This window comes from Ruegeria atlantica (assembly GCF_013032455.1).
GTDB lineage: Bacteria > Pseudomonadota > Alphaproteobacteria > Rhodobacterales > Rhodobacteraceae > Ruegeria > Ruegeria atlantica_B.
Window position 1 is genome coordinate 167059 of the sequence record NZ_WQCF01000003.1, and the last position, 112205, is coordinate 279263.

Sequence of the window (112205 nt, forward strand, 5' to 3'; positions counted from 1 at the left end):
CCGTCAACTCACCCCGAACACCTCGAATTTCTTCCTTTAGCGGCGAGACGATCTGAACCTTTTCCGCAAAAGAAGTGGTGATACCTTCCACAGTCGACGCCAGCTTCCACCCCAGAAACAAACAGAGAGCAACCAGAATAAGAGTGGCGTTCAACAGGGCAAGAAACAGATCCTTAAGTGTATTGACCATGATAACCCTTTCAAATGACTTGTGTTTGGGAAAGAGCGGGTGGGCTCGGTAACTTGGTTCTAGCCTTTGATGAATGCCCGGTATAGGCTTAATTCTGCCTAATTTACCGTTGTTGACCCGTCGTCGCTTTTGTCGCGGGCTGACCATATTGATGCATTGTGAAATTTAGTTTAATGGTAAACTAAATTTTACACGACCTGTGCCGAGAGGGAAAATGGCTGCACAATCTTTTGATCTGATCGTAATCGGCGCTGGTCCGGGCGGATATGTGGCTGCTATTCGTGCCGCGCAACTGGGCCTGAAAACCGCCGTTGTTGAACGTGAGCATCTGGGCGGTATCTGCTTGAACTGGGGATGTATCCCTACCAAAGCGCTTTTGCGTTCGTCCGAAGTGTTCCACCTGATGGAGCGTGCCAAGGACTTTGGCCTTAAGGCGGACAAGATCGGCTATGATCTGGACGCTGTTGTAAAGCGCTCTCGCGGCGTTGCGGCGCAGCTTTCGGGTGGTATCGGTCACCTGCTGAAGAAAAACAAAGTCACCGTGGTAATGGGAGAGGCCACGATCCCCGCCAAGGGTAAGGTCTCGGTCAAGACGGACAAAGGCACCGAGGAGCTGACGGCCAAGAATATCGTTCTGGCCACGGGTGCACGCGCGCGCGAACTGCCAGGGCTTGAGGCCGACGGTGATCTGGTCTGGACTTACAAGCACGCGCTGCAACCGCCGCGCATGCCCAAGAAACTTCTGGTCATCGGCTCGGGCGCGATCGGCATCGAATTCGCCAGCTTCTACAACACGCTGGGCGCAGATACGACCGTGGTCGAGGTCATGGACCGTGTGCTGCCGGTTGAAGATGCCGAAATCAGCGCCTTCGCCAAGAAAGCCTTCACCAAGCAGGGCATGACCATCATGGAAAAAGCGATGGTCAAGCAGTTGGACCGCGCCAAGGGCAAGGTCACCGCGCATATCGAGGTGAAGGGCAAGGTCGAGAAACACGACTTTGACACTGTGATCTCGGCGGTTGGTATCGTGGGTAATGTCGAAAACCTGGGGCTTGAAGCTCTGGGCGTGAAGATCGACCGCACCCATGTGGTCACCGATGAGTTCTGCCGGACCGGAGTTGAAGGTCTTTATGCCATTGGCGATACCGCGGGCGCACCGTGGCTGGCCCACAAGGCAAGCCACGAAGGCGTCATGGTCGCCGAACTGATTGCAGGCAAACATGCGCACCCGGTGAAACCGGAAAGCATTGCGGGCTGCACCTATTGTCAGCCGCAGGTGGCCTCGGTCGGGTACTCTGAGGCGAAAGCCAAGGAACTGGGCTATGACATCAAAGTGGGCCGCTTCCCCTTCATCGGCAACGGCAAAGCCATCGCTCTGGGTGAGCCTGAAGGTCTGATCAAGACGGTTTTCGATGCCAAAACAGGCGAGTTGCTGGGCGCGCATATGATCGGCGCCGAGGTGACTGAATTGATTCAGGGCTATGTGGTTGGTCGCCAATTGGAGACAACGGAAGAAGACCTGATGAACACGGTCTTCCCGCATCCAACGCTGTCAGAAATGATGCATGAAAGCGTTTTGGATGCTTATGGTAAAGTCATCCATATGTGATCAGAGCTAGGGTAGGGGGCTCTGCCCCCGCCGCCCTTTGGGCGACTCCCTCGGGATATTTATGGCCAGATGAAGCATGGGATCCGTACTTCATCTGGCGGGAAATATCCCGGAGCGCGAGGCAGAGCCTCGCATAAAGCTTATCGGCTCAGCGCATCCAGAATGCGGGCCCAAGACCGGATGCCTTTGTGAAAGCTTTTCACGTCGTACTTCTCATTCGGTGAATGGATGGCGTCGTCATCATTGGCAAAACCGACCAGCATCGAATCCAGCCCGAGTTCGGTGTTGAAGTAGCCCACAACCGGGATTGAACCGCCCATACCGGTGAAGACAGCCTCGCGCCCCCATTCATCGGAAAGGGCACCGCGTGCAGCCTCGAATTCGGGGCGGTCGAGGTTCATGACCGAAGCCGGAGATCCCTCCAGATCGTTGTCCCATTCGACCTTGGCGTCGGGCGACAGGCGCTGTTCCACATGTTTGCGGATCTTGGTGCGCAGAGCGTCGGGGTCCATATCTCCGACCAGGCGGCAGGTGATCTTGCAGTGGGCTTGTGACGGGATAACCGTTTTCGACCCAGCGCCATTGTAGCCACCCCAAAGGCCGTTGACCTCGAGCGTTGGGCGCGCCCATTGCTGTTCCAATGTCGAGTAGCCCTTTTCGCCGTGCGGCTGAGAATAGCCGACCGAGTTCAGGTACTCAGCCTCGTCGAACCCGCAGTTTTCCCATTGGCGCAGCTGGTTGGCGGGCACTTCGTGGACACCTTCATAGAAGCCTTCCACCGCGACGCGCCCGGTTTCATCGTCATAGAACGAGGCGACGATCTTCGACAGTTCCCGCAGCGGATTCAGGCCGGGACCGCCATAATGGCCCGAGTGCAGGTCGATGCGCGGACCGATGATGGTAAATTCGTCCTTGAGCATCCCACGCAGCTGCGATGCAATGGACGGCACACCGCGTGACACCATTGAGGTGTCGCAGACCAATGCCAGGTCCGCTTTCAATTCGGCCGCGTTTTCGCGCAGGAACGGCACAAGGGACGGAGAGCCCGATTCCTCTTCGCCTTCGAAGAAAAAGGTGATGCGGCAAGGCAGGGTGCCGTTTACCGCTTTCCACGCCCGGCAGGCTTCGACAAAGGTCATCAGTTGCCCTTTGTCATCCGAAGACCCTCGGCCCCGAATGACCGGGCCGTTCTCGGTGTCTTCGATGGCCGGGTCGAAGGGGTCGCGGTTCCACAAATCCAGAGGGTCAACAGGTTGCACGTCATAGTGTCCGTAGAACAGGACATGAGGCGCGTCGCTATCTTCTCCGACATGGCCGACAACCATCGGGTGGCCGGTTGTTTCACGCTTTTCCGCTGCGATGCCAATGCTTTGCAAATCGGCCACCAGCCAATCGGCGGCCTGATCCACCTGCGCGTTGTAGGCCGGGTCGGTGGAAATCGACGGAATGCGCAGCAGTTCCATCAGGCGGTCGATCGCGGTTTGCAGATCGTCGTCAATACGGTTCAGAACAGCGTCCAGCGACATAGGGTACTCCTGCTTCTTAAGATTTGCCGGAACCCTATCAGCGCCACCAGCGGCGTCCAGTGCGCTTTGAAGGGAATGTGGTATAATATCGGAAACGCTGGCACAGGCCTGCGTCGTTTCCTCGCGTCCGATAGCCGTAACTTTACTTGTCGGAACCAGTGCGACGGGATATTTGATGCAAATCAAATATGTGATCCCAATGTTGTTTATACGTGATGGGCACAAGGGAACGCATCGGCGCTCACTCGGATTCATCCGATGCAGGCGTCAGAACAGGATGTCCGGTCGATGGCGGCATTGGTCGGGCAGGTAAGGAGACACCGGTGGACTATACTGCTCAGCTCGATACAGCGATTGCCAGGCTGCATGATGAAGGACGTTACCGGACCTTCATAGACATCGAACGCCGCAATGGCCATTTCCCGCATGCTGTGCGGACGCGCCCTGACGGGTCGCAGCAGAACATCACGGTGTGGTGTGGCAATGACTATCTGGGCATGGGGCAAAATCCGGTTGTTCTGGATGCGATGCACGATGCCGTAGATGCAACCGGTGCTGGCTCAGGCGGTACGCGGAATATCTCGGGCACCACGGTCTATCACAAAAGGCTTGAGGCTGAACTGGCTGATTTGCATGGCAAAGAGGCCGCGCTGCTGTTCACCAGCGCCTATATTGCGAATGACGCAACATTGAGCACGCTGCCCAAGCTGTTCCCCGGTCTGATTATTTATTCCGATGCATTGAATCACGCCTCGATGATCGAAGGTGTTCGTCGCAACGGTGGCGCCAAGCGCATCTTCCGCCACAACGATCTGGACCATCTGCGCGAGTTGCTCGAGGCCGATGATCCGAACGCTCCTAAACTGATCGCTTTCGAGTCGGTCTATTCGATGGATGGGGATTTCGGCCCTATAGAAGCGATTTGTGATCTCGCTGACGAATTTGGCGCTCTGACCTATATCGACGAAGTGCACGCCGTTGGTATGTACGGCCCGCGAGGTGGGGGCGTCACAGAGCGGGACAACCTGGCGCATCGTATCGACATCATCAACGGCACTCTGGCCAAGGCTTACGGTGTGATGGGCGGTTATATCGCGGCAAGCGAGAAAATGTGTGATGCCGTGCGCTCTTATGCGCCGGGGTTCATCTTTACCACGTCGTTGCCGCCTGCGGTCGCGGCGGGGGCAGCTGCCTCTGTTGCCCACCTCAAAACGGCACCGGAATTGCGCGAACAGCATCAAACCCAAGCCAAGATACTCAAGCTTCGGTTGAAAGGGTTGGGTCTACCTTTGATCGACCACGGCAGTCACATCGTGCCAGTGATCGTTGGCAATCCGGTGCACACCAAGATCCTAAGCGATCGACTGCTGGAGGACTTTGGAATTTATGTACAGCCGATCAATTTCCCGACCGTTCCACGCGGAACCGAGCGTTTGCGCTTTACGCCGTCGCCAGTACATGGACCTGATGAAATGAACCGTCTGGTGCAGGCGATGGACGAACTTTGGTCACATTGTGCGCTAAATCGCGCCGAACTTGCGGGTTAACCTCACGCCTAAGTGTGCATCGTGTTTGCTATGTGCTAAGCTTAAGCTAACAAAATCAACGGACGAATCGTTAATGGGGCGATTCGCCGTTAGCGTGAAACACGCGCAGGCAGAATGGGGCAGCAGGGATGATTGGGCGCAGATCTCAGCGCGATTCCAAGGGCGATACCGACGTTAGACCTAAGGGTTATGACGATTATGAGGTACGTCTTGGCGACATGATGCGCGGTGAACGTGCCACCATGGGCAAGTCACTTTTAGATGTACAGCGCGAGCTGCGGATCAAAGCCAATTACATCGCTGCCATCGAAGATGCCGATCCAGACGCATTCGACACACCCGGCTTTATTGCCGGGTATGTGCGTTCTTATGCTCGCTATCTGGGAATGAACCCGGATGAGACCTTTGTTGCATTCTGCAAGGAAAGCGGATTTGAGGTCGCGCATGGTATGTCCGCCGAAGCGTCGGTCGTGCGGAAACCTTCGGGCGATTTGCCGGCTCGCGGGCCAATGGGACGCGATCCGTTTATCTCGCCTAACACCCCTTACATTCCGGGTAAGCAATCCATCGTCAGCCAGATTGAACCGCGGGCTATTGGGTCATCGCTGGTGCTAATTGCAGTCATCTGCGGAATTGGATACGGCGGTTGGTCAGTTCTTAACAAGATTCAGCAAGTGCAGGTCAGCCCGGTTGAACAGGCGCCGGTGGTTCTGGCTGATCTTGATCCTTTGGATGCGGCGCGCGCTAGTGTCGACACCGATGTAGCTGTTGCAGATACACCCAGTGCCGAGGCGCTTGACCGCCTGTACCGCCCGCAGGCGCTGGACGTTCCGGTTCTAGTCGCACGCGACGCGCCAATTTCCACACTCGATCCACGCAAGGTTGGCACCTTCCTTCCAGAGGAACCGCCAAAGATTGAAGTGGCCGAAGTTCACACTGTTGAGCGCCCGGCTTTGCCACAAGTGGTCGAGCAGATTGATACAACGCTCAAGATTGTCGCGGTTGATCCTGCCTGGATGCGGGTTACGGCCGCTGATGGCAGTGTGATTTTCGAAGGCACGCTTGGCACGGTCGAGCAGGGCAGTGTGTTTGAGGTGCCTCTGACCGAAGAACCGCCATTGCTTCGCGCCGGTGCTGCGGGGTCGGTCTTTTTCTCGATGAACGGAGAGCATTTCGGGCCTGTTGGTACGCCAGGGACCGTAGCAAAGGGCGTGGTCCTGTCTAAGGATGCCGTTGCAGAGGCCTATGCCGTTGCCGATCTTGAGGCCGAACAGAACAGCGCGCTCAAACAATTGGTGGCCGAACTTAAGGCGCAGGTTTCCGAAGAACCCGCCGAGTGATCTAGCCATTGCGATGGTCCACTAGCCGGACTATCTAAAGACGCAACTCAGGTTGCCTTGGATCCGTCCTTATGTCGCTCAATCACGTTCGCCCGTGGCGCAATATCTACCGCCGCAAATCTCGTCAGATCATGGTCGGGGATGTTCCCATCGGGGGTGACGCGCCGATAGCGGTGCAGACCATGACCAACACCCTGACGACCGACGTGGCGGCGACCATGGCGCAGGTACAGGCCGCTGCCGAAGCTGGCGCGGATATCGTGCGCGTTTCGGTCCCGGATGAGGCCTCGTCGAAAGCCTTGAAAGAGATCGTCCGCGAAAGCCCGGTGCCGATCGTTGCCGATATCCACTTTCACTACCGCCGCGGGATCGAGGCCGCCGAGGCCGGTGCCGCCTGTCTGCGGATCAATCCGGGCAATATCGGCGATGAGAAGCGTGTGAAAGAGGTCATCAAGGCCGCGCGCGACCATTCTTGCTCGATCCGGATCGGGGTGAATGCGGGCTCTCTGGAAAAGCACCTGCTTGAGAAATACGGCGAGCCGTGCCCCGAGGCGATGGTCGAAAGCGGGCTGGAGCATATCCGCATTTTGCAGGACAATGATTTCCACGAATTCAAGATCAGTGTGAAGGCCAGCGATGTGTTCCTGTCGGCTGCTGCTTATCAGGGCATTGCCGAGGCCACCGATGCGCCCATACATCTGGGCATTACCGAAGCCGGAGGTCTGGTGTCTGGCACCATCAAATCGGCAATCGGTTTGGGCAACCTGCTGTGGATGGGTATCGGTGACACGATCCGCGTCAGCTTGTCCGCCGACCCGGTTGAGGAGGTCAAGGTTGGTTATGAGATCCTGAAATCTCTGGGCCTGCGCCATCGCGGCGTGAATATCATCTCATGCCCGTCCTGCGCGCGTCAGGGGTTTGATGTGATCAAGACGGTGGAAGCGCTGGAGCAGCGCTTGGAACACATCAAAACCCCGATGAGCCTTTCGATCATTGGCTGTGTGGTAAACGGCCCCGGTGAGGCGCTAATGACTGATGTGGGCTTTACTGGCGGAGGCGCAGGTTCGGGCATGGTCTATCTGGCCGGGAAAGCCAGCCACAAAATGTCCAACGATCAGATGGTCGACCATATCGTGGAAGAGGTCGAGAAGAAGGCGGCTGAATTGGACGCTGCGGCTGAAGCTGCCGAGTAGGTTTCTGAATTTCACCGCCTGATGCCATGTTCTGGCCTGAATTGCCGTTTTTATTAGCGGCAAAGAAACGAATTTCAGGACAAGAGCACATTGAAACTCAACGCGATTTACGCGGGGCTGCTGGCTACCGCATTGGCCGCATGCAGCAGCCCTTCGAGCGACTTCGATAGAGGACCTAGCTTTATTAATGTCCCGGTTCCGCCGACGCAGGGAACGCAGATGGGGTATTTGTCCGTCGACGTGTCAGGGTTAAACGATAATGGCACCACAACGCACGCCGATGTTCGGATCAGCTCGGGCGGCAGGGGGAAACCAAAAGGAACCCTTACACCTGTCATGACGGTTGATCCGCAGCTGGCGTCTCGGGTCGCTTTGTCATTGCGGGACGGTCGGGACTCGAGGGCTGCATTTGCGTTTGCACAACAGATCGCACGCGCGACCTATTGCCCGTCTGGCCCGATCCCCGAGAACACTGGAATCCGCAAGTACACTAACCCTCAGGATTTACAGGCGATTCTGGCAGAGAGCCAGCGGCAGGGGCGCGATATCATTCCTGCCGGTATTAAAGGAGAGTCGGTCCCGGCGACTGATTTCAGGACAGACGGTGCCCCAACCTGGGTTGTGTCCATGAAATGCAACGCGCCGTATCCTTACGACTAAATTGAAATAGGGGCGGATGGACCGCCCCAATCCAGTCAACCCTGTTCAGCACGAACTGCATTGGCGATCTGCAACATCTGCTCGGCAGGCAGGAAGCCGCGCAGCATTTCGGTGCCCAGGACAAACGAAGGCGTGCCCGAAATCCGCAGCTTTTGCGCCAGTTGGCGTGTCTGAGCGATTTCTTCCGTGACTTCATCGCTGTCCATCGCCGTGATGATTGTGTCAGTATCCAGCCCCAATCCATCTGAAATCCGGCGCAAAGAGATTTCGTTTGGTTCGCCGCTGAATTCCAGCAGCGCGTCATGCACCTGTTTATAGGCGTCATCGCCGGCCACTTGCTTGGTCGCAACGGCAAAGCGCGAAGACAGGACCGAGGCATCCCCGAGGATCGGGAATTCCTTGATCACCAATCGAATGTTACCATCGGCAGCCAGTAGTTCGGTCACTTCGGGCACCGCACGGCGGCAATAGCCACAGCGGTAATCCATGAATTCAACCAATGTGATGTCACCATCGGGGTTGCCTCCAACCCAGCTAAAGCCATCATCAAAAATTTCGTCGGCATTGGCAGCGACCAGCTCTTGATCCGCGGCGGCCTCGGCAATGGCGTTACGCTGTTCGAGGACGTTAATTGCTTCGATTATCACTTCGGGATTTTCCAGTAGGTATTCCCTTACCTGCGCGCCAAATTCCGCTTTCTCTGCCTCGCTAAGCGCATTCAGATCCAGCGCATGAGCCGGGCCTGTAATCATGGAAAGCCCCAGAAGGGCGGGTGCTGCATGTCTGAGGATCATTTCCGTTTCCTTTTTGATTTATCAGCTCGTTCCGAGGCAATCAGCACATCCTGCGCCCTTTGCCAACCCGGTGAGCCTTCGGGTAACAGCCTGACGGCTCGTTTTGCATGAATACCAGCATCAGCCAAGCGGCCCTGCAAGGCATATCGTTCTGCCGTCACAACCGAGGCCATGCCGTTGTTGCCAGTTTTCGCATATGCGACACCAAGGTCCTGCAGCAGGCGGACGTTTCGGTAATCTCTCTGTCGTGCTTTTTCAAGCGCTTGCAGGGCGTTCTTCGTCTGACCTTGTGCCAGCAGGGCGCGCCCGTACCCTGCAAGGATCAATGCGTCGTTCGGCGCCATTTCAACCGCATTTCCGTACGCAGTTATCGCGTCTTTCACCTGACGGTTCTCTAACAGGATCTGGCCCTTGAGTTCATAATAGAACGGATCGTTCGGGCGGATGGCCAATGCGCCGTCAATCGCTGCGCGTGCATTGGCCAGATCGTGGTTCTGGTGATAGGCTGCAGCCTCGCGCATCAGGCGGACATCCTTTGCGCTTTCCTCTTTGGAGCGCCGCATGGTCCATGTAGGCGATCTGAGAAAAGCCGATAGTTTACCTTTTACCCGAGCAAACCAATAATCCGCATTCGGGTCGGATTTTGACCAGTCGCCATATTCGGCCATAAACGCCTCAGCCGCGCGCAGACGCTCGCGGCTGGTGGGGTGCGAGCGCATATAGGGATCCTGATTGATGGTGCTCAGCAACTCCTGTCCCGCGAATTTCCGGTGCAATGCGACCATTCCCGAAGGTGAAATCCCGGCCCATCTGAGATAGCTGGCCGCACTGCGGTCGGCCGAGGATTCCTCGGCACGGGTATGGCCCAGAAAACTGCGCAGGGCCGCGCTTTGGGTGCCGGCGGCGATCCCGGCAGCAGCTTCGCCGCCGCCTGCAAGCGCGGCGATAAGCGCCAATGCGGTTCCGTATCCTGCGTTTCGGTTCGCCGCCCGCAGATTTTCCACACGTCGGGCCAGATGGCCGTTGGCGATATGCGCGGCCTCGTGGGCGATGACGGCCTGCAGCATCTCGGGGCTTTCAACTGTCAGGATCAGCCCGTAATTCAAGTAGATCGCATTGTAGTCGATAACAAAGGCATTGAACGTGCTGTTGTTGACCACAAAAATTCGCACACGATTGGTGTTCAGCCCTGCGGCACGCAGAACGGGAAAGGCGAGTTCGCGCAGCCCGTATTCGATATCAGGATCCCGGATCAGGCTTTGAGCGGTCGCAGGGACAACACTTGTGAACCATGTTACTGCCACCAGCAACAGGGCCGGGATTGACGCCACCCTGGATAAGCGTTCAAAAGCCATGGTTGCAACATGGGAGATGGGCATGAGAAACTCAACCCGATCCGGGGTCGATCCCTTTATCGTGATGGACGTGATGGAAGCCGCGCGAAAGGCCGAAGAGGCCGGGCGCCACATTATCCACATGGAGGTTGGCCAGCCCGGTACGGGTGCGCCCAAAGGGGCTGTGCAGGCCCTGGCCAAGGCGATGGAACACGCCCCGCTGGGTTATACAGTTGCCCTGGGCCTGCCTCAGCTGCGGCAACGGATCGCACGTCTGTACGGTGAGTGGTATGATGTCGACCTGAACCCTGAACGCGTGGTGATTACCCCCGGATCGTCAGGCGGATTTCTGCTGGCGTTCACGGCGTTGTTCGACAGTGGCGACCGTGTCGGCATCGGCGCGCCGGGCTATCCGTCCTACCGGCAGATTCTGAAAGCCTTGGGTTTGGTGCCAGTCGATTTGCCGACTGCGCCGGAAAACCGCCTGCAGCCCGTGCCAGCAGACTTTGCTAGGTTGGACCTGCAGGGGTTGATGGTTGCATCACCTGCAAACCCGACCGGCACCATGCTGGATCACGTGGCGATGAGTGCGTTGATCGAGGCGGCGCATGGGCAGGGGGCCTCGTTCATCAGCGACGAAATTTACCACGGTCTGGAATACGAGGCCAAAGCAGTTACCGCGCTTGAGCTGACGGATGAGTGTTATGTGATCAACTCATTCTCCAAGTATTTCTCGATGACCGGCTGGCGGGTCGGTTGGATGGTCGTGCCCGACGATCAGGTGCGCGTCGTCGAACGCATTGCCCAGAACATGTTCATCTGCGCCCCTCATGCCAGCCAATTGGCAGCTTTGGCCGCGATGGATTGCGAAGAAGAGTTACAGGCCAATCTGGACGTTTATCGCCGCAATCGCACCCTGATGCTGGACGGTCTGCCCAAGGCCGGGTTCACTAATATCGCGCCGCCGGATGGTGCATTCTACGTTTACGCCGATGTTTCCGATCTGACCGATGACAGCCGTGCCTTTGCGGCCGAAATTCTGGACAAGGCCGGGGTTGCCGTTACACCGGGCCTGGATTTCGACCCTGCCCGCGGACATCACACGCTACGGTTTTCCTACGCGCGGTCATCAGCGGATATCGAGGAGGGTCTGCTGCGCCTGCAGCGTTTCATGGCAGAACGCGGTGCGATCACAACTCCGGCTTCGCCCGTTCACAAAAACACTCAGGTCCGTTAGGTTGTTGGTCAAACGATCTCGGGAAAACTTGAGGCCATGAGCAGGATTCTCTACGCTATCGCGCTGATCTGGGCGCTGACCGGTGCTGCATTCGCGCATGATTTCAGCGCACTAGCACGCGTGTTGTCGGACCAAAGCCGTATCACAGATGACGGCCGCTCCGGCGTGCGGATTGAGCTTGGTCTAAGCCAGGGTGTGCCCTATCGGGTGTTCACGCTGCGCGATCCATATCGTATGGTGCTTGATTTCCAAGAAGTCGATTGGACCGGGTTGGAGGCTGACAGTTTCCTGCAAACCGATCGGATCAGCGGTGTGAAATTTGGGGCCTATGTGCCTGGCTGGTCCCGTATGGTGCTAGAGCTTGGCGCGCCCCTGGCCGTGGCAACGTCAGACCTGAGGGTGAATGAGGTTGATGGGACAGCGCGACTGTCGCTTAGCTTGAGCGGCACAGATTTCGACACCTTTACCGCCAGCGCAGGCGCGCCCCGACAACCGGGTTGGGATTTGCCGGAACCGGCGGTGACACCTGTTAGGCCAAGGAGAGACGGGGCTGGCCCGTTGCTGGTGATGCTGGACCCTGGTCATGGTGGTATCGACCCGGGTGCCGAGGCCGGGGGGACGGATGAAAAAACCCTGATGCTGACTTTCGCCCGCGAACTGCGCGAAGCGCTGCTGCGCGCGGGTGGTTATCAGGTGGTGATGACCCGGGTGGACGACCATTTCGTCAGCCTCGAACGCCGGATTGCGCTTGCCCATCAGGCGGGGGCGGATGTGTTCATCTCGCTGCATGCGGATATTCTGTCTGAGGGTCGGGCACATGGTGCGGCGGTCTATACGCTAGCTGATGACGCCTCGGACGTGGCCAGCCACAAGCTGGCCGAGCGGCACGACAGGGGCGATCTGATCTCGGGCGTAGACCTAAGCGGTGCAGATGATCAGGTGGCCGACGTTCTGCTGGACATTGCGCGGCAGGAAACCAAGCCCCGCACCAATGCTCTGGCGCGGGCGATTGCTGATGGCATGACGCAGCAGGGTGGGCCTATGAACAACCGTCCAATCCGCATGGCATCTTTTTCAGTTCTAAAAGCAGCGGATATTCCGTCAGTTTTGATTGAGCTTGGCTTCTTGTCCAGTTCCAGAGACCTGAAAAACATCAAAAATCCCGAGTGGCGTAAAGGGATGGCGCGCGGCATTCTGAGCGGGCTGGAGAAATGGCGGCAGGAAGATCTGGTCAAACGGTCCCTGATTGGGCAGTGACCCTGCGGCGCAAACCGGCTAATATTGGCCATCGTGTTTTGACCCTGCGCCTGGGCGCCACTATATAGGCGGCAGCGCGAATAAAAGGCAGTAACGTGATCCGTTTCATTCTTTCGTTTTTCGGGGCGATCTTCAGCCTCGTTACCTTGGGTATTTTCATGACTGCGCTGGTGATCGGTGCAGTCTTTTGGATGTACGGGCGCGACTTGCCCAGCCATGAATCGCTGGCGCAATACAAGCCGCCGACGATCAGCCGGATTTATTCCGGTAAGGGGCATTTGATCGACGAGTTCGCCCAAGAGCGACGCTTGTTCACTCCGTCCGAAGAAATTCCCGATCTGGTTAAGCAGGCGTTTATCTCGGCTGAAGACAAGAACTTTTACACCCATCAGGGCTATGACCCGCGCGGGATCATTGCCGCTGGTGTCGAGGCGGTGAAGTCCAAAGGTGAAAACGTCCGAGGTGCCTCCACCATCACCCAGCAGGTGATGAAGAACTTCCTGCTGTCTGGTGATCGGCGCGCAGAACGCAAAATCAAAGAGATCATCCTAGCCACCCGGCTTGAGGATACGTTGGACAAGGAACAGATCCTCGAACTTTACATGAACGAGATCTTCCTGGGTCAGAACTCTTATGGCGTGACCGCTGCGGCGCAGACCTATTTTAATAAGACGCTTCAAGAACTGGAGCCGCACGAAGCCGCCACTTTGGCAGCGATGCCCAAGGCACCGTCAGACTATCACCCGGTTCGCCAAAAAGATCGCTTGCTGGCGCGCCGCAATTACGTGCTGCGCGAGATGCAGCAGAACGGCTATATCGACCAAGCCACTTACGAGGCCGAGGTCAACATGCCGTTGCGCTCGGTCCAGAATGGCGATTTCGAAAGCTTCCGCACCGCACTGCCCCCACGTGACTATTTCACCGATGAAATCCGCCGCCAACTGAGCGAGGATTTCGGCGAGGGTGAGTTCTTTACCGGCGGCTTTACCGTGCGCGCTTCGGTCGATGAGGAAATGCAGGTTGAAGCGGCTAGGGCGCTGCGTACGGCCTTGCAGAAATACGATCGTTCACGCGGTAAATGGCGCGGCACGGGTGAGGTGATTCCCGAGGAAAAACTGGCCGATGAATCCCAGTGGCGCGAAGCGCTGGCGATCATGGAAATCCCCCGCGACGTGGTGCTGCCGACGCAATGGTATCCAGCGGTGGTGCTGAACGTGGCGGATCAATCCCTCACCGTTGGCATCGAAGATGGTCCGGCGAATGGCACCGTTCCGCGCTCGGACATTCAATGGATGCAGGGCAATTTCCAAGACAATTTCAAACGCGGCGATGTCATTTTGGTGATGGCTGGTGAAGAAGGCCAATGGTCCGCCCGTCAGGTGCCCGAAGTGCAGGGCGGCTTTGTTGCTATGGACGTGAACTCGGGCCGTGTTCTGGCGATGCAGGGCGGGTTCTCGTATCAGGATTCGGTTTTCAACCGCGCCACGCAGGCGCAGCGCCAACCGGGTTCGAGCTTTAAACCCTTCGTCTACGCTGCCGCGCTGGACAGTGGTTATAGCCCGGCCACCATCGTTGTGGACGCCCCGATTGAGGTGAACACGCCCCAAGGGTTGTGGCGTCCTAAGAACTCGTCGAACAAATTCTATGGCCCGACGCCGCTGCGTACCGGAATCGAACAGTCGCGGAACCTGATGACGATCCGTCTGGCGCAAGAGGTCACAATGCCGGTTGTCGCGGGCTATGCGGAACACTTCGGCGTCTATGACCGGATGGGTGCCTTCCTGGCGAATTCGTTGGGATCCGAGGAAACGACGCTTTACAAGATGGTAACCGCCTATGCGATGTTCGCCAACGGTGGAGAACGGCTTGAACCAACTCTGGTCGACCGTATTCAGGACCGCTTCGGAAAGACGATCTATCGCCACGACGATCGGCAGTGTCTGGATTGTAACTCGGCCTGGCTGGAGCCGGACGAATCTCCGACCATCGAAACCAACCGCTCGCAGGTCATGGACGCGATTACCGCGTATCAGTTGACCTCAATGATGAAGGGCGTTGTGGACCGGGGTACGGCTTCGGCCCATGTGAACCTGCCGGTACCAACAGCGGGCAAGACCGGTACGACCAACGAATCCAAGGACGCGTGGTTCATCGGCTTTACGTCAAATATCGTGGCGGGTTGCTATATTGGTTATGATCGCCCGCGTCCGATGGGGCGAGGGGCTTACGGTGGCACCATGTGCGGCCCGGTCTTCCAGAGTTTCATGGAAAAAGCCGTCGAGAAATATGGCGGTGGTCCGTTTGAGGTGCCCGAGGGAGGCCACTTTATCAAGATCGACCGCTTTAGCGGCGCGCGCCTTCCTGCGGATGCGACCGGCGACTATGTCGTGGCCGAATACTTCCGCGATGGTGTCGATGGCTTTATCGACCGCGTCTATGACGGGGGCTTTGCCATGGGATCAGACCTACCGCTGTTTGAAGAGGCCAGCTCGGGCCGTCAGGTGACAACCTCGACCGGCGACACCATCACTGTTGGCCCCAATGCCAGCCAGGGTGATCTACAGGGCGGCGGCCTTTACTGACAACTGATATGTTTCGGGGCTTCGCTGTCTTGTGGTGCCCCGAACCTCTTGCTATCACGCAGGCCTGATTGAGCAAGTTGGGACAAGACCATGCGCGCCGAAACCCAGAATACCGTGGCGGAAATCGAAAAGTCGCTGGAGCTGCTGGCGCAGCGTATGGACTATGAAACCGCCCCTCATCGCCTTGAGGAATTCAACGCGCGTGTCGAGGATCCCAACCTGTGGGACAACCCCGAGAACGCCCAAAAACTGATGCGTGAGCGTCAGATGCTGGTTGACGCGATTGAGACCTACGAGTCCATCAAGACCGATCTGAACGACAATATCGAACTGATCGAACTGGGTGAGATGGAAGAGGATGAAGAGGTCGTCAGCGACGCCGAAGATGCCATCAAAAAGCTGAAATCCAAAGCCGCCAAGAAAGAACTTGAGGCGCTGCTGGATGGCGAGGCCGATGGCAACGACACCTTCCTTGAAATCAACTCGGGCGCGGGTGGTACCGAAAGCTGCGACTGGGCCTCGATGCTGGCGCGGATGTATGTCCGTTGGGCCGAGAAAAAGGGCTATACCGTCGAGCTGCAGTCAGAGACCGCGGGCGAAGAGGCGGGGATCAAATCCGCCGCTTACAAGATTTCCGGTCACAATGCCTATGGCTGGTTGAAATCGGAAAGCGGCGTGCACCGCTTGGTGCGAATCTCACCCTATGACTCGGCGGCCAAGCGGCATACCTCGTTCAGCTCGGTCTGGGTTTATCCCGTGGTTGACGACAATATCGAGATCGAGGTGAACCCCTCGGAAATCCGCATCGACACCTATCGGTCTTCGGGGGCGGGTGGTCAGCACGTGAACACTACGGACTCGGCGGTGCGGATCACGCATATTCCGACCGGGATTGTTGTGACGTCCTCCGAGAAATCGCAGCACCAGAACCGTGACATTGCCATGAAGGCGCTAAAGTCGCGCCTGTACCAGCAAGAGCTGGATCGCCGTAATGCCGACATCAACGCCGCGCATGAGGCTAAGGGCGATGCGGGATGGGGCAACCAGATTCGGTCATACGTGTTGCAGCCCTATCAGATGGTCAAGGATTTGCGTACCAACCACGAGACCTCAGACACCAAAGGGGTGCTGGATGGTGATCTGGATGGCTTCATGGCGGCAACGCTGGCCTTGAACGTGGCGGGCAAAAGCCGGTCCGAGGCGCAGGGTGACAGCTAACTGCAGACCTGCGGGATACACGTGATGAGCATGATCAAAGGCCACTGGCAACTGATCGTGATTGTTACGCTGGTGTTTGCGCTCTGGCATACGCCGGTCGTGCTTCCGCTGAAAATCCTTGTCGTCTTCCTGCACGAGCTTTCGCACGCGATTGTGGTTGTCGTAACTGGCGGATCGGTGGAAAGTTTCTCCATTTCACCACGTCAGGGTGGACTTGTAACTGCCCGAGGAGGCAATCGCTTTCTGAGCCTGTCGGCGGGTTACCTCGGATCATTGGCACTAGGCATGGGGCTCTTGTTTATTGCGCTGCGTACGCATTGGGATCGGGCGTTGCTGGGTGGCTTCGGCGGGGTCATGCTGTTGGTGACCCTACTTTACGTCCGCGAGCCATTTGCGATGCTGTTCTGTGGTATTGTCGGTGCCGGGATGCTCGCCATGGCGTGGTATCTAAGTCGACCGCTATGCGATCTGTTTCTGCGGATCATGGGGCTGACCAGCATGATCTATGTTCCCTATGATATTTTTGACGACACGATCCGCCGTGCGGGCATACGTTCGGATGCGTATATGTTGGCCGAGGAATTCGGTGGCACAACCATGCTGTGGGGTGGTGTGTGGCTTGTCATCAGCCTCTTGTCGATCCTTCTGTGCCTGAAATACTTCCTTGGGCGCGACAGCAACTTGAGCTTTGGCCAGTAAACCTGTTGATCGCCAGTGGCCTTTACCAAAAGATGTATTCAAACAATGGGTTTAAATGGAGAAGTGCCCCGGCTAGGCTGATCCCCGAGGAGGCACGAGCCGGGAATGGATCTGAGCCAAACGACTGCAATCGACTTGTTGAACGCGATCGCCGCAGGGCGGTTGTCAGCTGAAGAGTTGATGCAAGCGACCTTGGAGCGGATAGCTTCTGTCAACGGGTCGGCAAACGCCATCGTTGCCCTACGCGATCCAGATGATCTGCTGGCCGAGGCACGGGCACTGGATGCCGGACCGAACCGGGGGCCTCTGCATGGGCTGCCCATTGCGGTGAAGGATCTGATCAATGTTGCCGGGGTCGTGTCCTCTCAGGGTTCGCCCATTTTTAAGGATCATGTGCCGCAGAACGATGACCTGATTGCCGCGCGGATGCGGGCGGCGGGGGCGATCCTGATCGGCAAGACCAATGTGCCGGAGTTCGGGTTGGGCTCTCATACCTTCAACCCGGTCTATGGGGCGACGCGCAACCCCTATAACTCGGCGCGGACCTGTGGTGGGTCGTCAGGCGGTGCGGCTGTTGCGCTGGCGACTGGGATGGTCGCCTTGGCGGACGGCTCCGACATGATGGGCAGCCTGCGTAATCCGGCAGCCTGGAACAATGTTTATGGGTTTCGGCCAAGTTGGGGACGTGTGCCCTCGGAGCCTGAAGGGGATGGGTTCTTGCATCAATTGTCTACACTTGGACCGATGGCGCGCAGCCCACAGGACATGGGCCTGTTGCTGGATGTGATTTCGGGGCCAGATCCTCGGCAACCTTACGAAGTTGCCAGTCCGGAGGTGTCGCCTGTGCTAGCGGCTGATATGCGTGGAATGCGGATTGGATGGCTGGATGATTGGGGTGGGGCTTACCCTTTTGAGCATGGCATCCGGGATTTGTGCCGCAATGCGTTGTCCGTGTTCGACCAATTGGGGGCTGAGGTTGTCCCCTTACCTCCACCTTTCGAGGCCGAAGAAATTTGGGACAGTTGGATTACCTTAAGGTCTTGGAGCGTTGCGGCAGGTCTGGCCCCGTTGGCCGAACATCGCGCGTCGTTGAAGGATACCGCGCTGTGGGAGTTGGACCGAGGGTTGGCGATGACCGCGATGCAGGTGCACCGGGCCAGTGTTGTTCGGACGGCGTGGTTCAGACGCGCGGCCGAATTGTTGCGCGATTTCGACGCCTTGGTTTTGCCGTCAGCGCAGGTGTGGCCGTTTGAGATAGAAACGCCGTACCCGACAGAGATTGCAGGGAAAAGTATGGATACATACCATCGCTGGATGGAGGTGATGGTGCCGGTCAGCCTGATCGGATTGCCTTGTCTGTCGGTCCCTGTAGGATTTGGTGCAGATGGTCTGCCGATGGGAATGCAACTATTTGGCGCGCGTGGGGCCGATGCTCAAATCCTGTCGATTGGCGAGGCCTATCACTTGGCCACGAGGTGGCCGCAAAAACGACCGGCTTGAACAAGGTCGGCAAGGGAGGAAAGACACTATGGACAAGCCATTTGGTGTTCCAGGCATGGGACCGGTAAATATGGGGATGCTAAGCGAGGCTCTGCGCCGTGCTTGGGCCGACTTTCGCCGAGCGCCTGTATTTGGCCTGCTGTTTGCGGGGTTTTATGTGCTGGCCGGTTGGGCGATTGCATGGGTGACTGTCCAGACGGGCACATCATATTGGCTGGTGCTTGCGGCGATTGGGTTTCCGTTGCTCGGGCCCTTCGCGGCTGTAGGGATGTATGAGGTCTCGCATCGGCTTGAGCAGGGAGAGCCGTTGGATTTCAAGTCGATATTCGGCGTTGTCATACAGCAGGGACGGCGTCAATTACCATCAATCTGTGCAATCATCGTGGTGATGTTTCTATTCTGGTTCTTTCTGGGCCATATGATTTTTGCGTTGTTCATGGGGCTGTCGACCATGACCAATGTATCCACGTCATTAGAGGTTTACATGACCTCCAACGGGTTGACGATGCTGGCGGTGGGAACTGTCGTAGGCGCTGTATTCGCCACGGTATTATATATGATTACGGTGCTTTCGATCCCAATGCTGCTGGATCGAGAATTGGATTTCGTGACCGCCATGATCGCCAGTTTTGGCTATGTCCGCGACCATCTGGTTGTAATGCTAGCGTGGGGTGCCTTCATCGCAATTCTGACTTTTGTGGCCATGATCCCGTGGTTTTTGGGGTTGTTCGTAGTGCTGCCTCTGCTTGGGCACGCAAGTTGGCATCTCTACCGTCTGATCACTCAGGCACCAACGGAGAGCGTAGTTCAGCCTTAGCCAACAGTCTGCGGTGCCGGTCGTTCTGACCGGCGAGCCGTACGCGCAGCGGCCAGAATGGCCGATGGATTTTCGCCCAGATGCCGCAACAAAATCCGACGCGTCGTTGTCGCACTGGCCGTCGTTTTGGACAGGCAGATCGCGACTCCACGCCAGCGGTCGGAGTGGTCTTCGGACCCGCGCGTCACTAGGTAAATCCGGCTGTTTTGAGAGGCCCGGCTGGACATCAGAATATAAATCTGTCGCCCCGCGCAAGCGGCGATGCCTTGAACCTCGCGATCAGTGGGGGCAGCACCCGGCATGCCGGGGCGAGGTTCATATCCTCGGACCAGAGTGCATTGCGGCAATCGGCGTGCGTGGAACAACCGATGCCGAGAAGGCCGAGGTTCGTCCAACTCGGTTTCAGTGGCATAGTAGAAGCCGGCGGGAAACAGGTTCTCGGTCAAGGTTGAGGGGCCGGACCCCAGAAAATCAGTCAGGGCCGAAGCTGCCGGATGTGTTGGCAGGTGGTCGATTTCATCCAATGGTCGCAACAGTATGCGGGCATCGACTTCGAAAAATCGGCATATGCGGTCCAGCACATCAGGGCGGGGAAAGCTTTCTCCACCCAGATATCTGTTAAACTGTGTTCGGTTGACACCGAGTTGGCGACAAAGCTCTGAAACCGAGGAATATTGCTGAGACAGGCGCCTGAGGTTGGCACCGAACATCCTACGCAATTCGTCCGGGTTACGGATGTCTTTGGTCATTGGCGTCCCAGGTTCCAGCAACTCGTTTTGATACACGTATTGTCTTCGACCAATTGGCCGAGACTACGTATCAAACGTATAGATAACACAAACGAGCGCATCCCAACGCCGCGTCGTACCTCAGAGGCTAACGTTCAATGCCACAAACGCAATAGGGTTTATTTTAATTTGCATGATCTTTTCGGCGATATAGTGCCGATGATGATCACATCGACCAAACCCGCCATGAAGATTGAATTCGAATGGTCGAAATTCCCCCACCCTAATCGGCGGTCCGAAGAGGGTGGGGGCGCTAATTACTCTCCGCGCAGCAGGGCAGCTACACCGGTACGGGCCACTTCAACCAGACCAAGCGGACGCATCAGATCGGCGAAGGCGTCGATCTTGTCGGGCGCGCCGGTGATTTCGAAGATGAAGGAGTTCAGGGTGCTGTCCACCACATTAGCACGGAAGATATCGGCCAAACGCAGCGCCTCGACCCGTTTATCGCCTTCGCCAACGACCTTGATGATCGCCAGTTCGCGCTCGACTGCATCGCCTTCGACGGTCAGATCGTGCACATCGTGAACTGTAACGATACGACCCAACTGCGCCTTGATCTGTTCGATCACCTGCGGTGTACCGGTTGTAACGATGGTGATGCGGCTGAGATGGCCGGTATGGTCAACTTCGGCCACGGTCAGGCTTTCGATGTTGTAACCACGACCCGAGAACAGGCCGATTACACGGGCCAGAACGCCGGGCTCGTTTTCAACCAAAACCGCGATCGTGTGCTGTTCCTGCACGTCCGAGAAGGTCGGGCGTAGGTTATAGGCGGAATGGCGTGTAGCGCCTTTTTTGATATGTAGGGCAGACATTTACGTCCCTTTCATCATCCTTGTGGTGTTGGGCGAGCGGCAGCGCCCAACAGTAATTCATCAAACCAGAACCGAACCTTTGGAATCGATCACACCCTGCGTCTCGGCCTCGCCCAGCAACATCTCGTTATGGGCCTTGCCTGACGGGATCATGGGGAAGCAGTTCTCGTGCTTCTCGACCAGACAGTCAAAGATCACTGGGCCGTCATAGTTGATCATCTCCATGATCGCGTCGTCCAGATCGGCGGGGTCGGAACACAGGATGCCCTTGGCCCCAAACGCCTCGGCGAGCTTGACGAAATCGGGCAGGGCCTCGGACCAGCTATGCGAGTAGCGTTCGCCATGCAGCAGCTCTTGCCACTGGCGGACCATGCCCAAGCGCTCGTTGTTCAGAATGAACTGTTTGACGGGCAGGCGGTACTGAACCGCGGTGCCCATTTCCTGCATGTTCATCAGCCACGATGCCTCACCCGCCACGTTGATCACCAGCGCGTCCGGGTGTGCCATCTGCACGCCGACCGAGGCAGGGAAGCCATAGCCCATTGTGCCCAGACCGCCCGAGGTCATCCAGCGATTGGGGTCTTCGAACCCAAGGTATTGCGCGGCCCACATCTGGTGCTGACCAACCTCGGTGGTGATGTAGCGATCGTGGTTTTTGGTCAGCTCTTCAAGGCGTTGCAGTGCGTATTGTGGCTTGATGGTCTTTTCGCTGTTGGTGTAGGCGAGACAGTTGACCTTTCGCCAATCGCTGATCTGCGACTGCCACTGCTTAACAGCCGCCGCATCGGTCTTGCGGCCGCGTGCTTTCCAGACTTTGAGGACATCCTCAAGCACATGGCCGACGTCGCCGACAATCGGGATATCAACGCGGATGACCTTGTTGATCGACGAGGGGTCAATGTCGATATGCGCTTTTTTCGAGTTCGGCGAAAATGCGTCAATCCGGCCTGTGATCCGGTCGTCGAACCGCGCGCCGACATTGATCATCAGGTCGCAGTCATGCATCGCCAGATTGGCCTCGTAGAGACCATGCATCCCCAGCATACCCAACCAGTTCTCACCCGATGCGGGGTAGGCTCCCAGACCCATAAGGGTCGAAGTGATCGGGAACCCCGTCGCATCAACCAGTTCACGCAGCAACTGGCTGGCTGCAGGGCCCGAGTTGATGACGCCGCCGCCGGTGTAGAAAACAGGCTTTTTCGCCGTTTCTATCGCCGCGACCAATTCGGTGATCTCTTCCAGATCGCCCTTCAGAACTGGCTGGTAATGCGAGGTTGACGGTTTCGGTGCGCTGTACTCGCCCGAGGCAAACTGAACGTCCTTCGGGACGTCGATCAGCACCGGACCGGGGCGGCCCGAGATTGCAACGTGGAACGCCTCGTGAATGGTTTCGGCCAATGAGTCGGTGTCCTTCACCAGCCAGTTATGCTTGGTGCAGGGGCGGGTGATACCAACGGTGTCAGCCTCTTGGAACGCATCCGAGCCGATCATAAAAGTCGGAACCTGCCCGGTCAGAACAACGAGCGGGATCGAGTCCAGCAACGCATCCGTCAGGCCGGTCACCGCATTGGTTGCGCCGGGGCCTGATGTCACCAATGCAACGCCGGGCTTGCCTGTTGAACGGGCATACCCTTCGGCTGCGTGGATCGCGCCCTGTTCATGCCGCACCAGAACGTGACGGATATCGTTTTGCAGAAAAATCTCATCATAGATCGGTAGCACGGCGCCGCCGGGGTATCCGAATACCGTGTCCACGCCCTGATCTTTGAGGGCTTGAACTACCATCTTTGCGCCGGTCATCTCACGTGTCATCTGCTTTGCTCCGTTCGCGACATGTGTCTTGCGTTTAGCATAAAAAAAGCCCCCGAGATTTTCGGAGGCGCATGGGTTCGATTATGGTTTACCGTTACCGGCCCATGCGCGTGTTTCCTACGATTACGACTAGCGCTTTCATCGCCAGAGGCTCCTTTTTTGCGTGAAGGGACATTATGAGTGAGGGGAAGGGGCGTCAACAGGCAATTGCACCAATTTTGTAACCTGATGGGTGAATTTTGCGACATTTTATTGCGAGGATTGCCGCAGGCTGGGAATTTTCGCCAAATCCCGCCCGATTAAGGGGTTTGGGTCGGGTCGGATCAGGTCTGAAAGCGTCAAGACGATGTCTAAAATAGACATGAGCGAAGCAGTTCTCTGAGTCACGCTGATCGTACAGGAACAGTTTAGGGAGGCGGAGGATGCTACAGGACTTGGTTGATCTGGGGCGCTACCCGATCGATCGGCCGGGCTCTCGGGCTTATGATCAGATGATTGCGGATCTTAGGCGCGAACTAGATCAGGATGGCTGCGCGGTTTTGCCCGGATTTGTGCATGAAGAGGGGTTGCAGCAGCTGGTGCGCGAAGCGGATGATGTCGCCCCACGGGCGCATCGGTCTTTCAATCGAACAAATGCTTATTTCACCAAGGATGATCCGCGCTTTGGGATCGGTCACCCGATCCGCCGGTTCTATGATCGCTCAAATGCCTTTGTGCCGGCAGATAACTTCCCTGTGTCTGGACCCTTGCGCCGCATCTACGAATATGAATGGTTTATGCCCTTTGTCAGGGATGCACTGAACGAGCCGGAGGATAGGTTCTTTCGCTACGATGATCCTCTGGCTGATGTGATTATCAACGTGGTCGAAGAGGGGCAGGGCTTTCCCTGGCATTTCGACACCAACAATTTCACCGTTACACTGGCGATTCAGAACGGAGATTCTGGGGGAACCTTCGAATATGTGCCGAACCTTCGCACGTCGGATGATGAAAATTTCAAAGCCGTGGCTTCGATTCTGGATGGAAACAGGGCGCGGGTGCGTGAACTGGAACTTCAACCGGGGGACTTGCAGGTATTCAAGGGGCGATACGCGCTGCACAGGGTTGCTCCGGTAACCGGAACGCGCAGCCGGTATGTTGGGATTTTTTCCTTTGTCGAAGCGGAAGGGATGTGCGGCGGTGTCGAGCGGACCCGGCAGCTTTATGGGCGTGTGCTGCCACATCATCATGAGAGGGAAGGGCTGAGAAAGGATCAGTTGCTGGATTGAGTTATGCTAGGCTGACCTTGGGTTATTTGAGGGCTGGAGGCTTTGATGCCGAAGATTTTGCAGCTTACGCCATTTGTTTTGTGCTTTTCCCTGCAGAGACAGATTGATTTTTACTGCGACCGTTTGGGGTTTTCCTGCGGGTTCCGGCAAGACAATTACGCGTTCCTGTCGCTGGGGTCCGTGGCGATCCGGTTGTTGGAGTGCCCGCCGCGTGACGATGGGCGGAAGTTGGGTGAAGAACAATCATTCTATATAGATGTGGATGAGATTGACGACCTGTACGAGGTCCTGCGACCGGAATTGGCGGATTTGCCCGAGGGGCGCGTGCGCCCGCCATTTGACCAGCCCTATCAGCAGCGTGAATTCCATGTCATTGATGAAGACGGAACTCTGGTGTTTTTCGGTCAGGATATCCGCCCGAGTGAGTAGGTGCTCCCGCCTGTTGTCGATGCGCCTGCGGCGCATCTCCGCCAGTTGGGCCAGGCAGCGCTGCGCGCTGCGGGTGCGCCTAGAAGCCAGGGCTAGTACCCTGAAGTACACCGTGCTCCAGCGCGTAGCGGGTCAGGCCAGCGGTTGAAGAGATGCCCAGCTTGCGCTTGATGTTCTTTCGGTGTGTCTCGACGGTGCGAACTGAGATGTCCAAGGTTTGCGCGACTTCTTTGTTGGATTTGCCCTGCGCCAGTTCTAGCAGGATGGTTTGTTCGCGACCTGTCAGCGCTTCGCGTGCCCCGCCTTCTTTGGGTTGCAGCGATCCGCTGGCTCCTGTGCAAAGATATTGCTCGCCGCGCATGACTGCGTCGATGGCCTGTTTGATCTCTTCTGTTGGTACGTCTTTGAGGACATAGCCCTTGGCGCCGTGGCTTAACGCGGTTGAGATATATTCTGGGCTGTCATGCATTGACAGGATCAGAATGCGAGTGTCGGGTGCGCGCTCGAGAATAATCTCTGTCGCGCTAAGCCCACCTAAGCCGGGCATGTTCAAATCCATAAGGATCACATCGGGGAAAACATCAGCGACTCGATCAACCGCCTCTTGACCGGTGCCGAGCGTGCCAACCACCTCAATATCATCGTAGCTTTCCAGGATCGACTGAATCCCTTCGGCCACCATCGGGTGGTCGTCGACTATGAGAACTCGGATGCTCATGTACCGGCCTTTCGGTTCGGAGTTGCGTCTTCCTGCGGCGGAAGCAGGCGGCTGAGTGGCAGGGTGACCTCGATCACTGTGCCGCCGCGCGGGCCGCGTGATGACAGAATGCGAAGCGACCCGTCAAGCTGCTCGATGCGTTCCTGCATGTTGCGCAGCCCGATACCGGTGCCTGCGCCTTGTTCGCGGGGCAGGCCACGACCGTTGTCTGTGATGCGCATGGTCGCGCCCTTTTTGTGACCGCGCAGGTCGATTGTAACACGGGTCGCGTCTGCGTGGCGCTCGATATTCGTCAGAGCCTCTTGCGCAATGCGGTAGAGAGCAATCTTGGCATCCTGGTCCAGCCGGTTGCGGAATACGACCGTCGAGAATTGGGTTTCGATGCCGGTGCGCTCGCGGAAATCGTCGGTCAGCGCCTTGACCGCCGGACCGAGCCCCAGATCGTCCAGCACGCCAGGGCGCAGGTCACGACTGATGCGGCGGACCTCGGTAATGGCTGTGCCGAGGTTGTCGATCCCCTTGTCCAGCGGATCGCGGGCGCCGTCGTCGTCGCCGCGTTCAAGACGCCGTCGAGCGTTGTCCAGCGCATAACGTACGCCAACAAGAATTTGGCTGATCCCGTCATGCAGTTCTCGGGCCACGCGACCGCGTTCTTCTTCCTGTGCATCGAACACGCGCTGTGTCAGCTCTTTCAGCTTGGCATCCGCCAACCGCCGTTCGCGGAAATTCAGCAACATGCCCGAGGCAAAGACGATCAAAACCGCTGCCAGAACGATTGCTCCGATATACCTAAAGGTCCGTTGCACGCGCGCTTCGACCTCGGCGCGGGCGTTGGCGACGGTCGCCACGATGTCGTCAATGAAAACACCCGTGCCGACGGCCCAACGCCAGTCCTGAAGGCCCACGACATAGGCTATCATCTGCGCCTCTTCACCGGTCGAAGGCTTTTGCCACATGAAGCTGTGCCACCCGGCACCTTGACGGGCGAGGCTGATAAACTCATCCACGACCGGAGTGCCATCGCTGTCGGTCAGACCCACCCAGTTGCGGTTGATGAATTCTGTCTGGCGCGGACTTACCAGATTGTTGCCATCGTAGTCATAGACGAAAAAGAACCCGTCTTTTCCATAGATCATGGCAGACAAAATCTGTGTCACTAGATTCTTGGCAACGCCGTCATCCGGAGAGGCACGACCGTAAATATATGCAAACCCGTTCCGGGCCTGAGTGACATAATTCCGTAGTTCTGCTTTCTTGGCTTCGATTAGTCGCTGTTCCAGCGCCTGTATTTCGCGCTCGGCGGTGGCGCGGGATTCGTATGCAACCAGCAACGCAATCGCCGCTACGGCCGCGACCAGCGGGATTGCCGCAACCAGAGACAGTTTCTGTCCGTACGTCAGCGATATCAGATTTCGAATTCCCCTCATGGTCGAATCGATACGCAAGCGCGCGGGAAAATGCAAAATTTTTGGGTATTCGCGTCACAATGCGAGTCGAAATCCGTGAAGTCGAAGGAATTTGGGGCTGTTTTGTCAGCTTTGGATCCGCAAAAACCCGGCTGTCTACGCAGTAGTAGGTATTCACATTCAAAACCGGCTCATTAAGCTGACGCGCACTAATAACGACTGCACCCGGCATCAGTCCGGGTTTTGAATATGAAGGGGAGGAACACTCATATGGATCGTCGTTCATTTCTGAAAACTTCTGCTCTGGGCGGCTCGGCGGCTGCGGCCACCACACTGGCAGCTCCGGCTTATGCGCAGGGCAAGCGTACTTTGACCATGGTCACCTCGTGGGGTCGTGGTCTGGCTGGCGTTTTTGATGCTGCGCAGCGTTGCGCCGACACCATTAGCGAAATGTCGGACGGTAGCCTGACAATCGAAGTAAAGGCATCGGGCGAACTCGTTGGCGCGTTCGAAGTATTTGACGCGGTATCGTCCGGTCAGGCTGATATGTATCACGCGGCTGACTATTACTTTGTCGGCCAGCATCCGGGCTATGCCTTCTTTACCGCCGTTCCGTTCGGTATGACCGCGCAGGAAATGGTAAACTGGTACTACCAGGATGGCGGCATGGAGCTGCATGACGAACTTGGGCAAATCTTCGGCCTGAAGTCCTTCCTGGCCGGTAACACTGGCGCGCAGGCAGGCGGCTGGTACTCGAAAGAGATCAACAGCCCCGAAGACTTCAATGGTCTGAAGTTCCGTATGCCGGGTCTGGGCGGCAAGGCGCTGGGCAAACTGGGCGCATCGGTACAGAACATTCCGGGCTCGGAAGTGTATCAGGCACTGTCGTCCGGCGCGATCGACGGAACCGAGTGGATCGGCCCATGGGCGGACGAAAAGGCTGGTTTCCAGGAAATCACCAAGGTCTACTACACCGCCGGTTTCCACGAGCCTAACGCAGGCCTGTCGCTGGCAACCAACCGTGACGTGTTCGAAAGCCTGACACCTGGTCAGCAGAAGATCATTGAGATCGCAGCAGGCGAAGCGCATCAGTGGAACCTGTCGCAGTTCCTGGCCAACAATGGTGCCGCGCTGCAACGTCTGCAGTCGGGTGGCGTCAAGGTTATGGAATTCCCAGACAGCGTTTGGGATGCGTTCGGCAAGGCCAGCCAGGAAGTGCTGGACGAGAACATGAGCGATGAGCTGTTCAAGAAGATTCACGACAGCGCAGCGGCGTCTTCGGCGTCTTCAGCTGGTTGGTTGGATCTGTCCTCGGGCGTTTACACCGCGCAGCGTAACCGCGTACGCGGCTGATAATTCGCTTCTCGATCAAATGGTTTCCCCGCATTTGTGGGGAAACCTTTCCTGTTGCAAATGCGTGGATGCATCAAATCCGCTATAATCAGCAGTGCAACTGAGACGACCTGGGGACAACATGCAGGACGATAACGGTATCTCGTTCTTCGGCGCCCTGTGGAACGGACTGATATGGTTCGTTCAGAACATTGCCGAAGCCTTCTATAATTTCGGATACGCCATCACGCATCCGCAGCTCTGGCTGAATTGGTCGGACAAAGAAGCGATCATGCGCTTTGTCTATTATGGCGGCTCTGTCGAGTTCTTCTTTGTGGTTTTCGCACTCTTTCTGGTTCTGACGGCCATTGGGCTCTATTACCGGAACTTCATGTGGGGCATGGTGCGCGGTCTGGAAGGGTTCGCCAACACCACAGGCCGGTTCTTTGCCTGGGCCGGTCTTCTGATGGTGGTCCAACAAATCGTGATCGTGTTCATGCAGAGAATATTTGCGCGACCGGACATGTCATTTGGATTGGGGATACCGTTGACCCAGGACATCAGCTGGTTCGCCGAAGAACTGAAGCTGTATAACGCCATGGTCGTCTGCCTTTGCTGTACCTACACGTTTGTACAGGGCGGGCATGTGCGTGTTGACCTGATCTATGCCGGGATCAGCTACCGCGCCAAACGCATCGTCGATATGCTGGGCGCCCTATTGTTCATGATGCCGGTGGCAGTGCTGACATGGATGTATGGCTGGTACTTTATGTGGCGGCACCTGATCGTACCGAAACCTTCTGCCAGTGACACATTGGACCGTCTGGTGATGAAATCCCGCGCTCTGCGCTGGAATGTCGAAACCATCGGGTTCAGCCCTAACGGTTTCAACGCGTATTTCCTGTTCAAGATACTGTTGGTCGCCTTTGCGGGCATGGTGTTCCTGCACGCAATCGCGTTCATTTACCGGTCGTATCTGGAATATGTGGAAGGGCCGGAAAGTGAAGGAAAATACCTCGACAAGGACAGCCTTGGCGAGGGTGAAGAAGCCTACGAAGGCGCACATTAAGGACGGAGACCCAGACAATGCTATTCGGACTTGATGGCGTCGAGATAGGCCTCATTATCGTATTCTTCTGCCTTTTCGGAGGCATCCTTTCCGGCTTTCCGGTGGCATTTGCCATCGGTGGGGCCGGTATCATCTCATTCGGGATCATCGCGGCGTTGGACAGTGCCGGGTTGCTGGTGCATCAGGCAATTGATTCAGGCTCGCAGGCCTATCGTGATCTGGTGAACTCGGGGGTCAAACCCGATGTGATATCCGTGTTCCGATACCCGGACTTGCCAACCTATGGCGAGCCGGTCTTCCCGTCTGGCTGGGAAACTGCGCTGGATCGAAACGTTTCGTTCATCGTAAACCGCATCAACGAACGCGTTCTGGCGGGTCAGTCCATTGAAACCCTTCTGGCCGTGCTGATGTTCGTCTTGATGGGGATCACGCTGGAACGCTCGAAGATCGCGAACGATCTGCTGACGACGATGGCCCGTGTCTTTGGGCCTCTGCCGGGCGGTCTGGCCGTGTCGATCGTGGTCGTGGGTGCGTTTCTGGCGGCCTCGACTGGGATTGTGGGCGCAACCGTGGTGACCATGGGCTTGTTGGCGCTGCCGACTATGTTGCGAAACAACTACTCGCCCGAGCTGGCGACCGGGGTGATTGCGGCCTCGGGGACGTTGGGGCAGATCATTCCGCCCTCTATCGTGATCGTTCTGCTGGGTACACTGGCCGGTGATTTGTATTCGACTGCGCAAGAGACCCGCGCGATCGAGGCTGGGTGTTCCGACGCGCTGACCTATCTGGGTGAGCCTGCGGTGGTTTCCGTCGGCACTCTGTTCCAAGCAGCCTTGCTGCCGGGGATCATGCTGGCCTTGCTCTATGCGCTTTATGCCTTTGGCTATGCGCTGATGAATCCCGAGAAAGCCCCAGCCGTTGAAATGGGTGGCGGTGGCGGTGAGCCAATCACTCGGTCAGAAGGTCTCACTTGGCTTCTGGGGGCTCCGGTCGCTCTGATAGTTGGTGCAGTCCTGCTTGGAAGCGTCGGCATGATCGGTAGCCAGAACATCAACGTTTCGGCCTTTTCCGACATTGGTGAGGGAGCGTCACTGCGCACCAATGTTTCGGAAGAGTGCAAGGTTTCAATGATCGAGTTGCATGGTCAATCGGCCTGGGATCAGGCCGTGGCTGAACAGGAGGCATTGGATGAAGCGGGTGGCGTTTCCCAGTCGCAGCGTCTGACCGAAGAAGAGCTGGCTGCCGCGCAGGAAGCCAAGATCGCAGCCGCAGCACCGATCGGAACAGGCGTTGCCGTTATCGTTGTGCTGCTGGGTCTGACCTTGCTGTTCGGTCGCGGCATTGCACCATCGAAATCGACGCAACCGCTGATAGTAGGCGCCATCGGTCTATTGCTGATGCTGCTGGTGGATGTGCTGCTGATTGCGCCGACGACCTCATCGGGGGCGGCGTTCCTGATACTGGCGATACCGTTTGCTCTGGCGATTTATGGCTGCAAGTTCGCAGCTGAACGCTGTGCTACCAATGATTTGATCCGCGTGGTCTTTCCGCCGCTGGTTCTGATCATCGCGGTTCTGGGTTCGATCCTTGGCGGTATTACCAACCCGACACCAGCTGCGGCGCTGGGCGCGGGTGGCGCGATCATGCTGGCGGCCTATCGCAAGCTGCAGGACCAGGGGCGATCGGGCAAGGTGATCATCTGGTCGACTCTCGCTGTCATCATCTGCATGCTGATGGGCATAAATTTCGACCTGCGCATCAACCAAGGCAATGTATCTGTCGAAAGCTGGATCGCTTTCATCTTCGCCTATGCTGCCTATCTTTATGCGCTTTTCGGTCTGATCTTTGCCTGTTGGGTGCTGTTTTCCAGCGGTGTTCTGACGCCGGTGGTTCGCGAGACGGCCAAGGTGACATCGATGGTTTTCACAATCCTGATCGGGTCGCAGTTGTTGAACCTGGTTGTGATCTCTTTCGGAGGCGAGCACTATATTCAGCAGTTTCTGCGTAGTTTCGACAACGAGTTTACGGTTTTCCTGATCGTCATGCTGGTGTTGTTCATTCTGGGATTTGTGCTGGATTTCCTTGAGATCATTTACATCGTGATCCCCATCGTCGGGCCAGTGATATATGGTGGGTCTTTCGATCCCAAATGGGTGACGATCATGGTGGCTGTGAACCTGCAGACCTCGTTCCTGACCCCGCCTTTCGGTTTTGCGCTTTTCTATCTAAGGGGCGTGGCACCAAAGGAGGTGACGACCGGGCATATCTATCGCGGGATCGTTCCGTTTGTGATCATTCAGGTGGTGGGGATCGCAATCCTGTGGTTCTTCCCGTCAATAGTGACAATTGTGCCTGATCTGATGCCCAATTGATCTCTGAACGAAACCTGTCATAAGATAAGAGGGCCGCAAGGCCCTCTTTTTATTTTTAGATAACATTAGCTTGTCAAAGGTACTTCACATGCCAAAATCCGATTTCAACGAACGCCTGAACCGTATTGAAGGCAGGCGCTACTACCCAACTCAGCAGTATAGACCCACGCCGGCATCGAACAGGCGAGAGAAACTACAAAGAGCATTGCAGGCAACCGACCACGCCGGAATATCGCGTTTCGAAGCCTATCCACCAATTTTCAACCTGCTGCGAAGCATGGGCCTGTCGCCAAGACCATTACATTTCATGAACTCCTTGCCCCTCATGGGATGTGGTGCTGGCCTAATGTTTCTTATCTTTGGCGGATTGCTTTACAGCGGCATCGGGACTCATGTCGAACGAGGGCCGTTCGCGACGCTGGAGCGCTTTGGGTGGGGCGGTGTTTGTGTGGTTTCAGTCCTCGGTGGGATCATGTTTGCCAAGAGTATTAAGTCCAAGGCCAAAAAAGCAAGATTGCCAGACTGGCAGGATCTTTAGGTCATCGATTGCGCACACCAAGCGGAACACAATAGACATTCGGTGAACGCTCTGGTTACGGATGACCTAACCTTTGGTGGGGTGGCGGTCAGGCAATTGGATGCTGGCGACCTGCTCGGCAATCGGAGCGGTCGACAGGGGGTGATGATTACCGTCCGCTAGTTCAGAGGGGTTTTTGATACGTTTCCAGTCGCCCTGAATATAGGCTTCAAGCCCCGAAAAACGGGCCTTGTAGCCCATCTTGGGGCTGCCCGGCACCCAGTAGCCAAGATAGACATAGGGCAGACCAGCCTCGCGTGCGATGTCGATATGATCGAGGATCATGTATGTCCCCAGAGAGTTTTGCGGCAGATCCGGATCGAAGAATGAGTAGACCATGCTCAACCCGTCATCCAAAACATCTGTCAGGCTGACGGCGATTAGCTCTCGGGTTTCGGGGTTGGCATATTCGACCACTCGGCTGCGGATGGGGGTCTCCTCGATCATTGCGGCGAATTCGAAGACGTCCATATCGGCCATGCCGCCATCGGCGTGACGCGTATCCAGATAACGGCGGAACAGATCGTATTGCTCATCTGTCGCCCAAGGTGAGTTCGCCCTGCGCTGCAGGTAGCTGTTTCGTTTGGCCGTTCGCTTTTGACTTTTGCTGGGGCGAAATGCTGACACATCGATACGTGCGGACAGGCAGGCGGCACAATCGGTGCAGGACGGGCGGTAGAGTACGTTCTGAGACCGGCGAAACCCTTGTTGTGACAGAGAGTTGTTCAGCTGATCTGCACCTTCGCCCTGTAAGGCTGTGAACAACTTACGCTCCATCCTGCCCTCAAGGTAAGGGCAGGGCTGGGGTGCCGTCACATAGAATTGCGGCGCAATTGGCAGCGTGTGTCGCATGAACGTCCCGTGTTTCCTGAAACGGGATGATAGCAACGGTTCCCCAACCCGCCAAGTGATTCACGTGGCTGATTTTATGCCCGCTGATTGATCATCACTGTACCAAGGAATGAATCCGTCAGCCCCTGACATCGCGCGCTGGTCAGCATCATGATGACCGAGATGATTTGGATTACGAAGAACGCCATGCTGATAAAATATCCGGCAGTGTGCGCCACGGCCTTACCCATATCCATGCGAGAGCCGAAGGCATCCCGCAGTTCAATGCCCATGAAACGCATGCCCAGAGTTGCCGATCCGTTTGCGATTGTGACGACACGGTAGATAAAACTGATAACGCCGTAGATCAGGGGCAGGAAAAATAATCCTGCACCAAATGTCAGGAAAACCGGCACGATGCACAGCAGCGAGATAAAAGCGACGTCAAAGAGCCACGCGATAAATCGCTTGGACGCCACTGACTGGTAAAACTCGGGCTGGCTGTCTGGATCGGGCAGATGAGTCATATCGTAAATTCCGGATATTGTTCGTAAAATTACCCTGTCCCGAATGGCGGGACAGGGCAAGTCTGGATTAGGCGCGTTCGCCGTTTTCAGCTTCGTCTTGGTTTTCGCGGGCACGTTCGTCCATGAACTGATCGAACTCGGCCTTGTCCTTGGCGTCGCGCAGGCGGCGCAGGAAGGCTTCGAAATCCTGCTGTTCACGCTCCAGCCGTGCCAGCGTGTCGGCCTTATAGGCGTCAAAGGCGCTGTTGCCCGAAGGTTTCATGGCGCTCATGTGGCTGTGCCAAGTTTTGCGGCGGCTGCAGGATTTGCTGAACATGCGTTTGCTCCAGATCATATAGGCCAGAAGGGCCAGGCCCACGGGCCAGAAGAAGATGAAACCAAGGACCATGACTGCGATCCAGGCACCCTTGCCCTTGTCGTCAAGCCAGGTCTCGATACGGCGCAGCCATCCCGGATTTTCGGGGACAGCGGTTTCGGAAAGTGCAGTCATGTTGGGTCTCCGGGTTTGATGTAAATCGTTTTCACATTGATTAGATGGGGAGTGCGCAGGTGGTTGCAAGGGGGTGATGTAAAAAAGATTTACATTAGATGCGTCCCGCAACTTTGGTTGACGTCCCCAAGGGAACCAAGCAATTTGCAGAAATGTCTGCTGTAGAACGAAAACCCGCCCCGTCGCTTGCCGAAATTCTGGATTTGGAGAAACAAGTCTGGACCGCGCTGGTCGAAGGAAATGCCCAGGCGGACCGGGCGTTGTTGAGTGCGGATTTTCTGGGCGTTTACCCCAGTGGCTTTGCCAATCGCGATGATCACGTCGGCCAATTTGCGGATGCGCCGACGATGGCCCGGTACGAGTTAAGCGAAACGCAGTTGCGTGTTCTGACCTCTGATATCGTGTTGCTGTCCTATCGTGCGGACTATCAGCGACCCGGAAGTACGACATGGGAGGCGATGCTGATTTCGTCTTTGTGGGAGCGTCGCCACGATGTCTGGGTCAACAGTTTTAGCCAGGACACCCCGTTGGAGGTTCAATGACCGACCCGTTTTCCATTCACCGGGTTCCGCGCGCTTTCGACAAGTCGTTAGGCGATGAGGCGCTGAAGGCGGTCTCGGATCTAACCGCCGAACAGGGAGAACTGATCGCTGGGACGGCAGGTTCCAGCCCTTATCTGAAAGGCCTGATCGAGAGTGAGCACGCGTGGTTGTCGCAAGCTTTGCACCTGCCCGATCAGGCATTGGCCGATGTGATGTCCCAAGCGCGTAGGTTACCGCCAGACCAGCTTAGGCCTGGATTGCGGCAGGCCAAGCGGCGCGTGGCGTTGCTGACGGCTCTGGCCGATCTGGCGGGGGCGTGGCCGCTGGAAAAGGTGACTGCCGCGCTGACCGATTTCGGTGCCTTGGCTGCGGATGTGGCGGCTAAGGCTGAGATCGCGGCACTGATCCGGCGCGGTAAGCTACCTGGGGTGACAGAGGAAGACGTGGAAACCGCTGCTGGAATGATCATTCTGGCTATGGGCAAGATGGGCGCGCATGAGCTGAACTACAGTTCGGACATCGACCTGATCGTTCTGTTCGACGAAACCCGATTTGATCCGGATGACTTTTATGATGCGCGACAGGGAATGGTGCGGGCAACGCGCAACTTCTGTGCCACGCTCAGCGACAAGACGGCTGATGGCTATGTGTTCCGCACAGATCTGCGTTTGCGACCCGACCCAGCGGTGACGCCGGTCTGCATGGCCGCAGAAGCCGCCGAGAGGTATTATGAAAGCCTTGGTCGCACTTGGGAACGCGCAGCTTATATCAAAGCCCGCGCCTGCGCCGGGGATTTGGAGGCAGGGCAGCGGTTTCTGGATACGCTACGTCCTTTTGTGTGGCGTCGACATCTGGATTTTGCCGCCATTCAAGACGCCCATGACATGCGCCTCCGCATCCGTGAGAATAAGGGTACAGGTGGTGCGCTGACCATTCCGGGTCATGACATGAAATTGGGGCAGGGTGGTATCCGCGAGATCGAGTTTTTCACCCAAACCCGCCAATTGATTGCGGGTGGACGTGATCCTGATCTACGTGTGCGAGGCACTGTACCTGGTCTGGCGGCGCTCGCCGAGAAAAATTGGGTTCCGCAGGACGTGGCCGCGAAGCTTACCGACCACTACCGTGCCCACCGTGAAGTCGAACACCGCATCCAGATGGTGCACGACGCGCAAACTCATAAGGTGCCGCAGTCTGCCGATGGGATTGAAAGGGTCGCCTGCCTGATGGGGGTCGACAGTACCGAACTGACCTCCGAACTGACCCAACGCCTGACTGAAGTACATGAGTTGACCGAGGGATTTTTTGCCCCTGGGTCTTCAACACCCATTCCAGCGAAAGAGGCCGATTTCGACAAAAGCGTTCTGGCCCGCTGGCCCACCTATCCGGCACTGCGGTCGCAGCGGGGCGCGCGGATCTTCGAACGCCTCAAGCCCGAGCTTCTCTCGCGCCTTTCGAAGACCGCGAAACCGGATGAGGCGCTTTTGGCGCTGGATGGGTTCCTGTCGGGCTTACCCGCCGGGGTGCAACTGTTTTCCTTGTTCGAGGCCAATCCGCATCTGATTGATCTGTTGGTGGATATTGTAGGCACTTCGCATGCTTTGGCAGGGCATCTATCGCGCAACGCGTCGGTCTTTGATGCTGTAATTGGCGGCAGTTTCTTCACCGACTGGCCGGGTCAGGTGGCCTTGCAGGCCGAATTGGAGCGGGCGCTTGATCAAGAATCTGATTATGAAACCCAGCTCGATTTTGCGCGCCGCTGGTGCAAGGAATGGCATTTCCGGATCGGCGTCCATCACTTGCGCGGTCTGATCGATGGCACGCAGGCAGGGCAACAATATGCTGAACTGGCGAGTGCAATCATTGCGGCAATCGTGCCATGCGTTACTGGTCAGTTTGCTAAGAAACACGGGCCTGCACCCGGTCGGGGTGCGGCCGTTCTGGGCATGGGCTCGCTGGGAGCAGGGCGCATCAACTCGCAATCCGATCTGGATATGATCGTGATCTACGATCCAATGGACCAGGATATGTCAGACGGCCCGCGCCCGCTGGCGACACGCACCTACTATGCGCGGTTCACTCAGGCGCTGATCACAGCGCTTTCCGCTCCGATGTCGCAGGGGCGGCTCTATGAGGTGGACATGCGCCTGCGCCCGTCGGGAAATCAGGGGCCGGTGGCAACCAGCTTGAACAGCTTCACCAACTACCAGCAGAACGAAGCCTGGGTGTGGGAGCATCTGGCGCTGACCCGCGCCCGTGTCGTAGCAGGAGACGAAGGGCTGGCGAACGATATCGAATCTTTCCGCGCCGGGTTCCTGTCGAAGCCAGAAGATCACCAGAAGGTGTTGCACGAGGTGGCTGAAATGCGGTCTCGTTTGGCCGCTGCGAAATCTCCTGCAGGGATTTGGGATGCCAAGAACGGCGCAGGCCGGATGATGGATATTGAACTGATGGCTGAAACCGGAGCGCTGTTGTCCGGTATTGCTCAGCGCGACGTATCCGCGGGACTGGACGGGGCTGTCGTAGCCGAATTACTGGACGTCGCTCAGGCGCAAACGTTGAAAGACTGCTACGATCTATTCTGGTCGGTGCAATGCGCAGCCCGGCTACTTTCCGGCAAGGTCATCGACGCCGACAAGATCGGCGAGGGTGGCACCGCGTTCCTGTGCCGCGCCACAGGGTTCGAGCAGGTCGAGCAGCTTCAGGCTGCGTTGCAGGAAAAATACACCGCAGCGGCCGATATCATCGGTCGCGTCATCGGAAGGGCGAAAGATGCCGCGCAATGACGATCCAAACGATCACAAAGGCCTGATCCGCGAAGCTTATCGGATCGAGGGCATCACCTTGCCCGAATGCCGAAGCATCTTTTTGGACTGGGCGCTCAGCCTGCCTGCAGACAGGGACCAAACGGAGGCCCTGACCGAATTGCACACCCTGTATGCCGAGCAAGAAGCTGATCACCCGATGACTCGGGTACTGGCCGAAGGGCTGAAATCCGCCCAAGCACCGAAACGGCGCGGTGGGTGGCGGTCTCGCCCCCGCTAGGGCTTTTCCCTCGGCCCGATCGCCACTATGAGGGCGCTATGAACCAAGTCATCGACCGTCCCCGTATTCGACTAAAACCCAAGGCCAACGCGCGCGGATTGCGCCACGGCTTCCCGTGGGTTTACGCCAATGACATCGTCACCGACCGGCGAACCCGCAAAATCCCGGCGGGTGCTCTGGCTGTATTGGAGGACGAAAAGCGCACACCAATTGCACTGGTTGCGGTGAATCCTGAATCAAAGATCATGTGCCGCGTGCTGGATCGTGATCTTGACGCCCAACTGGACGCCGAGTGGTTTGAGACCCGCTTGCGCCGCGCACTTGAGATGCGCGAACGTCTGTTCGATGCGCCATACTACCGCCTGATCCATGCCGAGGCTGATGGCTTTCCCGGCGTGATCATCGACCGCTTTGGAGATGCGTGCGTAATCCAGCCCAACGCCGCTTGGGCCGAGGCGCATCTGGAAGTGCTCACCGACGCATTGGTCCGTGTCACCGATGTGACGACGGTTCTGAAAAACGCCTCGGGTCGTACACGCGGGCTTGAGGGATTGGATGACGTGAACCAGACCCTACGCGGCGAGGCCCCTGACGCGCCGCTCCCGGTGCCGATGAATGGCGCGACCTATATGGCTGACCTGACCGGCGGTCAAAAAACCGGCCTGTTTTACGACCAACGCCCAAACCATGCCTTTGCAGCTCGACTGGTCCAGCCGGGCGCACAGGTGTTGGACGTGTTCAGCCATGTCGGTGGGTTCGGTCTGGCAATGCTGGCCAGAGGTGCCGGACGCGCCCTTTCCGTCGATGGGTCGGCTGCCGCATTGGAACTGGCCGCGCAGGGCGCTGAGGCGTCTGGGTTTTCCGACCGTTTTCAAACCCGGCAGGGCGACGCTTTCGATGTGTTGGCACAACTGGGTGAGGAAGGCGAGCAATTCGATGTAGTTATCTGCGATCCACCCGCTTTTGCACCTTCGAAACAGGCACTGGACGCTGGACTGCGCGCCTATGAACGCGTTGCCCGGCTTGCTGCACCTCTGGTGAAGCCGGGCGGGTATCTGGGCCTGTGCTCCTGCTCTCATGCCGCCGACCTGGGTCGGTTCCGCGATGCTTCCTCTCGTGGTATCGGGAGGGCCGGGCGGCAGGCGCAACTGATCCATACAGGTTTTGCTGGCCCCGACCATCCGCAACTGCCGCAACTTGCCGAAAGTGGCTACCTCAAAGCCGTGTTCTACCGGTTGTGAAGGCAGTTCTGGATACCTGCGTCATCTACCCCACGGTGATGCGAGAGATGCTGCTGGGCGCTGCTAAACTCGGCCATTTCACCCCCATCTGGTCAGACCGCATTCTCGAGGAATGGGCCCGCGCAGCGCGCAAACTTGGCCCGGAAGGCGAGGCGCAGGCCCGTGCCGAAATTGCCTTGGCTCAATCGAACTGGCCCAAGGCGCAACGCACCGCTACTCCGGGTCTCGAACAACGCCTCTGGCTGCCTGACAGCGCGGATATTCACGTTTTGGCGACTGCCGTGGCGACCTCGGCCGATGTCATCGTCACTGTAAACGCCAAGGATTTTCCCAAGAACATCCTCGCAGAAGAAGGCCTCGACCGCCTCGACCCCGACGGCCTGTTGCAGGGGTTTTGGCAGACCGACCCGGACGGGATGACCGACACGGCCAATCGCGTACTGGCTGAGGCTAATCGACTGTCCGGCGAGCAATGGACCCTGCGCGGCCTGATGAAAAAAGCCCGCCTGCCTCGGCTTGGCAAAGCCCTGACGACCTAAACCCGGTTCCAACTTCATCTGGCCAAAAATATCCCGGGGAGCGCGAGGGGCTGGCCCCTCGCTGCCTTGACCTAACCGTTTGTTCCCCAACGCTGCTCAAGCGTCTCCAGAGCTGCAATCCGTTCATCTGTTTTGGGATGGCTCATCAACCAGGCTGGAACAACTCCGGCCCGCTGCTGCGTTAAATTTTCAAGCTTGTGAAACAAAGACTTCTGCGGTCCGATCCCAATTCCAGCTTTGGTCAGCAACGCGGCAGCATATTCGTCCGCCTCGTACTCGTCCCCTCGCGATAGGCGCGAAGCCAGAAGGTGCGTCAACATGTTGGCGATCCACGCCCCGATGAATGGAATGAACCGGTTCAATAGCATCATCAACGCAGCCCGCATTGCGTTTTGACCAGAAAAATCAATCATACGACGTCGTGCATGACCCAAAGCCACATGCCCCAACTCATGCGCGATTACGCTGGCCATTTCCTCGGCTGAGACCTCACCGTTTCGGAATTTTCGGTAGAACCCACGCGTAATGAATATTCGGCCATCCGGCGCAGCCAAACCGTTCACCGGATCGATTTCATAGATATACACTGGAACCCGGTCGATCTCGAGCGCGGCAGCCAGCCGGTCGGTCATCCGCTTGAGTGCAGGGTCAGCCAGTTCGGTCGATTTGGCATCCAGTTCCCGGTGTGTGCGCCAGACCGAAATCCGGTACATGACAACGGCGTATGCAATTGCCAGTAGAATGGGGGCAAGGCGTAACATACTTCAGATATGGGCAAGGAATACAGTTTAAGCAAGCTTGCAACTATGCCGACTCACCTTTTCTTTAGCGTAGGCCGCCGCTTGCCCAACTTCGTGTATTCTGGGCCGACTTGTCTGCGCGACGGCTCTATAAGCTCAATCGTTCGTATCCGCCTTGCGCAACTCAGAGCCCAAAACGTCAAGCTTGTTGTAAAACTCCGGATCGCTTGGATCGAGCTCGGTTATTTCACGAATTATGTCCGCACTAACGCTGCTATATTCACTACCTTTCAAGATGCTCACTTCACGCGAAGCGACATCGGGATTCGGGCGGGGTTCATCATAGTCAACCACTGCGGTCCGATACGCTGCTATCACAGCGACCTCATCCTTGGAAAATGCGTAGCGTGGTTCCAAAGCATGCGCGGGGGGGTGATCGCGCAATTTAAAAGTTTCCTCAGTTGTTTTGGTCTCTGACGCGAGCGGAACACTGTAATTGTTGCTCAGGGGTTCTTCGGTTCCGCCACTGGCACCATCAAAATCCAGCTGATAGTCCGTGACCTCTGTCATATAGGCGTGGGCATTGGAATAGTGGTGATAGTCCGGGTTGTACGAGATGGGCTGTGTCGTAACCTCGTCATCGTAGTGATCACCTGGCTCCGGCAAATCCAAGTTCTCGTGAAAATCAGCCAGAGCGTCTTTTGTCAGTTCTGTGTCCTTTGAAGCTTCAAAAAAGGCATGTTCCGCTTCTTTTTGGGCTACCATGGTATCAACTCGCAGCCCTTTTACGTCTGCGCGCAGATCATCGCGGGCTTCTTCATAGGCTTCCGCGTCTTGCAGTTCTTTTTCCAAATCTCTGAGATCGTCATCATAATTTGGATCACTCGGGTCAAGGTCGGCGATATCATCCGCAATTTCATCGCTGCTGCGCCCGTCATAGCTTTCGTTCAAGTCACGCAGATCGTGTCGGGCATCATACAGGTCGGATCGAAGGTCGTAATACTCATTTGCGGCAGACTGGTATGTGGCGATTTTCCCTACATTGCTGTTGGGGGCTGCGTTCCTTAGGGCTGGAGCTGCTGCATTCGACGCATTCAGGTTGCGTAACTTGTCCGAGCCGTAGGGATCAGTAATTGCCGCCACAAGTGGGTCGCCATAATAACGTTTCCCGCGGTGTTTGCCGCTATACTCGGCATTTTCATAGCGAAGCCGATAATCGGTTTCTGTTGGCTGATACTTTCGGGCTTGTGCATCGTGATGGTAACTCGGATCGTAACCTACGGGCTGTATCGTCACGTCGTCTTGGTAGGGGGCTTTGGGCTGCGGTAAACCTAGGTTGGAATGAAAGTCTCCAAGCGCATCGGGTGTTAAAGTCTGCCCCTTGGAGGCATCAAAGAAAGCAGATTCTGCTTGGTAAAGTGCCTCTTTGGTTTCGGACTTAATACCTGCGATATTTTCGTGCAGATTGTCTCGGGCTTCTTCATAGGCTTCTGCGTCTTGCAGTTCTTTTTCCAAATCTCTGAGATCGTCATCATAATTTGGATCACTCGGATCAAGGTCAGCGATATCATCCGCAATCTCATCGCTGCTGCGCCCGTCATAGCTTTCGTTCAACTCACGCAGATCGCGCCGGGCATCATATAGGTCGGATCGCAGGTCGTAATACTCATATGCCGCCGCTTGATATGTTGCGATCTTCCCTACATTGCTGTTTGGGGCTGCGTTCCTGAGCGCTGGGTAGGCTGCATTCGACGCATTCAGGTTGCGCAGCTTGTCCGAGCCGTAGGGGTCAGTAATCTTCGCCACAAGCGGGTCTCGATAGTAGTGTTTGCTGCTACGCGTAACGGGGCGAAGTGATTTTTCGAGCGGTTTGATTGAAGCTTTTTTAGTGGCCTTTTTGGGGGTTGTTACAGCGTTTCGTCTGGGCTTTGTGCTCTGTTTTATGCCGAATAGTTCTTGAACATCGCGTTTGAATTCGCGCCCAAAGTCAGACAGTGAAGTTTTCTGAAGTTTTCCGCTGCCCGTTTTTGAACTGCGCGCACCGTTGTTCTTAAGTTTAATTCTCTTTCCGTATTGAGTTTTCTGAGACTTTGGTTTGAACTGACTTGCTTCGGATGCTTTGCTGGCGTTGCTGCCACCGCCGCCTTTACCTTTGCCCTTCCCATTTCCCTTACCGTTTTCACTTTTCGCAAAGGCGGTGTCAGGTGTCAGGACAAAGGCGACAATAGCCACGGATGAACAAAAAAGTGACGCGGATGTCACGGTAGAAATAAGAAAAGTTCGTATACTAAAATTGGTCATTTTAGCCCCCCAGCCACAACCAAGGCTAAACATATCATAAAATTCGGATCCGTAGGGGTTTTTTGGCCAATTGTTTCAGAATGGCGGATAAAGCCCTGTAGGATAGGGAAAATACGCGTTTTTGTTTCTGATTTTGACGATAATTTTGAAAACTGCCGGTCTGCTACGTTCTAGCGCGTCAGCTCTCGCATGCCCTGATCTAGCCCGGCCAACGTCATCGGCACCATGCGATCTTCGAAGATCTCTTGGATCATGCCGACGGATTGGGTGTATTTCCAGTATTTCTTAGGCGCCGGATTAATCCACAGGTTTGATGGCCATTGCTCGCGCGCTCGCTGCAGCCAGACCTGACCGGCTTCTTGGTTCCAATGCTCATTTGCGCCGCCAGGATAGGCTATTTCGTAGGGGCTCATTGAGGCGTCGCCGACGAAGATACATTTGTAGTCCGAGCCGTAGGTCCGCAGCACTTCATGTGTTGGGGTTTGTTGATCCCAGCGGCGGCGATTGTCGCGCCAGACACCTTCGTAGAGGCAATTGTGGAAATAGTAATATTCCAAATGCTTGAACTCGGTCCGGGCGGCCGAGAACAGCTCTTCAACTACCTTGATATGAGGGTCCATCGAGCCGCCGACATCCAGAAACAACAGCACCTTAACCGCGTTGTGACGCTCAGGCCGGGTTTTGACATCCAGATAGCCATGCTCGGCCGTGGCGCGGATGGTACCGTCCAGATCAAGTTCCTCTGCCGCCCCCTCGCGCACCCAGCGGCGCAGGCGTTTTAGGGCGACCTTGATATTCCGTGTTCCTAGCTCGACTGTGTCATCCAAGTTCTTGAATTCGCGCTTATCCCAGACTTTGACTGCGCGTTGGTGGCGGCTTTCCTTCTGGCCAATGCGCACACCTTCGGGGTTGTACCCGTAGGCGCCGAACGGGGATGTCCCGGCTGTACCAATCCATTTGTTGCCACCCTGATGGCGACCTTGCTGTTCCTTCAGGCGCTCACGCAGCGTCTCCATAAGCTTGTCGAAACCGCCAAGGGCTTCAATTTCCGCCTTTTCTTCTTCGGACAGGTGCTTTTCGGCCATTTTGGCCAGCCAGTCGGCAGGGATATCAACCGCTTCCAAAACCTGATCGAAGCTGATCTGGTCCAGGCCTTCGAAACTGGCGGCAAATGCGCGGTCGAACTTGTCGATGTTGCGCTCGTCTTTCACCATCGAGACGCGGGCAAGGTAGTAGAATGCCTCGACATCATAGGTGGCCAATCCCTTTTTCATACCCTCCAGAAAAGTCAGATATTCGCGCAAAGATACGGGAATGCCTGCTATCCGTAGGTTTTCGAAAAAGGGTATGAACATAAGTTACACCAAGAATCGGACAAGGATCAGCGACAGAACCAGACCGATCAGGGCAAACCCAATACCATAACCCGCCGCATATTGGGCAATATCCGCCCCGCTGCCTTTGCGTTTGCGTGCAGTCAGGGCCCCAAGGATTGCCCCCAGTATCGCCATTCCCAAAACTACGACCATGCGTTATCCGCCTCTGTTTTTATTTCGGGGGCCTTCAGCAACGTCCTGCATCAGCGACCGAACCACCGTTTCCGAGCCGAACCCGTAGCGCGCCCATGCAAGGCTGTCCAGCCTGACGGAACGTGCCTGATCGGTCCGACCGGCCTGATTGAGCGCCTCAGATTTCAGCAGCAACAGAGTTGCCAGTTGCGACGCATTCTCGGCCCGCATCATAACGTCGATTGCCCTGTCCAATTCGGGTAGGATTTCGGGTCCTTTGCCTCGTGCCAGTGAATAGGCGGCGGTTTGGGTGGTCACATAAGCCTGATGAACCTCGGTTCCCGGGGTGGTGCGAAGGTATTGCAAGGCTATCTGATAGTTCCGAAGGGCTTCTTGCGGGTTGTCGAACTGACCCATACGCCCCATCACATAGTAGGGGTAGGCGCGGCGGTGGTCGGTCCAGCCTTGTTCCTGCCCGATCCGGGCGGCATATTGGGCGGCCCGCAAACGCCGCTGATACCCCAATTGCGGACGCAGAGATTTCTGAATTGCATTGATCCAATCGCGCGGCGTTTCAGATATCTGCTGCGCGGGCAGGGCGTTTCCACGGGGATTCAGGCGGCTCAGGACGCCGGGCAAGACGGCCTGAACCTGTTCCTTGGTCATGCCACTGCGCAGTTCAGGTGAATAGGCCGCGCGAAGGATCAGCATGTCAAATCCGGTCAGAACGGTGTGGATGTTGTCATCGTTGAACACCGAATCCGGCAGGTGATACAGATCGTTCAAGGGCCCCAGCGCCTGGGCGATCTCTTCATGCAGGCAATCGCGCTTTTCCTGCGGGCTGACGTCGTAGGGGATGAAAATACCCAGACGTTCCCGGCTTCGCAGGCGGCTCCAGCTGCTTTTCTGTTTACGCCGGTCGCGACGGTATTCTTCAAAACTCGACGAGTTTGGCACCACAAAACAGGCCGCCTGTGGCAGGATGGCGTGAATCTGATCCTGACTGACGGCTTCGATAGTGATGTTGGCCAAACCGTCCGAAATCTGGCGGATGTCAATTCTTGCTTCGCGGCGCAGACGGTTCAGTAGCTGCGTCAAGTCGCGCTGCATCGATGGTGTGGGTGATCCGGTAAGACGTACTGTGATGGGTGTTTCGAACCGTGTGAACACAGGGAGTTGGGCGCCGCCTTCCAGCGCAAAATGCAGCGAGACGAAATCCGCAGCAATATTCGCATTTGACCTAGCCGGAGGCGACGGTTGGGCGCGGGTGAACGCCTTGGCCGGAGGCAAGGTCTCTTCGATGGCTTTCACGCGGGTTGGCACCTCGGTCGGTTCCACCGTTGCGCAGCCTGCCAGTACCACACCGGCAAAAAGGGCCACCCAGCGCATCATGGTCGTTGATATCTTATGAACGGCGTTTGCTTGCCTATGCGGTCATAGAGCCTGCGGGCGGTGTGGTTGAAATCCTGTGTAAGCCAATAGACCGAGGGGGCACCTTGTCGGTCGGCCTCATCATAAACGGCCTGGATCAGGGCTCGTCCTACACCAGTGCCGCGCGCTTGTGGCTGAGCGAAGAGATCCTGCAGATAGCAGACGGGCTCAACCTTCCAAGCATGGCGGTGAAAAAGGTAATGTGTCAGTCCAACCAATGTTTCATCTTGTTCCGCAACAAAACACGAGAAATCATGCGGATCGTCCCCTAGTAGACGCGCAAAAGTACTGTCATAGACTTCGTCTGGGACTGTCGTCTCATAGAAGGCCAGATAATCGCGCCACATGTCAGACCAATCTGGGCGATCTTCGGGCCGCAGCGCGCGGATGGTCAGTGTGTTAGCCAATCAGAATGCCCCGTCATGTCCGGTCAAAGATAGCCCGACATAGCCGGGCCGCCACCTGCAATGCTGACAGTCAGACCGACCCAAGGCAAGCAGCGATCACCGGAAGTTCAAAAGGTTCAACGCTTACTGCGCGCCATAAAGGCCAGACGCTCGAACAAATGAACGTCCTGCTCGTTCTTTAGCAGGGCACCGTGCAGCTTGGGCAGGGCGTTGGCACCGTCACGTTTAAGGTCCTCGGCGGTCAGATCTTCGGCCAGAAGCAGCTTTAGCCAGTCCAACACTTCCGAGGTGGAAGGCTTCTTCTTCAGCCCCTGCGTTTCGCGAATTTCATAGAACTGCGTCAGCGCGGTTGTCAGCAGCGCATCCTTGATGCCCGGATGGTGGACTTCGACGATCCGGCGCATCGTGGCTTCGTCCGGAAAGCGGATGTAGTGGAAGAAACACCGACGCAGGAAAGCGTCGGGCAGTTCTTTTTCATTGTTTGAGGTAATGATGACAATGGGGCGGTTCTTGGCGCGGATCGTTTCACCAGTTTCGTAGACATGGAACTCCATTTTATCGAGTTCCTGCAAGAGGTCGTTGGGAAATTCGATGTCGGCCTTGTCGATCTCATCAATCAACAATACGACCTTTTCGTCGGCTTCGAACGCCTGCCAAAGTTTACCCTTGCGGATATAGTTCGATACGTCATGCACGCGCTCTTCACCCAGCTGACTGTCGCGTAGACGACTGACCGCATCATATTCATATAGGCCCTGTTGCGCGCGGGTGGTGGATTTCACATTCCACTCGATCATGCGCAGCCCCAGCGCTCCGGCCACTTGCTTGGCCAATTCGGTTTTGCCGGTGCCGGGTTCACCTTTGACCAGCAGGGGGCGTTCCAGTGTCACAGCGGCGTTCACCGCAATGGTCAGGTCATCGGTGGCAACATATTCTGCCGTGCCTTGGAAACGTGCGGTCATGGGCCCCTCGTGTGGTTTCGCGCAATCTGTGCTGTTCGGGTTACAGAGGGGCGATGATTTTGACAAGCGGGCCACCGCGTCACGCGATGCAATTTTCGTAGCGACTCCAATCTCTTTTGTGTGATTCGGGACCCTTTGAGTGCCGCTCTGGTTGTGGTTTGCCCAAGTTTCGCCTGACATTTTTCACAGAAAAACAAGGTTTTGCTGTTACATGTCTCATATTTAGACAAGTCGATGCCGTGGCGTTTCAACACGACGTTTGTGTAGTGACATTCATACGCGCGTCGGATAAACGCACGGCAGAAGGGAGTGCCAAATGTCAGGTGAATCAATCGCAACCGACGTTTTTGGCCAAACCGAGGGAGCAAAAATGAAGCAGGAAGTTTTTCTGCCGGAGGATTACCGTCCGGCCGAAGATGAGCCTTTCATGAATGACCGACAGCTTGAGTATTTTCGCCGCAAGCTGCTGGATTGGAAGACTGAATTATTGGCGGGCAGCCGCGACACGATCGAAGGGCTGCAGGACAACACCCGTAACATTCCGGACGTTGCTGACCGCGCGAGCGAGGAAACCGACCGCGCGCTGGAACTGCGCACTCGGGACCGTCAGCGTAAGCTGGTGGCCAAGATCGACTCGGCCCTGCGCCGTATCGATGAGGGTGAGTATGGCTATTGCGAGATGACGGGCGACCCGATCTCGCTGAAACGTCTGGACGCGCGTCCGATCGCCACAATGACGCTTGAGGCGCAGGAACACCACGAGCGCCGCGAAAAGGTCCACCGCGACGATTGATCGCTGGGAAATTCGGGAAAACTCGAACGCCGGGGCCTGTGGCTTCGGCGTTTTTGCGTTAAGCCGATGCCATGAATATCGACAGTCTGAAATTCAGTATTATCGGCGGCGGAATAGGGGGGCTAGCGGCTGCTTTGGCGTTGCAGCAACGCGGGGCGCAGGTGACTGTGCTAGAGCAAGCCCCGGCATTGACCGAAATGGGCGCGGGTCTCCAGATCAGCGCAAATGGGACGACGGTTCTGCGGGCGCTGAATGTAGTTGGGCAAGTGCCCGAGAATGGTCAGATCTCCCATGGTACGGTCTTGCGCGACTATCGCCGGGGCCGGAATATCAGTCATATTCCCACGCCTGCTGCCGGGCAGACCTATTACTATCATCGAGCGGACCTTCTGGATTTGCTGCACCGCGCGGCTGTGGCGGCCGGGGTCGAAATCCGCCTTGGCGCGCGGGTTGAGAAAGTTGTCAAACATCCTGGCGAGGCGGAGGTGGTTCTTGAGAATGGCGCGCGGTTCCACTCGGATTGTGCCATCTCAGCGGATGGGGGACGCAGTGCGATCCGTCCGATCCTGAATGGGGTCGAAAATCCTCAGTTTACGCATCAGGTGGCGTGGCGTGCGATGGTTCCATGGTCACACCGAGACCACTCACCACGCGCCTCACTGACGATGGGGCCGGGGCGCCACGTGGTGACCTATCCGTTGCGCGATCAATCCCTGATGAATGTCGTGGCGATCGAGGAGCGTTCGGACTGGCAGGAAGAGGGGTGGCGTCTACAGGGTGACCCGAACGAGCTGCGTCAACGATTTGCCGATTTCGGTGGCCCGGCGCGTGACATTCTGGCCGATGTGACAGAAACACATGTGTGGGCCCTGTTCTTGCGTCCTGTTGCGAAAAACTGGCAGGACGGACGCCTTGCCTTGCTTGGCGATGCCGCGCATCCCACGCTGCCTTTCATGGCGCAGGGTGCATGTCTGGCGTTGGAGGATGCCTGGTTTCTGGCCCGATCTTTCGAAGAACAACCCGGAGTGACCCAAGCCTTGGCAGCCTATGAAGCCCACCGTCGATCCAGAGCCAAACGAGTGGTTGACGCCGCGGGCGCCAATGCGCGTAATTTCCATTTGCGCGGCCCAATGAGATTGGCGGCGCAACTGGCACTGATGGCGGTTGGTCCGCGTCTGGCTCAAAAATATGAATGGATTTACAGCTACGACGCGACCGCCTGAGCGCTTACAGATCGAGGTCAATCCAAACCGGCACGTGGTCCGATGGCTTTTCATGCCCGCGCACGGCAGCGTCAATCTGGCAGTCCCGCATTAAATCAGCTGCCTGTGGTGTCAGCAGAAAATGGTCGATGCGTATACCATCGTTCTTGTTCCAAGCTCCGGCCTGATAGTCCCAAAAGGAATAATGGCCGGGGCCACGAGTGCGGGCCCGGAACGCCTCGGTGAAGCCCAGGTTGAGAATTTTGCGGAACGCCGCACGACTTTCAGGACGAAACAGGGCGTCCTCACGCCAGGCATCAGGGCGGGCCGCATCCTCGGCTTGAGGTATAATGTTGTAATCCCCCGCCATCAGCGCCGGTTCCTCAGCAGCCATCAAATCGCGCGCGCGCTGATACAGTCGCTCCATCCAGGCCAGTTTGTAATCGTATTTCGGTCCGGGAACGGGGTTGCCATTGGGCAGGTACAACCCGCAGATTCGCAGCGCCTGCTTGCCAATCACCGTGGCCTCTATCCAGCGCGCCTGTTTGTCATCTTCGTCGCCCGGCAAGCCACGAGACACGTCTTCCAGCGGCAGCTTTGACAGGATCGCCACGCCGTTGAAGCTCTTCTGGCCATGCGTTTCGACGTTATATCCGCGCTCTTCAAACATCTCGCGTGGGAAATTTTCGTCGATTGATTTGATTTCCTGCAGCAGTACCACGTCTGGTTGAGCTTCATCCAGCCACCTTGGCAGAGCTTCGGCTCGCGCTTTGATGCCGTTGATGTTGAACGTGGCGATTTTCATGCGCGCTCCTCCGCTGGCTTGTCGCAACCTATCGCCCAGAACTGGTCCAACGGCAAGTCAGTTGGCGGGTTAGCGAGGCTCTGCCTCGCGCTCCGGGATATTTTTAGCCAGATGAAGAAACGGATTTTTAACCATTTTTGCGGAAAAATTGTAAGGCGGAACAGGCGGGGACGCCGATGGCCGCGCCAGGTGAAGCTCTCTGGCTTTGGTCAGAGAGCGGATCCCTCCTTCATCTGGCTGAAAATATCCTGGGGGTGTGGGGGCAAAGCCCCCACTGGCGATTACATCGAGAAAGACGTGCCGCAGCCGCAAGACGAGGTGGCGTTTGGGTTTTCGATCACAAACCGCGCGCCAATTAATTCCTGAGTGAAATCGATTACCGCATTTTCCAGAAATGGTAGAGAAACTGAATCTACAATGACTTTCTGGCCCTTGCCCTCAAGAACCAGATCATCCTCCCTCGGTTCGTCCAGCGCGATTTCATATTGAAAACCTGAACATCCGCCGCCTTCCACAGCGACACGCAGGGCCTGACCCTGATCCGCCGCACCGATTTCGGCCAGCCGATCAAAGGCGCGTTCCGTGACTGTTGGGGGCAGATTCATGCCGGACTCCAAAGGTTTATTTATTGAACAACCTACAATATATGGAACCTTAAGACAGGCGACAAGGACAAGACCTTTGGAAAGAGCGGGTTTTGCCTCGGACCCAGGCCGCGCAAGAGGGCGGCTTGTGCCAGAAGAGGAAAGCAGTTTTCGGTCATGTTTTCAGCGTGACCGGGATAGGATTATTCACGCCAGCGCGTTTCGGCGGCTGAAACACAAAACTCAGGTATTCGTAGAGCACGAAGGCGACAGTTATCGCACGCGTTTGACCCATTCGATAGAAGTTGCGCAGGTGGCGCGGACGATCGCCGGTGCTTTGGGTTTGAACCCGGAACTAACCGAGGCCGTGGCGCTCGCGCATGATCTTGGGCACACACCGTTTGGTCACACCGGAGAAGATGCCTTGCACGCCTTGATGGAGCCATATGGCGGTTTTGACCACAACGCACAGGCTATTCGGATCGTCACCAAGCTGGAGCGTCATTATGCGGATTTCGACGGCTGTAACCTGACTTGGGAGTGTCTAGAGGGGATCGCCAAGCATAATGGGCCGGTAGATGGGGAATTGCCCTGGGCTCTGGCCGAGTGCAACGAAGGTTTTGATCTGGAATTGCACACCCATGCCAGCGCCGAGGCGCAGGTTGCCGCGCTCTCCGATGACATCGCCTACAACAACCATGACCTGCTGGACGGGCTGCGGGCCGATCTGTTCACCGATGATGACATTCAGCAATTGCCTATTGTTGGCGACTGCTATGCGGAAGTTGACCGCAAGTATCCCGGTCTGGATCCGTATCGCCGCCGGCATGAAGCGTTGCGGAGGGTTTTTGGTGTCATGGTTTCGGATGTGATTGACACTTCGCGTGATCTCATGGCGCAGTCAGGGGCACAGACGGTCGAGGATATCCGGCATTTGGGCTATCCAGTGATACAGTTTTCAACTGGCCTCTGGGCGCAGCTAAAGGAAATCCGCGCCTTCCTGTTTTCGAGAATGTACCGCGCGCCCAGCGTGATGGAGGTGCGGGCCGAGGTCAGCGCGGTGGTGCAGGAGCTGTTTCCGATCTACCTAAACGACCCAAGGCAGATGCCTGCGCGCTGGCATGGGGATATCGAGGCGGCGCAAGATGAAACCGCGCTGGCGCGGATCGTGTCGGATTACATTGCCGGTATGACGGATCGCTTTGCCTTGCAGGATCACGCGCGGTTAACTGGTCGGTAGTTATTCGATCTCAATGTAGGCCAGAGCCCAGACTTGCTGACCCGCCTGTTTCTGCGCCAGATCGGCATCGTCAGTCGGAGGGAAAACAATCATTGTCGGACCATAACCTCCGATACCCATCGGAGTATCGTCCGCATGTGTCGCCACGATGGGTTGATGCGCTTTGATGCTGTCCCATGGAATTTCCGACTGATAGCCATCCATTGCCATGGGCCTTGCGGTTTTCCCTTCGGCTCCGGCCATGATCATCACATCGGACAGGAGCGGGCCGGAAAAGGCAATGTCGCGCTTATTGCCCTCGGGGCCGTAGGTGATGGTGATTTCCACCTGCTCGAGGCCGTCCAGTATTGATGCGTCAAAACCGGCGGCTCCGTCGTGTTGCACGTCGAGGTGGCCCAACAAGCCGCCATCATTTTCGTCGCGCGCGGGCAGGTTGGTTTCCGTAACTGCTCCGCCCAGCGTCAACAGAACATGACCTTGCGGCGCAGGCATCTCGGCCCAGACCGGCATCGAGGTGGTCAGGACAAAGGCAAGAGGCAGAGCTAGGCGCATGAACGATCTCCGGGTTGGCAACTTTTTGTGACCTTAGCCTCGTTTACAGCTAATCCAAGCGGAAACTGATCGCTTCCATTGACCTTGCCGCTTTGCGTGGTAAACCGCCGAGCAAGCAAAAGGACATCCGAAATGAACCTGTTTTCCGAGATCCGCGGCCTCGTACTGGACGCGCTGGCACAGATGCAGTCCGAAGGCGCGCTGCCCGAGGGGCTGAGCTTTGACAACGTGGCGGTCGAACCGCCGCGCGACGCCGCGCATGGCGACATGGCGACAAACGCGGCGATGGTGCTGGCGAAACCGGCCAAGATGAAGCCGCGCGACATTGCCGATGTGCTGGCCGGAAAACTGGCCGCCGATGACAGGATCACCAGTGCCGAGGTGGCCGGGCCGGGCTTTTTGAACCTGCGTCTTGCGCCGTCGGTCTGGCAGGGCGTGCTGGCAGCGGTGCTGGAGAAGGGCACCGAATATGGCCGCTCGACCATGGGGCAAGGGCAGAAGGTTAACGTCGAATACGTATCCGCCAACCCGACCGGTCCGCTGCATGTGGGCCATACGCGCGGCGCTGTGTTTGGCGATGCTCTGGCGAGCCTGCTGGCCTATTCCGGCCATGACGTAACACGCGAATACTATATCAACGATGGCGGCGCGCAGGTGGATGTATTGGCGCGCTCGGCCTATGAACGCTATCGCGAGGCCAATGGTCTGAGCCCCGAAATTGCCGAGGGGCTGTATCCGGGCGATTACCTGATCCCGATCGGGGAGGCGCTGAAAGAGAAATATGGCGACAGCCTGATCGACAAGCCGGAAAGCGAGTGGCTTGCGGATCTGCGCAACTTTGCCACTGATGCAATGATGGACCTGATCCGCGCCGACCTGAAGGCGCTGGGTGTTGAGATGGATGTGTTTTTCTCGGAAAAATCGCTTTATGGCACGGGCCGGATCGAGGCTGCGCTGGAGTCGCTGACCGAGAAAGGCCTCATCTACGAAGGCGTTCTGGAGCCGCCCAAAGGCAAAAAGCCCGAGGATTGGGAACCGCGCGAGCAGACCCTGTTCAAATCGACCGAGCACGGCGATGACGTCGACCGCCCGGTTAAGAAATCGGACGGCAGCTGGACCTATTTCGCCCCCGATATCGCCTATCACTATGACAAGGTGACCCGAGGGTTTGATGCTCTGATCGACGTTTTTGGCGCGGACCATGGCGGCTATGTCAAACGGATGAAGGCGGCTGTCTCGGCCCTGTCTGATGGCAAGGTGCCGCTGGACATCAAGCTGACCCAGCTGGTGAAGCTGTGGAAGAATGGCGAGCCGTTCAAGATGTCCAAGCGGGCAGGGAACTTTGTTACCCTGCGTGACGTGGTGGATCAGGTTGGCCCTGACGTGACCCGTTTCGTGATGCTGACCCGCAAGAACGACGCACCGCTGGATTTCGATTTCGACAAGGTGCTTGAGCAAAGCCGCGAGAACCCCGTGTTCTACGTTCAATACGCCCATGCCCGCGTCATGAGCGTGCTGCGCCGCGCTGCCGAAGCCGGGATTGCCGCCGATGATGCGACCCTCGCCAGTGCTGACCTCAGCAAGAACGATCACGCCTCTGAGCTGACCGTGGCCAAGAAGCTGGCCGAATGGCCGCGTTTGGTTGAGATTGCTGCCCGCACCAACGAGCCGCACCGGGTTGCCTTCTACCTGTATGAGCTTGCGGGCGACTTCCACGCATTGTGGAACAAGGGCAACGATGAAACGCAATTGCGTTTCATTCAGGATGGCGATGTTGTCACAAGCCAGTCAAAAATCGCATTGGCCCGGGCTGTTTCTGTTGTGATTTCAGCGGGCTTGGGTATTCTTGGCGTTACTCCAGCGCAGGAGATGCGGTAACAAATACCGCCCGACGCGCCGGTACGAGGTAGGCAAGAAATGACCCGCGCGCCTTATTTTCAGGCGTGATTCGGGCGGTGAGGCGGACATGGCACGTTACGATTACTCGGGGCAAATCAGCCCCGAGCAGATGCATTACACGAATCAACCGCATCCGCAGGATGCGTATGATTATTCCGACGACATGCACGAGTATGAAGAGGCACCGCGCGCAGCGGGGCTGGGTCGTATCGTAAACGCGCTGGGCGCGGTTGCGTCCCTTGCTTTGGTCGCCGGGATTGGTGTCTGGGGCTATAAGTTGGTGATGCGTGATGTCAGCGGCGTACCGGTTGTGCGCGCCATCGAAGGGCCAATGCGCATCCAGCCAGAAAACCCCGGTGGAACACCTGCGGACCATCAGGGTCTTGCTGTAAATGCGGTGGCTGCGGTTGGAACTGCTGCGCCCCCGGCAGATCGCCTGATCCTAGCACCGCGCCCTGTTTCTCTGACGGATGAGGATACGCCAGTTGATGCACTAAAGCCCACTCCGGCCGTGCATGTGGTTCAGGAAGAGATTTCCGATCAGGAAGCCGCCCAACTGCGCCAGAACACGGTTGATGCTCTGGTCGCTGAATTGGCGGGCGAGGATGCCAAAGCCGAAGAACCTGCGGAAGAAGGCGTGCAACTGGCCGCTTTGGCTTTGCCCGAAGACGAACCTGCTATTGATCCTGCTGATTTGGCCGCGCAATTGCCCGATCCGGAACTGGCCGCGCTGCCGGGTGTCCGTCGATCCTTGCGACCGATCACGCGCCCGGCGCGTTCAACATCCAGCGGTATTTCCCCCAACAGCAGCACTGAAGATGCAATCAACGCTGCAGTAAAAGCGGCCGTTGGTCTGGACATAGACCCCAACACCCTGTCCAAGGGTACGCGCATGGCGCAATTGGGGGCTTATGAAAGCTCGGACATAGCGCGCGCTGAATGGGATCGTTTGAATGGCCGGTTCTCTGAGTATATGGATGGAAAGCAACGGGTTATAGAAAAAACTTCACGTGGGGGGCGGACTTTTTATCGCCTGCGTGTGCTTGGCTTCGATGACCTGAGCGATTCACGCCAGTTCTGTGCTGCGCTTGAGGGGCAAGGCGCCGATTGTATCCCGGTGGCCGCCAGGTGAGCTTTGGCGCGGCGATCACCGACGCCGAAGGCCTGCGCCTGACGGATGAGGAAAAGAGCCTGTTCAGCGATATGAACCCGTTTGGGTTCATTTTGTTTGCCCGCAACATCGATACCGCCGACCAGGTCCGTGCTTTGTGTGATGACTTCCGCGAGGCCGTGGGCCGCAATTGCCCGATCACCATTGACCAAGAGGGTGGTCGGGTACAGCGCCTGCGCGCGCCTTTGGCGCGGGAATGGATGCCGCCCCTGGATCATACCGAAAGGGCTGGGGATCAGGCAGAGCGCGCGATGTATCTGCGGTACCGTCTGATAGCGAATGAGCTGTTCGAGCTGGGCATCGACAGCAACTGCGCCCCGATGGTCGATCTGGCGCGCGAGGATACTCATAAGTTTCTGAAGAACCGCTGCTATGGTTCTGACCCCAAAACGGTTTCCGGGCTGGGGCGCGCGGTGACCAAAGGGCATTTGGATGGCGGAGTTCTTCCTGTCATAAAGCACATGCCGGGGCATGGTTTGTCGACGCTGGACAGCCACCACGACCTGCCGCATGTGGACTTGCCGCTGGATGCGCTGGAACAAGCAGATTTCGCACCCTTTCGCGCATTGAATGACCTGCCAATGGGGATGACGGCGCATCTGGTTTATGACCAGATCGACCCTCAACCGGCGACAATCTCGTCAACGATGATCGGCCTGATCCGCGAGAAGATCGGCTTTAAGGGTCTGATTATGACCGACGACATCTCGATGAAGGCGCTGAGTGGCGCGCCCGAAGAAATCGCCCGTCAGGCGCTGACCGCCGGATGCGATGTGGTTCTGCATTGCAATGGCTCGTTTGAAGCCCGCGCCAAAGTATTGGAGGCTGCCGGTGAAATGACTGATCCGGCACAAAAACGCGCAGAAAAAGCGTTGGCAATGCGGCAGAAGCCTGTGGAACTTGACATCCAAGCCGCCGAGGCGGAACTATCTGCCCTAATGGGCGGGCAGGTATATGAACGATAATCTTTTCAGCGAAGACCCGGTCTCGGTCGCGGATCGGCTGGCCGCCGAGGCGCTGATCGTTGATGTTGACGGCTTCGAAGGCCCGTTGGACGTGCTGCTGACTCTGTCGCGCACGCAAAAGGTCGACCTGCGCAAAATCTCGGTTCTGGCGCTGGCGCAGCAATATCTGGCGTTTGTGGAAAAGGCCCGCGCGCTGCGGATCGAACTGGCGGCTGACTATCTGGTGATGGCCGCATGGCTGGCGTTTTTGAAATCCCGACTGCTGCTGCCCCCCGATCCGGATGACGAAGGCCCGTCGGGTGAGGAACTGGCCGCGCATCTGGCGTTTCAGTTGGAACGCCTGCAAGCCATGCGCGACTCTGCCGCTCGCTTGATGGCGCGGGATCAGCTTGGCCGTGACTTCTTCAAGCGAGGGCAGGCCGAGGATGTCACTCGCATCCGAACCGTAACTTACTCGGCTACCCTGTTGGACTTGATGCAGGGCTACGCGCGTATCCGCACCCGTGACGAGTTCCGCCCGTTCGTGATGGACCGGGATTCGGTGTTCACGATGGAACAGGCGCTGGAACGGATGCGCCCCCTGATCGGCTTTGCGGGCACCTGGACAGATATGGAGACCTATTTGCCTGACGGTTGGGATGCTGACCCGGTCCGCAGGCGTTCGGCCACCGCAGCGACTTTTGCGGCCTCGCTGGAACTGGTGAAAGAAGGACATATGGAGATGAAGCAGAGCGAGACCTTTGCCCCGATCCATCTGCGCAAGAGGACTGACACACGTGACTGACGAACCGCAAGACGAAGGCACCGGCACCCTGTTCGAAGCACCGCCCTTCGCGGAGCAGGAACGCATGGTTGAGGCCGTGTTGTTTGCTAGTGCCGAACCGGTTTCGATTGGTGACCTTGAGGCGCGGATGCCTCATGGCAGCGACGCGGCGCAAGCTGTAGAATTGCTTCAGAAACGCTATGAAGGTCGCGGCGTACGTGTTGTGCGGGTGGGTGAGGGTTGGGCTATCCGAACCGCGCCTGATCTTGGTTTTTTGATGCAGAAGGAAACGGTCGAGACCCGCAAGCTTAGCCGCGCCGCGATCGAGACGCTGGCCATCGTGGCTTATCACCAGCCTTGTACCCGCGCCGAGATTGAGGAGATTCGGGGCGTCTCGGTTTCACGAGGGACCATTGACCAATTGCTGGAAATGGAATGGATCAGGCTGGGCCGCCGTCGCATGACGCCGGGTCGCCCGGTGACGTTTGTGGTGACGCCGCAATTCCTTGATCATTTCGGCCTGGAGAATGCCCGCGACTTGCCGGGGCTCAAGGAACTGCGAGCCGCTGGCCTGTTGGAGAACAGGCCGCCTCCGGGTGCAATTCCGCTGGGCGAAGGGCGCGAGGATGAGGAAGAGGAAGATCAGACCGAACTGTTCGAGGAAGAGTGATCGAGCAGCCCTTTTTGCTGTCACTGGGTTCCCCTATGTTGAGGCTGAGGAAACGGAGTCGAGCAATGAACGCCAATCGGATTATCGACATGATCGTGCGTCAGGTCATGCGCCGCCTTGTCAATAAGGGGGTGGACAAGGGGTTTGACATGGCCAGCCGGATGGGCGGTCAACCTGACGAACCCAACCGTGCGAAGAGTAACGGGCCGCGCCCTTCGCAGCACCTGAAACAGGCGCAACGGATCACCCGGCAGATGCGGCGATTTACAAAGTTCTGATCAGCTAACCGCTTTGAAGTGTTTGGACAGCTTCAGCCCCTGTCCCTGATAGTTTGACGCAATGCCCGCACCGTAAAGCTGCGTGGGCATCTCGGCCATCTTTTCATAGACCAACCGACCGACGACCTGACCGTGCTCTAACACGAATGGGGCCTCATGGCAGCGCACCTCCAGCACGCCGCGCGAACCGGCGCCTCCGGCGGCAGCGTGGCCAAAGCCGGGATCGAAGAAACCTGCATAATGTACCCGAAACTCACCTACCATCGCCAGATAGGGGGCCATTTCGGCCGCATACATCGGCGGGATGTGCACGGCCTCGCGGCTGACCAAAATGTAGAACGCGCCGGGGTCCAGAATGATGCGGCCGTCCTTGGTGCGCACCTCTTCCCAGTATTCTTGGGGCTCGTATTCTCCGATACGGTCCAAGTCGATCACGCCGGTGTGCGGTTTAGCGCGATAACCGACGAGATCGGTATCGGGCAGTTGCAGGTCGACTGAGAAACCCAAGCCGTCTTGTATAACAGCTGGCCCATCAACCAAAGGTGAATCGTTGTGCAGCGCGGTCAGTTCTGCATCGCTGAGAACCGCCTGACCCTCACGGAATCGAATCTGGTTCAGCCGCATTCCGGGTCGCACCAGAACCGAGAAGGAGCGGGGGCAAATTTCGGCGTAGATAGGTCCGGTATAGCCTGCCGGCACTCGGTCGAACTCGGTACCACCATCGGTAATGGTGCGGGTCAGAAGGTCCAGCCGCCCGGTCGAGCTTTTGGCGTTGGCCACCGCAGTTACACTATCGGGCAGGGCCAGCGATTCCATCAGCGGCACCAGATAGACGCAACCTTTTTCAAGCACGGCGCCGTCCGAGATATCGATGCGGTGCATTTCGAATTCGCTCAACCGATCTGCAACCGATCGCCCTTCGCCTGCCAGAAACGATGCGCGGACGCGGTAAGCCACTGTTCCCAGACGTAAATCAAGGCTGGCGGGCTGAACCTGAGCCGAGATGACCTCGGGGTTGGCGGTGATCTCACCGCGTTCAATCATCGCTTCGATCTGTTGGTTTGGGCATACACCTGTCATTCCGATCCCCCCTGATGCCAGAGCGGGATCTGGCCTGTCTGCCATAAACGTCGGTGTGATTTGGTCGGGCTAGCAGGACTCGAACCTGCGACCTTCCGTCCCCCAGACGGACGCGCTACCAGGCTGCGCCATAGCCCGACGTTGAGGTGTTCATAAAGACTTTCCCGGCAGGGGCAAGAGGAAATCATCGCCTTTTTTCTTATCCCGCCGTTCGGTTTTCAATGCGGTTCAAGACGGCACGCAGGTCTTTTGCAACCGGCGCGATCTGTTTCAACAACTGATCGTCGAAATCCGTTCGTTGCCAGGCCCGCGTTGCGATCCCACCCATCAGAGGTGCCTCATTCGCAAATTCTGGTTCAGCCTTCTCAGCGGGCTCTTCCGGCTTTGGATCAGGCGTTTGCGACGATGCGGCAGGAGACTTTGGCGCGGATTGTGAGGCTGTAGTTTCACCAAGGTCCAGTTTGATCTGTTCGGTTGCTGGTGCAGGCTTGGATGCAAAAGGAACAACCACATTGTCCTGTGTCCGGGCGATCGGTTCAGCCGATTCTTCCAGCCCCTGAGACAGCGAGGCGACGTGGTTCACACCCTGTTCGCGCAGGATGCGCTGAACGCCTTTAATAGTGATTCCGTCCTCGTGCAGCAATTTCTTGATGCCACCCAGTAAACGCATGTCATTGGGCCGGTAATAGCGCCGGCCCCCCGCACGTTTTACTGGTTTGACCTGATTGAAGCGGCTTTCCCAAAAGCGCAAAACATGAGCCTGGACGCCGAGCCAGTCCGCAACTTCACTGATCGTGCGAAAGGCGTCGGGGGACTTGCTCATGACCGTGCCGTCCCGATCTTACTTGCGATTCCCTGCGGCGACGCGATCCTTCATCAGGTGCGACGGGCGGAAAGTCAGGACGCGGCGAGGCTGAATAGGTACTTCTTCGCCAGTTTTGGGGTTACGACCGATGCGAGCAGTTTTGTCCCGAACGCTGAAGGTGCCAAAAGACGAGATCTTCACCTGTTCACCACGCACCAAGGCGTCGGACATGTGGTTCAGAACGCTTTCTACCAGCTGTGCACTTTCATTGCGTGACAGGCCGACCTCGCGGAAGACAGCCTCGCTCAGATCCATTCGGGTCAGTGTTTTATCGCCCATACCATTTCCCCTGTTGATGCCGTAGAATACGGCGAGGGGAAATTCACTGTCAATATCAATGAATTGCAGGACGGTGTGTAAGCCGAATTGCGCCGGTTACCAGCGCAGAACAACCGCACCCCACGCCAGGCCACCACCGATTGCCTCGGTCACGATTAGATCGCCTTGCTTGATTTGACCGCGCTGCTTGCCCACGGACAGCGCGAGGGGAATAGACGCTGCCGACGTGTTACCATGATCCTGGACGGTGACGACGACGTTTTCCATCGGCAGGCCCATTTTCCTAGCAGTGCCTTGAATAATACGGATATTCGCCTGATGCGGCACGATCCAGTCGACGTCTGAACTGTTCAGACCGACGGTTTCCAGCGCGGTTTCGGCCGTTTTGGCCAGTTTTTCCACGGCATGGCGGAAAACCTGATTGCCCTGCATGCGCAAATGGCCGGTCGAATGGGTCGACACACCGCCGTCCACATAAAGCAGATCCTTGAAACGCCCGTCCGAGTTCAGGTCGGTCGCCAGGATGCCCCGATCCTGCGCAGAGCCTTCGCCGTCTTGCAGTTCCAGCACCAGCGCGCCAGCGCCATCGCCGAACAGCACGCAGGTCGACCGATCCGTCCAGTCCATGATTCGCGAGAAGGTTTCGGCCCCGATGACCAGAACGCGTTTGGCCTGACCAGACAGGATCAGGGCGTTGGCATTGGTCAACGCAAAAACAAATCCGGCGCAGACGGCCTGAACGTCAAAGGCGAATCCCTTGGTCATGCCCAGCTGTGCCTGCACCATGGTGGCGGCGGACGGAAAGGTCAGATCGGCGGTTGAGGTGGCCACAATGATGGCGTCAACATCTTCAGCCGTTAGCCCCGCATCGGCCAGCGCGGCCTCAGCTGCCTTTGTGGCTAAATCCGAAGTGGTTTCCCCCTCGGCAGCGAAATGGCGTCGCTCAATCCCAGAGCGGGTCTTGATCCACTCATCCGTTGTATCGAGTGTCTTTTCAAACTCGGAATTCGGAACAATGCGCTCTGGCAAATAGTGTCCGACACCTACGACAACTGAACGGCCTGCCATACTGGGGTACTGCCTTTTTTGTTATTCGCCGGCTTTTGGCGGCGTGTGGGCGGCATCTTGTGCAAGCTCGGCTGTCGATGCAACCCGTGCCGCCAATTTTTCAGCGAAACCAGACTGGGCCAAAGTAAAGGCCAGTTTGACTGCCGCAGAGACTCCGGTGGCATCCGCGCCACCATGCGATTTGACCACGGTTCCATTTAGGCCAAGAAAGACCCCGCCATTCACACGGCGCGGGTCGATGCGCTTTTTTAAGCGCTGCAATGAAGTGATGGCCAGGATCGAAGCAAGGCGCGACAGCGGAGAATACTTGAACGCCTGACGCAGCAGATCGCCAATCAGGCTGGCCGTACCTTCGCCGGTCTTAATAGCGACGTTTCCGGTAAACCCATCGGTTACAATAACATCTGCTTTGTCACCGGGTATGTCACTGCCTTCGACAAAGCCCACAAAATCGAAGTTTGCCCGCTCTGCGAAATCTGAAATCATCGCGTGTGCTTCTTTCAGCTCGGCCCGACCTTTGTGTTCTTCGGTGCCGACATTCAACAGGCCGATCCGGGGGCGTTCCAGCGCCATACCATTGCGCGCATACGAGGCACCCATAAGCGCATATTGCAGAAGATCCTTGGCGTCGGCACGCACATCTGCGCCCACATCCAGCATCACATTGAAGCCTTGCGGGTTGCGCGAGGGCCACAGAATCGCAATAGCCGGACGGTTCACGCCCGGTAATTTACGCAGGCGCATCATCGACAGCGCCATCAGCGCGCCGGTATTGCCGCAGGACACGGCGCCATGGGCTTCGCCTTTGCGTACGGACTCCAGCGCCGACCACATCGACGTGTTCTTGCCGTTGCGCACAACCTGGCTGGGCTTGTCCTCCATCGTGACTACATCCGGACAATCACGAAAAACGACGCGCCCCTGAAGGACACGCCGTTTGGCGACAAGTTTGCGCAGCGTTTGCTCAGGCCCGTGCAGGATGAATGCGATTTCGGGATTTTTGTTTGCCGATGTGGCAATGCCCGCAACCACGGTTGCGGGCCCCGAGTCTCCGCCCATAGCGTCAACCGAGATGGTAATCCGTCCGGCCTGCGAGGGCTGTTCTGTCATGCCTTGCCTGCGCGTTTTAGAAGCTTAGGCCGCGTCTTCGTCCAGGTCGATTTCGTCGGCCTGTGCGACGACTTCGCGGTCATCGTAGTGGCCGCAGGACGCGCAGACGTGGTGCGGGCGCTTCAGCTCACCACAGTTTGCGCATTCGTTCGGGTTTGCAGCAACCAGAGCGTCGTGCGCGCGGCGGTTGTTGCGACGCGACTTGGAAACTTTGTTCTGTTGGACGGCCATGGTCTCAACCTTTGTCTACTGAGGGCCAACAGATTCGCTGTGGGCCGGGTTTCATTCTTCGTTTTTCTCGTGGTTTGACGCGCGTTTAGGGGACGAGCCCCGCAATGTCCAACCCAAATTCCGATGAGCGCGCGAAAATACTGCGATTCTCGACATGTTCAAGCGATTTTTCTGAGCGCCTGCTATGACAGGAAAACAGACCTATGTCACTCGTCTTTTTTCAGTGCGTCACGCAAACCGGCCAGACCGGAAAAGGGTTTGACATCCTCGTCCGTCATTGCTTGTTTGCCGGGTTCGGTAAAGTCGGCTTGTCCCAGTTCCGCGCCATCCTTGCGCGGGTATTGGGGCAGGGCCAGCGATAGGGCCTCGATCATGACAAGGGCGGGGTCGATCTCAGCGCCCAGCTGTTCGGTGTCATCATCTTCGGGGATTTCGAATTCAGGTTCTTCGGGATCGACCCAGTCGGCCACAAAGGTTCGCGTCACAGGAATGTCGATCCGCGTGGTCACAGGTTCAAGTGTGACGACGCAAGGTTGAATTACTGTCGCGCCCAATTTGCCGGTCAGCACCCAGTCGCGTTTACCCTGTGCCCTGACGTCACCCACAAAGCTGAGTTTGCGAAGACCCAACAGACCTAGTTCATCTTTTATAGCCTCCAATGCCTTGGCGTCAGAACGCAAGTCAAAGGGGGTTGATGCATTTTGGGGCAGGTCGGCCACCCGCAGAGATGTCTGGTTGCTCATTTGTGACCCTTTCCTGTGTTGAACCGGGGCTGCGGTTTGATGTAAGCGGATAGGGCCCGCAAAGGGCCAAGGCAAGAGGGTGTAAATGTTGAAGGTTGTGAACAGGTTGAAACCGGCGTCGAAAACGCTCGTCTTTGCGGCCTGTTTGGCAGCGACCACGGCATGTACGCCGGTCTTCAATAATCACGGATATATTCCTGCACCTGAAGAACTGGCCGAAATCAAAGTAGGCGTCGACACCCGCGACAGTGTGCTTGAAGCGGTCGGGGCGCCCAGTTCGTCCGGCGTAGTGCGTGATTCCGGTTTTTACTACGTTCGCTCGCGCGTTCGTCATTACGGCCCGAAAAAACCTGAAGTAGTCTCGCGCGAGCTGGTGGCGATCAGCTTCGATGACCGGGGTGTTGTCCGCAATATCGAACGGTTCGGGCTTGAAGACGGAATCGTCGTTCAGCTGGATCGCCGCGTCACCGAATCGTCAATTGAAAGTTCGGGCTTCCTGCGTCAGCTGCTGGGCAACATTGGCAACTTCAATCCGGCCAATATCCCAGGAGCCAGCGAGTAACAGCAAGCCACACCTTGCGATCGTCATACGACAGTCACACATTGTGGATAGGGACGCGGCAAGAGAAATCGGGTCAGCAGCCGAGGAGGATGCGACCATGACACTATTGCTTGGCAAAGGCCGGTATCGTGCGCGTTTGGCGCAGTCACCTCAGGATGTGGCAGCGGCGCAGGTACTGCGCACGCTGGCTTTTGGAACAGAGCAGACTGATCAGGACGATTTTGATCTGGTCTGCGAACATATTCTGGTTGAAGACATGCAGCACGAAGGGCAGCTGGTTTGTTGCTTTCGCATGCTGACGATGGACAGCGGGGCTGAGATTAGCCGGAGCTATTCTTCACAATTCTATGATCTCTCCGTGCTCGAAGGTTTTGAGGAGCGGATGGTCGAGATGGGGCGGTTCTGCATCCATCCCGATTGGACCGACCCGGACATTCTGCGTGTCGCTTGGGGGGCGATGACAGCCTATGTCGATCAAAACGGGGTTGAGATGTTGTTCGGCTGTTCCTCTTTTGCCGGTACAGAGACCGAGGAATATCTTGATGCCTTCGCCATGCTGAAGCACCGGCATCTTGCGCCGAAACGCTGGCTGCCGCGGGTAAAGGCGCCGGATGTTTTTCGTTTTGCCGCGCGTCTGCGTCGCAGGCCGGATGCGAAAAAGGCGATGCTACGGATGCCGCCCTTGCTGCGTACTTATCTGATGATGGGTGGTTGGGTCAGCGATCATGCCGTGGTGGACCGGCACATGAATACCCTGCATGTCTTCACCGGGCTTGAGATCGGCGCGATTCCCCCAGCCCGAAAACGTCTGCTGCGGGCGGTCGCCGGGTGATTTGAGTATTTTTGAAAAGGTGAAGCAGAGGCGTTGACGCATTGTGTCTGCCGGTTTAGCTGGCGGACATGGCGAGAATTCCTTTGTTGCAGATGTCCGGTATTTCCCTGACCTTCGGGGGCGATCCGGTATTTTCGGAGCTGGACCTAGTGGTGCAGCCAGGCGACCGTGTCGCTTTGGTGGGGCGGAACGGGTCGGGCAAATCCACCCTGATGAAAGTGATGGCTGGGCTGGTTGAGCCCGATCACGGCGACATCGTAATTCCGCCAGGGGAATCCGTTGGTTACATGGAACAAGACCCGACCATGGAAGGCTTCGCCACGTTGGGCGACTATGCCTCAAGCGGTCTGGAGCCGGGTGAGCTGTACAAGGTCGAACGCGCCGGTGAGGGGCTGAAGTTTGATCCATCCCGCGCGGTCGAAACCGCCTCGGGTGGGGAAAGGCGGCGGGCGGCGCTGGCCAAGTTGATGGCCGAAGCACCTGACCTGATGTTGCTGGATGAGCCGACCAACCATCTGGATATCGAAGCGATTGCCTGGCTGGAGCGTGAGTTGGGGGCGACTCGAACTGCCTATGTCCTGATTTCGCATGACCGCGCATTCCTGCGGGCGCTGACACGTGCGACGCTGTGGATCGACCGCGGCATGGTGAGGCGGCAGGAACAGGGTTTCGATGCGTTCGAATCCTGGCGTGACAAGATTTGGGACGAAGAGGATCAGCAGAGACACAAACTGAACCGCCTGATCAAGTCCGAGGCGAAATGGGCCGTTGAAGGTATCAGTGCGCGTCGGAAGCGCAATCAAGGCAGGGTACGCGCCTTGCAGGCGTTGCGAGCCGAGAAAGCGGCGCAGATCAAACGTCAGGGCTCGGCGGCGATGACGCTCGAGGCCGGGCCTAAATCCGGGCGTAAGGTGATAGAGGCCAAGGGTTTGGCCAAGTCTTTTGACGATCAACAGATCGTGCGGAATTTCGATTTGTTGGTACAGCGCGGCGACAGGGTGGCCTTTGTCGGCCCCAACGGTGTTGGCAAGACGACGCTGCTGAAAATGCTGCTGGGGCAGGAGCAGCCGGATGAAGGCTCGGTGGCCTTGGGCACCAATCTGGAAACTGCTGTTTTTGACCAGACCCGTGCGCAACTGGACCCCGAGATGAGCCTGTGGGACAGCCTGACCGGCGACCCTGAGATGCGGGTTTCGGGTAAGGCCGATCAGGTCATGGTCGGCGGTCAACCAAAGCACGTGGTCGGCTACCTCAAGGAATTCCTGTTTGATGAACGGCAGGCGAGAGCGGCTGTTAAGTCCCTGTCGGGCGGCGAAAAGGCGCGGTTGCTGCTGGCCAAGCTGATGGCCAAGTCCTCGAACTTGCTGGTGCTGGATGAACCGACCAACGATCTGGATGTCGAAACTCTGGACCTGTTGCAGGAACTGCTGGACGATTATGACGGCACTGTTCTGCTGGTCAGCCACGATCGGGATTTTCTGGACCGGGTCGCCACCACGACGATTGCGATGGAAGGCAATGGTCGCGCAACCGTTTACGCGGGCGGGTGGTCGGATTACGTTGCGCAGCGGGGCGATGTATTTGAGAAGAAGGCTGAAAAAACAAAGGCATCCAAACCGAAGGTAAAGCAGGAAAGTCAGCCTAAATCGGGTCTCTCATTCTCGGAAAAGCATCGTCTTGAGAAGCTGCCCGCCGAAATCGCCCGCCTTGAGGCCGAGATCGGCAAGCTGGAAGAACTCATGTCTGACCCCGAACTGTTCACGCGCGAGCCGGTTAAGTTCAAGAAGGCGACCGAAGCGCTGGTGGAGCGGCAGGAAAAACTGGCAGCGGCAGAGGAAGAGTGGTTGACGCTTGAGGAAAAGGCCGAAGAAGCCTAGGGGCGGTCAAGCAACCGGGCAGGATTGCCGACTACCGTTTCTTGGGCAGCAACGTCCTTGGTGACGACGCTGCCTGCGCCTATGGTGGCGTTGTCGCCGATGGTGATGCCGGGCATCAGGATGGCACCGCCGCCCACCCAAACATTCCGACCAATAGTCACTGGTAGACCGATTTCCAGCCCCTGCGCGCGCTCAGCTGGATCCTTGGCGTGCTGGGCGCAATAGATCTGTACGTGAGGGCCGAACATCGTGTCGTCCCCGATCTGCACCGGCGCGGTATCCAGAACTACACATCCTGCATTGAAATAAACCCGTGCGCCAAGGTGAATGTTCAGACCATAGGCGCAGTGAAAAGGCGCTTCGAGAAAGCAATCAGGGCCTGTGCTGGCGAACAGGGCATTTAACTCTGGCGCCATACCCCCCCGAGCGTCCGGTTGGCAGGTGTTGTGCGCATGAACTGCTCGCCGGGCTTCCGCGCGCAATTCATTCAATTCCGCGTCAAGGCAGCAATACCACTGCCCGGCCTGCATCTTTTCCCGCTCGGTCATAGGGTAGGCTTAGCGCATACGCAGGGCACCGTCGATGCGGATGACTTCTCCGTTCAGGTACCCCATCTCAACAATAAACCCGGCCAACCGCCCGTATTCACGAGGATCGCCCAAACGGGCAGGGTTAGGTACGTCGGCGGCCAGTTGCTGCTGCACCTCTTCTGGCAGGCTGGCCAGCATCGGGGTCATGAAGATGCCGGGGGCGATGGCCATCACCCGAATACCGCTCGAGGCCAAATCGCGCGCCATCGGCAAGGTCATCCCGACCACACCACCTTTTGAGGCCGCATAGGCGGCTTGGCCTTTTTGCCCATCAAAGGCCGCGATCGAAGCTGTGTTGATAATTACTCCGCGGGCGCCATCCGGCTCTGGCTCGTTCTTAGCCATTTCAACTGCAGCCAAGCGCGAAACGTTGAAAGTGCCAATTAGGTTGATGTCTATGGTGCGCTGGAAAGCGTCCAGCGGGTGTGGGCCTTCACGACCCACTGTTTTGGCCCCAATGGCAATGCCCGCACAATTCACAGCTGCCGTGATCTTGCCCATTTTGTCCAGTGCAGTGGAGATGGCCGCAGAGACCGAGCTTTCGTCTGTGACATCGGTCTGTGCGAAGTATCCCCCGATCTCGGCGGCGACCTGCGTGCCGCGATCCGTGTCTCTGTCTAAGATCGTGACCTGCGCGCCTTGGTCCGCAAAGTGGCGGGCCGTTGCTTCGCCAAGGCCCGAAGCGCCTCCGGTTATGATGGCTGCTGTGTTCGACAGGTGCATGACAGGTGCCTTCCAAGTTAATGAACAAATGTTCAATAACTGGAACGCTGGGGGTCTGTCCAGTGGTTTGGCCCCAGATGTTGAGTCGCGGTCGGCATCATTTGATTAACAATTCCTTAGATTGTGCCCATCCAGCCTTCACCCTCTGTGCCCATTTCGTGATCGAACAACCTGGCGTGGTTGGCTGTTTATTGGTCAGGAGGTACTGACATGTTAACGAGTACAAAGCACAAGCTGGGCGCTCTTGCGATTGCGCCTTTCATGGGGGTTTTGATGGCGGGCAGCGCAGCTGCAGCGTCTGAGGTCTGTAACGCGAAAACCGCGCGGGACGCGGCGAACAGCGGCGATTATGCCGCGCTGTGTTCCTGTTCACAGGTCACGCCGAGTTTTCTTAAGCAGTTGCAGAAACGTTCAGATTTCGAAACCACCTTGGTAAACACAGGCGCGATGTGTCCCGGTTTGGCGGCTTTGCTGACAGACCTCCCGACGGAGTCGATCAGTGCATCTGCTCCTGATGGAGAGAACCGTGAAAGTGAACAGTTCGCTGGTATTGACCCGGACAACGGAGGAGGCTCAGGTCCTGGTGGCGGAGGAGGAAATCCCGGCGATAGTGGGGGTAACCCAGGTGAAGGCGGGAACGGCGGTAACAATGGCGGCGGGAACGGTGGCAACAATGGCGGCGGAAACGGCGGTAACAATGGCGGCGGGAACGGCGGTAATAATGGCGGCGGGAACGGCGGCAACAATGGCGGCGGCAACAACGGCGGTCCGGGCAATGGAAACGGAAACAACGGAAACCCTGGTAACGGCGGAGGCAACAATGGCGGCTCTGGCCCCGGCACTGGAAATGGTGGCAGCAATAACGGCCAGGGCAACGGGTCCGGCAAAGGCGGCCAAGGCAACGGCGGCAAGCGGTAATCTCCTTACCACCACCGGAAACGAAAAACGGCCACCCGCTTAGGTGGCCGTTGCTTCATTTGTCGTGTCGCTGATCAGCCCAGCTGCACCAGCACGTGCCGCTTCTTGCCAGCGCTCAGCTTGATTGGCGAGGACAGCGCACCCGCGTCGATCATCAACCCTGCATCGGTCAGCGGAGCGTCATCCAGTTTTGCTCCATTTTCCGCAATCAGGCGCTTGGCCTCTTTACCGGATTTCGCAAGGCCCGATTTCACGATGACCTGTACGATGGACATGCCGTCGCCCAGCTCGTCCGCGCTTAAGGTCAGGGTCGGAAGATCGTCCCCGACGCCACCTTTTTCGAACACTTCGCGTGCGGTGGCCTCGGCGTTTGCCGCAGCCTCGGCCCCGTGCAACAGCGCGGTGACTTCGTTGGCAAGGCGGATCTTGGCCTCATTAATTTCCGACCCCTGCAATGCGCCAAGGCGATCACATTCATCCACCGGCATTTCAGTGTAGAGCTTCAGGAAGCGACCCACATCCGCATCGGTGGTGTTGCGCCAGAACTGCCAGAATTCATAGGGCGAGCGCATTTCCGCGTTCAGCCAGACGGCGCCGTCCTGAGACTTGCCCATCTTCTTGCCGTCGCTGGTGGTCAGCAGGGGCGAAGTTAGGCCGTAGATCTCGTGATCCAACACGCGGCGGGTCAGGTCGATACCATTTACGATATTGCCCCACTGGTCACTGCCGCCCATCTGCAAAACACAGCCGTAACGGCGGTTTAGTTCAAGGAAGTCATAGGCCTGCAGGATCATGTAGTTGAATTCGAGGAAGCTGAGCGACTGCTCGCGGTCCAGCCGTGATTTCACGGATTCAAATGATAGCATCCGGTTGACCGAGAAATGCCGCCCGATGTCCCGTAGAAAGTCGAGGTAGTTCAGGCCGTCCAGCCACTCGGCATTGTTCAGCATCAGCGCCTTGTTTTCGGCGTCGCTGTCATAGTCGATATAGGCCGCGAAAACCTTTTTGATGCCCGCGATGTTTTCGTCGATCTGTTCGGGGCCCAGCAGGGGGCGTTCATCCGCACGGAAAGACGGGTCGCCCACCTTGGTGGTGCCGCCCCCCATCAGGGTGATCGGCTGGTGACCGGTCTTCTGGAACCAGCGCAGCATCATGATCTGGATCAGGCTGCCCACATGCAACGATTTGGCCGTTGCATCAAAGCCGATATAGGCCGGCTTGCATCCACTCATCAGCGCTTCGTCAAGGCCCTGATAATCGGTGCAGTCGGCGAGAAAGCCGCGCTCGATCATCGTGGCGATGAAATCCGATTTGGGATGGTAGGTCATATCGTGCCCTTTGGGTTGATGTTGCGGGGCAGTGTATAGGCGGTGGTGGTGCCAAGGAAAAGGCACCATTTCCAAGAAAAACGCGGGTGCTACACGATGTGGCTTGCCTAAGCTTTGCGTTACCGTGCAGGTTGTCACCAACGCGCCGAGAAAATGGGTGTGACAAGCAAATAGAGGATGAACGTGGGCCGGGCGATCAGCAAAACAGGCACGATCAGAGCATTGGGTGCAATGTCTGGAACATCTCTTGATGGCGTGGACACCGCTGTGGTCGAAACGGACGGGCAGCGGATTGTGGGCTTTGGTCCCAGCGGTTACAGGGCGTATTCGGAACAGGAGAGAAGCGTCCTGCGGTCGGCGCTTGGCCAATGGTACGGGCCGGACGTTGATGCGGCTGCTGAACTGGTCACCATCGCCCATGCCGAGGCGTTATCTGAATACGAACAGATAGACCTGATCGGATTTCACGGTCAGACCCTTGCGCATGAACCACGCGGACGTGGCACGTTGCAGGTGGGCGATGGCAAGGGGCTGGCGCAAGCTCTGGGCGTGCCGGTGGTCTGGGATTTCCGCAGTGATGACGTGGCCATGGGGGGCGAAGGTGCGCCGCTGGCACCCATTTTCCATTTTGCCTGTGCCAAATGGATCGGAGCCACGGAACCTCTGTGCTTTCTGAACCTCGGAGGGGTGGGGAATCTGACTTATGTCGATCCCAGCTTTGAAGGGCCAGAAGCCCCGGGTGCGCTGCTGGCGTTTGATACTGGTCCGGCCAATGCGCCCGTGGATGACCTGATGCAGGCGCGTTTGGGGCTGCCGATGGATCGGGACGGCGCTGTGGCGCGCGGCGGTACGGTTGAAATGGGCGCGCTGGAGCTGTTTTTGGCTGAACCCTTCTTTTCCCGTATGCCGCCGAAATCGCTGGATCGTAACGACTTTGCCGAGATGATCGGGTTGGTGAAAGAACTGTCTGACGCTGATGCCGTGGCGACCCTGACCGGCATGTGCGCGGTTGGTGTTGTTCAGGGGATGGAACACTGCCCCAAGCCTCCGTCTCGCGTTCTGGTGACTGGCGGTGGGCGGCGTAATCCGGTGTTGATGGAGATGCTGCGCGTCTCGCTGGATTGCCCGGTCGAACCGGTCGAGGCAGTGGGTCTGGACGGAGATATGCTAGAAGCGCAAGCCTTTGCCTATCTCGCGGTGCGCGTGGCGCGGGGCTTGCCAACCTCATGCCCGGGTACGACGGGGGTTCAGGCGCTGGTCGGCGGCGGGGTGGTAAGCTCAGTCGAACGCAAAGTAACCCATTGAAACATTCTTTGAGTGAACTTGGATTTCTGCATTTATGCTTTCTTTTTGTAGACTAATGGCGGACAAAGACTGATGTATAGTGGCTATTGAGTTGAATTTTTCAGTCAATTTGCGTGTCAAGTCACATTTTCGTCAATTTCTTTTGTTTAAATTGTGTCCTCGCAAATAAACTGGGTGACGATGTTGGGTTAGAATACGAGGGAAAAGGTTATGCCGTCAGAATTAAGTGGAAATTTTCTTGATTATGTAAAGTCGTCAGGTGCAGGCGCATCGCGTCTCCATGCATCTGAAAGTAACAATCAACCCATCGGAAATCTGAGCGGTGACCTTCTGTTTATTGATGAGCCAGCCGCCGCCAGGGGCGACAAGGGGCCACCGCCGGGAAAAGGCGGCGGGGGTGACACCGAAACAGAAACTGTCACGGACGTTTACATCACCGGGCAAAACGATGGGATCGACGACAGCCTTCAATACAATATCGAAGTTCGGTTCGTTGGCGACTGGCCCGAAGATCTGAAGGCAGTGTTCATTGCGTCAGCAGATTATCTGGCCTCTCTTATTGATGGCGATATCGAAGATGCGGTCGACGGAGAGGGTAACATCTACGATGACCTCGTCATCATGGCGGATTTAGATGCCATAGATGGTGAGGGTGGGGTGCTGGGGCAGGCGGGACCCACCGGTATCCGCAGTGACACCGGTTTGCCTGCAATCGGTGAGATGACTTTCGATGAAGCTGACGCTTTGGCGTATCATGACGCTGGGCAGTTCGATGATATCGTTCTGCATGAAATGATGCATGTCATGGGTTTGGGTACACTTTGGGATTATTACGGTCTGGTATCGACTGTGGTGGACGACAATGGCACCAGAAGGCCAACTGATGACACAGTGACCAGCCTCTATAACGGTGATGCAGCAAACTCGGAATACGTTGGCTATTTCACCGAAGACGATTTCCTATTGGTTGAAACTGACGGCGGCTCAGGCACAGCCGGAGGACACTGGGACGAAGAAGCGTATCAGGATGAGCTGATGACCGGGTATATCGGGTATTTGGCAGATGATGGTACGTACGATGCGACCAGCTATTTGTCGGATTGGTCGGTCGCGTCCCTTGAGGATCTTGGTTACGTTCTCACAGCTGGAGCTGCTGGTATCGACGACAACATCGATCTGGCCTGATTTCTTGATCGAACCCTGCCCGATATGGGGTTAGGGCGAGCCCAAGGTCTGATTTTCGTCGCAACTGGGGTCGACTCGATGGTCACTGCCTTACGCGCGCGGGATATCGAAATCTGGCTCGGCCAGTTCGAAGCCGTCGAACTCGAACCCAGGTGAGACGGTGCAGCTTACCAGGGTATAGTCTCCGGTTGATTGCGCTGATTGCCAGTGGTTCACGGGCACGATCACTTGTGGTGCGCCACTGATTAGATCTGGGGTCAGCAGGTGATCGGTTGCGGGGCCGTCCTCGGTGGCGCTGAGAGACAGGGTCAGGGGCGCACCAGCGTGATACAGCCAGATCTCGGTCGCATCCACGCGGTGCCAATGACTGCGTTCGTCTGCCTGTAGTAGGAAATAGATGCAGGTGCCTGTTGCGCGGCCTTCGTTCTCAGCACGCCATGTTTCGCGGAACCAGCCGCCCTCGGGGTGGCGTTCAAGGTTCAGGTGCGCGATGATTTCTTCTGCTGTCATGTGGTGCCTCGTCATGTTGACGCGATTATGCACGCGGTCATGCGATCCGCTATGGTATTTGTGCATTTCGACAATATGTTTGCGGTATGTCCCTGACGATCCCGTTTGACAACAGCTACGCCCGCCTTCCTGACACGTTCTTTGCCCGGCAGGCGCCGATGCCCGTGCGAGCGCCGCATCTGGTCGCGTTCAACGAGGAACTTGCGCAGATTTTGCGCGTCACCCCCGGCGAGGTTGAGGACATGGCCCAGACCTTTGCGGGCAATACGCTGCCCGAAGGTGCCGAGCCAATTGCGCAGTTGTATTCCGGGCATCAGTTCGGAACCTACAATCCTCAGTTGGGGGATGGCCGTGCGGTTTTGCTGGGTGAGACGGTCGGCACTGATGGTGTAAGGCGGGATATTCAACTTAAAGGCTCGGGGCAGACGCCCTTCAGCCGCCGAGGCGATGGCCGTGCTTGGTTGGGGCCGGTGTTGCGCGAATATGTGGTGTCCGAGGCGATGCACACGCTGGGCATTCCGACCACTCGCGCGCTGGCTGCCGTTGAGACGGGTGAGATCGTTCTGCGCGAAGGTCCGATGCCCGGAGCGGTTCTGACCCGCGTTGCGCAAAGTCATCTGCGTGTGGGTACGTTTCAGGTATTTGCGGGGCGTCGGCAGGTCGAAAACCTGAAAAAGCTGACCGAGTACGCCATTGCCAGGCACTATCCGCAAGCCGACGGTCCTATGGGGTTGTTGCGAGCGGTACGGGATGCGCAGGCGCAGTTGATTTCGCAATGGATGAGCGTGGGCTTTATCCATGGGGTGATGAACACCGACAATTCGTCGATCGCGGGTGAGACCATCGACTATGGACCCTGTGCCTTTATGGACAGTTACCATCCGAACACGGTCTACAGTTCGATTGACCGGATGGGGCGCTATGCCTACTCCAACCAGCCGGATATCGCCGTGTGGAATCTGGCGCAGTTGGCGACCTCGCTGATCCAACAGGTCGAAGACCCCGAAAGTGCGGTCGAAGAAGCGACCGAAATTGTGCATGCAATGCCCGGCCTGATCCAGCAGCACTGGCTGACGCGTTTCCGTGCCAAGATTGGCCTGACCACCGAAGACGAAGGCGATGAGGCGCTAATTACCGATCTTCTGACCCGAATGGCGCACAACAATGCTGATTTTACCAACACGTTCCGGGCTCTGGACCGCGATAACGTGCGCGATCAATTCCTGACGCCGCAAGCGTTTGATGAGTGGGCCAAGGGTTGGAAAGAACGCCTGACCCGCGAACAAAACCCGCAAGCCGTCATGAATGCTGCGAACCCGGCCTTTATTCCCCGCAATCATCGGGTCGAGCAGATGATTCAGGCGGCCGTTCAAGGGGATTATGAACCATTCCATCGGCTGAACACGGTTCTAGCACGCCCATACGAGGATCAGCCCGAAGCGGCCGACCTGACACACCCTCCGACCGAAAATGAAGTCGTTCACGCGACGTTCTGTGGGACGTGATATCAGCCCTGTTGAGTGTTACTTCCGGACGATTTCCAGTACGGCAGCGCTGACAATCAATGCAGTGCCCAATAGTTCTCGCAGTCCGAAGGGCTCCCCAGACAGGGCAGCGGCTGATGCGATGCCGACAACGACCTCGCTCATCAACAATAGGCCTACGCGGGCAGGGGATAGCTTGGTTGCGGGCCAGATCGTCATGTAGATCATGGGCAGCACATAGAGGGCTGAGAGCAAAGCAAAAACAAGCAGCCTAAGTGCGTTCTCTTGGCTAATGCCAGGCAGTGCCCCGTCGGGCAGAAAAACAAGGCTGATCAGCGATAGTACCATTGCGCCCAGAACAAAGGCAAATACTTGCCCAGAAGCCGAAATGTTGCTTGTACGGTAAAGCCCCAGCGAGCCGAGCGCCCAACATATGCCAGAGGCCAGTGCCAGCCAGTCACCGATATTTTTTGGCCAGGGTATTTCACCCGCATCCCCAAGGACAACAAACAGGCCACCGATCCCGCATAACAAACCTAAGATGCGCCCAAGACCAATGCGTTCTCTCAGGAAAAATAGCCCCAGAAGCGTGCCCCAGATCGGCGTCAGGTAGAACAGAAGGATCGAGCGTACGACCTCAGTATAGACAAGACTGATAGAGTACAGGCTGAAGGCTGCGCCGGTGAACATGCCACTGACCATAAGATCGCGCCATTGCAAGGCCAGTGTTTGCCGCTCTCGCCAGATCAGGAAGATAAGCACAAGCAAGGCCGAGCTGTACATCGCGATACCCGGCCATGGGCCGGTCAGGCCGAGGTTGTATAAGAATCTTACGGGGATCCAATACAGCCCCCACATCATGCCGCCGATCACCAACACAAGGCTGGCGCGCGTGGTGTCACTCGACTGGATGTCGCTTGAAACCATTGATCCCTCGCTGAGTCGACGATCCGCCATAACAGTCGTTCTGGCATAGAAGCACGGAGGGCAGCGGATCAAGAGAAACCGCGTTTTGCTGATCGTTTCTTAGGCAAGATAGCCAGGCTTACGGTAAAGCCTCGCTTTATCTGGTCTTGCAGATCTAAGGGGGTTGCACCCAGCGTTTAGCATGGCACTCTGTTTGCATAGGAATGATCAGAGCCTCATGACACACCCATCGACCCTGCGCATAGCCAGCTACAATATTCAGAAATGTGTCGGCCTCGATTTCCGTCGGCAACCACAGCGTATCATGCAGGTGATCGACAGCATGAAGGCCGATATTGTGGTGCTGCAAGAGGCTGACAAGCGTCTGCCTCCGCGTCCCGCTGCTTTGCCGCATTTCATGCTGGATGAAGCCGGTTGGAAGATCGTTGACCTAGGTGGCGCGGGCAGTCTGGGCTGGCACGGCAATGCGGTGATCTGGCGGGGCGACGCGATCCGGGTGCGGCAGGCAGGCCATCACGATCTGCCGGGGCTGGAGCCTCGGGGGGCGGTGCGGGTTGAGTTCGACACGCAGATCGGTCCGCTACGGGTGATGGGAATGCATCTGGGCTTGTTGCCCGCGTCTCGCCGTCAGCAGATCACGCATATTCGCCATTTTGACGAGGATCTGGATGATATGCCGACAGTCTGGGCCGGGGATTTCAACGAATGGTCTCGGCAGCCAGTGCTGGACCATTTGGCGCCAGACATGAGATTTCTGCCACCGGTTCCAAGCTTCCCCGCCGCACAGCCATTAGGGGCTCTGGACCGGATCGCGCTGGGCGAGGGGCTTGAGGCGGTATTGCACGGTGCGCACAAAACGCGGCCTGCGCATATTGCATCCGACCATCTGCCGATCTGGGCCGACCTACGCCGCGTGGCCTGAGCTGCAATTCCCCTGTGGCGCCAGCCGCGCAGACGTATTAAGACAAAGACCCGAACTACTCTGAGGGTCACTCATGTCCGACACGATCATCGCCCGTTGCGAAGCCAAAGGCCTGCGTATGACGGGACAGCGCCGTATAATCGCGCAGGTGCTGCAGCAAAGCGACGATCATCCCGATGTCGAAGAGCTGTATGCCCGTGCCTCCAAGGTGGATTCGGGTATTTCAATCGCAACCGTCTATCGCACCGTGAAACTGTTCGAAGAGGCGGGGATTCTCGACCGTCTGGAGTTTGGCGACGGGCGCGCTCGGTATGAGGATGCCGAACGGGACCACCACGACCATCTCATCGACATGCAGTCGGGCGAAGTGATCGAATTCGTCGATCCCGAGATTGAGGCGCTGCAGGAAAAAATAGCCGCTAAGCTGGGGTACAGGCTGAAGGGTCACCGGTTGGAATTGTATGGTGTTCCCTTGGAACGGGACTGATTCATCACAAAACGCGATTGGTGGTCTCACATCAATTCATAATACCTGTCGAGTTTTTGCTTGCTCTGTTGTGAAAGTTACGGTTTTGCTGCCGTAAGGGCGCCCATTTTGCCAGCCCATTCCAACGGAAACGCTTATGAACAACATCAACGGCATTTTGCTGATCATAGGGTCAATGGCGGCCTTTGCGCTTGAGGACATGTTTATCAAGCACTTATCGATCAGTGTATCGACCGGGCAGATCATGATTGTCTTGGGACTGTTCTGCAGCCTGATTTTTGTTGTGATGTCTCTGGCGACACGCAAACGTATTTTTGATCCGCTTGCGTGGAAGGCACTACCGCTGGCTCGTGCTGGAACCGAAGCGGTTGGGGCACTGACATTTGTGACCGCACTGTCGCTTGTCGATCTTTCCACTGTGGCAGCCGTTTTTCAGGCGATGCCGCTGGCCGTAACCATGGGTGCGGCCTTGTTTCTGGGCGAACAGGTCGGCTGGCGACGCTGGAGCGCAATTGGCGTAGGATTCATCGGCGTTGTGATGATCATTCGTCCTGGGCTGGAAGGCTTCCAGCCTGACTCGTTATTTGTAGTTGCAACCGTGATCGCGATTGCGGCGCGTGATTTGATTACCCGGCGGCTGGATGTTCGCGTGGCCTCATCTGTTGTGGCATTGCAGGCTTATATCGCAGTGGGGCTTGCTGGCGTGGTGCTTATGCTGTTCACGGCGCAACCTGTTGTTCCCTTGCAGGCGGTTCAGGTTGGTCCCTACTTAGGTGCCATTGGGTTTGGTGTTCTTGGGTATTACGGCATCGTTTCGGCCATGCGGATCGGGGAAGCGTCTGCTTTGACCCCGTTTCGTTACACCCGATTGGTTTTTTCGATCATAGCCGGGATGCTTATGTTCGGTGAACGTCCTGATACGATGACGCTGGCCGGGGCGACGCTGATCATTGGTTCGGGCATGTACACCTTTATCCGTGAACGCAAGTTGGCGCGTGAACTGGCCGTGGTGGCTTGACGTATCGTCGCACGTTGGCGCAAACAGATGAGTGTTAGCCCTAAAGATCAGAGAATGACCCTGTTAGCGTTAACATAGACAGTTTACATTTTGCCCGATGATGCTAAGAGGCGTGCAATTGATCGCAGCCACAGGGACGGGCCTCATGAGCACCATCATCGACATCCACGCACGTGAAATTCTGGACAGCCGGGGCAACCCGACAGTTGAAGTCGACGTGATTTTGGAAGACGGCACCATGGGCCGTGCGGCTGTACCGTCGGGCGCGTCAACCGGTGCCTATGAGGCAGTGGAGAAGCGTGACGGTGACAAATCGCGCTACATGGGCAAAGGCGTGCTAGAGGCCGTTGCAGCAGTAAACGGTGAGATTGCCGAGGAACTGGTGGGCTTTGACGCGACCGAGCAGGTTGCCATCGATCAGGCGATGATCGAGCTGGACGGGACCGACAACAAGGGCCGTCTGGGTGCAAATGCCATTCTGGGTGTCTCGCTGGCGACGGCCAAGGCAGCGGCGGATTTCACCACGCAACCTCTGTATCGCTATGTCGGCGGCACCTCGGCCCGCGTTCTGCCAGTGCCGATGATGAACATCATCAATGGTGGTGAGCATGCGGACAACCCGATCGATATTCAGGAATTCATGATCATGCCGACCTCGGCCGCGAATATCCGCGAAGCCGTGCGCATGGGGGCAGAAGTTTTCCACACCTTGAAAAAAGAACTGTCCTCGGCCGGTCTGGCCACTGGTGTGGGTGACGAGGGTGGTTTCGCACCCAACATCGCCAGCACCCGCGAGGCGCTGGATTTCATTCTGAAGTCCATAGAAAAAGCCGGCTATAAGCCGGGTGAGGAAATCCACCTGGCGCTCGATTGTGCCGCGACCGAGTATTTCAAAGACGGGAAATACGTTCTGGCAGGTGAGGGTACGACACTGACCTCCGAAGAAAACGCGGCCTATCTGGCGGCGCTGGTCAACGACTATCCGATCATCTCGATCGAAGATGGTATGTCCGAAGATGACTGGGATGGCTGGAAAGCCCTGACCGATGCTATCGGTGACAAGGTTCAGCTGGTGGGTGACGACCTGTTTGTGACCAATCCTGCGCGTCTGGCCGAGGGGATCGAGCGTGGTTGTGCCAACTCGATGCTGGTCAAGGTGAACCAGATCGGCTCGCTGACCGAAACCCTGCGCGCCGTCGATATGGCCCACCGCGCACGTTATACCAACGTGATGTCGCACCGCTCGGGCGAAACCGAGGACGCCACCATTGCCGATCTGGCCGTCGCCACCAATTGTGGTCAGATCAAAACCGGGTCACTGGCGCGGTCGGACCGGTTGGCCAAGTACAACCAGCTGATCCGCATCGAGGAATCGCTGGGCGAAGTCGCGGAATACGCAGGGGCGTCGATCCTTCGCAAGTGACGTCAGGAATGCTAACTTGACCCTCAACTTCAGTTTGAGGATCAGGTTTTGCTTCGCATCATAGAACCCAGGACGCCGAACCACTTTAATGAGGTTCGGCGTTTGTGTTGGGAATACCGGGATTTTCTACTGACTCTTGACGAAAAATCCGTGCGCGTCGTGAAGACCTTTTATCCTCGTGATGTTTACGCCCAGCTGTTGGATGAGATTGAAGTTGAACACGCTCCCCCTACCGGAGGGGTGAGGTTGGCGTTAATGAACGGGCAGGCCGTTGGGTGCGGGATGTTTCGGACAATCGGACCGGGCATCGCTGAAATCAAACGGGTTTTTGTCAGTGATGTCGCCCGCGGGACGGGTGCGGGTTACGCAGTCATGATGTCCTTGATTGACCAATGCCGAAAGCAGGGATTTGACTGTATTCGCATGGACACTGGCAAACCATTAGAAGCGGCGACGCGTCTGTACCTTTCAATGGGCTTTCAACTGCGTGACGCCTATTCCGAGGTTCCAGAGATCGCAAAGGACACTTTGTTGTTTTTTGAGATGCCGCTGAAGCCCGACAAACCGGCATGACAATACGTCTAAAAAACTTAGGCAGCTATCCCCCTGTAAACATTTAGAAATACAATTTCGTTGACATTTTTTCGCCATAATTCCGATTATGTGTGAACTTTTTCCTATTTGTATCATGTTGAGCCGAAGTAATGTGGCTGCATTACAGAAAGGAGCACACCATGACTGGTTCGAAATTCCTTCTCGTAGCTTCAGTGATCAGCACTGTTTTTTTGGCCGCTTGCTCGGGCCCGGGGACATATCCGGTATCAGGAATGCAGGCATCGTCCACTGACCCGGTGATGGGCATGGACGTTCCCGGAATGGATATGGGGATTGAAGCGCGCTAAAGCGGCTTGCTCATCAACATATACCGCTCACGTGGTTTAAAGCCGGTGCGTGCATACAAATTCTGGGTGGCTACTTTGGCACGGTCGACTTCAAGGTGCAGGGCCGTCAACCCGGCACCCGCCAGCGCCTTGGGCAGGGCAAGCAAAACTTCGGTTGCGATACCACGGCCGCGGACGGCGGGGCGGATGTAGATTTCGTCGACAAAGCCATCCATGCCGCCAAACTCGATGGACCAGCCAAAGGTAAGCACGATATAACCCAATGGCGCACGGCCGGGGCCGATCAAGTAAACGCAGCCGTGGGGGATGCCCTCTAGCAACGGAGCCAGTGCGTTTCGGCGTTGATCGGGGTCCTGTTCAATTCCCGACTCGGCGTGAAAGGCTGCGACCAGACCCATCAAGCGGTCCAGATCTTCAGGGCGTGCGAGTTTTAGTGCGGCGCTCATAGGCGGGCCAACCTTTCTGTAAGCAGGTCAAAGAACCCGTCGGCGTCGATTTCGCCCATAAACATAGCATTGGGCGGATGGTCGGTGACGCGCCACCAGTCTGCGACGGTCATCCCCAGGGTCAGGTCGGATTTTGTTTCTATCTGAACGTTGATGTGACGACCCGAGAATAGGTCGGGCCGGATCAGATATGCGGTCACGCAGGGATCGTGCAACGGTGCACCTTCCGACCCGTATTTTTCTTTGTCGAAACGTTCGAAGAAATCCGTCATTTCTGCAACCGCATGCCCGACTTTTGAATCAAGCGCGCGGAACGCATCGTTGCGCTGTTTTGTGACCAATGCGTTATGGGTGACATCCAGCGGCATAACCACAATATGAACGCCGGATTTAAACAAGATTTCAGCAGCTTCCGGGTCGACATAAATGTTGAATTCGGCGGTGGGGGTAATGTTCCCGACTTCGAAATACGCCCCTCCCATCAGCACGATTTCCTGCACCCGGTCGATGATATCGGGCGCTTTTTGAAAGGCCGTTGCGATGTTGGTCAGCGGCCCCAGCGGGCAGAGCGTCACCGTCCCGGACTCGTGCGTGCGCAGGGTTTCAATGATGAAGTCCACCGCGTGGCCGTCGGTCAGAGGCATCTCGGGATCAGGCAGGATAGGGCCGTCTAGGCCGGTTTTGCCGTGTACGTGTTCCGCTGTGACCAGAGGACGGTTCAACGGGCGGTCGCACCCGGCGTAAACGGGGACATGCGTGTGCCCGGCCAGTTCGCAGACAATGCGCGCGTTCTTTGCAGTCAACTCAAGTGGTACGTTCCCCGCAACGGCGGTGATACCAAGCACATCAATCTCTTCGGGGCTGGCCAGCGCCAGCAGGATGGCGACGGCGTCGTCCTGACCGGGATCGGTGTCGATGATGATCTTGCGCGGTGTCATGCTGTGCCTTCCGGGGTCTTGAACCGCGGACACTCGCAAGTGTCACTGTTCTTGTCCAGCGGTTTCAGGCGTCGGTTGCGGCATCCACCGGCGGGAGTTTGCCGTTGGCGCGATGCTCCTCGATCTTCACTTCGTCCCAAAGGGCATCCATCTCGGCCAGATCGCTTTGTGACGGGGTTTTGCCGCGTGCTGCTAACCGTGCCTCGACCTGTTCAAAACGGCGGGTGAACTTGGCATTGGTGCGGCGCAGGGCGGCCTCGGGTTCGATGCCCAAATGGCGGCCCAGATTGACCATCACAAAAAGAAGATCGCCGAATTCATCCTCCAAAGCGTCCGCGTCCATGCTGTCGCGGGCTTCTTCCAGTTCGGCAGCTTCTTCGGTGATTTTAGCGAGTACATGGCTGGCATCAGGCCAGTCGAATCCCACGCGGGCGGCGCGTTTTTGCAGTTTGTGGGCGCGTAGCAGGGCAGGCAAGTTCGCCGCAACGCCGTCCAGAGCACCTTTCTGTTCCTTACCCTCGCGCTCGGCAGCTTTGATGGTTTCCCAATCTACCGTCTGCTGTTCTGCGGATTTGTCGCGGGATTCCTCACCGAACACATGCGGGTGACGGGTGACCATCTTGTCCGACATGGTGCGCACCACGTCCTGAAAGCTGAAATGCCCAGCCTCTTCTGCCATTTGCGCGTGGAAAACGGACTGGAACAGCAGGTCACCTAGTTCTCCCTTCAGTTCGTCATAAGCCTCGCGTTCGATGGCGTCGGCGACCTCATAGGCCTCTTCGATCGTATAGGGGGCGATGGTGGTAAAATCCTGTTCGATGTCCCAAGGGCAGCCTGATTGTGGGTCACGCAGGCGGCGCATGATTTCCAACAGACGCTCGATACCCGCGTCGCTGTCATGGATCAGAGGATTTTCGGCCATTGCGAACCCTTTCGTTCCGGTGTCAGATGCATCCATTCCGCAGTCAGGATCAGGAGTCCACCCCAGATGCCCGTCGTCAACCGAATTGCCGATTTCTCTGCCGATATGGCCGCGTGGCGGCAGCACTTGCATACGATCCCGGAATTGGAGTTCGAATGCTATGAAACTGCCGCTTTCGTGGCGGATCGTCTGCGCGAATTTGGGGTCGATGAACTGCATGAGGGCATTGCCAAGACAGGGATCGTCGCAATCATCAATGGGCTGGGCGAAGGGCCGACCATTGGCCTGCGCGCGGATATGGACGCGCTGCCGATCCCAGAAGAGACGGGTGTAGAGTACGTCTCGAAAAATCCGGGCAAGATGCATGCTTGCGGCCATGACGGGCACACCACGATGTTGTTGGGGGCCGCACGCTATCTGGCCGAGACGCGCAATTTCCGTGGCCGAGTGGCGCTGATCTTTCAACCTGCCGAGGAAGAGGGCGGTGGCGCCGGTGTCATGGTCGAAGAAGGGATTATGGACCGTTTCAACATCTCTCAGGTCTATGCCCTGCACAACGCGCCGGGCTTTGCCGAGGGGGCTTTCTATACCACGCCGGGGCCGATCATGGCAGCGGTTGATACGTTCGAGGTACATATTCAAGGCGTCGGCGGCCACGGCGCGATGCCGCATGAAACCCGCGACCCGGTGATGGCGGCCTGTGGCATCGCGCAGGCGATCCAGACCATCGTGAGCCGCAATCACTATGCGTTGGACGATCTGGTGGTTTCCGTCACGCAGATTCATACCGGCACGGTGAACAACGTGATTCCGGATACCGCCTTTATCAACGGTACGGTGCGAACTTTTGACCCTTCGGTTCAGAAGATGGTGATGGAACGGATGAAGCAGATCGTACAGGGTCAGGCGACCTCATATGGAGTCGAAGCTCGGCTGGATTATGAGGTAAATTACCCAGCTACGATCAATGACGCGGATAAGGCGGCCTTCGCGGCAGAGGTCGCGCGTGATATTTCGGGCGAAGATCGTGTTACTGCTAGCACCGGGCGCGAGATGGGGGCCGAGGATTTTTCATACATGCTGCAGGCCCGCCCCGGCGCCTATCTGTTTCTGGGGCAGGGCGAAGGGGCCGGACTGCATCATCCGAAATACAACTTCAACGACGAGATAGCGCCAGTAGGGGCATCATTCTTTGCTAAGATCGTAGAAAAAGCGCAACCGCTGAGTTGATGGGGGAGAAGACATGGCACTGGAAGACGCAAAAAATCAGGTGGACGAAGCGTTCACCAATCCGGACCTAAAAGGGCTGTCCTACGAAAATACCTTTGGCGGTGCGACCTCGTTCCTGCGGCGTCTGTACACCAAGGAACTGAAGGGTGTGGATATTGCAGTGACCGGCGTACCTTTCGATCAGGCGGTGACGAACCGACCCGGCACCCGGCTTGGACCACGTGCGATCCGCGAGGCCAGTGCGTTGCAATCGCCGGATGCGCCATATGGCTGGCCCTTTGATGCGCTCAGCGAACTGGCCATCGTGGATTATGGCGACATGGCCTATGATTACGCCAATATCCCGGCCTTTCCGGACACGCTGACCGACCATATCCGTACCATTCTGGCTGCTGACGTGGCGTCGGTTTCCTTGGGCGGAGATCACTACATCAGCTTTCCGATATTGAAAGCATATGCCGAGAAATACGGGCCCATGTCATTGCTGCAATTCGATGCACATACGGACACCTGGGCTGACGATGATATGTCCCGCGTCGACCACGGGACGATGTTCTACAAGGCAGTGAAATCGGGGATCGTAGACCCTAAACGCTCGGTCCAGGTGGGTATTCGCACCCACAATGAGGATACGCTGGGCGTCAACATCATCGACGCCCGCGAAGTTTATGAATCCGGCCCGGCCGCCGTGGCACAAAAGATCAAAGGCATTCTGGGGGACAGCCCCGTTTACCTGAGCTTTGATATCGACGGCCTGGACCCGGCCTTTGCCCCCGGTACTGGCACACCTGTTTGGGGCGGGCTGACGTCCATCCAGACGCAAATCATCCTGCGCGACATTGCCGGGATCAACATCAAGGGTGGGGACGTCGTAGAGGTGTCTCCGCCCTTTGATACATCCGGCGCGACGGCGATTGCCGGGGCGCATGTGGCGACGCAGATCATTTGCCTGTTGGGGTGGAACAAGCTGGTTCAGGATTAACCATTGGTTAGCCATCTTTCCGGTATCTGGTTAACCAAAAGACCGGACGGGAGAAATACGGGCATGACTGACTTTAACCAACCCATCAGTGGCAACGATCTGGCGCGGTTTTCCGGGCCGAACACGTTCATGCGCCTGCCGCAGGCGGAGTCGTTGGCAGGGCTGGACGTGGCCGTTTTGGGGATACCGATGGATATTGGCACCTCGTGGCGGTCGGGAACTCGGTTCGGGCCCAAGCAAATCCGCAGCGAAAGTGCGATGATCCGGCCTTATAACATGGCGAATTCGGCGGCCCCGTTCGACAGCCTGCAAATCGCTGATATCGGCGATCTTGCGATCAATACGTTCTCGTTGGCTGATAGTCTCAAGATCATCAAGGAAAGCTATGATGCCATTCTGGCTCAGGGGGTAATCCCGGTTGCTATGGGCGGCGATCACTCGATCACCCTGCCGATCCTAAGGGCTATTTCCGCCAAGAGGGGACCGGTGGCTCTGGTCCATGTGGATGCCCACGCTGATGTGAATGATGAGATGTTTGGTGAAAAGGAAACCCATGGCACGGTTTTCCGTCGCGCCTATGAAGAGGGGCTGATCGTCCCGGATAAGACCTTTCAGATCGGTATTCGCGGCTCGGGCTACGCTGCATCGGATTTCACCGAGGCAAAGGGCTGGGGCTTTCGCCAGTTCCCGGCCTGGGAGCTGTGGCAGCAGAACCTGACCGAGATTGGCGCGCAGATCCGCAAAACTGTCGGAGATCACCCGGTCTATATCTCCTATGACATTGACAGCCTGGACCCGTCCTTTGCTCCGGGGACCGGAACGCCCGAGATCGGAGGGTTGACGACGCCGCAGGCGCTGCAGTTGATCCACGCCCTTAGCGGGATGAATGTGGTTGGATGTGATCTGGTTGAGGTCTCGCCACCCTACGACCCGTCGGGTAACACGGCTTTGACGGCTGCAAACCTGTTGTTCGAGATGCTGTGCATCCTGCCCGGAGTGACGTCGCGGTAGGGGCGGCAGCACCTTGTTTGGTGCCTTGTTCCGAATATTGTTCGTGAAAAGGTTGGGTGCGGGATGAAGAAAATGATGCTCTGGCTGATTGTCGGTCTGGTGGTGGCTCTTGGCGCCTATATCCGGCTGGCCCCGCCCGACCCCGCACAATGGCATGTGCCACCCGTTGGTGAGGTGGACCGCGATGAAGAGGGCGGAGTTTTTCGAGTAGTGGAAACCGGCCCGGATAGTCTGGCGCGCTTGGATGCAATAGCACGCGCAACGCCACGTACGTCGGTTCTGGCTGGTTCTGTGGATGAAGGGATGGTTACTTACGTCACCCGCACCAAAGTGATCGGTTTTCCAGATTACACAACTGTTCAGCAGGACGGAGATATCTTGCGTGTCTATGGTCGGCTACGATTTGGCAGGCGTGATTTCGGGGTAAATCGAAATCGTGTTGATGACTGGCTGTCCGGTCTGAAGCTCTGACGACAAACACCCCTCTTGAACTTCGCGCCACATCGGAACGTTCAGGGACATCTGGCATTGCGCCGTGAACATACGACCGTCGACCTGCAGGCAGATCATCTCACCCAATTCAACGCGTGTGCCGGATTTGTCGGTGCAATAACAGTCCTGAACCTTGCCGCCGGGGCCGACCACATCGGCTGCGGCGGGGGCTGCGCACAACAGAAATACAAGCGCCATACGTGTCATAAGCATCAGCTTAGCATAGTGACAGCCCTTGACCAAAGCCTCGGATTGAGAGACACCGCGCGGATGATCCCCGAAGAACGCCTTGAACAGATAACCCAGCGATTCCAGTACCTCGAAGCTGCCATGGCCGATGGCGCCTCGGGAGGGGATATAGCGACACTGGCCAAAGAGTATTCGGACCTCAAGCCGGTGGTTGACCAGATCATGGCGTGGCGTCAACTGGTTGGCGATTTGGCTGAGGCGCAAGAAATGCTGGCTGATCCCGACATGAAAGAGCTGGCAGAAGAGGAAATACCTGACCTGCAGGCTCGCATCCCCGAGGCAGAACATGCGCTACAACTGGCGTTGTTGCCGCGGGATGAGGCGGATGCCCGCCCGGCGATGCTGGAAATCCGGCCAGGAACCGGAGGCGACGAGGCTGCCTTGTTCGCCGGGGACCTGCTGCGCATGTATCAGCGCTATGCCGAAGGCCGCGGTTGGCAGTTCGAGATCATCGAAGAGCAAGCATCTGACCTGGGCGGAATCAAAGAAGTGGTTGCCCATATCAAGGGCGACAATGTGTTTGCCCGGATGAAGTACGAATCCGGCGTCCATCGCGTGCAGCGCGTACCCGAAACTGAAAGCGGCGGGCGAATTCATACCTCGGCGGCAACCGTGGCAGTTCTGCCCGAGGCCGAGGACGTGGATATTCAGATTGATGCCAACGACATACGTATCGACACGATGCGCAGTTCAGGCGCGGGCGGGCAGCACGTCAATACGACGGATTCAGCGGTGCGGATCACCCACTTGCCCACCGGACTTGTGGTGACAAGCTCAGAGAAATCGCAACACCGCAACCGTGAGATTGCGATGCAGGTTTTGAAGACGCGCCTCTACGACATGGAACGCCAGCGGATTGACAGCGAACGGTCAGCTGATCGCGCCAGTCAGGTTGGGTCGGGGGATCGCTCTGAACGGATTAGAACCTATAATTTCCCGCAAGGCCGAATGACGGATCATCGCATCAACCTGACACTGTATAAGCTGGATCAGGTGATGCAGGGTGATTTGGACGAAGTGATCGACGCGCTGACCGCAGATGATCAGGCGCGCCTGCTGGCCGAGATGGCACAATGATTGCGGCCCTGACTGCTGCTCAGGCAATGGTGACCGCAACTGCGCGCCTGCGTGCGGCAGGGGTTGAAGACCCGGCACGGGACGCGCGGGTTCTGTTGGCTCACGCTGCACGGATAGAGGCCAGCCGCGTGACCCTTATCGCGCCCGAGGAACTGTCACCCGAGGTTGCCGAACGCTATGATCAACTGATCTCATTGCGTGCCATTCGCGTGCCTGTGTCGCATCTACTGGGCGAAAGAGAATTCTACGGCCGTCGGTTTCGGGTGAGCCGAGATGTACTGGACCCGCGCCCGGAAACCGAAACGCTGATCGAGGCCGCGTTGAGTGAACCGTTTGATCACGTGTTGGACTTGGGTACCGGTTCCGGCTGTATTCTGATCACCTTGCTGGCAGAACGCACCAGCGCATCTGGCATCGGCGCGGACCTGAGCGAATCCGCTTGTCTGCAGGCCAGCGCCAACGCGGTACAGCTTCAGGTCCAGGGGCGGATCGAGATTCTATGCTCCAACTGGTTCGAAAATATTGACGGTGAATTTGATCTGATCGTTTCGAATCCGCCATATATTTCATTGGACGAGATGGCGGAGCTATCGCCAGAAGTGCGCGAGTACGAGCCGCGCATGGCCCTGACTGATGAGGGCGACGGCCTTGGCGCTTATCGTCATATCGCTGCCTCGGCCCCAGATTTCCTGACACCCGGTGGGCGTATCCTGGTTGAGATCGGGCCAACTCAAGGCAAAAGTGTCGCATCCCTGTTTCAAGCCGCAGGTCTGGTCGATGCCCGGATCATCCCCGATTTAGACGGGCGGGACCGTGTTGTATTGGCCAGAAATCCGTAAATCCGGCACTGAGTGAGGCTGAAAAGCGCCGATTGATGTAAAAAAGCTGCGAATTTTTGGACAAAGCTCTTGTCTGCGCGGTCTGGACGTGTTTACTCAGAATTAGTCGGAGAGGTTGACGCTGTTACAGCGGGCCCCTGACGCCAAGCCCAAAAAAGTCGACATCGCGTGACGGCTAAAGCCTTTGAGCAGTGCAGGACGCGACTTTATCGGCACCGAAAGACAAGGCTGACGTAGAGTAAGATGAGATCTTCCAAATCCCGTTCGCGGGCAAAGAACAACCGCAATCGTCCTTCCGGCGGCAACGTCGTAAACCGGGTTTTTGACAGCTCGGGTCCCGAAGGTAAGGTTCGTGGTACGCCACAGCAGATTATTGACAAGTACAACCAACTGGCGCGTGATGCCCAGTTGTCGAATGACCGTGTAGCCGCCGAAAACTTTCAGCAGCACGCCGAGCATTATCTGCGTCTGCTGAGCGAAGCGCAGCGTGAGATCGAAGCCCGCCGCGAAGAGCAGGAACGCCAGAACCGTGAACGCCAGGCTGAACGCGATCGTGAACGCGCCGAGCGTCAGGAACGTGAAGCCGCACGTCAGGCTGATCCGGCAGAGACGCCGCAGCCTGATGTGGTGGATTTTGGTTCCGAACCGGCAACGCCGGACAGCGGACTGGTAGAGACCCCTGAAAACAAGGGTGCCGAACCCGCACCGGCAGAGCGCAAGGCAAAGCCTGCGCGCAAGCCCCGTGCGCGCAAACCCAAAGCCGAAGCGGCACCTGCACCAGATGATGGCGATGCGCCTGAGGCGGCGGAATAATCTGAGGTCAGATCAGGTCTGACAGTAGCTCGGACCAATGTTGAAACGATCCTCCCATGCGGCCCATCGCGTGGGAGCCAAAGTATAGCCGCTCCAACGCTGCTGATTTGCGATCCAGTACCTCATCGGGTGCGTCGGGGCGCAGTTCTTTCAGGACCGACCGCAATGCTAGACGCAGGCGTTCCGACACCCGGGCGCAGCTGGCGGCGCAATCCGGGTCGAACGGGGCCATTTCCACCATCGCGTTGCAGACGAAACAGCCCACTTTGGGTGAAGGTTTGTTCTGATGGTTTTCCGTACGCAGAAACATTTTGACCAGCCGGTCATGCGCAGTCCCTTCTGTGGTATCGGTCAACGCGGCCAGTGATGCATTCATTCGGGTTTCGGCATAGTGGTCGATAGCACGCAGGTAGACCGTGTGCTTGTCGTGAAACGCTTTGTAGAACGACCCACGTGTCAGTGACATCGCATCCAGCAGATCGGGTAGGTTAGTGCCTGCATAACCGTGTTCCCAAAAGGCAACCATGGCGCCTTCCAGTGCTGTGGTTTCGTTGAACTGTCTGGGTCTGCTCATATTTGACTTGCACTTGTTACTAACAAGAAACCACCCGCTGAAAGGCGGGAGGCTTCGGTTTAGATAAGTTTAGGGCGGGCTTCATCCGGCCGCAATTACTGCGTTGTAAATCACGATTCTGGCATCGGTTGCGGATGGATGTAACCCAGTTCCGGCTTGGCTGAGTGGGCGAAAAATTTTGCCGTGCCATCCTGAAGGCCGGAATGAACTTGATCCCAATTGGCGTGGGTCAGCGGTAGCATTTCGTCCTTTTTGGCCAGATAGCGTTCTTTCACTTCTTCCGACCAGTTCAGGTAAAGCTTGTCATCATCAATGAACCAGCCGTTGACGAAATCGACTTCGGCAGCATAGCCATTGGCTACGGCCCAGGAGCACCAGCCATTGTTCTGGGGGGCGTAGGCCTCGGGGTTTTCCTTGAACAGGTTCAGGTTTTCGGCGCTGGAGAACACCCAGACCCGATCCTTGTACTCGGCGCGGTGCTCCATCTTGCCTTTGGCGGGTTTGCCTTCGGTGAAATAGGCCACCATGTCAAAGCCATCCATGGCAATGCCGCGACTGGTTGAGTTGACAACATGTGTGCTGAGCGCGGTCGATTCAGCCTGTGCTGCGTGTGTTCCGAGGGCCAATGCGATAGCGCAGACCGCACCCGTGATAAGCTGTTTCATTGTTACTTTCCCTGTTCTGGTTTGTTTGGAACCAATTAGTACACAACAGGGTTTGAGAGGCCGTTCACGATTGGCTCACAACTTCGTTAACATAGGCCCATCGTGATATCTTTAGAAATAACAGCGGATTGCAGGATTAGCTGGGGGAAGTGTCGCTGATACTCAGCTGTCTTTTACTGCCCGTGCGAGAGCGCAGAACGATTCGAGTGGGATCTGTTCTGCCCGGTCTGTGGGCTTAATTCCCGCTGCGATAAGGCGATCTTCGATATCCGGTGCGACGCCTTTTAGCGAGGCGCGCAGCATTTTACGACGCTGATTGAAAGCGGCGGCCACAACGCGCGACAGCGTGGCCGCATCCGCAGGATAGCGCGGTTCGGGCAGGGCGGTCAGGTGGACCACGGCGCTCGAGACTTTGGGGGGAGGGGTGAAGGCACCGGGTGGCAGGGACATCGCAATCCGCGCCTCAGCCCGCCATTGGGCCAGGATGGCGAGCCGGCCATAGGCCTTACTGCCGGGTTGGGCCACGATGCGCTCGGCGACCTCGCGCTGAAACATCAGGGTCAGGCTTTGCCAGAAGGGCGGCCATTCAGGTGGGGTCAGCCAGCGGACCAGCAATTCCGTGCCCACGTTGTAGGGTAGGTTGGCGGCGACGCGGATCGGTGGCGTCAGGTGCTCCAACGGATTGATTTCAAGCGCGTCGCCATTGATGACCTCAAGCCGACCGGGATAGGCGGCAGCGATGTCGTTTAGGGCGGCGATGCAGCGGGTGTCCTTCTCGACTGCAACAACCTTGCGCGCCCCTTCAGAGAGAAGTCCGCGGGTCAGACCTCCGGGCCCAGAGCCGATCTCCAGCACGTCGCATTCGGTTAGGTCTCCGGCCTGACGGGCGATCTTGGCGGTCAGGTTCAGGTCCAGCAGAAAGTTCTGACCCAGCGATTTGCGCGCCGAGAGCTGATGTGCCGCGATGACTTCGCGCAGAGGGGGGAGATTGTCGATTGCGCTCATGTTCTAATTACCGTGGCGTGGTGTGATGGGGATGCGCAATTATTTTTATTGCCTCCGGCGGGGATATTTTCAGCCAGGTGAAGGATCAAGAGCTTTTTGCCATGCGTTGGGCGAGTTTCAGGGCTTCGATCAGGCTGGTCGGGGATGCGATGCCCTGTCCGGCAATATCCAGCGCGGTGCCGTGATCGGGGGACGTACGGATGAAGGGCAAGCCCAACGTCACGTTCACGCCACGATCAAAATCCAGCGTCTTGATCGGGATCAGTGCCTGATCGTGATACATGGCTATTGCAGCATCATAGCGGGCGCGGGCGGCAGCGTGGAACATTGTGTCCGCAGGGTGAGGGCCGGTGACGGTATAGCTATCATTGGGCAGGCCGTCGATCAGAGGCGCAATCCAGTCCAGTTCCTCTTGTCCCATCTTACCACCTTCGCCCGCATGGGGGTTGAGGCCAGCTATGGCGATACGGGGATGCGTGATGCCGAATTGGCGACGCAAGCCGTCGGCCGTGATCGAGATGGTGTCGCGCAACAGGTCAGGGGTCAGAGCCGAGGGCACCTCGGACAACGCGATATGTATGGTCGCCGGAACCACCCGCAACTGATCGCTGGCCAGCATCATCACCACCCGGTCGCGGCCTGCGAGGGCAGCCAGAAACTCTGTATGGCCGGGGTATGAGAAACCAGCCCCGTCAATCAGGGCCTTTTTGTGGATCGGTGCAGTGCAAAGTGCAGAGGCCAAGCCGGATTGTACCAGAGACACGCCTTGCTCGATGGCAGCAATGACGGAAGGCGCATTCAAAGGGTCGGGTTGGCCTGGAACATTAGGGGCGGGAAAGTCCAATTGCAGGACAGGCAGCGCGGTGGCGCTTACATCTGCTGCCTCAGAGGGATGCGAAATGAGCGCGGCAGGGGTTTCAGGCGGCAGGTGAGCTGCATCACCGATATAAAAGAACGGACAGCTGCCACGCAGCTCAGACCAGGCTTTGGCTGCGATTTCCGGGCCTATCCCCGCCGGTTCCCCACAACTGACGGCGATCGGAGCATTCATTGCTCGATGATATCTGCTTCGGCGCGCAACTGTGCCAGAAGGCTGTCGGCAAAGGCCGAAAGGCGTTGCTGGGTCAACGCATTGGCCACATCGACGCGTGATGTTTCTTCACCCCGATCGCGGGTGCGGGTGCACAGCATCAAAAACTGCAGAGTTTGACCGTTATTACGGGTCAGCACCGTCGATACTTCGTTGATGTCGAGCTTTGCAAGTTCCAGGGCCACGTCGCGCGGGATTTCAGACGGGCTGGACTGAATTCTCTGCAGAACTTCGGCCGGTTGATCCTTGGCAATGCCATAGAGGTCATCACAGGTGTCAATCTGCTCTTTCAATTTGGCAGCTTTTTCCAGCGCATCGGCGCTCCGACCACCCGGTATATTGTAAATCGCGTAGTCAATCTCGGAGAAACTAGGGGTACTCGTCGCGACTTCGCGCAGGCCCCGCATCTGGAACAGCGCGATGGCATTGGGCAGGGACAGTGGTTGCGTTATATCCCCGTTTTTCAAGCCCAGGATCACTGGTTGCAGGGCTGGGGGCAGGCTGGTCAGGTTCAACCAGTCCAGCCGACCGCCGTCGTTACGCGTGGCAGCCCCGGAATACTGTGTGGCTGCTGCTGCGAATGCGTCATAGCCTTCAAGCCGGGCGATTTCCTCCGCCAGAAGTTCGGCTTGTGCTACGGTCTGCTGATTGACGGGAATGATGATCTCGGACAACAGAACCTGCAGACCGCCCCCACCGGATTGCCCCAAAGCCCGGTTTATCTCATCTTCCGTCGGGCGTGCCTGTGAAAGATAACGCGCACTTATATAGTCGCGCCACGAAACCTGATCTGCCACGAAATCGCGAACGGTTTCGCGGTCAACTCCCTGATCTGCCAGCAATTGTAGAAATTGTTCTGCCGACAGCTGTCCTCGTGCAGCGAATTCGTCTATGCCAGCCTGAATGTCTTCCTGGGCTGCTCTGATTCCAGCCTCGCGCATGACTTGACGGCGTAACCGCTCGTCAATCAGGGCGTTGCGAACTTCGTTCTCGGATGAGCCGGGTGCCCCCAAAGCACTCAGGAACTGCTGACGCTGATTCAGCTCGTACCAAGTGATAATATCCTGATTTACCTTGATCGCCGGAGAGAACAGGCTCTGAGCACCTGCCTGAGGTGCTGTCATGACCAAAATTGCCCCGACCAGCGCAGAGGCGACCGGTTTAAGCCAACCGGAGCGGAGGAAACTGGTGAAACCTGAAATCAACTGCATCTTCTCTTGTATTGTTGGCCGCCACTTTTAACAGAGTAACCCGTTAGGGCTACGGTAAATCCGAATTCTGTCGAAGGCTCAATACTTGATGACGAGGTAAAGCGCCTGCTGACGTTCATGTTAACCTGTACGCATTCATTCTGATACGTAACCCCCAAACCATATCGGATCGGTTCGGACTCAGCGAGGTCATAACGCGCAAGTGCCCGAGTGTTCCAGTTCTGATCGACTCTGTACCGTCCCGTCAATCGTATTTCTGAAGTCTCGTCATCCAGGTTTTCTGCGGGGTCTGGCTCTTGCCACAGATAGCTTCCGGTGATGCCGGCTGTTTCTTGTTGCCAGCCAGCCCGTAGTTCGGCTTTGGCAAAACTGAAATCCCCGTTCAGCAGGCCGCGTCCAGCTGCTGTCCAGCCGTTATTGGTCTGAATTTGCCCAGCCAGCAGCAAGTCGGAAACCGTGCCTTGCAGGCCCGAGGTCCGATTGAAATTCGGATCCGCATTAGTGCGAAAGACCTGACCGATGGTGGCCAGGGCACGCCATTTGCCAGCAGCATAGCGAGACCAGTTGAGCCCTATGACACCGGTCAGGCCGTCTTCTCGCTGATCTGGCGCGGGAAAACGAGAAAGGGACAACAGATTGCCCTGATCGAATTCCTGAAATGTGCTTTCCTCATTTGGAACATTGTCATCAGACACATGGGTCCAGCCAATTTGGGCTATCGGTTCCAGAATCTGGGTCGCCCCAGAGGCCTCTCGCTTGCGCAAGGGATAGCGCAATGTCAACGCGGCGCGAGGGGTAGTCCGGGTTACCTCTTCGGGGAACTCGCTGTCATGGCGAATGTCGAACGTATCCAATGAAGCGCCAGCCCGGAGTTCGGCGCGCAGGCCCGACGTAAAGGTCCAGTTGCGCAGCCATTCCGCATCGAAGGTCGCACGAGCAATGTCGCGCCCAACGATGTCTTCGTCACTGGTGCGCTCATGCGCATGCGTAACAAATCCCAGTCGAACTTCGCCACCGATCACCGTTGGGAACAGGCGTTTTTGATAGTATAGGTCGAATATCCGCGACGGGATTTCATCTTGTTCTTCGCTGTCGCGCAGAGTTTTGTAATGGATAAAGCTAGTGCGGAACGCCGTGTCACGCTTGATCCGTTCCAACGCGATTTCGCTGCGCAGCCGGTCAAAGTCTGGCAGGCCATAGTCGGCAAGATAGGCGTCGTCAGAGGTTGTTTTGATATCAAATGTGAACCGGAAATCGTTCTGGAGATTGAACCAGCCATCTGCAAACAGATACCCGCGGTCCTCATCCGGCTGCAGATCGTCCTGCGTATACGCGCCTTCCAATCGGATGCGACCTTTTTTGAAAGCCTGACGATACCGCAGACCAAGGGTTTTGGTCTTGGATGAGACGTAGGGCGTCAACGTCAGATCCTTGTGATCGCCTAGTTTGATGAAGTACGGTACCTGAAGACCGGTTCCCAGTTGCGACGTGGTCCGCACCGACGGCACCAGAAACCCGGTGGCTCTTTCCAGTGTCGGATCAGGCAATCTCAGGTAGGGCAAGTACAGGACGGGTACATCCAGCACCCGGAACTGCGCCCCTTCGAAATACAGTTGTCGTTCCTGTTGATCATGCGTGACCTTGCGCGCACGGATCTGCCATAGAGGCGGTTTCCCACTGGCACAGACGTGGCACGAGGTGGCTGATACTTTACTGAACTGCGTGTATCGGCCCGCGGCGCGCGTGGCTTGGACCGAGGCGATCTGCACCTGCTGTTCGAACACCATCCGCGCGCCGATCAGCAATCCGTTCTGAAGGCCATCGTCCAATTCGGCAGAATCCGCCAGAACCGTTGTCTCTCCACCCTGATCAATTCTAACCGGCCCTTCCAAAGTCAGCGCGCCAGTTTCGCGGTCAAAAGTGATACGGTCCGCAGTTAGTTTGACGTCGCCCTGAAAGGCCTCGACATTGCCCTCGGCCACCAAGACACGATCTGGAGTGATAAAAACCTTATCCGCGACCAACAGGGCGGGTTGATCTTCCTGCTGCGAGCCTTGCGCCGGGGCGGGGGCAGGCTGGCTCTGTGCTGTGGCACCCGTCGACAGTGCCAGTGCTACTGCGCCGGACAGCAAAAGGCTGGAAATGATCCGCATCAGCCGTCCTCCGCGTGGAGCAACAAACCGAGTGACAGAAGAATGGCTGCAAAGGGCGGCGCCCAAGCCGCGACCAAGATAGGCAATTGACCGTTTTCCCCGAGTATTTGGGCGAAATTGCGAACAAAATAGATGGCGAACCCCAGCAGAACAGCCGACAGCACAGCAATTCCCGTGCCACCAAAACGAACATGGCGCATGGTGAAAGCGGCACCGATCATGACCATCGCCGCCAGAAAGAGGGGGCGCGCAAGCTGCACTTGCAGCCAAACCTCATATTGTTTGGTGGAAAATCCGGCCTCTCGAAGGTCGCGGATCAGCTGAGGAAGATCGTAGACAGAAACCGAATGCTGCTGACCCAGCGTGTCCAGAATACGCTGGCGTGTCAGCGTGGTGGGAAGTTCTATCTGCTCGTGTGTTTTGGCGCTGGTCTCTGGGTTCACATCTTCGGCCAAAGGCCAGATTTTCGCATTGTGCAGAATCCAGGAGCCATTCGACAGCTGTGCCCTGTCAGCCGTGATCTGTTGCGTTGGCTTGCCTTCCATGGAAAACGAAACGATCGTTACGCCGGTTAGTTCCAAGGCGTCGGCATTTGTTGTGCCGCGGGAGTGAATAACCGATTGCCCATTTTCCGACCCCTGCCGCAACCATAGCCCTTCGCTGGTAATCGACAGCGCAGAATTGCCTCTGTTTTTGTAGGTATCGGACAGACGTCGGAATTCCTCGGATGTTGCTGCGCTAATAGGGTTTAGCAGGACTACGGCCAAGGCCCCGATAATCAGCGCCAATGTGATCGGGGCCAACAGCGCCCGTATTCCTGACCGTCCGATGGCGCGTGTCACCACCAGTTCAGAACTTCGCGCCAGCCCGATGAACAGTGCGATTGTGGACAGGATGACCAGAAGTGGAAGCATTTCGCTGATGGCTGCGGGTGTGTTGAGCAGTGTCAGGTGCAACAGCTTGCCGAACGATAGATTTTCCGAGTCGAACCGGCGGGCCTGTTCAACTAGGTCAATCAGAATCAGCAAGGCCAGAAAGATGCCGCCAATGACCAGAAAGCTTTGCATGAACCGGCGGGCGAAATAGCGGTCGAGGATCACGGGTAACCCTCCATCCCGGCAGTGTAGGTGGGAAATTGGGCGGTTTTCAGGTTTTGATTGCCTTCGCCTGCGCAACTGCGCTTCGGCTTATGCCTGCCCTGTCTCGCCAATTCGTTCTCTCCCGATCCGGTCGGATTTTTTCGGGACTTTAATGCAATTGGGGGGCGGGGAAAACTGCTATCTGGTAAAGCCGCGCGGCGCGGGCTAGGTCTTGGGGAACAGATTTTGAGGAGTTCGCGATGAGCAGTCTTGTACCGATCCGTTTTCAGCCCTTTGATGCAGACGCCATGGCGCAGGCCAAGGGGCGAGTGGCAGTGATCATCCCCTCTGACGGTAAGATGAGCCCCGCGGTGCGCCGGGCCAACCGCCTGACCCGCGGCGCAGTGGTGCGACTGGTCGAAAGCCCACGTTTTGAAAAGGTCAAAACAGGTGAAGTGATTTCATTGGCTTGGCCTGGCGGCATGGCGGCCGAGGCACTGGATATCGTGATCCTGCCGCGCCGCCCCGAACCCGCTGAAGCGCGTAAGGCTGGTGCCGCGCTGGCCAAATTGGCGGGTGGTAAGGACATGCTGGTAATGGCAGGCAATCAGGTGCGGACCGAGGATCTGGCAATGGGCATCGCCCTGCGCAGCTATGACTTCGATGCGCATAAAACCAAGGAAGCGGACGTGGCAGGTACCGTGACCATCAGCCACCAGAAAGCGGATGAAGTCGAAGCGGCCTTTGCCCCGCAATATGCAGTGGCTGACGGCGTGCGGATGACCCGCGATCTGACCAACGAACCCGCGAACGTGCTGACCACAACCGAATTCGCCGACCGTCTGGCCGAGATGGAAGAGCTGGGTCTTGAGGTCGAGGTTCTGGAAGAGGACAAGCTGGAAGAGCTGGGCATGCGCACGCTGTTGAGCGTCGGGCAGGGTTCGGTCAGCCCGTCGAAGGTTGTGGTGATGCAGTGGAACGGCGGCGACAAGAACGACGCGCCGCTGGCCTTCGTCGGCAAGGGCGTGGTTTTTGATACCGGTGGTATCTCGCTGAAGCCTGCGGGCGGTATGGAAGACATGACCATGGACATGGGCGGCGCGGGCGTCGTTGCAGGCACCATGCGCGCGCTTGCCAAGCGCAAAGCCAAAGCCAATGTTGTCGGTCTGGTTGGTCTGGTCGAGAATATGCCGTCGGGCAACGCCACCCGTCCGGGCGATGTGGTTAAGTCGATGAAGGGTGATACTGTCGAGATCATCAACACCGATGCCGAAGGCCGTTTGGTTCTGTGCGACGTGATGTGGTATGCACAAGAGCGGTTCAAGCCCGTTGGCATGATCGACCTTGCCACTCTGACTGGGGCGATCATCATCGGTCTGGGGCATGAGAATGCTGGCGTCTTCTCGAACAATGACACGTTCTGCGATGCCTTCCTGAAATCGGCCAAGGCCGAGGACGAGGGCGCATGGCGGATGCCGCTGGGTGAGGCCTATGACAAGCAGCTGAAATCGCGCATCGCGGACATGAAGAACGTGGGCGGTCGCCCGGCGGGCTCGATCACCGCGGCACAGTTCCTGCAGCGGTTCGTCAAAGAGGAAACGCCGTGGATTCACCTTGATATCGCGGGTGTGGCTTCGGTGTCTTCGGAAACGTCCTACGCACCCAAAGGGGCCACGGGTTGGGGCGTCCGCGCGCTCAGCCGTCTTGTGCAGGACAATTTCGAGTAATCCGATGGGTGCCGTCTATTTCTACCACCTGACCCGTCAGCCGCTGGAATACACCTTGCCGGTTCTGCTGGATAAGGCACGGCAGGCCGGGTGGAAGATCGCCGTGCGGGGCACCGATCCCGCGCGGATGGACTGGCTGGATGAAAAACTGTGGCTGGGAGCGGAAGTGGGGTTCCTGCCACATGGCCGCGAAGGCGGTCCGTATGACGCGGCGCAGCCCATTTTGCTGACGACAGGGCCGGAGGCAGCTAACCATCCCGCGTGTGTAATGGCCGTTGATGGCGCGCAGGTGGACCCTGAGGAAGTCACTGCGCTGGAACGTGTTTGCATCCTGTTTGACGGCAACGACGATCTGGCCGTTCAGCACGCACGCGGGCAGTGGAAAGCGCTGACTGGCGCGGGGTGCTCGGCGCAGTACTGGTCTGAGGAATCGGGTCGGTGGGAGAAAAAGGCCGAGGCGTAAAACTCTGGCCTCAAAGCAACTCTCAGGAGAATGATGGATGGATATGAAGCCTCTGGGCCGCACTGGGATCATGTTGAGCGATCTGTGCTTGGGCACAATGACGTTTGGGACACAAACGTCTGAGGCCGACGCGCATACTCAGATGGATATGGCGTTGGACTCCGGGATCAATTTTGTCGACGCGGCCGAGATGTATCCGGTGAACCCGATCACAAAAGAGACAGTAGGGCGGACCGAGGAGATTCTGGGCAACTGGAATGCGGCCAATGCGGCGCGTCGGGGCGATTATATTCTGGCCACCAAACATTCCGGTGCGGGATTTGCCCACGCTCGTGATGGTGCACCGATCTCAGCGCAGACGATCCCGAAGGCCATAGAAGGCTCGCTGCGCCGGTTACAGACGGATTGCATCGATCTCTATCAGTTCCACTGGCCCAATCGCGGCAGCTATATGTTCCGGCAGAACTGGAACTATGCGCCATCAGGGCACAACACCAATGAAGTTTTGGACAACATGCAAGAGTGCCTCGAAGCGCTGCAGGGCCAGGTGGACAAGGGTAATATCCGAGCTTTTGGCCTGTCCAACGAAAGCGCATGGGGTACAGCGCAATGGCTGCGGATTGCCGAGCAAATGGGTGCGCCGCGTGTGGCCTCGGTGCAGAACGAATATTCGCTGCTGTGTCGGCATTTCGATACGGATATGGCCGAGCTTAGTGTCCACGAGGACGTGGGGTTGATGGCCTTTTCACCTTTGGGCGCTGGGTTTCTGACCGGAAAATATCAGGGTGGGGCGGTGCCAGAAGGCTCGCGCATGTCATTGGTGGCTGAGATGGGCGGGCGCACAGGTCCCCGCGTTTTCGACGCGGTGGCAGCGTATTTGGCGATTGCCGAACGTCATGGGCTGGATCCGGTACACATGGCGTTGGCCTGGTGCCGGACACGATCCTTTATGATGTCGGCCATATTCGGCGCAACCTCGGTTTCGCAATTGGAGCATGTTCTGGCTGGAAAGGATATGCGGCTGTCGGATGAGGTAATTACCGAAATCGGTCAGGCGCATCGCGCGCATCCGATGCCGTTTTAGAGGGCTCTGCCCCCGTCGCGCTTTACGCGTCTCCCCCGGGATATTTCGGGCCAGATGAAGTGGATCCGATCAGTGATGAGTGGGGTGCGCGCGCTCGTGCCTCAGGTCACGGGCGGATAGGCCGTGGGCCGTGCGGAAGGCGCGTGCGAAGCTGGATTGCGAGGCGAACCCAGTAGCAAGTGCAACATCCATCAGAGGCATATCGGTGTCTGTAACCAGGCGGCGGGCTTCGGCCAGGCGCAGTTGCAGATAGTGGTCCTGTGGCGTGGTGTTTAGGCGCAGGCGGAACTGTTGTTGCAGTGTGCGTGGGCTGGTGCCTAGCTTCTCGGCGATGTCGACCAACGGCAGGGGTTCATCGAGAGACGTTTCCATGAGAGCGTTGGCTTTGGCGGTGAGCGCGGTGTGACGGTGCGGGGCGCCAGTGCGACTTTGAGGCTTTGTGGGTTCCGGCGCGCCGTCGTATAGGAACAGGCCGGACACTCGCGCGGCGAAGCCCGCGCCGTGGCGCGCGGCGATGATGTGCAGCATCATTTCGACCGCCGGAATCGCGCCTCCGGAAGTCAGACGGTTGCCCGACACGGTAAAGCGGTCTGGGCGTACGTCGACATTGGGGAAGCGGGCGGCAAAATTGTCCAGGTCTTCCCAGTGGGTGGTGGCGGCGTGGCCGTCCAGCAGGCCAGCTTCGGCCAACAACCATGGCCCTCCGTCGATACCGGCCATGGTGGCACCTGTACTTGCGATACGGCGCAGCCCGGCCAGCAAGCTGGGGGTGGCGTGGCGGGCCAGTTGGAACCCGGCCACCACGATCATCAGATCGCAAGTTTGCAACCTTGCCAGAGGGATGCCCGGCACATTTAGCGCGCTAGTCAACATCGCTGGTTCTGTTGTGGCGGTCACATAATCCCAGTCAAACGCCGGACGATCAGCCAGACGGTTGGCCGCGCGCATCGGATCAACGGCCGACGCGAAGCTAAGCGTGTTGCATTCATCCAGCACCAGCACGGCCGTTTTCAGGGCGCGATGTTCGGGTTGGAGTATGTTTTTTGCGGATTTCATCAAGTTCGATTCGCATTCTGGCAAGTGTTTCCACAAGGCTGCGTCAGAGTTGCGGGTAACGCAAATCGGAATCCGGGGAGAAGCCTGGGGAAAACTCAGGGCAAAACCGGGTATAACTTGGGGAAAACGCCATGCCACTGGAAATGAACCGCGACGTCTTTATCACCTGCGCTGTCACCGGCTCGGGTGGAACGCAGGATCGCAGCCCGCATGTGCCGCGCTCACCAAAGCAAATTGCCGACAGCGCAATCGCTGCGGCCAAGGCCGGGGCGGCCGTGGTTCACTGCCATGTGCGTGACCCCGAAACGGGCGCGCCGAGCCGGCGGCTGGACTACTACCGTGAGGTGACGGATCGCATTCGCGATGCCGATGTTGATGTTGTTTTAAACCTGACCGCCGGAATGGGCGGGGACATCGTTTTCGGCGGCGTCGAAACCCCGTTTCCGGTGGCCGAAGGCACTGACATGATCGGGGCATCCGAGCGCGTGGTGCATATTGCCGAGTGTCTGCCTGAGATTTGCACCCTCGATTGTGGCACGATGAATTTTGCCGAGGCTGACTATGTCATGACCAACACCCCTGGCGCGCTGCGGGCGATGGGGCAAATGATGACCGATATGGGCGTGAAGCCCGAGGTTGAAGCCTTTGACACCGGTCATCTTTGGTTTGCCAAGCAATTGGTAAAGGAAGGGATTCTGGAGCCCAACGCACTGGTGCAGTTGTGCATGGGTGTGCCGTGGGGCGCGCCGGATGATCTGAACACCTTTATGGCGATGGTGAACAACGTGCCCGATGACTGGACGTTCAGCGCGTTTTCGCTGGGTCGCAACCAGATGGCCTATGTGGCGGCCACTGTGCTTGCAGGCGGTAATGTGCGTGTCGGGCTGGAAGATAACCTGTGGCTGGACAAGGGTGTGCTGGCTGAGAACTGGCAACTGGTTGAACGTGCTGGGACCATTATCGAGAACATCGGGGCACGGGTGATCGGGCCGCAGGAAGTGCGCGAGAAACTGGGGCTGACCAAGAGAGCTCCGAAGTGAAATTATATTCGCTTTTAAGTCTTCTACTAGCTGTCGCGGCTTGCTCGACGCCAGGTGCACAGGAAACAGGCCATGTAGAGTTTGACGCCGCCCATGCGTTGAACGTGATTTGTGAAAATATCGCAAGTGACTATCGCTTAGACCGGGAGGCGAATCCTGATCTTTGTGTGGGCTACGACGAAAATGGTTGGCCTATAGACAGCGCAGAAATCAAACTGCCAGACAATTGGTGAAAGAAATGACAAAAACAGCAGCTATCATTGGCGGCGGCGTAATCGGCGGAGGGTGGGCCGCTCGGTTCCTGCTCAACGGCTGGAACGTGCGGGTGTTCGACCCGGACCCGGAGGCCGAGCGCAAGATTGGTGAAGTACTGGACAATGCCCGCCGGTCGCTGCCGGGCTTGAGTGACGTGCCGTTGCCGCCCGAAGGGGCTCTGACGTTCCATGAAGAAATGGCCGATGCGGTGCGGGGCGCTATGTGGATTCAGGAAAGTGTGCCGGAACGTCTGGACCTGAAGCAGAAGGTCTACACGGGCCTGCAGGAGGCGTGCGATCCTGACGCGATCATCGGGTCCTCGACCAGTGGGTTCAAACCATCGGAGTTGCAGGACGGCGCGCTGCGTCCTGAACAAATCGTGGTGACGCATCCGTTCAACCCGGTCTATCTGCTGCCGTTGATCGAATTGGTGCCGACTGACAAAAACCCGCCCGAAATGATCGAGCATGCACAGGAACTACTCAAATCGGTTGGCTTTTTCCCTCTGCATATCAAGAAAGAAATCGACGCGCATATTGCTGATCGGTTCCTCGAGGCCGTCTGGCGCGAGGCGCTGTGGCTGGTCAAGGACGGCATTGCCACCACGGAAGAGATCGACGAAGCGATCCGCATGGGGTTTGGCATTCGCTGGGCCCAGATGGGTCTGTTCGAAACCTACCGAGTGGCCGGAGGTGAGGCCGGGATGCGGCATTTCATGGCACAGTTCGGACCGGCCTTGAAATGGCCCTGGACCAAGCTGATGGATGTGCCCGAGTTTACCGATGAGCTGGTCGACATGATCGCGGATCAGTCGGATGCGCAGTCCGGTATGCATTCGATCCGTGAGTTGGAACGTATTCGCGACAACAACCTCGTGGGTATGATGCGTGCGCTCAAGGCACAGAATTACGGGGCGGGGGCGGTGCTGAACCAGCATGACGCTATGCTGAAGCCTGGCGCTCTACCTACGCTGGAACAGGCAGACCTGAGCAAGCCGATCCTGACACTGTCCCGCGCAGTGCCACTGGATTGGACCGACTACAATGGGCACATGAACGAGGCGAAATACGTAGAAGCGTTTGCAGCTTCAACAGACCGGTTCATGGAAGTCATCGGATGTGACGCTGACTATATCTCTTCGGGCGGCAGCTATTTCACTGCTGAAAATCACATCCGATATATTGATGAGGCACATGCGGGTGCGAAGATCGAAGTGCGCACGCAGATGTTTCTGGGTCAGGGCAAGAAGCTGCACCTATTCCACAGCATGTATGAGGGTGAAAGGCTGTTGGCCACGGGCGAAAGTTTCCTGCTGCATGTCAGCCTTGAAACCCGCCGCCCCAGCGCGCCTTCGCCTGCAATTGAGGCGGCAATGGCGCGGGTCGCTGAGGCGCAGGCAGGGTTGGCATATCCCGAAGGCGCGGGCGCTGCGATCCGCAAGCCGACATGACGCAGCGCGTCTTGATCACGGCGGGCGCCTCGGGTGTGGGGCGTGCCATGGCCGAGGCGTTTGATGCTGCCGGGTATAGCGTCTGCATCACCGATATTGACGAGGACGCATTGCGGTTCGCTCCTGCGCATTGGTCGCGCCACTGGGCGGACGTGTCCAGCGAATCTGATATGAGCGCCATCTTCCAGGCTATTGAGGCTGAGGGTGGTCTGGACGTGCTATGCGCCAATGCCGGGATAGCAGGCCCGACGGATGCGATTGAAGACGTCGAACTGTCGGATTGGCGATCCTGTATAGCGGTCAATCTGGACGGGGCCTTTCTAGCCGCAAAACACGCCGTGCCTTTGATGAAAGCCGGAAAGGCGGGCAGTATTATCCTGACCTCATCGACGGCGGGGCAATTTGGCTACCCGTATCGCGCGCCCTATGCGGCGGCGAAATGGGCGGTGATCGGTTTGATGAAAACATTGGCGATGGAGCTTGGCCCACACGGCATCCGAGCCAACGCTATTTGCCCTGGTGCGGTCGAAGGGCCGCGGATGGAGGGTGTGCTGCAACGTGAGGCCACCGCCAAGAATATGAGCCGAGATCAGGTCTATGCGGGTTATGCCTCGGGCACCTCGATGGGGCGATTTGTCGAAGGTAAAGACATTGCAAATATGGCCGTTTTCCTTGCCTCGGATGCAGCGCGGTTGGTTTCAGGGCAGGTGATCGCGGTGGATGGGCATACGGTAAACCCGGACCCCAAACTTTGAACCGCTGTCTGTTCGAATAAATCTGAAAAATTGAATTTTTCACCAAAATTTGGTAAATATATCGGTGTTTGAAGAAAGTATTCTAAACAATTGTTGGGGGTAACTATGCAAAAAGTTTTGTTTTTTGCCGTAGGTATTGCGGCGATTTCTGCGACCACAGTCTTAGCAGGAAGTGGCAAGCAACCACCGGGCAAGCGTGCCGGAGGAAGTTGGGGCGACGTGACCGCAGAGGCGGTTGAAGGTGGATTTCCGCAGGGCGAACATGCTTCGGATCCGTCCGGAGACGGGCATGGGCCGGGTACAAATGATGAACCCCGCGCCGGTTTAGCAAATGCCGGCGGAAAACGCGGAGATTTATCGAACACAATGGATGCTCTGGGTTTGAGCACCAACGACTGATAAACTGTGTTTGCAGTAGCTATTTTGGGATGACCGGGGCAATAAATGCTCCGGTTTTCTTAATTGCGAGACCTATGCCTGATTTGGTCCGCGCATCTGGCGAATGGTCTGACGGACCGCCTGCCAGTCTTTTGCTTCCTGCAGGTTTCCGGCGGCTTCGCATTCGCGCTCTTTCTGCGCGGCTTCTGCTTCGGCCCGGTCGCCATGTGCGGTGTACAATGCCCGTGCGTATTGAGCCGTTTGTAGTGCGTCCATTCCCGTCTTCCTCCGTCTGTGATCGGAATACCCAAAAAGGTTCGCGCCGAACGACGATACCATAAGTTTTCTGTCTGTGCATCCTTAGCGGTTGGAAATCTTTGATCGAATCTGTCTTAGACGGTCGGGAAATTCGCGTGCGGTAACATCCGCCTCGCGTACCAAACGATCGAAATGGCGGGTGAAGGTCTCGATCCGGTCACGGTCGCGGAAAGCCATATAGTGGCTGCCAGCGTAGAATACACAGAGCAGAGGGCCGAAAATGGTGACTGGAGCGGAAAAAAGTCGTTTGGCGTCAAACAGATAAATTCGAAGGCGAGGGTAAAGCTGTTCGCAAATCTCCAGCAAGTGGTCGATCTGCTCTAGCCTGATTTTGGGGCATAGCCCTTCGTAATACCCGGTGGCCTGAGCAAAGCTGTCGATTTCATAGAGCGGCATGGCAATTTCATAATCTGATTGCGCACTGCGCATCCATTTCAACCGGTCCGCCGAGGCGCCAATAGCCTGATCCGCAGTACGCCCCAAATGTGGCGCATATTCCCATTCCAGTACCGTGTGGGTCTTTAACATATCTGGCAAAGTGGCTGGAACATAACGGATTTTATATCCCGCGGCTTCCTGGTGCCATTCGAAGATACGTTCATCCACCAGCGCGCGGGGGGCTTCGGTCATGGTCAGAGAACTGGCCAGTAATTCGGCCGCGCTTTCCGGCCGATCTGAAAGACTAAGCAACCAGTCCGCAGACACACCAAGGGCTGTAGCACATCCGCCAACCACATGTGCATTTGGCAAGCGCGCCCCTTCACCCGTCAAAAGTTGTGATACGGTCGAGCGGTCCACACCGATGGATCGGGCAAGCGCGCTTTGGCTGACGTGACGCTCCTCCATCGCGCGGGCCAGACGAAGGCGGAACTGTGCCGCTCGGTCTCGTTTGTCAATTTTATCCTGCATATGTTTTTAAATATCACAGATGATTAATTTTGTTAATCATATTCGGAATTTTCAACGCGTGCAGCGACCCGTAATTTCAAAGACATAACAATAATATGGGTGACGGAATGGAAACGCGACGAAGATCTGTCGTGAAAGCTGTGGTGTGGAATGCCATTGGGCTGGTCATGATGACCTTGGTGGGGCTGGTGGCCACCGGGTCCGCAGCCGTGGGCGGAACGCTGGCGATTGTGAACACGGCCATTGGCCTGACGATGTACCTGATTTACGAGCGTATCTGGGCCGGGATCACGTGGGGCCGCAATGTCTAGGCCTGCGACACCCGAATGGGGCACTTTGTCCCTGATCCTGGCCTGCTATGGGGCATGGCTGGCGGTCATTTTTTCACTACCGGTCTGGCTGGCGATCCCAGCGATGGGGCTGGTCGCTGCGCTACACTCTTCGTTGACCCACGAAGTGCTGCACGGTCATCCGTTCCGCTCAAGATGGCTGAACGAGGCCCTGATGGCGCTGCCTCTGACCTTGTTCATCCCATATCAACGTTTCCGCGACCTGCATTTGGCGCATCACCGCGATGAAACGCTGACCGATCCGTATGACGACCCCGAGTCGAACTATCTGGACCCCAAGGTCTGGGGCGGTTTGGCCGGTTGGCAGCGGCGTATTCTGCGCATGAATAATACGCTCCTGGGGCGGATTACTTTGGGGCCTGCAATCGGGCAGTTTATGTTTACACGAGATGAGGTGCGTGGTCTTTTACGCGGAGATCCGGCAATCCTGCGCGCATGGGCCTTGCACCTGCCAGGGGTGGCAGTTGTACTTTGGGTAGTTGGGCACTCGGGAATGCCAATCTGGGCTTTTGTGTTGTCGGCTTATGTCGGGCTGGGCCTTGTCAAGATTCGCACCTTTCTGGAGCATCGCGCGCATGAAAAAGCGGGTGCGCGAACGGTCATTATCGAAGATCGTGGGCCATTGGCTTTTCTGTTTTTGAACAACAATCTACACGTCGTTCATCACATGAACCCTGGGGCGCCATGGTACCGATTGCCTGCGCTTTATCGAGCGGACAAGGAGCAATATCTGAACCGCAATGAGTCATACACTTATCGGTCTTATGCCGAGATCTTTCGGACCTATCTTTGGAGGGCCAAGGATCCGGTATCTCATCCTCTCTGGCCAAAGGATTGAATTCAAGACACAAGGGAGACCATGAGCTTATGGATTCCCGTCACAATAGCCGCGGCCTCATTCCAGACGGTGCGGTTCATGCTGCAAAAGTCACTCAGCACCATAAAGCTGAGCGTTGCAGGCGCGACCTTTGCCCGGTTTGCCTATTCTATGCCACTGGCGGTGCTGGGGCTGATCATGGCGCTGCATATGACCGACCTCAGCCTGCCGCCGCTGACAGGGTGGTTCTGGGTATACGCGGTGATCGGAGGAACCTCGCAAATTCTTGCGACAATCTGTGTGGTGGCTCTGTTCAAACAGCGCAATTTTGCGGTTGGAATTACGTTTAAGAAAACCGAGGTCATTCAGACCGCTATAGTAGGCTTTTTAGTGCTGGGCGATCAGGTGTCCATCGGGGCACTTGGTGCGATCATTGTCAGTCTTTTGGCGGTGCTGTTGCTTTCGAAAACTCCCGGAGGCGACGGGGCTTGGTGGAAACACCTCACTAACCGCGCCGCTCGATTGGGGCTGGGATCGGGGGTGCTGTTTGCATTTTCCTCGGTCAGCTATCGCGGTGCGTCGCTGGAACTGGGTGATGTCGATGCCTGGTTTCGGGCGCTGGTCACGCTGGCCGCAGTGGTGACGTTTCAGTTCCTCAGCATGGGGATTTGGCTGCTGTGGCGCGACCGGGCCGAATTGCGCGCTGTGTGGGAGACACGCAAAATCAGCGTGTTTGTCGGGTTGACCAGCCTGTGTGGATCGTTCTGTTGGTTCTTTGCCTTCACATTGCAGAACGCAGCGTATGTAAAGGCGCTGGGGCAGGTCGAGTTGCTGCTCAGCCTGTTCGCCTCAATCCTGTTTTTTCGAGAAACCATAACCCGGCGAGAGATCGCCGGGATGGGATTGCTTGGACTGTCTATTCTGGCACTGGTGCTGGCGATTTAGCCAGCACGGCGCTCGTCAAAGCTTAGCGCGATAAAACTGGGTAGGTGATCGCCCATCCCAACAACTGCCGGGCTGTTATCGTCTTTACGGCCACGACCACGTCCCTTGGGCTCACGGTCTTTCCGGTCGTCGCTCTTTTTGCCTTCCGAGGATTTTACTTTCTTCTCGGGCTTTGGCCTATCGGCCTTGGGCTCTTCCTTGACGGGATTGTCGAGGCGCGGAATTTCCTTCTGGATCAGCTTTTCAATCGCATCCAAAGCCTTTTCATCACGGCCCGAACAGATCGTAACGGCCTTGCCCTCGCGCCCTGCGCGACCAGTACGGCCAATGCGGTGAACATAGTCCTCGGCATGGCCGGGCACATCGAAGTTGAACACATGGCTGACGGATGGAATATCCAGCCCGCGTGCGGCCACGTCCGAAGCGACCAGCAAGCGCAGTGATCCATCGCGGAACCCGTCCAGCGTTTTCATCCGCTGCGATTGGTCCAGATCACCGTGGATGGCCGCGGCGTTATAGCCATATTTTTTCAGCGACTTCGCGCAGATATCCACATCTGTCTTGCGATTACAGAAGATGATCGCGTTGGTGCATTTCTCGCCCTCGGAGTCGATCAGCGCGCGTAGAACCTTGCGCTTGCCGCTGGCCTCGCGATCGCGACGGCCGCCTTTGAACATGACGACACCCTGTTCAATGGTCTCGGAGGCCGTCGCCTGACGGGCAACCTCGATCCGGGCCGGGGCAGACAGGAAGGTGTCAGTAATCCGCTCAATCTCGGACGCCATGGTGGCCGAGAAGAACAGGGTCTGGCGTGTGAACGGCGTCAGCGAGAAGATGCGTTCGATATCAGGGATGAACCCCATATCCAGCATCCGGTCAGCTTCGTCGACGACCATGATTTGTACACCGGTCAGCAACAGCTTGCCGCGCTCGAAATGGTCCAGCAGGCGGCCCGGGGTGGCAATCAGAACGTCAACGCCGCGGTCGATCAGCGCCTCTTGTTCCTTGAAGCTGACGCCGCCGATCAACAGCGCCTTGGTCAGTTTCAGGTGCTTGGAATAGGTGTCGAAATTTTCCGCCACCTGTGCCGCCAGTTCCCGTGTTGGGCACAGCACCAGTGAGCGTGGCATCCGCGCGCGCGCACGCCCACGGGCCAGCAGCGTGATCATAGGCAGAGTGAAGCTGGCGGTTTTGCCGGTGCCGGTCTGGGCGATTCCCAGAACATCCTTACCTTCAAGAGCGGGCGGAATAGCGCCTTCCTGAATTGGGGTCGGGGTTTCGTATCCGGCTTCCTCAATGGCTTTGAGGACCTTCGGGTTCAGGTTCAGTTCGTTAAATTTTGTCATGTATGTCCGGTTCATGCGGACACTAGACCTGGCCCGCGCGTCAGAGGTTTGCCGGGCCCGGATGGCCATACGCATCATTGCGCAAATTCGGCTTGGTCGGGGACATAACAAAATCGTAGGTCAGGGTCAAATGAAGTCCCGTTAAGGTTGGAGTAGACCTGATCGCTTCTGTTTTTTCGCAACAATTCATACACTTCTGGGGAAGTGTTTCCCAAGCTTTTCATCCAGATACAGTGGCCGATGTCGGATCTGGTCGTGCTGCTCCAATTGAGCGCGTACTTTGGGGTCTGCGCCGCTGATCTCATCATAAAAACGGCGCAGGCCTTCCATGCCACCCTCGGCTTCGATCCAGCTGAGCAATTCGTTCTTGTTCATCCCCCCGCGTTCGCGCGGAACGTTTGGGGACATACCGGGCTGGTAAGAACCGTGTTCCATCCTGAACCGATAATGGGCCAGCCAATGGTCCCAGTCCGGGGCGTGGCGATGGCACAGTTCGGTACCGGGAAGCTCGGCTTTACAAGGCAGAATAGCGCCGTTTTGAAAAAGGTTATGAATCCGGAAACTGACTTTTGGCAATCCAGTACGCACCAACAGTTTCCCCTGAACATGGCTGAAAAAACCCCCCAGAACAAAAGCACCATAATTCGGGTATAGCACCTGCAACAAGCCGTCACGCTCCGGCCCAGCCGGGATATAGGCCTTGTACAAATCGTCGTCGCCGGTCATCGCCTCGATCGGGCGGACCCTTACGCCAGGAATGTGATCGGGGACCTCGGCAAGCAACTGGGTAATCGGGCGGTTTGGCCACAGAAACTCATCCACGTCGATATGGGCTAGCCAATCCTCGCTGGCCTTTCGATAGGTAAATGTGGCGTTCGCGGTTTGACGGGTTTGGTGTCGTTCCGGCCGCGTGCGCTTGCGATTGGCCCAGAACCCGTTATCGCAATTGCGGACTTCGATCTTTGGGTGCTGGTTCAGCGCGTTAAAGGCCGTGGGGTTGGGTTCGTCCAGAAAAATGTGCATCCGGTCGACCCCAAGGTCGAGGTGATAGGCGGCGAACCGCAGAATATCCGGGGCTGTGCCCCGGACAGTCGAAACAATTCCCCAGGTCGGCTTATGCGCCATTTGCGGCCCTCGGGCCGGTCACGTCATCATTTCCTTGGTGGCCGTCAGGGTAAGCTCGGGATAGTCGCGAACCACCCGATCAATGTCCCATTGCAGGCGGGTCAGGTAAACGATGTCGCCATCATGGTCATGGGCGATATGCTGCTTGTTGGCGTTGACGAATTTGTCTACTGCAACCTTGTCGCCGCTGACCCAACGGGCCGAGGTGAACTGAGACGCCTCGAACCGCACGGGCAGGCCGTATTCCATCTCAATCCGGCTGGCGAGCACTTCGAACTGCAGCGCGCCGACAACGCCAACGATAAACCCCGACCCGATGGAGGGTTTGAACACCTTGGCGGCACCTTCCTCGGCGAATTGCATCAGGGCTTTCTCTAGATGCTTGGCCTTCATCGGATCACCGGCACGCACGCCTTGCAGCAGTTCAGGCGCAAATGACGGAATGCCGGTTACGCGCAATGCCTCACCTTCGGTCAACGTGTCGCCGATGCGCAGTTGGCCGTGGTTCGGGATGCCGATGATGTCGCCGGCCCAGGCTTCTTCTGCCAGTTCCCGGTCGGACGCCAAAAACAGCACGGGATTCGAGATCGCCATCGGCTTTTTCGAACGCACATGAGTCAGCTTCATGCCGCGCTTGAAATGGCCCGAGGCCATGCGAACAAATGCCACACGGTCGCGGTGCTTGGGATCCATGTTGGCCTGTACCTTGAAGACGAAGCCCGCGACTTTCTTTTCCTCAGGTGCGATCTGGCGCGGTTGCGCCGATTGCACTTGAGGCTGCGGGCCATAAGCGCCAATGCCCTCCATCAGTTCCTTGACGCCGAATGAGTTGATCGCCGAGCCGAACCAGATCGGGGTCATGTGACCTTCAAGCACCGCCTGCGGGTCGAGTGCGGGCAGCAACTCGCGCGCCATTTCGACCTCTTCCAGCAGTTTCTCTAGCAGATGCTCGGGCACGTGTTCGGCCAGTTTGGGGTCGTCCAGACCGTCGATCTGAATGCTTTCGGCGACCTTGTTGCGGTCGGCGCGGTCCATCAGTTCAAGCCGGTCACGCAGCATGTCATAGCAGCCGATGAAATCGCGGCCCACTCCTATGGGCCACGCGGCGGGGGTGACATCGATGGCCAACATCTCCTGAATTTCGTCGATGATCTCGAACGTGTCGCGGCTTTCGCGGTCCATCTTGTTACAGAAGGTCAGGATCGGCAGATCGCGCAGGCGGCAGACCTCGAACAGTTTCTGCGTCTGGCTTTCGACACCCTTTGCGCCGTCGATTACCATCACTGCGGCGTCAACCGCGGTAAGCGTGCGATAAGTATCTTCCGAGAAATCGCTGTGGCCGGGCGTATCCACCAGATTGAACCGGAAATTCCCATAGTCGAACGACATCGCCGAGGCGGAAACCGAGATACCGCGATCCTTCTCCATCTGCATAAAGTCCGACCGCGTGCGCCGCGCCTCACC

At 57.3% G+C, this 112205-nt stretch carries 114 protein-coding genes and 1 tRNA gene (2 of these 115 only partly in view); 63 read left to right on the plus strand and 52 right to left on the minus strand.

Annotated features, from left to right (window positions below):
- Window positions 1-190 carry the beginning of a hypothetical protein gene (locus GOW93_RS07700; RefSeq protein WP_170382827.1) on the minus strand. 245 nt of this gene lie to the left of the window's left edge, so 190 of the gene's 435 nt are visible here — the first part of the coding sequence; its start codon is at window positions 188-190; its stop codon lies off the left edge, out of view.
- Window positions 191-404: 214 nt separating this feature from the next.
- On the opposite strand from GOW93_RS07700, the gene lpdA reads away from it, so the two are divergent.
- Window positions 405-1799, plus strand: a complete 1395-nt coding sequence (lpdA, locus tag GOW93_RS07705; protein WP_170382829.1) for a dihydrolipoyl dehydrogenase — start codon at window positions 405-407, stop codon at window positions 1797-1799.
- Between the two features lie 140 nt (window positions 1800-1939).
- Here lpdA and GOW93_RS07710 read toward each other — a convergent pair whose 3' ends face one another.
- The gene (locus GOW93_RS07710) at window positions 1940-3325 is read right to left on the minus strand and encodes a M20/M25/M40 family metallo-hydrolase (RefSeq protein ID WP_170382831.1); all 1386 of its coding nucleotides are present in this window, start codon (window positions 3323-3325) and stop codon (window positions 1940-1942) included.
- Window positions 3326-3648: 323 nt separating this feature from the next.
- Here GOW93_RS07710 and hemA point away from each other — a divergent pair, with 323 nt between their 5' ends.
- The 4 genes from hemA (at window position 3649) to GOW93_RS07730 (ending at window position 8065) form a co-directional block, all read left to right on the plus strand.
- Complete coding sequence (hemA, locus tag GOW93_RS07715; protein ID WP_170382833.1) at window positions 3649-4872, plus strand: 5-aminolevulinate synthase; 1224 nt, start codon at window positions 3649-3651, stop codon at window positions 4870-4872.
- A 128-nt stretch (window positions 4873-5000) separates the two neighbouring features.
- The gene (locus tag GOW93_RS07720; RefSeq protein WP_170382835.1) at window positions 5001-6212 is read left to right on the plus strand and encodes a helix-turn-helix domain-containing protein; all 1212 of its coding nucleotides are present in this window, start codon (window positions 5001-5003) and stop codon (window positions 6210-6212) included.
- A 71-nt stretch (window positions 6213-6283) separates the two neighbouring features.
- Complete coding sequence (ispG, locus tag GOW93_RS07725) at window positions 6284-7405, plus strand: flavodoxin-dependent (E)-4-hydroxy-3-methylbut-2-enyl-diphosphate synthase (RefSeq protein WP_170382837.1); 1122 nt, start codon at window positions 6284-6286, stop codon at window positions 7403-7405.
- 219 nt (window positions 7406-7624) lie between these two features.
- Window positions 7625-8065, plus strand: a complete 441-nt coding sequence (locus GOW93_RS07730) for a hypothetical protein (RefSeq protein WP_170382839.1) — start codon at window positions 7625-7627, stop codon at window positions 8063-8065.
- 35 nt (window positions 8066-8100) lie between these two features.
- On the opposite strand, the gene GOW93_RS07735 is transcribed toward GOW93_RS07730, so the two are convergent.
- Window positions 8101-8859 carry a DsbA family protein gene (locus tag GOW93_RS07735; RefSeq protein ID WP_170382841.1) on the minus strand — a complete coding sequence of 253 codons (759 nt, stop codon included), beginning with the start codon at window positions 8857-8859 and terminating at the stop codon, window positions 8101-8103.
- A complete protein-coding gene (locus GOW93_RS07740) occupies window positions 8856-10238 on the minus strand; it encodes a M48 family metalloprotease (RefSeq protein WP_170382843.1) in 1383 nt (460 codons plus the stop codon). The genes GOW93_RS07735 and GOW93_RS07740 overlap by 4 nt, the downstream gene beginning before the upstream one ends.
- Between GOW93_RS07740 and GOW93_RS07745 the strand changes: the two genes are divergently transcribed.
- From GOW93_RS07745 to GOW93_RS07775, 7 genes are all read left to right on the plus strand, one after another.
- On the plus strand, window positions 10237-11430 hold the full coding sequence (locus GOW93_RS07745; RefSeq protein ID WP_170382844.1) for a pyridoxal phosphate-dependent aminotransferase: 1194 nt from the start codon (window positions 10237-10239) through the stop codon (window positions 11428-11430). The two genes, GOW93_RS07740 and GOW93_RS07745, sit on opposite strands and share 2 nt — an antisense overlap.
- 36 nt (window positions 11431-11466) lie before the next feature.
- Window positions 11467-12687 (plus strand): N-acetylmuramoyl-L-alanine amidase, encoded by a 1221-nt coding sequence (locus GOW93_RS07750; RefSeq protein ID WP_170382846.1) that lies wholly within the window; start codon window positions 11467-11469, stop codon window positions 12685-12687.
- Between the two features lie 95 nt (window positions 12688-12782).
- Window positions 12783-15269, plus strand: coding sequence for a penicillin-binding protein 1A (locus tag GOW93_RS07755; protein ID WP_170382848.1), 2487 nt, complete (start codon window positions 12783-12785; stop codon window positions 15267-15269).
- A gap of 90 nt (window positions 15270-15359) precedes the next feature.
- Entirely contained in the window at window positions 15360-16487 is a 1128-nt protein-coding gene (prfB, locus tag GOW93_RS07760) for a peptide chain release factor 2 (RefSeq protein ID WP_170382850.1), read from the plus strand.
- A gap of 24 nt (window positions 16488-16511) precedes the next feature.
- A complete protein-coding gene (locus GOW93_RS07765) occupies window positions 16512-17186 on the plus strand; it encodes a M50 family metallopeptidase (protein ID WP_170382852.1) in 675 nt (224 codons plus the stop codon).
- A gap of 105 nt (window positions 17187-17291) precedes the next feature.
- Entirely contained in the window at window positions 17292-18686 is a 1395-nt protein-coding gene (locus GOW93_RS07770; protein WP_170382854.1) for an amidase, read from the plus strand.
- A gap of 28 nt (window positions 18687-18714) precedes the next feature.
- Window positions 18715-19503, plus strand: a complete 789-nt coding sequence (locus GOW93_RS07775) for a DUF2189 domain-containing protein (RefSeq protein WP_170382856.1) — start codon at window positions 18715-18717, stop codon at window positions 19501-19503.
- On the opposite strand, the gene GOW93_RS07780 is transcribed toward GOW93_RS07775, so the two are convergent.
- The 3 genes from GOW93_RS07780 to GOW93_RS07790 all read right to left on the minus strand — a co-directional run bounded on the left by GOW93_RS07780 (window position 19500) and on the right by GOW93_RS07790 (window position 22921).
- Window positions 19500-20252: a helix-turn-helix domain-containing protein gene (locus tag GOW93_RS07780; protein WP_254443490.1), complete on the minus strand. Its 753-nt coding sequence runs from the start codon at window positions 20250-20252 to the stop codon at window positions 19500-19502. The two genes, GOW93_RS07775 and GOW93_RS07780, sit on opposite strands and share 4 nt — an antisense overlap.
- Before the next feature lie 296 nt (window positions 20253-20548).
- On the minus strand, window positions 20549-21109 hold the full coding sequence (gene ilvN, locus GOW93_RS07785; protein ID WP_170382858.1) for an acetolactate synthase small subunit: 561 nt from the start codon (window positions 21107-21109) through the stop codon (window positions 20549-20551).
- 60 nt (window positions 21110-21169) lie between these two features.
- Window positions 21170-22921, minus strand: a complete 1752-nt coding sequence (locus GOW93_RS07790; RefSeq protein WP_170382860.1) for an acetolactate synthase 3 large subunit — start codon at window positions 22919-22921, stop codon at window positions 21170-21172.
- 422 nt (window positions 22922-23343) lie between these two features.
- Between GOW93_RS07790 and GOW93_RS07795 the strand changes: the two genes are divergently transcribed.
- Window positions 23344-24189, plus strand: a complete 846-nt coding sequence (locus GOW93_RS07795; protein WP_170382862.1) for a HalD/BesD family halogenase — start codon at window positions 23344-23346, stop codon at window positions 24187-24189.
- 45 nt (window positions 24190-24234) lie between these two features.
- Window positions 24235-24618 carry a bleomycin resistance protein gene (locus GOW93_RS07800; protein WP_170382864.1) on the plus strand — a complete coding sequence of 128 codons (384 nt, stop codon included), beginning with the start codon at window positions 24235-24237 and terminating at the stop codon, window positions 24616-24618.
- 79 nt (window positions 24619-24697) lie between these two features.
- Here GOW93_RS07800 and GOW93_RS07805 read toward each other — a convergent pair whose 3' ends face one another.
- Both GOW93_RS07805 and GOW93_RS07810 read right to left on the minus strand, forming a co-directional pair.
- On the minus strand, window positions 24698-25336 hold the full coding sequence (locus tag GOW93_RS07805) for a response regulator transcription factor (RefSeq protein WP_170382866.1): 639 nt from the start codon (window positions 25334-25336) through the stop codon (window positions 24698-24700).
- Window positions 25333-26763, minus strand: a complete 1431-nt coding sequence (locus GOW93_RS07810; protein ID WP_170382868.1) for a cache domain-containing protein — start codon at window positions 26761-26763, stop codon at window positions 25333-25335. Before GOW93_RS07810 ends, GOW93_RS07805 begins: the two co-directional genes overlap by 4 nt.
- Before the next feature lie 249 nt (window positions 26764-27012).
- Between GOW93_RS07810 and GOW93_RS07815 the strand changes: the two genes are divergently transcribed.
- The 4 genes from GOW93_RS07815 (at window position 27013) to GOW93_RS07830 (ending at window position 32053) form a co-directional block, all read left to right on the plus strand.
- Window positions 27013-28095, plus strand: coding sequence for a TRAP transporter substrate-binding protein (locus tag GOW93_RS07815; RefSeq protein ID WP_170382870.1), 1083 nt, complete (start codon window positions 27013-27015; stop codon window positions 28093-28095).
- Between the two features lie 121 nt (window positions 28096-28216).
- On the plus strand, window positions 28217-29143 hold the full coding sequence (locus GOW93_RS07820) for a TRAP transporter small permease subunit (RefSeq protein ID WP_170382872.1): 927 nt from the start codon (window positions 28217-28219) through the stop codon (window positions 29141-29143).
- Window positions 29144-29160: 17 nt separating this feature from the next.
- The gene (locus tag GOW93_RS07825) at window positions 29161-31515 is read left to right on the plus strand and encodes a TRAP transporter large permease subunit (protein ID WP_170382874.1); all 2355 of its coding nucleotides are present in this window, start codon (window positions 29161-29163) and stop codon (window positions 31513-31515) included.
- Window positions 31516-31603: 88 nt separating this feature from the next.
- Entirely contained in the window at window positions 31604-32053 is a 450-nt protein-coding gene (locus GOW93_RS07830) for a DUF6404 family protein (protein WP_170382876.1), read from the plus strand.
- A 66-nt stretch (window positions 32054-32119) separates the two neighbouring features.
- Here the strand turns inward: GOW93_RS07830 and GOW93_RS07835 are convergent, their stop codons facing one another.
- From GOW93_RS07835 to GOW93_RS07845, 3 genes are all read right to left on the minus strand, one after another.
- Entirely contained in the window at window positions 32120-32944 is an 825-nt protein-coding gene (locus GOW93_RS07835) for an arginyltransferase (RefSeq protein ID WP_170382878.1), read from the minus strand.
- A 74-nt stretch (window positions 32945-33018) separates the two neighbouring features.
- Window positions 33019-33450 carry an RDD family protein gene (locus tag GOW93_RS07840; RefSeq protein WP_170382880.1) on the minus strand — a complete coding sequence of 144 codons (432 nt, stop codon included), beginning with the start codon at window positions 33448-33450 and terminating at the stop codon, window positions 33019-33021.
- 67 nt (window positions 33451-33517) lie between these two features.
- Window positions 33518-33940, minus strand: coding sequence for a DUF2852 domain-containing protein (locus tag GOW93_RS07845; protein ID WP_170382881.1), 423 nt, complete (start codon window positions 33938-33940; stop codon window positions 33518-33520).
- Window positions 33941-34092: 152 nt separating this feature from the next.
- Here GOW93_RS07845 and GOW93_RS07850 point away from each other — a divergent pair, with 152 nt between their 5' ends.
- The 5 genes from GOW93_RS07850 to GOW93_RS07870 are packed head-to-tail and all read left to right on the plus strand — an operon-like array spanning window position 34093 to window position 39307.
- Complete coding sequence (locus GOW93_RS07850) at window positions 34093-34482, plus strand: nuclear transport factor 2 family protein (RefSeq protein ID WP_170382883.1); 390 nt, start codon at window positions 34093-34095, stop codon at window positions 34480-34482.
- Window positions 34479-37268, plus strand: a complete 2790-nt coding sequence (locus GOW93_RS07855; RefSeq protein WP_170382885.1) for a glutamine-synthetase adenylyltransferase — start codon at window positions 34479-34481, stop codon at window positions 37266-37268. The genes GOW93_RS07850 and GOW93_RS07855 overlap by 4 nt, the downstream gene beginning before the upstream one ends.
- Window positions 37255-37527: a hypothetical protein gene (locus tag GOW93_RS07860; protein WP_170382887.1), complete on the plus strand. Its 273-nt coding sequence runs from the start codon at window positions 37255-37257 to the stop codon at window positions 37525-37527. The genes GOW93_RS07855 and GOW93_RS07860 overlap by 14 nt, the downstream gene beginning before the upstream one ends.
- A 38-nt stretch (window positions 37528-37565) precedes the next feature.
- Complete coding sequence (locus GOW93_RS07865; protein WP_170382889.1) at window positions 37566-38768, plus strand: RSP_2647 family RNA methyltransferase; 1203 nt, start codon at window positions 37566-37568, stop codon at window positions 38766-38768.
- Entirely contained in the window at window positions 38765-39307 is a 543-nt protein-coding gene (locus GOW93_RS07870) for an RSP_2648 family PIN domain-containing protein (RefSeq protein ID WP_170382891.1), read from the plus strand. Before GOW93_RS07865 ends, GOW93_RS07870 begins: the two co-directional genes overlap by 4 nt.
- A gap of 71 nt (window positions 39308-39378) precedes the next feature.
- On the opposite strand, the gene GOW93_RS07875 is transcribed toward GOW93_RS07870, so the two are convergent.
- The 7 genes from GOW93_RS07875 to GOW93_RS07905 all read right to left on the minus strand — a co-directional run bounded on the left by GOW93_RS07875 (window position 39379) and on the right by GOW93_RS07905 (window position 46656).
- Window positions 39379-40068: a M48 family metallopeptidase gene (locus GOW93_RS07875; protein ID WP_170382893.1), complete on the minus strand. Its 690-nt coding sequence runs from the start codon at window positions 40066-40068 to the stop codon at window positions 39379-39381.
- 135 nt (window positions 40069-40203) lie between these two features.
- Window positions 40204-42348, minus strand: coding sequence for a hypothetical protein (locus GOW93_RS07880; protein WP_170382895.1), 2145 nt, complete (start codon window positions 42346-42348; stop codon window positions 40204-40206).
- A gap of 170 nt (window positions 42349-42518) precedes the next feature.
- Window positions 42519-43703, minus strand: a complete 1185-nt coding sequence (locus GOW93_RS07885) for a vWA domain-containing protein (RefSeq protein ID WP_170382897.1) — start codon at window positions 43701-43703, stop codon at window positions 42519-42521.
- Window positions 43704-43706: 3 nt separating this feature from the next.
- Window positions 43707-43877, minus strand: a complete 171-nt coding sequence (locus GOW93_RS07890; RefSeq protein WP_170382899.1) for a hypothetical protein — start codon at window positions 43875-43877, stop codon at window positions 43707-43709.
- Window positions 43878-43880: 3 nt separating this feature from the next.
- Entirely contained in the window at window positions 43881-45248 is a 1368-nt protein-coding gene (locus tag GOW93_RS07895; protein ID WP_170382901.1) for a DUF2927 domain-containing protein, read from the minus strand.
- A complete protein-coding gene (locus tag GOW93_RS07900) occupies window positions 45245-45694 on the minus strand; it encodes a GNAT family N-acetyltransferase (protein ID WP_170382903.1) in 450 nt (149 codons plus the stop codon). The genes GOW93_RS07895 and GOW93_RS07900 overlap by 4 nt, the downstream gene beginning before the upstream one ends.
- Window positions 45695-45810: 116 nt before the next feature.
- The gene (locus GOW93_RS07905; protein ID WP_170382904.1) at window positions 45811-46656 is read right to left on the minus strand and encodes an AAA family ATPase; all 846 of its coding nucleotides are present in this window, start codon (window positions 46654-46656) and stop codon (window positions 45811-45813) included.
- A gap of 370 nt (window positions 46657-47026) precedes the next feature.
- On the opposite strand from GOW93_RS07905, the gene dksA reads away from it, so the two are divergent.
- Both dksA and GOW93_RS07915 read left to right on the plus strand, forming a co-directional pair.
- Window positions 47027-47449, plus strand: a complete 423-nt coding sequence (dksA, locus tag GOW93_RS07910; RefSeq protein ID WP_170382906.1) for an RNA polymerase-binding protein DksA — start codon at window positions 47027-47029, stop codon at window positions 47447-47449.
- Between the two features lie 71 nt (window positions 47450-47520).
- Window positions 47521-48672, plus strand: coding sequence for an FAD-dependent oxidoreductase (locus GOW93_RS07915; RefSeq protein ID WP_170382908.1), 1152 nt, complete (start codon window positions 47521-47523; stop codon window positions 48670-48672).
- Window positions 48673-48676: 4 nt separating this feature from the next.
- Here the strand turns inward: GOW93_RS07915 and xth are convergent, their stop codons facing one another.
- Window positions 48677-49456 (minus strand): exodeoxyribonuclease III, encoded by a 780-nt coding sequence (gene xth, locus GOW93_RS07920; RefSeq protein ID WP_170382910.1) that lies wholly within the window; start codon window positions 49454-49456, stop codon window positions 48677-48679.
- A gap of 281 nt (window positions 49457-49737) precedes the next feature.
- Entirely contained in the window at window positions 49738-50061 is a 324-nt protein-coding gene (locus GOW93_RS07925) for a HesB/IscA family protein (protein ID WP_170382912.1), read from the minus strand.
- A 76-nt stretch (window positions 50062-50137) separates the two neighbouring features.
- On the opposite strand from GOW93_RS07925, the gene GOW93_RS07930 reads away from it, so the two are divergent.
- A complete protein-coding gene (locus GOW93_RS07930) occupies window positions 50138-51280 on the plus strand; it encodes a deoxyguanosinetriphosphate triphosphohydrolase (RefSeq protein ID WP_170382914.1) in 1143 nt (380 codons plus the stop codon).
- On the opposite strand, the gene GOW93_RS07935 is transcribed toward GOW93_RS07930, so the two are convergent.
- A complete protein-coding gene (locus GOW93_RS07935) occupies window positions 51281-51832 on the minus strand; it encodes a hypothetical protein (RefSeq protein ID WP_170382916.1) in 552 nt (183 codons plus the stop codon).
- A gap of 132 nt (window positions 51833-51964) precedes the next feature.
- Between GOW93_RS07935 and argS the strand changes: the two genes are divergently transcribed.
- The 6 genes from argS (at window position 51965) to GOW93_RS07965 (ending at window position 57578) form a co-directional block, all read left to right on the plus strand.
- Window positions 51965-53710 (plus strand): arginine--tRNA ligase, encoded by a 1746-nt coding sequence (gene argS, locus GOW93_RS07940; RefSeq protein WP_170382918.1) that lies wholly within the window; start codon window positions 51965-51967, stop codon window positions 53708-53710.
- A gap of 88 nt (window positions 53711-53798) precedes the next feature.
- A complete protein-coding gene (locus GOW93_RS07945) occupies window positions 53799-54863 on the plus strand; it encodes an SPOR domain-containing protein (RefSeq protein WP_170382920.1) in 1065 nt (354 codons plus the stop codon).
- Window positions 54860-55867, plus strand: coding sequence for a beta-N-acetylhexosaminidase (nagZ, locus tag GOW93_RS07950; RefSeq protein ID WP_170382922.1), 1008 nt, complete (start codon window positions 54860-54862; stop codon window positions 55865-55867). The genes GOW93_RS07945 and nagZ overlap by 4 nt, the downstream gene beginning before the upstream one ends.
- Complete coding sequence (locus GOW93_RS07955) at window positions 55857-56651, plus strand: segregation and condensation protein A (protein WP_170382924.1); 795 nt, start codon at window positions 55857-55859, stop codon at window positions 56649-56651. The genes nagZ and GOW93_RS07955 overlap by 11 nt, the downstream gene beginning before the upstream one ends.
- The gene (gene scpB, locus GOW93_RS07960; protein WP_170382926.1) at window positions 56644-57300 is read left to right on the plus strand and encodes an SMC-Scp complex subunit ScpB; all 657 of its coding nucleotides are present in this window, start codon (window positions 56644-56646) and stop codon (window positions 57298-57300) included. Before GOW93_RS07955 ends, scpB begins: the two co-directional genes overlap by 8 nt.
- A gap of 65 nt (window positions 57301-57365) precedes the next feature.
- Window positions 57366-57578 (plus strand): hypothetical protein, encoded by a 213-nt coding sequence (locus GOW93_RS07965; protein WP_170382928.1) that lies wholly within the window; start codon window positions 57366-57368, stop codon window positions 57576-57578.
- Here the strand turns inward: GOW93_RS07965 and GOW93_RS07970 are convergent, their stop codons facing one another.
- From GOW93_RS07970 to GOW93_RS08005, 8 genes are all read right to left on the minus strand, one after another.
- Window positions 57579-58658, minus strand: coding sequence for a 2'-deoxycytidine 5'-triphosphate deaminase (locus GOW93_RS07970; RefSeq protein ID WP_170382930.1), 1080 nt, complete (start codon window positions 58656-58658; stop codon window positions 57579-57581).
- A gap of 61 nt (window positions 58659-58719) precedes the next feature.
- Window positions 58720-58796: transfer RNA gene (locus tag GOW93_RS07975), tRNA-Pro, on the minus strand.
- Window positions 58797-58857: 61 nt separating this feature from the next.
- The gene (locus GOW93_RS07980; RefSeq protein ID WP_170382932.1) at window positions 58858-59481 is read right to left on the minus strand and encodes a MerR family transcriptional regulator; all 624 of its coding nucleotides are present in this window, start codon (window positions 59479-59481) and stop codon (window positions 58858-58860) included.
- A gap of 18 nt (window positions 59482-59499) precedes the next feature.
- Entirely contained in the window at window positions 59500-59802 is a 303-nt protein-coding gene (gene ihfA, locus GOW93_RS07985) for an integration host factor subunit alpha (RefSeq protein ID WP_008755922.1), read from the minus strand.
- Between the two features lie 96 nt (window positions 59803-59898).
- Window positions 59899-60870 carry a beta-ketoacyl-ACP synthase III gene (locus tag GOW93_RS07990; protein WP_170382934.1) on the minus strand — a complete coding sequence of 324 codons (972 nt, stop codon included), beginning with the start codon at window positions 60868-60870 and terminating at the stop codon, window positions 59899-59901.
- Window positions 60871-60891: 21 nt separating this feature from the next.
- On the minus strand, window positions 60892-61980 hold the full coding sequence (plsX, locus tag GOW93_RS07995) for a phosphate acyltransferase PlsX (protein ID WP_170382936.1): 1089 nt from the start codon (window positions 61978-61980) through the stop codon (window positions 60892-60894).
- 24 nt (window positions 61981-62004) lie between these two features.
- On the minus strand, window positions 62005-62211 hold the full coding sequence (rpmF, locus tag GOW93_RS08000) for a 50S ribosomal protein L32 (protein WP_037316137.1): 207 nt from the start codon (window positions 62209-62211) through the stop codon (window positions 62005-62007).
- Window positions 62212-62417: 206 nt separating this feature from the next.
- Complete coding sequence (locus GOW93_RS08005) at window positions 62418-62954, minus strand: YceD family protein (RefSeq protein WP_170382938.1); 537 nt, start codon at window positions 62952-62954, stop codon at window positions 62418-62420.
- Between the two features lie 85 nt (window positions 62955-63039).
- Here GOW93_RS08005 and GOW93_RS08010 point away from each other — a divergent pair, with 85 nt between their 5' ends.
- The 3 genes from GOW93_RS08010 (at window position 63040) to GOW93_RS08020 (ending at window position 66225) form a co-directional block, all read left to right on the plus strand.
- Window positions 63040-63516 (plus strand): outer membrane protein assembly factor BamE, encoded by a 477-nt coding sequence (locus GOW93_RS08010; RefSeq protein ID WP_170382940.1) that lies wholly within the window; start codon window positions 63040-63042, stop codon window positions 63514-63516.
- 97 nt (window positions 63517-63613) lie between these two features.
- On the plus strand, window positions 63614-64348 hold the full coding sequence (locus GOW93_RS08015; protein ID WP_170382942.1) for a GNAT family N-acetyltransferase: 735 nt from the start codon (window positions 63614-63616) through the stop codon (window positions 64346-64348).
- 68 nt (window positions 64349-64416) lie between these two features.
- Window positions 64417-66225: an ABC-F family ATP-binding cassette domain-containing protein gene (locus GOW93_RS08020; RefSeq protein WP_254443491.1), complete on the plus strand. Its 1809-nt coding sequence runs from the start codon at window positions 64417-64419 to the stop codon at window positions 66223-66225.
- Here the strand turns inward: GOW93_RS08020 and GOW93_RS08025 are convergent.
- Together GOW93_RS08025 and GOW93_RS08030 are read right to left on the minus strand one after the other, a co-directional pair.
- Window positions 66222-66773: a sugar O-acetyltransferase gene (locus GOW93_RS08025; RefSeq protein ID WP_170382944.1), complete on the minus strand. Its 552-nt coding sequence runs from the start codon at window positions 66771-66773 to the stop codon at window positions 66222-66224. The genes GOW93_RS08020 and GOW93_RS08025 overlap by 4 nt on opposite strands.
- A 9-nt stretch (window positions 66774-66782) precedes the next feature.
- Entirely contained in the window at window positions 66783-67538 is a 756-nt protein-coding gene (locus tag GOW93_RS08030) for a 3-hydroxyacyl-CoA dehydrogenase (protein ID WP_170382946.1), read from the minus strand.
- Between the two features lie 210 nt (window positions 67539-67748).
- On the opposite strand from GOW93_RS08030, the gene GOW93_RS20680 reads away from it, so the two are divergent.
- The gene (locus GOW93_RS20680) at window positions 67749-68456 is read left to right on the plus strand and encodes a hypothetical protein (RefSeq protein WP_217354781.1); all 708 of its coding nucleotides are present in this window, start codon (window positions 67749-67751) and stop codon (window positions 68454-68456) included.
- 74 nt (window positions 68457-68530) lie between these two features.
- Here the strand turns inward: GOW93_RS20680 and tyrS are convergent, their stop codons facing one another.
- On the minus strand, window positions 68531-69784 hold the full coding sequence (gene tyrS, locus GOW93_RS08040; RefSeq protein ID WP_170382948.1) for a tyrosine--tRNA ligase: 1254 nt from the start codon (window positions 69782-69784) through the stop codon (window positions 68531-68533).
- Between the two features lie 177 nt (window positions 69785-69961).
- On the opposite strand from tyrS, the gene GOW93_RS08045 reads away from it, so the two are divergent.
- On the plus strand, window positions 69962-71089 hold the full coding sequence (locus tag GOW93_RS08045) for an anhydro-N-acetylmuramic acid kinase (protein ID WP_170382950.1): 1128 nt from the start codon (window positions 69962-69964) through the stop codon (window positions 71087-71089).
- A 210-nt stretch (window positions 71090-71299) separates the two neighbouring features.
- Window positions 71300-72274, plus strand: coding sequence for a leishmanolysin-related zinc metalloendopeptidase (locus GOW93_RS08050; protein ID WP_170382952.1), 975 nt, complete (start codon window positions 71300-71302; stop codon window positions 72272-72274).
- Window positions 72275-72364: 90 nt separating this feature from the next.
- Here GOW93_RS08050 and GOW93_RS08055 read toward each other — a convergent pair whose 3' ends face one another.
- Complete coding sequence (locus tag GOW93_RS08055) at window positions 72365-72784, minus strand: cupin domain-containing protein (protein ID WP_170382954.1); 420 nt, start codon at window positions 72782-72784, stop codon at window positions 72365-72367.
- An 86-nt stretch (window positions 72785-72870) separates the two neighbouring features.
- On the opposite strand from GOW93_RS08055, the gene GOW93_RS08060 reads away from it, so the two are divergent.
- Complete coding sequence (locus GOW93_RS08060; RefSeq protein ID WP_170382956.1) at window positions 72871-74289, plus strand: protein adenylyltransferase SelO; 1419 nt, start codon at window positions 72871-72873, stop codon at window positions 74287-74289.
- 18 nt (window positions 74290-74307) lie between these two features.
- Here the strand turns inward: GOW93_RS08060 and GOW93_RS08065 are convergent, their stop codons facing one another.
- Window positions 74308-75225 (minus strand): DMT family transporter, encoded by a 918-nt coding sequence (locus GOW93_RS08065; RefSeq protein ID WP_217354782.1) that lies wholly within the window; start codon window positions 75223-75225, stop codon window positions 74308-74310.
- A gap of 187 nt (window positions 75226-75412) precedes the next feature.
- Between GOW93_RS08065 and GOW93_RS08070 the strand changes: the two genes are divergently transcribed.
- From GOW93_RS08070 to GOW93_RS08095, 6 genes are all read left to right on the plus strand, one after another.
- Window positions 75413-76117 carry an endonuclease/exonuclease/phosphatase family protein gene (locus GOW93_RS08070; protein WP_170382960.1) on the plus strand — a complete coding sequence of 235 codons (705 nt, stop codon included), beginning with the start codon at window positions 75413-75415 and terminating at the stop codon, window positions 76115-76117.
- 73 nt (window positions 76118-76190) lie between these two features.
- Window positions 76191-76604 carry a Fur family transcriptional regulator gene (locus GOW93_RS08075; RefSeq protein ID WP_170382962.1) on the plus strand — a complete coding sequence of 138 codons (414 nt, stop codon included), beginning with the start codon at window positions 76191-76193 and terminating at the stop codon, window positions 76602-76604.
- A 136-nt stretch (window positions 76605-76740) separates the two neighbouring features.
- Entirely contained in the window at window positions 76741-77622 is an 882-nt protein-coding gene (locus tag GOW93_RS08080; protein ID WP_170382964.1) for a DMT family transporter, read from the plus strand.
- 145 nt (window positions 77623-77767) lie between these two features.
- Complete coding sequence (gene eno, locus GOW93_RS08085) at window positions 77768-79045, plus strand: phosphopyruvate hydratase (protein WP_170382966.1); 1278 nt, start codon at window positions 77768-77770, stop codon at window positions 79043-79045.
- A 150-nt stretch (window positions 79046-79195) separates the two neighbouring features.
- Window positions 79196-79618, plus strand: coding sequence for a GNAT family N-acetyltransferase (locus tag GOW93_RS08090; protein ID WP_368039648.1), 423 nt, complete (start codon window positions 79196-79198; stop codon window positions 79616-79618).
- A 161-nt stretch (window positions 79619-79779) separates the two neighbouring features.
- On the plus strand, window positions 79780-79947 hold the full coding sequence (locus GOW93_RS08095) for a hypothetical protein (protein WP_170382970.1): 168 nt from the start codon (window positions 79780-79782) through the stop codon (window positions 79945-79947).
- Here the strand turns inward: GOW93_RS08095 and GOW93_RS08100 are convergent.
- The 3 genes from GOW93_RS08100 to mazG all read right to left on the minus strand — a co-directional run bounded on the left by GOW93_RS08100 (window position 79944) and on the right by mazG (window position 82253).
- Window positions 79944-80393, minus strand: coding sequence for a GNAT family N-acetyltransferase (locus tag GOW93_RS08100; protein WP_170382972.1), 450 nt, complete (start codon window positions 80391-80393; stop codon window positions 79944-79946). The two genes, GOW93_RS08095 and GOW93_RS08100, sit on opposite strands and share 4 nt — an antisense overlap.
- Window positions 80390-81331, minus strand: coding sequence for a nucleoside hydrolase (locus tag GOW93_RS08105; RefSeq protein WP_170382974.1), 942 nt, complete (start codon window positions 81329-81331; stop codon window positions 80390-80392). Before GOW93_RS08105 ends, GOW93_RS08100 begins: the two co-directional genes overlap by 4 nt.
- A gap of 64 nt (window positions 81332-81395) precedes the next feature.
- Window positions 81396-82253, minus strand: a complete 858-nt coding sequence (gene mazG / locus GOW93_RS08110) for a nucleoside triphosphate pyrophosphohydrolase (RefSeq protein WP_170383209.1) — start codon at window positions 82251-82253, stop codon at window positions 81396-81398.
- A 66-nt stretch (window positions 82254-82319) separates the two neighbouring features.
- Between mazG and GOW93_RS08115 the strand changes: the two genes are divergently transcribed.
- The 4 genes from GOW93_RS08115 (at window position 82320) to GOW93_RS08130 (ending at window position 85947) form a co-directional block, all read left to right on the plus strand.
- Window positions 82320-83483 carry a M20 aminoacylase family protein gene (locus GOW93_RS08115; RefSeq protein WP_170382976.1) on the plus strand — a complete coding sequence of 388 codons (1164 nt, stop codon included), beginning with the start codon at window positions 82320-82322 and terminating at the stop codon, window positions 83481-83483.
- 13 nt (window positions 83484-83496) lie between these two features.
- A complete protein-coding gene (gene speB, locus GOW93_RS08120) occupies window positions 83497-84465 on the plus strand; it encodes an agmatinase (protein WP_170382978.1) in 969 nt (322 codons plus the stop codon).
- A gap of 63 nt (window positions 84466-84528) precedes the next feature.
- Window positions 84529-85476: an agmatinase gene (speB, locus tag GOW93_RS08125; RefSeq protein ID WP_170382980.1), complete on the plus strand. Its 948-nt coding sequence runs from the start codon at window positions 84529-84531 to the stop codon at window positions 85474-85476.
- Between the two features lie 63 nt (window positions 85477-85539).
- Window positions 85540-85947: a DUF1499 domain-containing protein gene (locus GOW93_RS08130; RefSeq protein ID WP_170382982.1), complete on the plus strand. Its 408-nt coding sequence runs from the start codon at window positions 85540-85542 to the stop codon at window positions 85945-85947.
- Here GOW93_RS08130 and GOW93_RS20765 read toward each other — a convergent pair.
- Window positions 85873-86181 carry a hypothetical protein gene (locus GOW93_RS20765; RefSeq protein WP_170501876.1) on the minus strand — a complete coding sequence of 103 codons (309 nt, stop codon included), beginning with the start codon at window positions 86179-86181 and terminating at the stop codon, window positions 85873-85875. The two genes, GOW93_RS08130 and GOW93_RS20765, sit on opposite strands and share 75 nt — an antisense overlap.
- 57 nt (window positions 86182-86238) lie before the next feature.
- On the opposite strand from GOW93_RS20765, the gene prfA reads away from it, so the two are divergent.
- The 3 genes from prfA (at window position 86239) to GOW93_RS08145 (ending at window position 88946) form a co-directional block, all read left to right on the plus strand.
- Window positions 86239-87294 carry a peptide chain release factor 1 gene (prfA, locus tag GOW93_RS08135; RefSeq protein ID WP_170383211.1) on the plus strand — a complete coding sequence of 352 codons (1056 nt, stop codon included), beginning with the start codon at window positions 86239-86241 and terminating at the stop codon, window positions 87292-87294.
- Window positions 87291-88133, plus strand: a complete 843-nt coding sequence (gene prmC / locus GOW93_RS08140) for a peptide chain release factor N(5)-glutamine methyltransferase (protein WP_170382983.1) — start codon at window positions 87291-87293, stop codon at window positions 88131-88133. Before prfA ends, prmC begins: the two co-directional genes overlap by 4 nt.
- Window positions 88134-88376: 243 nt before the next feature.
- Window positions 88377-88946: a DUF4167 domain-containing protein gene (locus GOW93_RS08145; protein WP_170382985.1), complete on the plus strand. Its 570-nt coding sequence runs from the start codon at window positions 88377-88379 to the stop codon at window positions 88944-88946.
- Window positions 88947-88953: 7 nt separating this feature from the next.
- Here GOW93_RS08145 and GOW93_RS08150 read toward each other — a convergent pair whose 3' ends face one another.
- The 7 genes from GOW93_RS08150 to lptG form a co-directional block, all read right to left on the minus strand.
- Window positions 88954-89520, minus strand: a complete 567-nt coding sequence (locus GOW93_RS08150) for a TetR/AcrR family transcriptional regulator (protein ID WP_170382987.1) — start codon at window positions 89518-89520, stop codon at window positions 88954-88956.
- A gap of 110 nt (window positions 89521-89630) precedes the next feature.
- The gene (locus tag GOW93_RS08155) at window positions 89631-90185 is read right to left on the minus strand and encodes a YHS domain-containing (seleno)protein (RefSeq protein ID WP_170382989.1); all 555 of its coding nucleotides are present in this window, start codon (window positions 90183-90185) and stop codon (window positions 89631-89633) included.
- 162 nt (window positions 90186-90347) lie between these two features.
- Window positions 90348-91190 (minus strand): 16S rRNA (adenine(1518)-N(6)/adenine(1519)-N(6))-dimethyltransferase RsmA, encoded by an 843-nt coding sequence (rsmA, locus tag GOW93_RS08160; RefSeq protein WP_170382991.1) that lies wholly within the window; start codon window positions 91188-91190, stop codon window positions 90348-90350.
- A gap of 85 nt (window positions 91191-91275) precedes the next feature.
- Window positions 91276-92241 (minus strand): 4-hydroxythreonine-4-phosphate dehydrogenase PdxA, encoded by a 966-nt coding sequence (pdxA, locus tag GOW93_RS08165; protein WP_170382993.1) that lies wholly within the window; start codon window positions 92239-92241, stop codon window positions 91276-91278.
- Entirely contained in the window at window positions 92238-93491 is a 1254-nt protein-coding gene (locus GOW93_RS08170) for a peptidylprolyl isomerase (protein ID WP_170382995.1), read from the minus strand. Before GOW93_RS08170 ends, pdxA begins: the two co-directional genes overlap by 4 nt.
- On the minus strand, window positions 93482-95644 hold the full coding sequence (locus GOW93_RS08175; protein WP_170382997.1) for an LPS-assembly protein LptD: 2163 nt from the start codon (window positions 95642-95644) through the stop codon (window positions 93482-93484). Before GOW93_RS08175 ends, GOW93_RS08170 begins: the two co-directional genes overlap by 10 nt.
- Complete coding sequence (lptG, locus tag GOW93_RS08180; protein ID WP_170382998.1) at window positions 95644-96744, minus strand: LPS export ABC transporter permease LptG; 1101 nt, start codon at window positions 96742-96744, stop codon at window positions 95644-95646. Before lptG ends, GOW93_RS08175 begins: the two co-directional genes overlap by 1 nt.
- A 239-nt stretch (window positions 96745-96983) precedes the next feature.
- On the opposite strand from lptG, the gene GOW93_RS08185 reads away from it, so the two are divergent.
- Genes GOW93_RS08185 through GOW93_RS08195 form a run of 3 tightly spaced genes read left to right on the plus strand, consistent with a single transcriptional unit; the run spans window position 96984 to window position 99997 of the window.
- The gene (locus GOW93_RS08185; protein WP_170383000.1) at window positions 96984-98450 is read left to right on the plus strand and encodes a leucyl aminopeptidase; all 1467 of its coding nucleotides are present in this window, start codon (window positions 96984-96986) and stop codon (window positions 98448-98450) included.
- A 4-nt stretch (window positions 98451-98454) separates the two neighbouring features.
- Window positions 98455-98913: a DNA polymerase III subunit chi gene (locus GOW93_RS08190; RefSeq protein ID WP_170383001.1), complete on the plus strand. Its 459-nt coding sequence runs from the start codon at window positions 98455-98457 to the stop codon at window positions 98911-98913.
- A 37-nt stretch (window positions 98914-98950) separates the two neighbouring features.
- Entirely contained in the window at window positions 98951-99997 is a 1047-nt protein-coding gene (locus GOW93_RS08195; protein ID WP_170383003.1) for an aldo/keto reductase, read from the plus strand.
- Window positions 99998-100066: 69 nt separating this feature from the next.
- Here the strand turns inward: GOW93_RS08195 and GOW93_RS08200 are convergent, their stop codons facing one another.
- On the minus strand, window positions 100067-101053 hold the full coding sequence (locus GOW93_RS08200) for a GlxA family transcriptional regulator (protein WP_170383004.1): 987 nt from the start codon (window positions 101051-101053) through the stop codon (window positions 100067-100069).
- Between the two features lie 131 nt (window positions 101054-101184).
- Here GOW93_RS08200 and GOW93_RS08205 point away from each other — a divergent pair, with 131 nt between their 5' ends.
- The 5 genes from GOW93_RS08205 to GOW93_RS08220 all read left to right on the plus strand — a co-directional run bounded on the left by GOW93_RS08205 (window position 101185) and on the right by GOW93_RS08220 (window position 104952).
- The gene (locus tag GOW93_RS08205) at window positions 101185-102093 is read left to right on the plus strand and encodes a 3-keto-5-aminohexanoate cleavage protein (protein ID WP_170383006.1); all 909 of its coding nucleotides are present in this window, start codon (window positions 101185-101187) and stop codon (window positions 102091-102093) included.
- Window positions 102090-102326 (plus strand): hypothetical protein, encoded by a 237-nt coding sequence (locus GOW93_RS20685; RefSeq protein WP_217354783.1) that lies wholly within the window; start codon window positions 102090-102092, stop codon window positions 102324-102326. The genes GOW93_RS08205 and GOW93_RS20685 overlap by 4 nt, the downstream gene beginning before the upstream one ends.
- 5 nt (window positions 102327-102331) lie before the next feature.
- On the plus strand, window positions 102332-103798 hold the full coding sequence (locus GOW93_RS08210) for a carnitine 3-dehydrogenase (protein WP_170383008.1): 1467 nt from the start codon (window positions 102332-102334) through the stop codon (window positions 103796-103798).
- Window positions 103795-104553, plus strand: a complete 759-nt coding sequence (locus GOW93_RS08215; RefSeq protein WP_170383010.1) for an SDR family oxidoreductase — start codon at window positions 103795-103797, stop codon at window positions 104551-104553. The genes GOW93_RS08210 and GOW93_RS08215 overlap by 4 nt, the downstream gene beginning before the upstream one ends.
- 105 nt (window positions 104554-104658) lie before the next feature.
- Complete coding sequence (locus GOW93_RS08220) at window positions 104659-104952, plus strand: hypothetical protein (RefSeq protein WP_170383011.1); 294 nt, start codon at window positions 104659-104661, stop codon at window positions 104950-104952.
- A gap of 72 nt (window positions 104953-105024) precedes the next feature.
- On the opposite strand, the gene GOW93_RS08225 is transcribed toward GOW93_RS08220, so the two are convergent.
- The gene (locus tag GOW93_RS08225) at window positions 105025-105207 is read right to left on the minus strand and encodes a hypothetical protein (RefSeq protein WP_170383013.1); all 183 of its coding nucleotides are present in this window, start codon (window positions 105205-105207) and stop codon (window positions 105025-105027) included.
- An 84-nt stretch (window positions 105208-105291) separates the two neighbouring features.
- Complete coding sequence (locus GOW93_RS08230; RefSeq protein ID WP_170383015.1) at window positions 105292-106158, minus strand: helix-turn-helix domain-containing protein; 867 nt, start codon at window positions 106156-106158, stop codon at window positions 105292-105294.
- Between the two features lie 107 nt (window positions 106159-106265).
- On the opposite strand from GOW93_RS08230, the gene GOW93_RS08235 reads away from it, so the two are divergent.
- The 3 genes from GOW93_RS08235 to GOW93_RS08245 are packed head-to-tail and all read left to right on the plus strand — an operon-like array spanning window position 106266 to window position 108270.
- A complete protein-coding gene (locus GOW93_RS08235; RefSeq protein WP_170383017.1) occupies window positions 106266-106469 on the plus strand; it encodes a DUF2061 domain-containing protein in 204 nt (67 codons plus the stop codon).
- Window positions 106462-107346 carry a fatty acid desaturase gene (locus GOW93_RS08240; protein ID WP_170383019.1) on the plus strand — a complete coding sequence of 295 codons (885 nt, stop codon included), beginning with the start codon at window positions 106462-106464 and terminating at the stop codon, window positions 107344-107346. The genes GOW93_RS08235 and GOW93_RS08240 overlap by 8 nt, the downstream gene beginning before the upstream one ends.
- 21 nt (window positions 107347-107367) lie before the next feature.
- Complete coding sequence (locus GOW93_RS08245) at window positions 107368-108270, plus strand: EamA family transporter (RefSeq protein ID WP_170383021.1); 903 nt, start codon at window positions 107368-107370, stop codon at window positions 108268-108270.
- On the opposite strand, the gene GOW93_RS08250 is transcribed toward GOW93_RS08245, so the two are convergent.
- From GOW93_RS08250 to GOW93_RS08260, 3 genes are all read right to left on the minus strand, one after another.
- Complete coding sequence (locus tag GOW93_RS08250; RefSeq protein ID WP_170383023.1) at window positions 108267-109616, minus strand: DEAD/DEAH box helicase; 1350 nt, start codon at window positions 109614-109616, stop codon at window positions 108267-108269. The genes GOW93_RS08245 and GOW93_RS08250 overlap by 4 nt on opposite strands.
- Window positions 109617-109802: 186 nt before the next feature.
- Window positions 109803-110741 carry a glycosyltransferase family 2 protein gene (locus tag GOW93_RS08255; RefSeq protein WP_170383025.1) on the minus strand — a complete coding sequence of 313 codons (939 nt, stop codon included), beginning with the start codon at window positions 110739-110741 and terminating at the stop codon, window positions 109803-109805.
- A gap of 18 nt (window positions 110742-110759) precedes the next feature.
- Window positions 110760-112205: the 3' portion of a peptide chain release factor 3 gene (locus tag GOW93_RS08260; protein WP_170383027.1), read on the minus strand. Its footprint extends 162 nt past the window's final position; the window shows 1446 of its 1608 coding nt (coding positions 163-1608); its start codon lies off the right edge, out of view; its stop codon occupies window positions 110760-110762.

Excerpts from the sequence above, each read along its gene's own strand:
- GOW93_RS08020 (WP_254443491.1), top strand. The coding sequence starts at position 64,417 with ATGGCGAGAATTCCTTTGTTGCAGATGTCCGGTATTTCCCTGACCTTC.
- GOW93_RS07835 (WP_170382878.1), bottom strand. The coding sequence starts at position 32,944 with ATGCGACACACGCTGCCAATTGCGCCGCAATTCTATGTGACGGCACCC.
- GOW93_RS08230 (WP_170383015.1), bottom strand. The coding sequence starts at position 106,158 with ATGCAGGATAAAATTGACAAACGAGACCGAGCGGCACAGTTCCGCCTT.
- GOW93_RS07800 (WP_170382864.1), top strand. The coding sequence starts at position 24,235 with ATGCCGAAGATTTTGCAGCTTACGCCATTTGTTTTGTGCTTTTCCCTG.
- GOW93_RS08210 (WP_170383008.1), top strand. The coding sequence starts at position 102,332 with ATGACAAAAACAGCAGCTATCATTGGCGGCGGCGTAATCGGCGGAGGG.
- GOW93_RS08095 (WP_170382970.1), top strand. The coding sequence starts at position 79,780 with ATGACTGGTTCGAAATTCCTTCTCGTAGCTTCAGTGATCAGCACTGTT.
- GOW93_RS08255 (WP_170383025.1), bottom strand. The coding sequence starts at position 110,741 with ATGGCGCATAAGCCGACCTGGGGAATTGTTTCGACTGTCCGGGGCACA.
- GOW93_RS08185 (WP_170383000.1), top strand. The coding sequence starts at position 96,984 with ATGAGCAGTCTTGTACCGATCCGTTTTCAGCCCTTTGATGCAGACGCC.
- GOW93_RS07795 (WP_170382862.1), top strand. The coding sequence starts at position 23,344 with ATGCTACAGGACTTGGTTGATCTGGGGCGCTACCCGATCGATCGGCCG.
- rpmF (WP_037316137.1), bottom strand. The coding sequence starts at position 62,211 with ATGGCCGTCCAACAGAACAAAGTTTCCAAGTCGCGTCGCAACAACCGC.
- GOW93_RS08070 (WP_170382960.1), top strand. The coding sequence starts at position 75,413 with ATGACACACCCATCGACCCTGCGCATAGCCAGCTACAATATTCAGAAA.
- GOW93_RS07875 (WP_170382893.1), bottom strand. The coding sequence starts at position 40,068 with ATGTTACGCCTTGCCCCCATTCTACTGGCAATTGCATACGCCGTTGTC.
- GOW93_RS07740 (WP_170382843.1), bottom strand. The coding sequence starts at position 10,238 with ATGCCCATCTCCCATGTTGCAACCATGGCTTTTGAACGCTTATCCAGG.
- GOW93_RS07955 (WP_170382924.1), top strand. The coding sequence starts at position 55,857 with ATGAACGATAATCTTTTCAGCGAAGACCCGGTCTCGGTCGCGGATCGG.
- speB (WP_170382978.1), top strand. The coding sequence starts at position 83,497 with ATGGCACTGGAAGACGCAAAAAATCAGGTGGACGAAGCGTTCACCAAT.
- GOW93_RS07990 (WP_170382934.1), bottom strand. The coding sequence starts at position 60,870 with ATGGCAGGCCGTTCAGTTGTCGTAGGTGTCGGACACTATTTGCCAGAG.
- GOW93_RS20680 (WP_217354781.1), top strand. The coding sequence starts at position 67,749 with ATGTTAACGAGTACAAAGCACAAGCTGGGCGCTCTTGCGATTGCGCCT.
- GOW93_RS07745 (WP_170382844.1), top strand. The coding sequence starts at position 10,237 with ATGAGAAACTCAACCCGATCCGGGGTCGATCCCTTTATCGTGATGGAC.
- GOW93_RS08050 (WP_170382952.1), top strand. The coding sequence starts at position 71,300 with ATGCCGTCAGAATTAAGTGGAAATTTTCTTGATTATGTAAAGTCGTCA.
- GOW93_RS08245 (WP_170383021.1), top strand. The coding sequence starts at position 107,368 with ATGAGCTTATGGATTCCCGTCACAATAGCCGCGGCCTCATTCCAGACG.
- GOW93_RS08235 (WP_170383017.1), top strand. The coding sequence starts at position 106,266 with ATGGAAACGCGACGAAGATCTGTCGTGAAAGCTGTGGTGTGGAATGCC.
- GOW93_RS08205 (WP_170383006.1), top strand. The coding sequence starts at position 101,185 with ATGCCACTGGAAATGAACCGCGACGTCTTTATCACCTGCGCTGTCACC.
- GOW93_RS08030 (WP_170382946.1), bottom strand. The coding sequence starts at position 67,538 with ATGCACCTGTCGAACACAGCAGCCATCATAACCGGAGGCGCTTCGGGC.
- GOW93_RS07935 (WP_170382916.1), bottom strand. The coding sequence starts at position 51,832 with ATGCGCCTAGCTCTGCCTCTTGCCTTTGTCCTGACCACCTCGATGCCG.
- GOW93_RS08060 (WP_170382956.1), top strand. The coding sequence starts at position 72,871 with ATGTCCCTGACGATCCCGTTTGACAACAGCTACGCCCGCCTTCCTGAC.
- GOW93_RS07815 (WP_170382870.1), top strand. The coding sequence starts at position 27,013 with ATGGATCGTCGTTCATTTCTGAAAACTTCTGCTCTGGGCGGCTCGGCG.
- GOW93_RS07890 (WP_170382899.1), bottom strand. The coding sequence starts at position 43,877 with ATGGTCGTAGTTTTGGGAATGGCGATACTGGGGGCAATCCTTGGGGCC.
- GOW93_RS07880 (WP_170382895.1), bottom strand. The coding sequence starts at position 42,348 with ATGACCAATTTTAGTATACGAACTTTTCTTATTTCTACCGTGACATCC.
- tyrS (WP_170382948.1), bottom strand. The coding sequence starts at position 69,784 with ATGACCTACCATCCCAAATCGGATTTCATCGCCACGATGATCGAGCGC.
- GOW93_RS07980 (WP_170382932.1), bottom strand. The coding sequence starts at position 59,481 with ATGAGCAAGTCCCCCGACGCCTTTCGCACGATCAGTGAAGTTGCGGAC.
- GOW93_RS08130 (WP_170382982.1), top strand. The coding sequence starts at position 85,540 with ATGAAGAAAATGATGCTCTGGCTGATTGTCGGTCTGGTGGTGGCTCTT.
- GOW93_RS08250 (WP_170383023.1), bottom strand. The coding sequence starts at position 109,616 with ATGACAAAATTTAACGAACTGAACCTGAACCCGAAGGTCCTCAAAGCC.
- GOW93_RS08045 (WP_170382950.1), top strand. The coding sequence starts at position 69,962 with ATGAACGTGGGCCGGGCGATCAGCAAAACAGGCACGATCAGAGCATTG.
- GOW93_RS07965 (WP_170382928.1), top strand. The coding sequence starts at position 57,366 with ATGAACGCCAATCGGATTATCGACATGATCGTGCGTCAGGTCATGCGC.
- GOW93_RS07720 (WP_170382835.1), top strand. The coding sequence starts at position 5,001 with ATGATTGGGCGCAGATCTCAGCGCGATTCCAAGGGCGATACCGACGTT.
- GOW93_RS08150 (WP_170382987.1), bottom strand. The coding sequence starts at position 89,520 with ATGAGCAGACCCAGACAGTTCAACGAAACCACAGCACTGGAAGGCGCC.
- GOW93_RS07790 (WP_170382860.1), bottom strand. The coding sequence starts at position 22,921 with ATGACACGTGAGATGACCGGCGCAAAGATGGTAGTTCAAGCCCTCAAA.
- GOW93_RS08200 (WP_170383004.1), bottom strand. The coding sequence starts at position 101,053 with ATGAAATCCGCAAAAAACATACTCCAACCCGAACATCGCGCCCTGAAA.
- GOW93_RS07825 (WP_170382874.1), top strand. The coding sequence starts at position 29,161 with ATGCTATTCGGACTTGATGGCGTCGAGATAGGCCTCATTATCGTATTC.
- GOW93_RS08240 (WP_170383019.1), top strand. The coding sequence starts at position 106,462 with ATGTCTAGGCCTGCGACACCCGAATGGGGCACTTTGTCCCTGATCCTG.
- GOW93_RS08190 (WP_170383001.1), top strand. The coding sequence starts at position 98,455 with ATGGGTGCCGTCTATTTCTACCACCTGACCCGTCAGCCGCTGGAATAC.
- GOW93_RS07775 (WP_170382856.1), top strand. The coding sequence starts at position 18,715 with ATGGACAAGCCATTTGGTGTTCCAGGCATGGGACCGGTAAATATGGGG.
- GOW93_RS07820 (WP_170382872.1), top strand. The coding sequence starts at position 28,217 with ATGCAGGACGATAACGGTATCTCGTTCTTCGGCGCCCTGTGGAACGGA.
- GOW93_RS07710 (WP_170382831.1), bottom strand. The coding sequence starts at position 3,325 with ATGTCGCTGGACGCTGTTCTGAACCGTATTGACGACGATCTGCAAACC.
- pdxA (WP_170382993.1), bottom strand. The coding sequence starts at position 92,241 with ATGAATGCTCCGATCGCCGTCAGTTGTGGGGAACCGGCGGGGATAGGC.
- GOW93_RS07850 (WP_170382883.1), top strand. The coding sequence starts at position 34,093 with ATGTCTGCTGTAGAACGAAAACCCGCCCCGTCGCTTGCCGAAATTCTG.
- GOW93_RS07810 (WP_170382868.1), bottom strand. The coding sequence starts at position 26,763 with ATGAGGGGAATTCGAAATCTGATATCGCTGACGTACGGACAGAAACTG.
- mazG (WP_170383209.1), bottom strand. The coding sequence starts at position 82,253 with ATGGCCGAAAATCCTCTGATCCATGACAGCGACGCGGGTATCGAGCGT.
- GOW93_RS07750 (WP_170382846.1), top strand. The coding sequence starts at position 11,467 with ATGAGCAGGATTCTCTACGCTATCGCGCTGATCTGGGCGCTGACCGGT.
- lpdA (WP_170382829.1), top strand. The coding sequence starts at position 405 with ATGGCTGCACAATCTTTTGATCTGATCGTAATCGGCGCTGGTCCGGGC.
- GOW93_RS07925 (WP_170382912.1), bottom strand. The coding sequence starts at position 50,061 with ATGAATCTGCCCCCAACAGTCACGGAACGCGCCTTTGATCGGCTGGCC.
- GOW93_RS07770 (WP_170382854.1), top strand. The coding sequence starts at position 17,292 with ATGGATCTGAGCCAAACGACTGCAATCGACTTGTTGAACGCGATCGCC.
- GOW93_RS08195 (WP_170383003.1), top strand. The coding sequence starts at position 98,951 with ATGGATATGAAGCCTCTGGGCCGCACTGGGATCATGTTGAGCGATCTG.
- eno (WP_170382966.1), top strand. The coding sequence starts at position 77,768 with ATGAGCACCATCATCGACATCCACGCACGTGAAATTCTGGACAGCCGG.
- GOW93_RS08220 (WP_170383011.1), top strand. The coding sequence starts at position 104,659 with ATGCAAAAAGTTTTGTTTTTTGCCGTAGGTATTGCGGCGATTTCTGCG.
- GOW93_RS08215 (WP_170383010.1), top strand. The coding sequence starts at position 103,795 with ATGACGCAGCGCGTCTTGATCACGGCGGGCGCCTCGGGTGTGGGGCGT.
- GOW93_RS08115 (WP_170382976.1), top strand. The coding sequence starts at position 82,320 with ATGCCCGTCGTCAACCGAATTGCCGATTTCTCTGCCGATATGGCCGCG.
- GOW93_RS08065 (WP_217354782.1), bottom strand. The coding sequence starts at position 75,225 with ATGGCGGATCGTCGACTCAGCGAGGGATCAATGGTTTCAAGCGACATC.
- GOW93_RS07840 (WP_170382880.1), bottom strand. The coding sequence starts at position 33,450 with ATGACTCATCTGCCCGATCCAGACAGCCAGCCCGAGTTTTACCAGTCA.
- plsX (WP_170382936.1), bottom strand. The coding sequence starts at position 61,980 with ATGACAGAACAGCCCTCGCAGGCCGGACGGATTACCATCTCGGTTGAC.
- GOW93_RS08025 (WP_170382944.1), bottom strand. The coding sequence starts at position 66,773 with ATGACCGAGCGGGAAAAGATGCAGGCCGGGCAGTGGTATTGCTGCCTT.
- GOW93_RS08170 (WP_170382995.1), bottom strand. The coding sequence starts at position 93,491 with ATGCAGTTGATTTCAGGTTTCACCAGTTTCCTCCGCTCCGGTTGGCTT.
- GOW93_RS07780 (WP_254443490.1), bottom strand. The coding sequence starts at position 20,252 with ATGACCAAAGACATCCGTAACCCGGACGAATTGCGTAGGATGTTCGGT.
- GOW93_RS08080 (WP_170382964.1), top strand. The coding sequence starts at position 76,741 with ATGAACAACATCAACGGCATTTTGCTGATCATAGGGTCAATGGCGGCC.
- GOW93_RS08015 (WP_170382942.1), top strand. The coding sequence starts at position 63,614 with ATGACACTATTGCTTGGCAAAGGCCGGTATCGTGCGCGTTTGGCGCAG.
- argS (WP_170382918.1), top strand. The coding sequence starts at position 51,965 with ATGAACCTGTTTTCCGAGATCCGCGGCCTCGTACTGGACGCGCTGGCA.
- GOW93_RS07945 (WP_170382920.1), top strand. The coding sequence starts at position 53,799 with ATGGCACGTTACGATTACTCGGGGCAAATCAGCCCCGAGCAGATGCAT.
- GOW93_RS08155 (WP_170382989.1), bottom strand. The coding sequence starts at position 90,185 with ATGAAACAGCTTATCACGGGTGCGGTCTGCGCTATCGCATTGGCCCTC.
- ispG (WP_170382837.1), top strand. The coding sequence starts at position 6,284 with ATGTCGCTCAATCACGTTCGCCCGTGGCGCAATATCTACCGCCGCAAA.
- GOW93_RS07860 (WP_170382887.1), top strand. The coding sequence starts at position 37,255 with ATGCCGCGCAATGACGATCCAAACGATCACAAAGGCCTGATCCGCGAA.
- GOW93_RS07885 (WP_170382897.1), bottom strand. The coding sequence starts at position 43,703 with ATGTTCATACCCTTTTTCGAAAACCTACGGATAGCAGGCATTCCCGTA.
- ilvN (WP_170382858.1), bottom strand. The coding sequence starts at position 21,109 with ATGTCTGCCCTACATATCAAAAAAGGCGCTACACGCCATTCCGCCTAT.
- GOW93_RS07865 (WP_170382889.1), top strand. The coding sequence starts at position 37,566 with ATGAACCAAGTCATCGACCGTCCCCGTATTCGACTAAAACCCAAGGCC.
- GOW93_RS07845 (WP_170382881.1), bottom strand. The coding sequence starts at position 33,940 with ATGACTGCACTTTCCGAAACCGCTGTCCCCGAAAATCCGGGATGGCTG.
- GOW93_RS08075 (WP_170382962.1), top strand. The coding sequence starts at position 76,191 with ATGTCCGACACGATCATCGCCCGTTGCGAAGCCAAAGGCCTGCGTATG.
- dksA (WP_170382906.1), top strand. The coding sequence starts at position 47,027 with ATGAAGCAGGAAGTTTTTCTGCCGGAGGATTACCGTCCGGCCGAAGAT.
- GOW93_RS08010 (WP_170382940.1), top strand. The coding sequence starts at position 63,040 with ATGTTGAAGGTTGTGAACAGGTTGAAACCGGCGTCGAAAACGCTCGTC.
- GOW93_RS08055 (WP_170382954.1), bottom strand. The coding sequence starts at position 72,784 with ATGACAGCAGAAGAAATCATCGCGCACCTGAACCTTGAACGCCACCCC.
- GOW93_RS08105 (WP_170382974.1), bottom strand. The coding sequence starts at position 81,331 with ATGACACCGCGCAAGATCATCATCGACACCGATCCCGGTCAGGACGAC.
- prfA (WP_170383211.1), top strand. The coding sequence starts at position 86,239 with ATGATCCCCGAAGAACGCCTTGAACAGATAACCCAGCGATTCCAGTAC.
- GOW93_RS08100 (WP_170382972.1), bottom strand. The coding sequence starts at position 80,393 with ATGAGCGCCGCACTAAAACTCGCACGCCCTGAAGATCTGGACCGCTTG.
- GOW93_RS07895 (WP_170382901.1), bottom strand. The coding sequence starts at position 45,248 with ATGATGCGCTGGGTGGCCCTTTTTGCCGGTGTGGTACTGGCAGGCTGC.
- GOW93_RS07915 (WP_170382908.1), top strand. The coding sequence starts at position 47,521 with ATGAATATCGACAGTCTGAAATTCAGTATTATCGGCGGCGGAATAGGG.
- GOW93_RS08225 (WP_170383013.1), bottom strand. The coding sequence starts at position 105,207 with ATGGACGCACTACAAACGGCTCAATACGCACGGGCATTGTACACCGCA.
- GOW93_RS07970 (WP_170382930.1), bottom strand. The coding sequence starts at position 58,658 with ATGACAGGTGTATGCCCAAACCAACAGATCGAAGCGATGATTGAACGC.
- GOW93_RS07830 (WP_170382876.1), top strand. The coding sequence starts at position 31,604 with ATGCCAAAATCCGATTTCAACGAACGCCTGAACCGTATTGAAGGCAGG.
- GOW93_RS08145 (WP_170382985.1), top strand. The coding sequence starts at position 88,377 with ATGAGATCTTCCAAATCCCGTTCGCGGGCAAAGAACAACCGCAATCGT.
- speB (WP_170382980.1), top strand. The coding sequence starts at position 84,529 with ATGACTGACTTTAACCAACCCATCAGTGGCAACGATCTGGCGCGGTTT.
- GOW93_RS07905 (WP_170382904.1), bottom strand. The coding sequence starts at position 46,656 with ATGACCGCACGTTTCCAAGGCACGGCAGAATATGTTGCCACCGATGAC.
- xth (WP_170382910.1), bottom strand. The coding sequence starts at position 49,456 with ATGAAAATCGCCACGTTCAACATCAACGGCATCAAAGCGCGAGCCGAA.
- GOW93_RS08175 (WP_170382997.1), bottom strand. The coding sequence starts at position 95,644 with ATGCGGATCATTTCCAGCCTTTTGCTGTCCGGCGCAGTAGCACTGGCA.
- ihfA (WP_008755922.1), bottom strand. The coding sequence starts at position 59,802 with ATGGGCGATAAAACACTGACCCGAATGGATCTGAGCGAGGCTGTCTTC.
- GOW93_RS07805 (WP_170382866.1), bottom strand. The coding sequence starts at position 25,336 with ATGAGCATCCGAGTTCTCATAGTCGACGACCACCCGATGGTGGCCGAA.
- GOW93_RS07855 (WP_170382885.1), top strand. The coding sequence starts at position 34,479 with ATGACCGACCCGTTTTCCATTCACCGGGTTCCGCGCGCTTTCGACAAG.
- rsmA (WP_170382991.1), bottom strand. The coding sequence starts at position 91,190 with ATGAGCGCAATCGACAATCTCCCCCCTCTGCGCGAAGTCATCGCGGCA.
- GOW93_RS20765 (WP_170501876.1), bottom strand. The coding sequence starts at position 86,181 with ATGCTTATGACACGTATGGCGCTTGTATTTCTGTTGTGCGCAGCCCCC.
- GOW93_RS07765 (WP_170382852.1), top strand. The coding sequence starts at position 16,512 with ATGAGCATGATCAAAGGCCACTGGCAACTGATCGTGATTGTTACGCTG.
- prfB (WP_170382850.1), top strand. The coding sequence starts at position 15,360 with ATGCGCGCCGAAACCCAGAATACCGTGGCGGAAATCGAAAAGTCGCTG.
- prmC (WP_170382983.1), top strand. The coding sequence starts at position 87,291 with ATGATTGCGGCCCTGACTGCTGCTCAGGCAATGGTGACCGCAACTGCG.
- GOW93_RS07735 (WP_170382841.1), bottom strand. The coding sequence starts at position 8,859 with ATGATCCTCAGACATGCAGCACCCGCCCTTCTGGGGCTTTCCATGATT.
- GOW93_RS07730 (WP_170382839.1), top strand. The coding sequence starts at position 7,625 with ATGGGGTATTTGTCCGTCGACGTGTCAGGGTTAAACGATAATGGCACC.
- GOW93_RS08005 (WP_170382938.1), bottom strand. The coding sequence starts at position 62,954 with ATGAGCAACCAGACATCTCTGCGGGTGGCCGACCTGCCCCAAAATGCA.